Here is a 113,882-nt window from a genome sequence, read left to right on the forward strand (position 1 = left end):
TTCACCCCGGTGCCGGTCATGAAGCTGGTCGAGGTGGCCTCCACGGTGCTGACCTCCCCGGAGACGACCGAGGCCGTCACCGTCCTCGCCCGCGAGCTGGGCAAGGAGCCGGTCGCGGTCGGCGACCGCCCCGGCCTCGTCGCCGACGGCCTGCTGTTCGGCTACCTCAACCAGGCCGCGGCGATGTACGAGGCCAAGTACGCCACCCGCGAGGACATCGACGCCGCGATGCGGCTGGGCTGCGGCCTGCCGATGGGCCCGCTGGCGGTGCTGGACCTGATCGGCATCGACACCGCGCAGACCGTCCTGGAGGCGATGTACGCCGAGTCCAAGGACCGGCTGCACGCCCCCGCGCCCGTCCTCAAGCAGCTGGCCGCCGCCGGGCTGACCGGCCGCAAGGCCGGCCGCGGCTTCTACACCTACGCCGAGCCCGGCTCGTCCGAGGTGGTCGCCGACGACCTCACCCCGGCCGCGGCCGGCGGCGGGGAGGGCGGCCGCGAGGTGCGCACCGTCGGCGTGGCCGGCTCGGGCACCATGGCCACCGGCATAGCCGAGGTCTTCGCCAAGGCCGGCTACGACGTGGTCCTGGTGGCGCGCAGCCAGGAGAAGGCGGACAAGGCCCTGGCCTCGCTGGGCAAGTCCCTGGACCGCTCGGTGAAGAAGGGCCGGATGTCCCAGGAGGACCGGGACGCCGTGCTCGCCCGGGTCGCCCCCAGCGGCACCCTGGACTCCTTCGCCGGCGTCGACCTGGCGGTCGAGGCGATCGCCGAGAACCTCGAGGTCAAGAAGGAGCTGTTCGCCACCTTCGACAAGGTCTGCAGGCCCGGCGCGGTGCTGGCCACCACCACCTCCTCGCTGCCGGTGGTCGCCCTGGCGAGCGTCACCTCGCGCCCGCAGGACGTGATCGGCATGCACTTCTTCAACCCGGCCCCGGCCATGAAGCTGGTCGAGGTCGTGCGCACCGTGCTCACCGCCGACGACGTGCACGCCACCGTCACCGACGTGTGCCGGAAGATCCGCAAGCACCCGGTGGACTGCGGCGACCGGGCGGGCTTCATCGTCAACGCCCTGCTGTTCCCGTACCTGAACAACGCGGTCAGGATGGTGCAGGAGCACTACGCCACGGTCGACGACGTCGACACCGCGATCAAGCTGGGCGCCGGCTACCCGATGGGCCCGTTCGAGCTGCTGGACGTGGTCGGCCTGGACGTCTCCCTGGCCATCGAGCAGGTCCTGCACGGCGAGTTCCGCGAGCCGGGCCTGGCGCCCGCGCCGCTGCTGGAGCACCTGGTGGCCGCCGGCTGCCTGGGCCGCAAGACCGGCCGCGGTTTCCGCGAGTATGCCCGGCGCTGAGGCCGAGGGGACCGGCTGGGGCGGGCTCCTGGAGCCCAGGAGCCCGTCCCGGCCGCCCGCCCCGCCCCGGACGCGTCCCCGCACCTCGGGCACCGCGTGTAACGTGCCTCGCATGTCCCAGCCGCTGAAGCCCACCCGCACCGCCGCCCCCGAAGGCCACGACACCACCGGGAGCAGGCGCGCCTCCGCGCAGCGCCACCGGGTGCGCCGGGACCTGGCCGCGGCCGCGATGGAGCTCTTCGGCACCCAGGGGTACGAGGAGACGACGGTCGACGAGATCGCCGCCAAGGCCGGGGTCGCCCGCCGCACCTTCTTCCGGCACTTCCGGTCCAAGGAGGAGGCGATCTTCCCGGACCACGACGACACCCTGGTGAGGGTCTCCCAGGTCCTGGAGTCCGCGGACCCGGAGGAGCACCCCCTGGACACCGTGTGCCGCGGCATCAAGGAGGTGCTGCGGATGTACGCCGAGTCCCCGGCCGTCTCCGTCGAGCGGTACCGGCTGACCCGCAAGGTCCCCACCCTGCGGGAGCGGGAGATCGCCTCGGTGGCCCGCTACGAGCGGCTGTTCACCAGTTACCTTCTGGGCCACTTCGACGAGGCGGCCCACCGCGACGCCGACGACGACGACCCGCTGCTGGCCTACGTCGCCGCGTCCGCGGTGGTCGCGGCCCACAACCACGTCCTGCGCCGCTGGCTGCGCGCCGGCGGCACCGGCGACGTGGAGGCGCAGCTGGACCACGCCTTCGGCGTCATCCGGGCCGCCTTCGGCACCGGCATAGGGATCCGCCGCCAGGCCCCCTCCGGGACGGACGCCGCCGGCGGAACCCCGGCCGCCACGGCCGCACGGCGCGGCGAGGTCCTCGTCACCGTCGCCCGCACCGACGCCCCCCTGGACGAGGTCATGCGCACCATCGAGGAAGCCCTGAAGTCCCGCGCCTGAACCCGCTGCGGCTCTGATCCCTCCCCCGGCGTCCCGCCGTGCCCCGAGCGGCACGGCGGGACGCCGGGGCCGTTCACGGGGGTCCTCCGGCCGTCCGGGCGGGGCCGGAGCACGGGTGCGCGGTGTCACACCCGGTCAACCGCACGGAAAGCCTGCGTTACGTCCGGGTTTCGGGGGTACGTCCTGCTTGGTGGGCGGGGCTGTCCGAAAGTGTTGGCACGCAGTGTCTTTACGAGTGGCACGGCGTGCCATAACGTGAGTGCTGTCCGGGCGGGCGGCGCGCAGACACCCTCGTCGTGCGTCGCCTGTCCCCTCAACCTGCCCGGTTGTGCGCCCGGACGCCTGCGTCACAGGCACCCTGCCCGCGCCACCGCGCGGCCCTGCTCCACCCGCCGTACCGTCGGCAACAAGACCGTCCGAGACCCCAGCGTTCCCTCAAGCGTCCCTTGACGGACGCTTCGCCGGAGGCCCCAGTGAAGGAAATCCTCGACGCGATCCTCGCGCCGGACACCACCGCCGCCGACTTCGCGGCCCTGAAGCTCCCCGAGTCCTACCGGGCGGTCACCGTCCACAAGGACGAGCAGGAGATGTTCGCCGGTGTCGACAGCCGCGACAAGGACCCGCGCAAGTCCCTGCACCTCGACGATGTGCCCGTGCCCGAGCTCGGCCCGGGCGAGGCCCTGGTCGCCGTGATGGCGAGCTCGGTCAACTACAACTCGGTGTGGACCTCGATCTTCGAGCCCGTCTCCACCTTCGGCTTCCTCGAGCGCTACGGGAAGCTGTCCCCGCTCACCAAGCGGCACGACCTGCCGTACCACATCATCGGCTCCGACCTGGCCGGCGTGGTCCTGCGCACCGGCCCCGGCGTCAACGCCTGGAAGCCGGGCGACGAGGTCGTCGCGCACTGCCTGTCGGTGGAGCTGGAGTCGGCCGACGGCCACAACGACACCATGCTCGACCCCGAGCAGCGCATCTGGGGCTTCGAGACCAACTTCGGCGGCCTCGCCGAGATCGCGCTGGTCAAGTCCAACCAGCTCATGCCCAAGCCGCGCCACCTGTCGTGGGAGGAGGCCGCGGCCCCGGGCCTGGTGAACTCCACCGCCTACCGCCAGCTGGTCTCCCGCAACGGCGCCGGCATGAAGCAGGGCGACAACGTGCTGATCTGGGGCGCCTCCGGCGGCCTGGGCTCGTACGCCACCCAGTTCGCGCTGGCCGGCGGCGCCAACCCGATCTGCGTGGTCTCCTCCGACGCCAAGGCCGACATCTGCCGCGCCATGGGCGCCGAGGCGATCATCGACCGCAACGCCGAGGGCTACAAGTTCTGGAAGGACGAGAACACCCAGGACCCGCGCGAGTGGAAGCGCTTCGGCAAGCGCATCCGCGAGCTCACCGGCGGCGAGGACGTCGACATCGTCTTCGAGCACCCCGGCCGCGAGACCTTCGGCGCCTCGGTGTACGTCACCCGCAAGGGCGGCACCATCGTCACCTGCGCCTCCACCTCGGGCTACATGCACCAGTACGACAACCGCTACCTGTGGATGTCGCTGAAGCGGATCGTCGGCTCGCACTTCGCGAACTACCGCGAGGCGTGGGAGGCCAACCGCCTGATCGCCAAGGGCAAGATCCACCCCACCCTCTCCAAGACCTACACCCTCGAGGAGACCGGGCAGGCCGCGTACGACGTGCACCGCAACCTCCACCAGGGCAAGGTCGGCGTCCTCGCCCTGGCCCCGCGCGAGGGCATGGGCGTGCGCGACCAGGAGATGCGCGAGAAGCACCTCCCGGCGATCAACCGCTTCCGCAACGTCTGAACCGCCCGAGACTGCCGAGGTCACACTGATGAGTGAGCGTCAGAAGGATCGTCCGTGGCTGATGCGGACGTACGCGGGGCACTCCTCCGCGGATGAGTCCAACGCCCTGTACCGGCGGAACCTCGCCAAGGGCCAGACGGGGCTGTCGGTCGCGTTCGACCTCCCGACGCAGACCGGTTACGACCCCGACCACGTTCTCGCCCGCGGCGAGGTCGGGCGGGTCGGGGTCCCGGTCTCCCACCTCGGCGACATGCGCCGGCTGTTCGAGGGCATCCCCCTCGATCAGATGAACACCTCGATGACCATCAACGCCACCGCCATGTGGCTGCTGGCGCTGTACCAGGTGGTCGCCGAGGAGCAGGGGGCGGACGTCCGCCTGCTGCAGGGGACGACGCAGAACGACATCGTCAAGGAGTACCTCTCGCGCGGGACGCACGTATTCCCGCCCGGGCCCTCCCTGCGCCTGACGACCGACATGATCACCTACACGGTCGCCAACATCCCCAAGTGGAACCCGATCAACATCTGCAGCTACCACCTGCAGGAGGCCGGGGCCACCCCGGTCCAGGAGATCGCCTACGCGATGTCCACCGCGATCGCGGTGCTGGACGCGGTGCGCGACTCCGGCCAGGTGCCGGCCGAGAAGTTCGGCGACGTGGTCGCCCGCATCTCCTTCTTCGTCAACGCCGGCGTGCGCTTCGTCGAGGAGATGTGCAAGATGCGGGCCTTCACCCGCATCTGGGACACCGTCACCCGCGAGCGGTACGGCGTCGAGAACGCCAAGCAGCGCCGCTTCCGCTACGGCGTGCAGGTCAACTCGCTCGGCCTGACCGAGGCGCAGCCGGAGAACAACGTCCAGCGCATCGTCCTGGAGATGCTGGCCGTCACCCTCTCCAAGGACGCGCGCGCCCGCGCCGTCCAGCTGCCCGCCTGGAACGAGGCGCTGGGCCTGCCCCGGCCCTGGGACCAGCAGTGGTCGCTGCGCATCCAGCAGGTCCTGGCGCTCGAGAGCGACCTGCTGGAGTACGAGGACATCTTCGCCGGCTCGCACGTGATCGAGGCCAAGGTCGACGAGATCGTCCGCGAGGCCACCGCGGAGATGGAGCGGGTGCAGGAGATGGGCGGGGCCGTCCCCGCCGTGGAGTCCGGCTACCTGAAGTCCCAGCTGGTCTCCAGCCACGCCGAGCGGCGCGCCCGCATCGAGTCGGGCGAGGAGAAGGTCGTCGGCGTCAACTGCTACGAGGGCACCGAGCCGAACCCGCTCACCGCCGACCTCGACACCGCCATCATGACCGTCGACCCGGCCAACGAGGCCCGCGTCGTCGCCGCGCTGGGCGCCTGGCGCGAGCAGCGCGACGACGAGCGGGCGGCGAAGGCCCTGGAGCGGCTGCGGGCCACCGCCGCCGGCGACGAGAACCTGATGGAGGCCACGCTGGAGTGCGCCCGCGCGGGCGTGACCACCGGCGAGTGGGCCGGCGCGCTGCGCGAGGTGTTCGGCGAGTTCCGCGCCCCCACCGGGGTCAGCAGCGCGCCGGTCGCGGTGACCGCCGAGGCCGGTTCGCAGATGGCCGAGGTCCGCGAGAAGGTGCGGGTCACCGGCGAGCAGCTCGGGCAGCGCCTGCGCCTGCTGGTCGGCAAGCCCGGACTGGACGGCCACTCCAACGGCGCCGAGCAGATCGCGGTGCGTGCCCGCGACGCCGGCTTCGAGGTGGTCTACCAGGGCATCCGCCTCACCCCGGAGCAGATCGTGGACGCCGCGGTCGCCGAGGACGTGCACTGCGTGGGCCTGTCGATCCTGTCCGGTTCGCACTGCGAGCTCGTCCCCGACGTGCTGGAGCGGCTGCGCCGGGCGGGGGCGGACGACGTCCCGGTGATCGTCGGGGGCATCATTCCCTCCGCGGACGCCGCCGCGCTGAAGGAGGCCGGGGTCGCCGCGGTCTTCACCCCGAAGGACTTCGGCATCACCGAGATCATCGGGAAGATCGTCGACGAGATCCGCCGGGTCAACAAGCTGGACGCCCCGGAGCCGACGGCATGACCCGCACCAGCACCATCGACCCGCCCGTGGAGGCTTGAGAATGCAGTTCGGTCGCACCTATGAGGAGTTCGAGGTCGGGGCGGTCTACAAGCACTGGCCCGGAAAGACGGTCACCGAGTACGACGACCACCTCTTCTGCCTCCTCACCATGAACCACCACCCGCTCCACATGGACACCAACTACGCCGAGAAGACGACGGACTTCGGCAGGAACGTGGTGGTGGGCAACTACATCTACTCGCTCCTGCTGGGCATGTCCGTCCCCGACATCTCCGGCAAGGCGATCGCCAACCTGGAGATCGAGTCGCTCAAGCACGTGGCACCGACCTTCCACGGCGACACGATCTACGGCGAGACGACCGTCCTCGACAAGTGGCCGTCGAAGTCCAAGGACGACCGCGGCATCGTGTACGTCGAGACCAAGGGCTACAAGCAGGACGGCACCCTGGTGTGCGTGTTCCGGCGCAAGGTCATGGTCCCCACGGCCACCTACATCACCGCGCGCGGCGGCGAGCAGCCGGGCCGCCCCGAGCTGCAGCAGAAGGAGAAGTGAGTCACATGGGCCGCCTTGCGCAGACCGAGGGCCTGACCGAGATCCAGCGCGAGATCGTCTCCACCGTCCGCAACTTCGTGGACAAGGAGATCATCCCGGTCGCCACCGAGCTGGAGCACCGCGACGAGTACCCGACCGAGATCGTCGAGGGCCTCAAGGAGCTCGGCGTCTTCGGGCTGATGATCCCCGAGGAGTACGGCGGGCTCGGCGAGTCGCTGCTCACCTACGCCCTGTGCGTGGAGGAGATCGCCCGCGGCTGGATGAGCGTCTCCGGCATCATCAACACCCACTTCATCGTCGCGTACATGCTCAAGCAGCACGGCACCCAGGAGCAGAAGGACCACTTCCTGCCCCGGATGGCCACCGGCGAGGTGCGCGGCGCGTTCTCCATGTCGGAGCCGGGCCTGGGCTCGGACGTCTCGGCGATCAGCACCAAGGGCGTCCGCGACGGCGACGAGTTCGTCCTGACCGGCCAGAAGATGTGGCTGACCAACGGCGGTTCCTCCACCCTGGTCGCGGTGCTGTGCCGCACCGACGAGGGCCACCCCGAGGGCACCGCGCCGCACAAGTCGATGACCACCTTCCTGATCGAGAAGGAGCCCGGCTTCGGCGAGGTCCGCCCCGGCCTGACGATCCCGGGCAAGATCGAGAAGATGGGCTACAAGGGTGTCGACACCACCGAGCTCATCCTCGACGGCGTACGGGTGCCGGCGAACCGCGTCCTGGGCGGGACCACCGGCCGCGGCTTCTACCAGATGATGGACGGCGTCGAGGTCGGCCGCGTCAACGTGGCCGCCCGCGGCTGCGGCGTGGCGCAGCGCGCCTTCGAGCTGGGCGTGGACTACGCGCAGCAGCGCCACACCTTCGGCAAGCCGATCGCCCAGCACCAGGCGATCCAGTTCAAGCTCGCCGAGATGGCCACCAAGGTCGAGGCCGCGCACGCGATGATGGTCAACGCCGCGCGCAAGAAGGACAGCGGGCAGCGCAACGACCTCGAGGCCGGCATGGCGAAGTACCTGGCCTCGGAGTACTGCAAGGAGGTCGTGGAGGACTCGTTCCGCATCCACGGCGGCTACGGCTTCTCCAAGGAGTACGAGATCGAGCGCCTGTACCGCGAGGCCCCGATGCTGCTGATCGGTGAAGGTACCGCCGAGATCCAGAAAATGATCATCGGTCGGCGACTCCTCGAGGAGTACCGCATCCAGGGCTGAATGTCCTGATATGTTCATATATTCCCCCTAGGGGAACCCGATGCCCTGGCGGTTTCGGACAACGTACTGGCCACCGAGCTTGGCGAGTTGTTGTCCGGAGCCGCTAGCATCGTTTGAAAGCCGCCGCCACCACCACCCCGCGGCATCTCCTCCGCTACGAAGGTCATCAATGCCCCACAGCAATTCTTCTGCAAGGCGCGGCAGGGTCTCCCTCGCGCGTGGAGCGTCGCCGTGGCTCCTTCCGACCGTGGCGACCGCCGCGGTCAGCCTGGCCAAGGCCCGCCGCTCGGGGCGCTGGGCAGCAGCAGCCGTTCCCGCCACAGCGCTGGCGGCGGGCATGCTGTGGTTCTTCCGCGACCCCGAGCGCGAGATCGCCACCGGCCGCGTCATCTCCCCCGCCGACGGCGTGGTGCAGAGCATCATGCCGTGGAAGGACGGGCGCACCCGCGTGGCCATCTTCATGAGCCCGCTCAACGTGCACGTCAACCGGGCTCCGCTGGCGGGCACCGTGACCTCCGTCGAGCACATCCCCGGCGGATACGTCCCGGCGTTCAACAAGGAGAGCGAGTTCAACGAGCGGGTCGTCTGGCACTTCGACACCGAGATCGGCGACGTGGAGATGGTGCAGATCGCCGGCGCGGTGGCCCGGCGCATCGTCCCCTACGTCCCGCAGGGCACCAAGGTCGAGCAGGGCGAGCGGATCGGCCTGATCCGCTTCGGGTCGCGCGTCGACGTCTACCTCCCGGAGGGCGTCGAGGCGGCGGTCGAGGTCGGCCAGCCCACGCGAGCAGGGGAGACCCGCCTTGACCGTGATTGATTCCGACACACAGGGGCCCTGGGCGGCCGAGGACGACGACATGCCGCTGTCCACGCGGCTGTCGATAGCCGACGCGCTGACCCTGGGCAACGCCGCCTGCGGCTTCCTGGCCGTGTACTTCACCACCACCGGCGTCCTGGTCCCCCACCTGATGGGCCAGACGGACGGCGGGATGACCCGCAGCAGCGCCGCCACGGCGGTGACGCTGCTGCTGCTCGCCTCCGTCTTCGACCTCTTCGACGGGCTGGTCGCGCGCAAGCTGCGCAGCTCGGCGATGGGCGCGGAGCTGGACAACCTCTCCGACCTGATCAGCTTCGGGCTGGCGCCGGCGTACTTCGTCGTCGTCTGGGGCCTGGTCTCGGACGGCGTGCACCAGCGGCTCTCGGCGGTGGCCGCCATCGTGGTCCTGCTGGCGGTCGTGCTCCGACTGGCGAGATTCTCCTGCACCACGGTCCGCGACGGCGTCTTCCAGGGCATGCCGAGCCCCTTCGGCGCGCTCACGGTGATCTCCGTGGTGCTGCTGCAGCTGCCCTTCGTGCCCACCCTGCTGGCGATCGTCGGCGTGGCGTGGCTGATGGTCAGCCGGGTCGAGTACCCCAAGCCGCGCGGCAGGCTCGCGGTGGCGGTGCTGGCCTGGGTCGCGATCAGCATCGGCTGCCTGACCGCCTGGACCGTCGGCGCCCCCGGCGGCGAGCAGCTCCTGAAGACCGGGGCCGCCCTCCAGGTGATCCTGGCCGCGGTCATCCCGCTGTTCGCCACGGCCCGGCGGGCCAACGCCTTCCGCGTCAACCGGCGCGACCGGGCGGCCCAGCTGCCCTAGGGCACACCCTCCCGGAACGGGAGCGGACGGGGCGGGGCCCGGCGATCGGATCGATCGCCGGGCCCCGCCCCGTTCCCGCGCCCGTCCCGTTTCCGTCCCGCCCCGTTCCCGCGCCCGTCCCGCACCGTGCGCCGCGTCCGCGGGCACGGGCCGGTGCGGGACGGCGGCTCACACCAGCCAGTCGCGGGCGACGCGCTCCGCCGTCCGCTCCAGCAGCGGGCCGGCCTGCGCCATGCACACCGCCGGGTCCGGCTCGAGGTCGGTCAGCGCGTAGGCCCGCAGGACGCCCGCCCCGGCCAGCGCCCGCGGGTCCAGCAGCAGCCGGCCGCAGACCGCGACCACGTCCAGCCCTCGCCCGCGCGCGGCCCGCGCGACCCCCGCGGGCGCCTTCCCGTGCAGGGTCTGCTCGTCGAGCGAACCCTCCCCGGTGATCACGAAGTCCGCCCGGTCCAGGGCCTCGGCGAAGCGCAGCGTCTCCATCAGCACCTCGATGCCCGGCCGGAACACCGCCCCCAGGCCCACCAGGGCCGCGTAGCCGACCCCGCCGGCCGCGCCCGCCCCCGGGGCCCGCGCCGCAGCGGCGGCCCGCTCCCCCAGCGCCTCCGCGAGGACCCGCACCCAGCGGCCCAGGGCCGCCTCCAGCGCCTCCACCTCCCCGGGCGAGGCGCCCTTCTGCGGCCCGTAGACGGCGGCCGCGCCGGCGGGCCCCAGCAGCGGGTTGTCGACGTCTCCCGCCAGCACCACCTCCGCGTCCGCCAGCCGCCCGTCCAGCGCGGACAGGTCCGCCGAGGCCAGCCCGGCGAGCGGGCCGCCGCCGGGCCCCACCGGGGCCCCGTCCGCGTCCAGCAGCCGGGCCCCGAGGGCGGTGAGCATCCCGGCCCCGCCGTCGGTGGTGGCGCTGCCGCCGACGCCAAGGACGATCCTGCGCGCGCCCGCGTCGAGTGCCGCCCGCAGCAGTTCGCCGGTGCCCCGCGTGGTGGCCTCCAGGGGGGCGAACACCCCTTCCGCCAGGTGCCGCAGCCCGGACGCCTGGGCCATCTCCAGCACCGCGTCGGTGCCGCGCAGCGCGTACGCCGCGCGCACCGGTGTGCCCAGCGGGCCGGTGACCTCGGCCTCGCGCCGCTCGAAACCCGCGGCCACGGCCGCGTCCACCGTGCCCTCCCCGCCGTCGGCCACCGGCAGCGCCTCGGTGCGCAGCCCCGGCACGACCCGGCGGAGTCCCCGGGCGACGTGGTCCGCGACCTGCGCGGCGGAGAGCGACCCCTTGAACTTGTCCGCAGCGATCAGAACGTGTCGTCCGCCGGCCACTTCCCACTCCCGTCCACGGTCGTCCCCGGTCGTCGTGACGTTCCGGACCCTACCGCCGCCGGACCCCCGCATCCGGCCGTCACTCTCCGCGCACGGGCCGTCGCGGACGTTTCCGCAGCTCCGGGCCGGATAGTGAATGAGGGTTCCGGTGGAAAACCACCGCCCGCTTCCTCTCCGTGAGCCGGAAAGGGGTCACAGATGAGCACTCCCGGTACAGCACCCGGCGGGGATCCGCGCGCCGCCGGGGAGCCGGTCGCCGAGCCGCTGCCCGGCGCCGGCCCGCAGCCCAGGACCCTGCCGCCCGACCGGGTGGTGTTCGGCGTCGGCACCCTGCTGACCGCCGCCCTCGTCGCCTGGGGCGTGTTCGCCCCGGAACACCTCGACTCCGTGGCCGGCGCCGCCCTCGACTGGACCCTGCACAGCTTCGCCTGGCTGTTCGTCTCCGCCGCCGACCTCTTCCTCGTCCTCGCCCTGGTGCTGGCCGCGACCCGGTTCGGCCGCATCCGCCTGGGCCGGGACGACGAGGTCCCCGAGTTCAACGCCGTGTCGTGGACCGCGATGATGTTCAGCGCCGGCATGGGAATCGGGCTGATGTTCTACGGCGTCGCCGAGCCGCTGACCCACTTCTCCGACCCGCCGCCCGCCTCCGGCCAGGAGCCGCTGAGCGAGGGCGCCGCCCGCAGCGCCATGGAGTACACCCTCTTCCACTGGACGCTGCACCCGTGGGCGATCTACGCCGTCGCCGGCCTGGCCCTGGCCTACGCGACCTTCCGCAAGGGGCGCGGCAACAACATGAGCTCGGCGTTCGTGGGACTGCTGGGCAAAAAGCGCACCGAGGGGGCCCCGGGCCGGGCGATCGACCTGCTGGCGATCTTCGCCACCGTCTTCGGGTCGGCGACCAGCCTGGGCCTGGGGGCGCTGCAGATGGCCGCCGGCCTGGAGCTGGTCGCCGGCGTAGCGGCCGGCAAGTGGCTGGAACTGATCATCATCGCCGCCCTCACCCTGGCCTTCGTGGTCTCCGCCGTCAGCGGCGTCCACCGCGGCGTGAAGTGGCTGTCGACGACCAACATGGCGCTGGCGGTCTTCCTGATCGCCTTCGTCTTCGTCGTCGGCCCCACGGTCTACGTCCTGGACGTGCTGCCGGCGAGCGTCGGCGGCTACCTGAACAACCTGATCCCGATGGCGAGCGCCACCGGCGCCTTCTCCGACCCCGGGTGGCTGGGCGGCTGGACCGTCTTCTACTGGGCGTGGTGGCTGTCCTGGGCCCCCTTCGTGGGCACCTTCATCGCCCGCATCTCGCGCGGCCGCACCGTCCGCGAGTTCGTCGTCGGGGTGCTGCTGGTGCCCAGCGGCGCCAGCGCGGTGTGGTTCGCCGTCCTGGGCGGCAGCGCGATCCGGCTGCAGGACCGCGGGGACGCGGACCTGGTGGGCGCGCTGGGCAAGGGGCAGGAGGCCGCGCTGTTCGGCCTGCTGGAGGCCCTCCCCTGGTACACCCTGACCGGCCTGGTCTGCATCGTGCTGGTCGCCCTGTACTTCGTCAGCGGCGCCGACGCCGCCTCGCTCGTCCTGGGCTCGCTGTCCAGCCGCGGCGCCCTCCAGCCGCGGCGCGGACTGGTCGTCACCTGGGGCGTGCTGATCGGGGCGGTCGCCGCCGTGCTGCTGCTGGCCGGCGGCCTGGAGGCGCTGCAGACGGCGACGATCCTGGTCGCGCTGCCGTTCGTGCTGGTCATGCTGGGGCTGTGCGCGTCGCTGGTGAAGGAGCTCCGGGAGGACCCGGCGCTGGGGGCGGAGCGCCGCCGCGCCCTGCGCGGCATCCGGGACGCGGTCCGCGCCGAGGTCGGCGAGGCCATGGCCGAGCACGCCGCGGTCCACCCCCACCACCGCCGGCTGCGCCGCGCCGCCCGCAGCGCGAGGGGCGCGGGCGGCCCCGGGGACGAGAGCGACCCCGGGGACGGGAGCGACTCCGGGGAGCAGAGCGGCCCCGGGGGCGGAAAACCGTAACGCACCTCTCGCACCATCCGTGTGCCGTCGAACGGATAGGCGGGCGCCGAGTTGGGTAGAACGGCGGCGGGTGCCCGCGGAGGGCCCCGGAGAAGGCCCGCACCCGGGCCGGCTCCCTACGTGGATGAAGGACGCATCAGCATGGCCAGTGGCACCGTGAAGTGGTTCAACTCCGAGAAGGGCTACGGCTTCATCTCCCAGGACGGCGGGGGCCCGGACGTCTTCGCGCACTACTCCAACATCCAGGGGGGCGGCTACCGGGAGCTGACCGAGGGCGAAGCCGTCGAGTTCGAGGTCGGACAGGGCCAGAAGGGGCCGCAGGCCGAGAACATCGTTCGTCTGAACGCCCGCTGACACGGCGTCGGACGCACAGGAGGACCCGGCCGCGGGGGCCCGGGCGCACCGCACCGCGCGGAGCGCCCGGGCCCTTCGGCGTCCGGCGGAACGGACGGCTCGAGAACCGCGGCACGAGAACCGCGGCATGAAACCCGCGGCAGCGCGCATCCGAGGAAGCATGGAATGCGCCATCTACGAAGGACAGGACGGCACGGGCACGGGGCTGATGTCCCGTCCGGACGCGGCACAGGGGTGCGAGTCCGTGCTGAAACGGCTGCGCGGGCTGGGCGGCGACGCCTTCGGCTGGGTCCGCCTCGACAACCCTTCGGCCGGCGAGCTCGAGCAGTTGGGCGAGGGACTGGGCCTGCACCCGCTGGCCGTCGAGGACGCCCTCCAGCCGCAGCAGCGCCCCAAGCGCGAGCGCTACGCCGACGGCGTCCTCGCGGTCGCGCTGCGGACCCTGTGGTACGTCGGGGAGACCTCCGACGTGGAGGTGGGCCAGGTCATGGTCTTCCTCGGGCCGCGTTTCGTGGTCACCGTCCGGCACGGCCGGGCCGACCCCGCCGCCGAGGCCGCCCGCCGGCTCGGGGCCGACCCCGCGCCCCTGGCCTTCGGACCGGCCGGCGTGCTGCACGCCGTCCTCGACGTGGTCGTCGACTCCTACGGGACGGCCGCCCGGCAGGTGGGGGCGGACCTGACCGCCCTCGAACGCCGGGTCTTCTCCCCCGAGCGCGAGGACGTCATCGAGGAGGTGTACTCCCTCAAGCGGGAGGTGCTGGAGTTCCGCGACACCGTCCAGCCGCTGCTCCCGGTGGCCGAGGAGTTCGCGGGCCCGCGCACCGGCTGGCCCGAGGAGGCGCTGCCGTACTTCCGCGACGTGGCCGACCACCTCCAGCACACCTCCAACGAGGTCCGCGCCCTGGACGAGCTGCTCAACTCGGTGCTGGACGCCCACCTGGCCCGGGTGGGCGCCTGGCAGAACGACGACATGCGCACCATCTCCGCCTGGGCCGCCATCTTCGCCCTGCCCACCCTGGTCGCCGGGGTGTACGGGATGAACTTCGAGCACATGCCCGAGGCCGAATGGTCCTACGGCTACCCGGCCGCCCTCGGGCTGATGGCGGGCGCCTGCTTCCTGCTGTACCGGCTCTTCCGCCGCAACGGCTGGCTGTGAGCCGGACACGGGCGGAGCACAGCGGCGCGGGCGGAGCACAGCAGCGGGTACGGTGCGGGCATGCTCGACTACGCCGCCTACATCGCCGGGCTGCCGAAGGTCCTCGCCGCGGCCGAGGTGCTCTTCCGCGACGCGGACGGCCGCGTCCTCCTGGTGAGGACGACCTACCGGGAGGACGGCCGGTGGACCCTGCCCGGAGGCGGGGTGGAGTCCGACACCGGGGAGAGCCCGCGCCGGGCGGCCCGCCGCGAGGTGCGCGAGGAGCTGGGGATCGGCACCGGGCCGGGCGCCCTGCTCGCCGTGGACTGGGTGCACGGCGAGCAGCGGCCCCCGGTCGTGGTCCACCTCTACGACGGCGGTGTGCTCGACGGGGCCCGGCAGGCCGCGGTCGTCCTCCAGGAGGAGGAGCTGGCCGAGTGGCGCATGGTCGCGCCGGGCGGCCCCGAGGCCGAGGCCCTGGCCGCCCCGGGCGTCCTGCGCCGCGTGCGCGCCGCACTGGCCGCCCGCGCGGCCGGGGGCGGCCCCGTCGAACTCGAGGACGGCCTGCCCGCGGACGGTTGAGCGCCGCCGGGGGCCGGGGCATCCGAAGGCCGCCGAAGGCCGAGAGCCGACCCGGGTCGGGCCGGGCCGGGCCGGGTCGGGCCGGGCCGGGCCGGGTCGGGTCGGGTCAGGTCAGGTCAGGAGGCCGAGCAGCAGGTCGACCGTCTTGGCGTCGCCGGCCGCGGCGAACGGCAGGGTGTTGCCTCCGCCGAGGGCGAACGGCAGGCCGGCGGCCGTGGCGTGCGCGCCGCCCGCCTCGGTCACCAGCAGCAGCCCGGCCGCGTGGTCCCAGGGCTTCTCCCAGGTGAAGACCACCGCGTCCAGGTCGTTGTCGGCGATCCTGAGGTAGTCCAGGCCGGCGCAGGTGCACCGCTGGAGCTCGACCCCGTCGATCCCCAGGCGCCCGATCAGCGCCTGCTCGTCCAGGCTGAGGAACTCCGGCCGCGAGGTGCCCACGCGCAGCGGCCGGCCCGGCACGGGCGGCGCGACGCGCATCGGACGGCCGTCCAGGTGCGCGCCCCGTCCGGCGCGGGCGGTGGCCATGACGTCCAGGGCGGGGGCGAAGGTCCACGCGGCCAGGGTGCGCCCGCCGTGGACGAGGGCGACCAGGGTGGCGAAGTCCTGTTCGCCGCGCACGAAGTTGCTGGTGCCGTCGACCGGGTCGACGATCCACACCGGCCGGCTGCCCCGTACCTCCTCCAGCAGTTCGGGGCGGGCGTGGACGCCCTCCTCGCCGACCACCACCGAGCCGGGGACGAGGTGCACGAGTTCCTGGGAGAGGCGTTCCTCGGCCAGCCGGTCCGCGACGGTGACGAGGTCCCCCGGGCCCTTCTCGACGATGTCGCCCGAGGCCAGCTTGCGGAAGCGGGCCAGGACCTCCTCCCGGGCCACGGTCCGCACCGTCTCCGTCACTGTCGCGAAAAGGCTGTCTTCGATCACCCGGCCATTCCATCAAACCGGGCGGCCGGCCGCGCACCACCGGGGTCCGCCCCGGAGAAGCCTTTACCCGCCCGTGCAGGGCCGCGGCCGCCTCGGCCGCCTCCTGCCGGTCGAGCGAAAGAGTCCAGTTCTTCCGAACGGCATTGGAAACCGGGGGTGTTACGGACGCGCTACGAGAGGTCTGCGGGCCGGGCCCGGCGCCGGGGGGGTGCGGGGCGGGTTCCCCGCGTCCCGCACCCCCCGGCGCCGGGCCCTCCCGCCTCACGGCGAGGGGCTGACCACCATCGCGGACCCGCCGCCGCGCCGAACGGTCTCCGCCGCGGCGAGCCACCGGCCGTCGTCGAGCCGCTGCACGGCCGTGGCCGCGCCGATCTCCGGGTTCTGCTTGAAGACGTGCCCCAGTTCCTCGAGGCGGGTGCGCTCCGCACCGTCCCACAGGCCCGGTTCCAGGTCGGTGGCGGCCGTGTTGCGCTGGCTGGCGCGGGGCGCGGCGATCGCGTCGACGAGCGGCAGTCCCCGGTCGACGTGGCCGGTGAGCACCTGCAGGACGGTGGTGATGATGGTGGAGCCGCCCGGGGAGCCGAGGGCGAAGGCCGGCCTGCCCTTGTCCAGGACGATCGTCGGCGACATCGACGAGCGCGGCCGCTTGCCCGGGCCGGGCAGGTTGGGGTCGTGGACGGCCGGGTTCGCGGGGGCGAAGGAGAAGTCCGTCAGCTCGTTGTTGAGCAGGAAGCCCCGGCCGGGGACGGTGATGCCGCTGCCGCCGGTCTGCTCGATGGTGAGGGTGTAGGCCACGACGTTGCCCCACCGGTCGGCGGTGGTCAGGTGGGTGGTGCTCTCGCCCTCGTAGGTGGTGGGGGCGGCGGTGCCGCGGGTGTCGCAGCCCTTCCCGGGCCGGTTCGGGTCACCGGGTGCGACGGGGCTGGTGAGCACCGCGTCGTCGCGGATCAGGCAGGCGCGCGAGTCGGCGTACCGCTGCGACAGCAGGCCCTTGACGGGCACGTCCTCGGACGCCGGGTCGCCGACCCAGCGCCCGCGGTCGGCGAAGGCCACGCGGCTCGCCTCGATCAGGCGGTGCAGGTAGGCGGTGCGGTCGGCGGCGGACAGGTCGGTGCGCTCGAGCATGTTGAGCGCCTGGCCGACGGTGGTGCCGCCGGAGGAGGAGGGCGCCATGCCGTAGACGTCCAGCCCCCGGTAGCGGACCTTGGTGGGCTTCTGGTGGCGCACCTCGTAGACGCGCAGGTCCTCGGCGGTGAGGTCACCGGCCCTCACCTTCCTGTCCGCCCGCGGGTCGACGGGCGGCTTGCGGACGGTGTCGACCACGTCGCGGCCGATGCCGCCGCGGTAGAAGGCGGCGTCCACGCCGTCGGCGGCCAGCTCGCGGTAGGTCCGGGCCAGGTCGGGGTTGGTGAGGGTGCTGCCGACGACGGGCAGTTCGCCCCCGGGGAGGAAGAGCTCGGCGGAGGCGGGGAAGTCGGCGAAGCGCTCCCGGTTGTCGGCGGTCTGCTTGCGGAAGGTCTCGTCGACGGTGAAGCCGCGTTCGGCCAGTCGGGTGGCCGGGCGCAGCACCTCGGCCAGCGAGCGGGTGCCCCAGGTGTCGAGTGCCTCGTCCCAGGTGGCGGGGGTGCCCGGGGTGCCGACACTCAGGCCGCTGGTGACGGCCTCGGCGAAGGGGATCGGGGCGCCGTTCTCGGTGAACAGGCCCTTGTCCGCGGTGAGCGGGGCGGTCTCGCGGCCGTCGAGGGTCTGTACCCTGCCCGTCCTCGCGTCGTAGTGGACGAAGTAGCCGCCGCCCCCGATCCCCGCGGAGTAGGGCTCGGTGACGCCGAGGGCGGCGGCGGTGGCCACTGCGGCGTCGACCGCGTTGCCCCCCTTGCGCAGGACCTCGACGCCGGCGGCGGAGGCGTCCGGGTCGACCGACGAGACGGCTCCCCCGTACCCGGTGGCGACCGGCGTCTTCGCGGCGACCGGCGCTTTCGCGGCGGTCGGCGTCTTCGCGGCGGCGCGGTCCCCGGCCTGCGGCGGCGCGGCGGCGACGGCCGTCCCGACGACCGCCGCCACGGCCGCCAGGGCGAGGCCCCGTCGGGCGTGAATCCCCATCAGCACTCCCTTCGCGTAACGTTCCGGCAGACTAGCCCGGTATCGGCTCCCCGTCAGGACGGCCTCGTGCGGCGCACCCCGCCCCGGGGTGCGGCAGGAAACGCCTCGCAGGGACGCGCCCCGGGGCGCGTCGCACGGGCACCCGCCTCTCGAACACCCGACCGCCCGAACACCGGGCCGCTACCATGCCGCGGACGGGGAGGCGGGCCCGCGGCGGGCCGCGGCGAAGGGGGAGACCGGTGGCCGACGGCCTGACGGAGATCGTGCTGGGTGTCGCCGCGAGCGCGGTGAGCGCCCTGCTGGGCTGGCTGCTGCGCACCTTCACCTGGCGGCGCAGGCTGCGCCGCAAGCAGCGCTTCCTCGGGCTGCCGGACGGGGCCGAGTGCCTGCTGGTGGTCAACCGCGACGCGTCCGGCGACGGGCGGAGCGTCGCCCGGGGCGACACGTACGCGCTGATGGAGCTGGCCACGCTGGTGAACGAGTGCGGTGCCCGCGCCGAGGTGCTGGCCCACGACGCCGCGTGGCAGGGCTTCGGGGGACGCACCGAGTTCTGCATCGGCGGACCGGCGTCCAACCGCCGGTCCGCCGCCCACCTGTCCACCCTGCTGCCGGGGGTGGAGTTCGACGTCCGGCCGGAGCCGGGCCCGGACCGCGCGGCGCTGACCGTCGGCGGCCGGACCTACCGGATGGTCCACGGGTCGGTGGAGTACGTGCTGCTGGCCCGGCTGGCCGGCGGGGAGCGGGGCCGGCCGGTGTTCCTGGTGGCCGGCCAGCGGTCGGTGGACAACCAGGCGGCGGTGCGCCACCTGGTCCGCCACCACGTCCGGCTGTCGCGCACGTACGGGGTGAACGGCTCGTTCTGCCTGCTGCTGAAGGTGGTCAACTCCGCGGCGTACGGCCCGGACCTGGTGGAGGTCGTCGCGGACGTGACCGACGCGGCCCGGACGCCCCGCGCCGCCGCCGGCCCCGAGGGCGCCCCCGAGGCAGGGGGCGGTCTCGGTCCTGGGGGTGGTCCCGGGGACGCGGGCGAGGGCGCGCCCGGGAGCGGCGGCGGGAGCGGAGCCGGTGGGACGGAAGAGGCCCAGGGAGCGGACGATGTCCCCAACTCCCGTGCACAGTCAGCCGGTTGACCCCGAGTCCGACGAACGGCCAACTCTCGACATCGTTACCCGCACGTAACCAGCACGACCATTACCGCAGGTAAGCCTGCGTGGTTACTCTCCAGTCACCTTCTCCCCGCGGCGTGCTCCCCGGCACGTCCGCCCTGGCCTGTCTGGAGCCGCTCATGAGATCCGCCCGGTCCCGTCGGATTCGCAGCGCAGCCGCCGGCACTCTCACAGCCGCCCTCCTGGCCACCGCGGCCGTCGGGGCCGCGGCTCCCGCCGCGACCGCGGCCACCGCCTCCACGACCGCCTCCGCCTCCTCCGCCACCTTCGAGTTCGTCGACATCCCCGGCTCGGGCGGCATCACCCTCAAGGGGAACGTCTTCACCCCCGGCGACTACGACGGCACCCGGACCTACCCGATGGTCGTACTGCCCAGCAGCTGGTCGCTGAACGACCTGGAGTACATCGCCCAGGCCAAGAAGCTGGCCGACTCCGGCTACGTGGTGGTCAGCTACACCTCCCGCGGCTTCTGGCTCTCCGGCGGCGAGATCGAGGTCGCCGGCCCGGAGGACGTGGCCGACATCAGCAAGGTCATCGACTGGGCCCTGGCCAACACCCCGGCCGACGAGGACCGGATCGGCATGGCGGGCATCTCCTACGGCGCGGGCCTGAGCCTGATGGGCGCGGCCTTCGACGAGCGGGTCAAGGCCGTCGTCGCGCTGAGCGGCTGGGCCGACCTGGTGGAGTCGCTGTTCACCGGGCGCACTCAGAAGCTGCAGGCGTCCCTGATGCTCGGCGGCAGCGGCTACCTGACCGGCCGTCCCGGCGACGAGCTCAAGACGGTCCTCGGCGACTTCCTCGCGGGCCGGTACGACAAGGAGGCCGAGCTGCGCGCCTGGGGCAAGGAGCGCTCCCCCGCCACCCACGTCGACCGGATCAACGCCAACGGCACGGCCGTGATGATGGGCAACGCCTGGGGCGACAGCCTCTTCCCGCCCGACCAGCTCGGCGCCTTCTACGAGAAGCTCGAAGGCCCCAAGCGGCTGGAGTTCCGCCCCGGCGACCACGCCACCGCCGAGGCGACCGGCCTGTTCGGCCTGCCCAACGACGTGTGGCAGGACGGCGTGCGGTGGCTGGACCACCACCTCAAGGGGGCCGACAACGGCATCGACGCCGAGCGGCCCGTCCGGCTGAAGTCCCGCACCGGGGGCGGCTACGAGGGGTACGCGAGCTGGTCGGCGCTGGCGACCGAGCACAAGCGGCTCCCGCTGGGCGGGAAGGGCTGGCTGCTGGGCACCGGTGAGCTGGGCGCCGGCGCCGAGACCGACTGGTCGACCGGCATCGGCACCAACCTCGACTCCGGCGCCAACGGCGGCATCATCTTCCTGTCCAACCTGGCCGACCAGCTGGTCCAGCAGCCGCCGTCCGTCTCGGTGCCGCTGCTGCCGCGCACGGTCTCGGCCGTGTGGCAGTCGGAGAAGTACGGCACCGCGCAGCGCGTGCGCGGCTCCGCGAAGCTGCACACCACCGTGACCCCCTCCGACGACAGGGGCACGCTGATGGCCTACCTGTACGACGTGGACTCCTTCGGCACGGGCAAGCTGGTCACCCACTCGGCCTTCACCTTCACCGACCGGACCCCCGGCAGGCCCTTCACCCTCGACCTGGACCTGACCGCCACCTCCTACGACGTGCCCGCCGGACACCGGCTGGCCCTGGTGGTGGACACCGTCGACCCGCTCTACCTCGAGCACAACGCGCTCGGCACGACGCTGACCTTCTCCTCCACCGCCGCCGACCCCTCCTGGCTGTCGGTGCCGCTGGACAACCGCTGACGACCGCGGGGCGGAGCCGACGGGCCCGTCCCACACGCGTGTGCCCCGGACCGGTGGACCGGTCCGGGGCACACGCGCGCCAACCGTTCGAAGCGGGAGCAGAACGACAGCGGGCAAAAAGACCATAAGCCGCATCCAGGAGTTAATCCTGTCGTATCCCCTGGGGCTTCGCCCGAAAAGAGTCAAAAAAACCCTTTTCCAGCTCTCTTTTCATACAAGAAAACAATGTTGCTTTTGGGGTTCTTGGGATTGAATCGTGGATTCGCCATAACGCGATGCCCCCCAACGGCGTTGATCCGGCTGCGGGAATGCGTCCCGCTGTTTTCCGGAAGGATCAAAACCCATGAGACAGGTCGCACGGAAGCGGCTGCTGACCGTCGTCGCAGCGAGCGGTGTCATTGCTGCAGGAGCGGGTTACGCACACGCGGACTCGGGTGCCCAGGGCGTCGCCGCCGGGTCTCCCGGCGTCCTCTCGGGCAATACCGTGCAGGCTCCTGTGAACGTGCCGGTCAACGTCTGTGACACCACCGTCACCGGGGCCGGTGTCCTCAACCAGTCGATCGGGGACACCGCCTGCATCAACGCGGACGGCGCGGACAAGGACGACGCCAAGTCCTACGGCTCGAAGGTCGAGGGCCACAAGGGCGGGGACAGGAAGGAGGACTCCCGGGACTGGAAGGGCTCCTCCGACAAGGACCGCGGTGACCACCACGGCGAGAAGCGCGCCGGCGGCGTCTACGGCGACGACGACTCGGAGCACGCCGGCGGCGCGAACGCCGAGGCGGCTGCGGTCGGTTCCCCCGGCGTCCTCAGCGGCAACGTCGTCCAGGCCCCGGTCAACGCCCCGGTCAACGTCTGCGACACGAACGTGGACGTCGTCGCCCTGCTCAACCTCGACAAGGGCAACACCGCCTGCGTCAACGAGAACGGCGGGCACGGCCGGGACAAGGACCGGGACCACGGCCGCGACCACGGCCGCGACCACGACCACGGCCGTGACAAGGACAAGGACAAGGACCGGGACCACGGCCGGGACCACGACCGCGGCCACGACCGGGACCACGAGGGCCGGGACGAGGGCTACGAGGGCGACCACGAGGGCGAGCACGGCAAGCGTCCCGCCGGCGAGCGCGGAGTCCTGGCCGAGACCGGTTCCTCCTCCCCCGCGAACATGCTGGCCCCGGCCGCGGCCGGCCTGATCCTGGGCGGTGCCGTGCTCTACCGCCGCTCCCGGGCCTCCCGCGTCTGACCGTCGCCGGCCCACCCGGACCCACGGGTCCCCCGCGTGCGCGGGGCCTCCCCCAGGAGGCCCCGCGCACAGCTGTCTCCCGCCGTCCGGCCTCCCGCCACTCCCCCGCCCGGCACGGAGCCCCGGCACGGAGCCCGGAACGCCACCCGGTGCGGCGCAGCACCCGGAACGGCGCAGCATCCGGTGCGGCGCAGCACCCGGTGCGGGAACGGCGCCGCAGCAGCGGTCAGTCCTCCGCCTCCGCCACCGTCTCCGCGTACGCCTGGGCCAGTTCCGGCGCCCCCTCGTCCGCCCAGCTGTGCCCCACCGCCACCACGTCCAGCTCCCGGCCGTCCGGGAGCCGGACCACGGGGCGGCCGCCGGGCCACACCTGCCACGAGGCACCCGCGACATGACGGACGATCACCGTGCCCAGGTACAGCCCCGCGTCGTTGCCGAGCCAGGAACGCCTCTCCTCGTCGTCCCGCCAGCGGGGGACGAGCTGGTCCAGCGCGGCCAGCGACTCCACGCCGTCGTCCAGTTCGACGTCCGCCTCCCTCGCCTGCGCCCTCAGCAGCTCGCACTCGGAGAGCAGCTCGGCGATCACCACGGCGGCCTCCGACGCCCCCTCGGGGCCGCCGTCCCGCCCGCCGTCCGCCCCGTCCCGGGGGGAGCCGCCGCCGGGCACTGCCATCACCGCGACACCGCGCACGGGGCCGTGCCGCCTGCGCCACCTGTCCAGGAAGGGGATGCCCATGCCCCTCAGCGTCGCACCCGGGAGGGTGCGGCGGCCACCAGGCGTGCGGGCGTGGCGCCCGGGACGTGGCCCGATCTTCACCTTTACGGCCCCCCTGCGCCTCCCTACCGTCAACGCGCACCTGTCGCATCATTTCCCCACCGACCGACCAAGGGGCCCGTATTGTCCTCCAGCAGACCAGACCCGACGGCGAAGGGGACGAAGGGGCGGAAGGCACTCACCACCGTCCTCGCCGCCGCCCTCCTCACCGCCGCACCGGTGTCCGCCACCGCGACCGCGTCGCCGGGCACGGCCCGGGACGCGTCGCCGGGATCCGGGGTGGCGCCCACGTCCGCCGATCCATCGCCGCTCCCCCTCCACCGGCTCTTCGACAACACCGGGACCGCCCCCGACGGCCCTGTCGCTCCCGGTCAAGGGGGACTGGACGGTGCCGGCAACGCCCTCTCCCGGGACGACCTCGCCGCCGCCGGCTGGGCCCCGGGCTCCCGGCTCACCCTGGACGGCACCCCGCTGACGTGGCCGGACTCCCGCCCCGGGCAGCCCGACAACGTGGTGGCCGACGGCCAGGCGGTCCGCCCCGACGGACACGGCGACGGGCGCGGCGACGGGCGCGGCGACGGGCGCGGTGAGGCGCTGTCGTTCCTGGTCACCGCGACCGGCGGCACGGCGGGCGGCACCGGCGCCGTCCGCTACCGCGACGGCTCGCGCAGCACGTTCGCCCTCACCTCGCCGGACTGGCGCAGCGGGCCCCTGGGCAGCAAGATCATCGCCCTTCCCCACGTCAACGGGCCCGACGGCCGGCGCGAGGAGGCCGCACGCCTGTACACCGTCACCGTGCCCCTGGACCCCGGCCGGCCGGTGGACTCCGTCGTCCTGCCGCAGGACCGGGACGGCGCCGGCAAGGGGGCGGACCTGCACGTGTTCGCGCTGTCGGTGCGCGAACCGGCGAAGGGCTGGACCGGGACCTGGGCGGCGAGCACCGGCGGCTACACGGCCGTGGGCCCCTGGCGGGACCAGACGCTGCGGCTGGCGGTACGGGCCACCGGCGGCGGCCCGCGCGCCCGCATCCGGCTCGGCAACGCCTTCGCCGCCAGGGCCGTGGAGATCGGCGGCGCCACGGTCGCCCTGCGCGGCGACGGTGCGGCGGCCGAGGGCAAGCCGGTGCCGCTGACCTTCGGGGGCGGGGAGCGCGGGGTGCGCGTCCCGGCGGGCGGCCAGGCCGTCAGCGACCCCGCGCCGTTCGCCGTCCCCGCCGGAGCACAGCTGCTGGTCAGCATCCACCTCCCCGGGCCGGTCGAAGCCGCCCCCGTGCACGCCCACGCCCTGCGGACGTCGTGGATCAGCCCGCCCGGCAGCGGCGACCGCACCGCCGACACCGGCGCGAAGGCGTTCACCGGCACCCTGAAGACCTGGCCCTTCCTGACCGGAGTGGACGTCAGCAGCCCCTCCCCCAGGTCCGCACGGGGTTCCGGGACCGGCGCCGTGGTCACCCTGGGCGACTCGATCACCGACGGCGTCGGCTCCACCGCCGACGCCGACAACCGGTGGCCGGACGTGCTGTCCCGCAGGCTGCTCGGGGCGGACCGGCCCCCCGTCCAAAGCGTGCTGAACCACGGGATCTCGGCCAACCGGATCGTCACCGACCGGTACCTGGGCGACGGCGTCAGCAGGATCACCGGCGGGGTCAGCGCGCAGAACCGCCTGGAGCGCGACGTGCTGTCGCAGCCCGGGGTGCGGACGGTGGTCGTCTTCGAGGGGATCAACGACCTGCGGGCCGGCACCTCCCCGGAGGAGGTCGCCGCCGGCCTGCGCGCCGTCGCCGAGCGGGCCCGGGCCCGCGGCCTGCGGGTGGTCGTGGCCACCGTCGCCCCGTGCGGCGGCTACCCCGACTGCTCGGCGCAGGTGGAGGCGCGACGGCAGACCCTCAACGCGTTCATCCGCTCCGACCGCGGACTGTTCGACGGCGTGGCCGACTTCGACGCGGTGCTGCGCGACCCCGCCGCCCCGCACCGTCTGCTGCCCGCCTACGACAGCGGCGACCACCTCCACCCCGGCGACGCCGGCCTCACCGCCCTGGGCGAGTCCTTCGACCTCCGCCTGCTTTGAGGACCGCCCCCGCCGCCCCGCCCCGTGGGGCGGAGCGGCGGGGGCGGGGCCGGTCAGGCGCGTGCGTCGTCCGCACGCCCCCAGAGCACGACGCCGTCGCGCTCCTCCACCAGCACCTGGTCGTGCTCGCCCACCCGGGAGAGCAGTTCGCTGTCGGCCACGTCGTCCTCGGGCGGCCCCAGGTGGTCGACGAGCCGCTCCACCAGGGCGCGCAGCGCCTTCATCCGGGCGCGGGCGCCGGTCGCGGACCCGGGCTTCCCGGTCCCTCCCGCCGCCTGCGCCCCGGTGGCCGCCGCGACCGCGGCGTCCAGCGCGTCGCCGATGCCGCTGCACCGGCGGACCTGGGGAAGCCCGAGCACCCTGCACAGCGTCTCCCCGGCGGCGACCGCCGCGGCCTGCCGTTCCGAGAGCGCCGCGACCGCCCCGTCGCGCTCGACCTCCGCCGCCGTCCTGACGTCCTTGGCCCGAGCCCACTCGGCCTCGGCCGCGGCCAGCTGCACCGCGGTCTCCGCGATCCGCAGCCACACCTCCGCCTCCCGCTGCCGCGCAACGGCCTCCGGGCCCCGGGCCTCCGGGCCCCGGGCCTCCGGGCCCCGGTCCTCCGGGCCCCGGGCGACACCGCCGGGGGCCCCGTCGTCCCCGGGGCTGTCGGGACCTTCCGCTCCGTCACGGGACGTCCCGCCCGGCTCCCGGGGGCCGTCCTCGGACGGTGCCCCGTCCTCCCCCGCGCGCTCGCGCTCGCCGGCGAGTTCGGCGAGCCGGGCGCCGTGCCGGTCCGCGGCCTCCTCCCGGCGGCGGCGCGCCGCGGCGAACGCCTCCCGTTCGCGGTCGTGACGGTCCAGTCCCGCCCGCAGCGCGGCCGCCGACCGGCGCAGCGCCGGCAGCTCGTACCGCAGCCGCTCCAGCGCCGCCCGGACCCCGTGCAGCGCCACGGCGTCCGTCGGCAGGGCGGCCGCGCGGGCGGCGGCCTCCGCCGCGTCGCGCAGGCCGGCGGCGCGCGCCCGGGCTTCCTCCGCCACCCGCGCGGCCTGCGCCGCCCGGTCCGCCGACGCCCGCACGAGCGCCTCGGCCGCCTCGGCGGCCGCGTGCGCGGCGGCCACCGGCCGGCCGGAGGGCAGGGCGGGCAGCATCTCGTCCAGTTCGCGCGCCACCCCGTCGCACTCGGCGAGTTCGCACTCCGCGCGGCGCACCGCCTCGTCCGCGTCCTGCAGTCGGCGTCGACGGCGGCCAGCCGCAGGCGCAGCGTCTCGGCCCGGGCGTCCGCCCCTATGTACTCCGCGCGCTCCTTGTCGTGGGCGCCGCCCAGCGTGCCCAGGCGCCAGCGCCCGTCGTCGGTGATCCAGACCGGCAGGTCGCCGGCCGGGCCGAAGGCCGTCGCCTCCAGGACTGCCGCGACGCGTTCCGCCCCGACGCCGCTGCCGGGGCACTCGACGGGGCGCAGCACCTCGGCCAGGGTGCGGGGGCCGTCCGCGCCCCCCTCGTCGCCGTCCCGGTCCGCCCGGGCGCGCCGGCCGTCCACGCGGACGAGGACGTCGCGGGTGTCGGGGTCCAGGAGCAGCCCGTCCGCCGTCACCCAGGCGTCCAGGAGCCCGGCCGCCTCCAGGGCCGCCTCGAGCCCGGCGCGCTCCGCGGGCCCGAACCCGTCCTCGTCCGTGCGGGTGAACTCCACGAGCCGGTAGAACGGCGCGCCGGTGCCCGGCTCGCGCTCCGCGTCGCGGAAGGGGGGCGGGGCCGGCTCGGCCCCGTCCCGCGACGCAAGCTCCCCGCGCCGTGCGGCGACCCCGGCCCGGTGCTCCTCGGCGACCGCACGGCGGCCCGCCGCAGCCTCGCGCAGGCGCGCGTTGTACCCGGCCAGCAGCACGACGGCGCGGTGTGCCGCCCGGGCGACCCGGTCGGGGACCCCGGGATCCAGGACGCCCCCGCCCTCCCCGGGCCGGGAGGGGAGGCGGCGGGGATGGAGCCGGGGACGGGGTCACCGGCCGCCGCCACCAGGGCCACGACGTCGTCGAGGGCGGCGAACGCCTCCCGGGCGGCGGCCTGCGCGGCCTCATGCGGGGCCTCCCGGGCGGCGGCCTGCGCGGCCTCCTGCGCGGCGGTTTCCCGGACGGTGGAGGGCGCCGCGTCCGGTCCGGGCTCCGGCGCGGGGCCCGGACCCTCCCCCGGGCCGCTCCCGCCGTCCGTTCCCGGGGTGCTCCCCGCGGCGCCCCCGGCACCGGCGCCCCCCGCGGGAACCGGCTCCGGCACGCCCCCGGCCGGCGCGGCCTCCGCGCCCCCGGCCGGCACGGCCTCCGGCGAGCAGGACTTCACCGCCGTCCGCATGCGGTCGGCCCACTCCCGGACCTGCTCCGCGTACTCCGCGCAGACCCGGACCGCACGGTCGGTACGCCCTGCGGCCTCCTCCGCGGCCGCGGCCGCCAGCGCGTCCAGGCGCTCGGTGCCCTGCCCGGCGGACAGCGCCTCCTGCTCTGCCGCCCCGGCGGCCTCCAGCGCGGCCGCCAGCTCCCCGGCCGCGCGCAGACGCTCCGCGACCCCGCTCTCCACCTGCTCGAGGAGCCGCCCCCACCCCTCCAGCGCCTCCCCCAGCAGGCCGGTGTCGACCGCCCGGGGCCCGGGGAGGTCCAGGCGGTAGGCGGAGCCGTCGGGCGTGGGCACCTCCAGGCGGTGCGGCGCGCAGAAGAGGCCGTCGGACGGGTCGGAGGGGTCGGACGGCAGGGCCGGCACCGACTGCGGCGACAGCGCGGACAGCAGTGACGGGTCCAGGCCGGCTTCCGCCGCGGCCCCGGCCGCGGCCCGTGCGTCCCGGCGCAGGTCCTCCAGCCGCGCGGCGACGGCCGCCGCTCCCCCGTCCAGGCGGCCGGCCGCGACGCCCTCGGCCTCCCCGGCCAGCAGGGCCGCGTACATCGAGCTCTGGGCGGCGGCGTCCAGCGCCTCGAGCAGGCGCCGTCCCAGCCGCTGCTCCTCCTCCGTGGGGCCGGCGTCCTCCGCCTCCCCCCGCAGGGCGCGCAGCTCCTCCTCCGCCCGCTCCCGCGCGGCGCGCAGCGACTCGGCGCGGGCGACGTGCTCCCGCTCGTCGGCGCGCAGCCGCTCCGCGGCCAGGGCCGCGGCCCCGGCGGCACGGCGGTGGCGGGCGAGGAGGTCGAGCTGCTCGCGCACCGCCTGCCCCTTGCTCCGCAGCACTCCGTGCAGGTAGCCGCGGTAGACGGGGAGGACGTCGGCAGGAGGGCTGCCGTCGGCCGGGCCCTGCCCCGCCTCCGGGGCGTTCGCGGCCTCCGGGGCGTTCGCGGCCTCCGGGGCTTCGGCGGGTTCCGGGCCCCCCGGCGCGCCGGAGGCCTCGGGGAGGCCGGACGCCTCGGGGGCGCGCGGGCCCGGAACGGCGACGCCGCCCGGCGGGGCCGGGGTCGCGGTGCGGGAGTCCCTGGAACGGGAGGACGGCTGGGATGTCACGGGGGGAACTCCTCCTACGGCCGGCCCGGGAGCGTGGGCGGGCCGTCGGGGTGGGGGGCGGTGCCGACGGGCGGCGCGGGCGGTACGGGTACTGCGGACGGTACGGGTGCTGCGGACGGTACGGCGGCCGGGGGCGGGGCGGTGACCGGGGGCAGGACGGTGGCCGGGGGTCCGGCGGGCCGGGGCGCCTCGGTCGGCGGGGGCGCCTTGCGGGCGTGCCGGCCGCGCGGGCGGTCGGTGTGGAGGGTGAGCTCGGGGGCGTAGCGGGCGGCTGCCGCGAGCAGCACCCATCCCGCACGGCGGTGCCGCGCGCGCCGGCCAGGCCGCCGTCGCCGGTGTCGGCGGCGGAGGCCCGGTGCGGGCCGGCGGGAGCCATCAGGCCCATGCGGTGCAGCAGGCCGAGGACGTCGCGCCGGAAGAGGGTGCGGTCGGCGAGGTAGTCGCGCCGCCAGCCGGCCCGGTCCCCGTACTCGTCGGCGATGTCTCCGAGCAGGCCGTCGACGAAGGCGTCCGGCACCGGCACGCCGACGGTCGGCCCCAGTTCCTCGGGGTGGGGCGGAGTGCGTCGACGAGCCGCTCGACGAGCAGCAGTGCCGCCTGGGCGAGGGTGTCGGTGCCGGGGAACTCCAGGTCGCTGAGTTCACCCGTCGGGTCGACGAGCGCCACGCCCTCGGCGCGGACCTCGGTCTCCAGCCCGAACAGCTCGCGGTAGGCGTGCGCCTCCTCGTGCTGCCGGGCCCCCAGCAGGGCCCGCTCGCCGGGGCCGAGTTCGTCCAGGTGGACGGCCGGGCCCTCGACGAGCCTGCGGCGCACGGCGACGGCCGGGGCGGGCGCGGCGCTAGCCCGCCGCACCAGGTCGTCCGGGTCCTCGGCCGAGTCGAGGGGGCCGGTGACCAGCGCCCGGGCCAGGTCGTGGTCGACGCGCAGCAGCGGGTCCGGGGCGGGGACGGGGCCGTCGTCGGCCGGGACGAGGACCTGCCAGTCCAGCAGGCGGCGCAGCGCGGCGCCCAGCGCCCGCCGTTCCGCCTGCTCCTCCGCCCGTTCGCCGGCGGACAGCCCGGCCTCGTCGGCAGCCGCGTGGACCTCCCCGGTGAGCCGGGAGAGCAGGACCTCCTCCGGGCAGCCCTCCAGGACCGCGAGGGCGAGCGCCAGGAAGGCGTAGGCGCGCGGGGTGAACAACGTCCCGGAAGGGCGCTCCAGCCCCCGCCCGGTCCCCGGGCCGAGCCCGGACTTGGCCAGCCGCGCGTGGGAGGGCCCGACGGTCAGGCGGTAGCCCAGGAACCGCTCGAACGTGTCCGCCAGCGGACCGGCGTGCTTGCGGACGAGGGCGAACCCGTCCGCGTGCGGGCCGTCGGCGGTCAGCAGCGGACGGGCGAGCAGCAGCCGCGCGGCCGCTCGCCGCTCCGCCGCGGCGGCGGCCTCCGCGGCGGCGTCCGCGGCGGCGTCCGCGGAGGCCGGCGCGTCCGCCGCGCCGTACTCGTGGTGCTCGGTCATCGGACGCCCTCGGGCAGCAGGTGGTGTGCTGCGGCATCGTACGCGCCCAGGACCAGGACCAGGTCGTCCAGGTGCAGGTCGCCCCGGGTGCTCCGGAGGACGGTACGGGTCCCCAGCCGGCACTCGACGTGCAGCCGGAGGCCCAGGGCCGCGTCGGCGGCGACCGCACCGGCCGTGCCGGGGCCTGCGTTGGCCAGGGCCGCCGAGAGCAGCTGGAGCAGCAGCTCGACGGCCTGCGGCGAGAGCATCGCCGCTTCCAACCTGCCCGCAGCCGAACGCAGTTCGTCGGCCGCCGCACGGCGCACGTCCGCGGCGGGGTGTGCGGGAGGCACGTGGACGGGCCCCGCCGGGGCGGGCACGAAGGGAAGGGGACCTGACGGGGCGGTGCCTGCCGGGACTGGACCTGCCGGAACGGGGCGGGCCGGGGCGGGGACGAACGGTTCGGCCCGGTGTCCCGCCCCCCGGTGTCCCGCGCCGCGGAACCCCGCGTCGCGGGCTCCTGCCGCCAGGGCCTTCGCGGCCCGGGACGCCGCGGCGTCCGCCGCCCCGGCCTCCGCCGTCGCCGTCGTCACCGCCGTCGCCGTCACCGGTTCTGCGAGGGCCTGCCCGGGAGTCGCCCGGCTCCCGCACTCCCGCAGCGCGGCGGGGACCCGGACGGTCGGCCCCGCCCACCAGCTGGTCCCGGCCGGTACGGCGGTGCCGGAGGTGAGGGCGATCCCCAGGTGCCGGGCACGGTGGAGGCCGAACGCCGCGTCGAAGAGGTCGTGCGCGTCCACCGCGTCCGCCGCGTCGAACCACCGGGCGAGGCGGAGCAGGCCGCCGCGGCGCGACGCCGCCTCCGGGGAGGGCGCGCCGGACGGGGACGCCTCGGAGGCGCCCGTCCCGCAGGGGGGTCCCTCCTGGGAGGACGCCCCGGACAGGGCCTCACCGGGCGAGGTCTCGAAGGGCAGGGGCTCGCCGGACGGACCCTCGCCGGGCAGGGCCTCGTCGGACGGCGCCTTCCCGGACGGGGCCGGCTCCGGGGAGGGCTCCTCGGCGGTGGCCGGGCCGGAGCCGGGGCCGGGGCCGGGGCCGAGTCCTGGGTCGGTCGCGGTCCGCAGGGTCTTCGCGGCGGCGGCCACCGCCTGCCGTATGCGTTCCGCCTCGCCCCCCGGGGCGCACCATTCCCCCAGCTCCGCCGGGAGGGTGCCGGTGACGGGCGCGCCGGTGCCGTCGGGCGCGCCGAGGAGGGCGGCCATCGCGGGTACGTGGAGCTCCAGCGCCCCGGCGACCTCCTCCGCGCGGTCCGCCGCCTCCTCGAGCCCGGCGGCTCCTGCGTCCACTCCTGCGTCCGCCCTCTCTTCTGTCCTTCCCGCCCCGCTGTGCGGGGCGGCCGTCAGTTCGCCCAGGCGGGCGCAGAATTCTCTCAGGGCGGCGGTGAACTCCCTGAAGCCCAGGGAGACCAGGGCGGCCGCGGCCCGCCCCGCCCGGCCGGGGGCGGAGCCGTCGCCCCCCGTCCCGGAAGCGGAGGCCGAACCGTCCGGGCCGTCCGGATCGGCCGGGTCTGCGAGGTCGGCGAGGCTCTGGGCGACCAGGGCGAGGAGCGAGGTGTCCACGGCGGGCAGGGCCGGCGGGGGGGGGCGTCGAGCACCGCCTCCGCCTCCCGCTGGACGCGCTCGCCGAGGGCGGTGAGCCGGTAGCGGGGGACGTCCGGCGAGGACGTGTCCTGCGGGACGCGCAGCAGGTTGCCCCAGAGGGCCAGTTGCTGCGCACGGGCCTCGACGGCCGCCGGTCCCGGGCGGCCGCCGAGGCGTTCGGAGACCTCGGACGCCGACAGGCCGGCGAGCGGCGCGGCGGCACGGAACACCCGCAGGACCGCGAGGTGGTCGGTGCGCTCGGGCTCGGGCGCGCCGAGGTACGCGTAGGGGGCCGGCCGCCCGTCGGCGGCTGCGGCCCTCGGTTCCGCTTCGCTGCTGTCACCGGTCCGCCGGTCGGCGGACCGCCCCGTGCCCTGGTCCATCCGCCCCAGCCTAAACGCCCCGGTAGGCACCCCGGGACCAGCCCCCCGAGGATTTCCGCGGGCGCGCGCCGCCGGCCCGGCGACCGGCGTGACCTCCCGTCACAAGCACGGACGGATGGGGTGAACGCCTCTTCCTCCCGCCCCGCCGACGGCCGGTTCCGGACGTTCCCGTCACGGTCCCTCACCGGCCCTGCACCGCTTCCGCACGGCTGCCGCAACCGCCCTGACGGCGGCTCCGGCGGGAACCGGCCGTCAACCCGTCCTGGCCGGGGGCGATCCCGGAGCGGCCGGGGCCGGGGCCGGGGGGCGCAGGCCGTCGGCGAGGACGGCGAAGAGGCGGTCCTGCGCCCCGGGTGCGCGGTCCGCGGCCCAGCCGACCCCGGAGACCAGCGCGAACAGTTCGTCCGCCGTGATGTCGGCGCGCACCGTGCCCGCCCGCCGGGCACGTTCGAGCAGCCGGGCGCCCTGTTCCTGCATCGCGGTGCAGGCGGCGTTCAGCCCGGACCGGGGGTCCTTCGTCCCGGCGACCAGCTCCGCGGACAGGCCCCGGTAGGTCGTGGAGTGCGCCAGCAGGGCGCGCAGCCAGTCCAGGAGCGCGGCGCGGGTGTCGGGCTCGCCCGCGGCCGATTCCGCGGCCCGCCGCGACAGCTCCTCCAGGCTGTCGTGGAGCACGGCCTCGATCAGCGCCTGTCGTGTCGGGAAGTGCCGGTACAGCGTCGCGTTGCCCACTCCGGCGGCGCGGGCGATGTCGTCCAGCGGCGCGTCGACCCCGTGCTCGGCGAACGCCGCCCGCGCGGCGGCCAGCAGCGCGTCGTGGTTGCGCCGGGCGTCCGCGCGCAGCGGACGCCGCCGCGCGGCGGACGCGGACCCGGGTACGGGGGCGGGGGCGGATTCGGGGGCGGGCAGGGCTCAGACCTCGATGTCGACGACGACCGGGGCGTGGTCGGAGGCGCCCTTGCCCTTGCGCTCCTCGCGGTCGACGTAGGCGTCGGAGACGGCGTCGGCGAACGGCCCGTTGCCGTAGACGAGGTCGATGCGCATGCCCTTGTTCTTGGGGAATGCCAGCTGGCGGTAGTCCCAGTAGGTGTAGGGGCGGTCGTACTTCAGCGGGCGCGGCACGACGTCGGTGAGGCCGGTTTCGCGCAGCGCGGCCAGCGCGGCCCGCTCGGCGGGCGTGACGTGCGTGGAGCCGGCGAACACCGCCGGGTCCCACACGTCCTCGTCGGTGGGCGCCACGTTGTAGTCGCCCAGGACGGCGAACGGGCGGGCCCCGGCGGCGTCCTCGGCGACGGCCTCGCGCAGCGCCTCGAACCAGCGCAGCTTGTACTCGTAGTGCGCGTGGCCGACCTCGCGGCCGTTGGGCACGTAGACCGACCACACGCGCACCGGGCCGCAGGTCGCCGAGACGGCGCGCGGCTCGGGCTCGTCGTCGGGGAAGCCGGGGCCGCCGGGCAGGCCCGTCACGACGTCCTCCAGGCCGATCCGGGAGATCACCGCGACGCCGTTCCACCGCCCGGTGCCGTTGACCGCGGCCTCGTAGCCGAGCGCGCGCAGCTCCTCGTACGGGAAGGCCGCCTCCGCCACCTTCAGCTCCTGCACGCACAGCACGTCGGTGCCGGTCCTCTCCAGCCATGCCACCAGCCGGGGCAGCCGTGCGGTGACGGAGTTGACGTTCCAGGTGGCGATGCGCAGAGCCATGGGGACCTCGGGGACGGCGGACGGTGCGGACGCCCCGAATCTACCCGCCGCCACCGACACCGCCGTCCGCGACGGCACCGCCCGCGACACCGCCGTCCGTGACGGTGCCGCCCGCGCGGCCGGCGGGGGCCCGGCGCGGCCCGGGGGCTCAGTCGGGCAGGTCGGTGGACTCGCCGGGGACGAGGCGGCGGTGGACGGCGCCGCCGAGGCCGGGGCCGGCCTCGCCGAGCATCCGGTCGTAGATCGCGAAGCCGTTGTCGGAGAGCAGCCCGTCGTGCAGGGAGAAGGTGCGGTCGGGGCGGACCTCGCGCACGTAGTCGACGACCTCGCTCAGCTTGGACCAGGGCGCGTGGACCGGCAGCATCAGGTTCTCCACGGGGCGGCCGGGGACGGTGAGGGCGTCGCCGGGGTGGAAGACCTGCCCGTCGTCGACGACGTAGCCGACGTTGGTGACCCGCGGGAGGTCGGGGTGGATGACGGCGTGCAGTTCGCCGTGCACCTCGACCTCGAAGTCGGCCGCGGTGAAGGCGTCGCCGTGGCCGACGGTGTGCACGCGGCCGGGGAAGGCGGGGGCCAGCTGCTCGGCGACGCTGCGCAGGGTCCAGATCTCCGCGCCCGGGTTGGCCTCCATCGCCGTGCGCAGCCGCCCCTCGTCGAAGTGGTCCGGGTGCTCGTGGGTGACCAGGATCGCGTCGGCCCCCACGGCGGCGTCGGGCTCGCTGAAGCCGCCGGGGTCGACGACCAGGGTCGCCTCGTCCTTGACCAGGACCACGCAGGCGTGGCCCTTCTTGATGAGCTTCGTCGTGGTGAGGTTCATGGGCGTGCGCCTCTCTCCCGTCGGGGCGTCCTGGCGTTGTCCATCATTCCCGGCGGGGGCGGGTTCCTCATTCCCGGCGGGGGCCGAGCTCCTCGCGGATGGTCCGCCCGGCCACGGCGAACGCGGCGCCGGCCGCGGGCACCCCGCAGTAGACGGCCGCGTGCAGCAGCACCTCCTTGATCTCGTCGGGGGTGAGCCCGTTGCGCAGGGCGGCCCTGGTGTGGTGGGCGATGTCGTCGTAGTGGCCGCGGGCGGTGAGCGCGGTGAGGGTGGCGACGCTGCGCATGCGGCGGTCCAGGCCCGGCCTGGTCCACACCTCGCCCCAGGCCGCGCGGGTGACGTAGTCCTGGAAGTCCCCGGTGAAGTCGTCGGCGGCGGCCAGGGCCCGGTCCACGTGCGCGTCGCCGAGGACCTCCCTGCGCACCCTGGTGCCCTCGGCGAGGCGGTCGTCGGGCGCCGGGACGGGCGCGGGGACGAGAGCGGTGGCCTCGACGTCGGGGACCTCGCCGGTGCCGGTGCCGGCCGCGGCGGGGGCGGCGTGCGGCTGCGGCGGGACGGGCGGCGGGGTGGGGAAGGTGACGGCGGCCGCGGCCCGCGGCTCGCTCCAGGTCGCCGAGAAGTGGGTGACGAGCAGGTCGGTGACGGCGGCCGGCTGCTCGATGTTGGCCAGGTGGGCGGCGCCGGGGACGACCGCGAGCCGCGAGTCGGGGATGCCGGCGACCAGCGCGCGGGCGTCGGCCGGCGGGGCGGCCGTGTCCTCGGCGCCGCCGACGACGAGGGTGGGCACGCCGATGCGGCCGAGGTCGGCGCGGACGTCGTGGCCGGCCAGCGCCTCGCAGGCGGCGATGTAGCACTGGGCGTCGGTGACCCGCACCATCTGCACGGCCCACTCGACGATGGCCGGCTGGGTGGCGCGGAAGTGCGGCGTGAACCATGTCTCGGGGGACGTGGCGGCGGTCTGCTCCAGGCCGGTGGAGCGGACGACGACGGCGCGGTGCCGCCACTCGTCGGGGGTGCCGAAGCGCGGGGAGGAGCAGACCAGCGCCAGGGAGCCGAGGCGGTGGGGGGCCTTGAGCGCCAGGGCGGTGCCGACGGCGCCGCCGAGGGAGACCCCGGCGTAGGCGAACCGCTCGATGCCGAGGGAGTCGAGGAGGGCCAGGACCCGGTCGGCGAGGTCGTCGATGCTGCCGAACGCCTCGGTGGGCGTCCCCGCGTGGCCGGGCAGGTCGTAGCGGACCACGCGCCACTGGCGGGACAGCTCGGGTATCTGACGGTCCCACATGTGCCAGGTGGTGCCGAGTGCGGGCCCCAGGATCAGGACAGGTGCGTCTTCCGGTCCGTCAAAGCGGTATTGCAGGGTGTTCGGTGGTGTCTCGCTCACCCGTCAGACCCTCTCATCTTTCGCGGACGCCCCTGTGACGAGGGGACGCTGGACACCGTCCCGGCAGGGTCGGAGACCTCGCGGGCGGCATGTCGTCTCAGGCATCGGATGTTCTCACGTCGGGTCCTGGCCTCCTGGGTGCGGCGTTCGTGGTACGCCCGGGTGCGCGGATCGTGGCACAGCCGGGTGAACACGATACGGTGCGCGGCGCCGTCGGCCGGCCGGTCGCCGCCCGGTCGAGCCGGCGCGGGCTCCGGACCGGCCGGGGCGGGGCCGGCCCGGCCGGCGCTCCGCCGTGCCGGACGCGAGGCGTCATGCGCTCTCCGGGGGCTCCTGCGGGCGAGCGGAGACCAGGGACTCGAGCGCGTCGGCCTCCGGTCCGGCGTACCGGACGAAGCCGGTGTCGTCGCCGGCGGACGCGTGGGCCGCATCGGCCACGGTCGCCCCCTCGTACCCGGCCCCGGACGCCCGGCGGGGCCTCCGTCCCGTGGCCGTCGGCCCGCCTCACCGCTCTTCGGGCCTCGGTTTCACCAAGTTCACGCCGGCCCTTGACACCGACGACAGGCGCTGGTCATCGTAATGGCGATTCTAGAACGTTTCTTCTAGGTTTCATCGGCGGAACGCGACCCGGTGCGCGGTCCGCCTCATCCCTGCGGGCCACTGCGATGGCACGGGTCCGCTCTGTCCCGAGACAGGGAGACCTCCATGAGGATCACCGACCACATCCCTCAAGAGAAGATGAGCGGTCTGCAGATCCGCGCCATCGTCATCGCGATCACCCTGGTCGTGCTCGACGGCTACGACGTCTCGCTCACGTCGTTCTCCGCCCCGTACATCGAAGAGGGCTTCGGGGTCTCCAAGGCCGAGCTCGGACTCGTGATGTCCGGTGCTCTGATCGGAATGCTCGTGGGTTCGATCATCGTCGCGCCGCTCGCCGACCGCATCGGCAGGCGCAGGATGGGGGTCGTCTCCACCACGACGATCGCGGTGGGCATGTTCATCGGCCCGTTCGCGACGCAGGAGACCGGGACCTGGCCCCTCGTCGTGAGCCGCATCGTCACCGGCGTCGGCGTCGGTTCCCTGGTGGCCGTGGTCGGCGTCATCCTCGCCGAGTACACGGGCAAGCGCGTGTACGCCCTGGTGATGGCCGTCTACGCCGCCGCGATCAACATCGGCGGGCTGCTCGGCTCCATGATCGTGGGCCCGATGCTCGGCGAGCGCGGCTGGCAGTTCGGCTGGTGGATCGGCTTCGTCCTGAGCGCGATCGCCGCGGTCGCCACGTGGGCCCTGCTCCCCGAATCGCTCGCCTGGCTCTCCGAGGGCCGTCGCGCGGACTCCCTGCAGCGGCTCAACGTGCTCCTGGCGAAGATGCGCCGCCCCGCGCTCGAAGCGCTCCCGGAGTCCGACTCCAAGGGCGTCAAGGCGAAGGGCTCGCTGCGCACCGTGTTCACCGGCCGGACGGGCCTCTACACGCTGCTGATGATCGTCGGGTACGTCGCGTACATGCTCAGCTTCTACTTCATGACGAACTGGGCGCCGAGCTCCGTCGCGTCCGCCAACCACAACCCGGTGCTCGCCCCGCAACTCGTCTCCGCCTTCAGCATCGGCGGCATCCTCGGCAACGTGCTCTTCGGCTTCCTCGGCAACAAACTCAACGTCCGCCTCCTCGCCCCGGTCTTCCTGATCCTGGCCACCGCTGCCCTGGCCCTGTTCGGCATCGCCGGCCCGGGGATGCCGACCGCCTGGTGGACGCTGTTCGTCGCCTCGTTCTTCGTCTGCTCGGGCACCGCCGCCTTCTACGCGATCGTCCCGGGGCTGTACCCGACGCTGGCCCGCTCGACCGGGTTCGGTGTGGTCATCGGCGTCGGCCGGTTCGGCGGGATCGCGGCGCCGATCGTCGGCGGCGCGGCCTTCGACGCGGGCATGGGAATGGGGACGGCCTTCACCCTCTTCGCGCTGCCCATGCTCGTCGCCGGCCTCTGCGTCCTCACCCTGCACCTGGTCCAGCGCCGCTCCGACGCACCGAGCCCTCGGCCCGTGCTCGCCGGCACGTCCGCACAGGCACCGTCCACCACTTCCGACACCCACACCCTGTGAGAAAGGGGAACCGCGCCATGCCGCTGGCCGTCGCAGCGCTCTCCCACGCGCCGTCCTTCGGCAACGTCGACCCGGGCGGGGAGACGTTCGCCGAGATCAATGCCGCCATCGACGAGGTCAGGGGGTTCGTCGCCGAGTACGACCCCGACCTGGTCGTGGTGTTCGGACCCGACCACTTCAACGGCCAGCTCTACTCGCTGATCACCCCGTGGGTGATCGGTGCGGTCGCCGAAGGCATCGGTGACTACGGCACCACCGCGGGACCGCTCCCCGTCGACGGCGACGCCGCCCGGGCCTTCCACGCGGCAGTCCTGGACGAGGGCATCGACATCGGCCGCAGCGAGCGGATGAAGGTCGACCACGGCGTGGTCCAGCCGCTCGACTTCGTGTTCGGGAAGGGATTCACGCAGCCGATCGTGCCGGTGTTCGTGAACGCGATCGGCCTGCCGCTGCCCCCCATGCGGCGGGTGCGCCTGATGGGCGAGGCGTTCGGCCGGGCCGCCCGGGCGATGGACGAGAAGGTGCTGTTCCTCGCCTCGGGCGGCATCTCCCACAGCCCTCCGATCCCGCGCTGGGACGGCGCCCCCGGCACCGTGCGCGAGCGCCTGGTCGCGTACGCGCCCTCGCCCGAGGAGCGGCAGGAGCGCGAGCAGGCGATCGTCAGGGGCATCCGGGCGATAGCCGACGGCAGGGCGCCGAGCGACCCGCTGAACGAGGAGTGGGACACGCTCGTGCTCGACGTGTTCCGCTCCGGCGACCTCGGCCCGGTCGACGGCTGGGAGAACGGCTGGTTCACGGCGGAGGGCGGCTCGGCCGCGCACGAGATGCGCAGCTGGATCGCCGCCTACGCGGCGCTGTCGACCGCCGGCCCGTACCGCTTCGCCGTCGACCGCTACTGGGCGGTCGAGAAGTGGGGCGCCGGCTTCGCGGTCCAGGCGGCGGTGACCGCATGAGCCCGGCGGAGAGGACGCACCTCGCGACCCTGTGGGAAGAGATCGCGGACCTGGAGCACACGCTGCGGTACGTGGACGCGGGCGGCTACCGCACCCGGGTGCTCGACTGCGCCGGGGCGGGCCCCGACGCACAGACGGTCGTGCTCGCCAGCGGCACCAGCGGCCACATCGAGGCGTGGACCCAGAACATCCGCGCGTTCGTGGAAGCCGGTTTCCGGGTGGTCGGCTACGACTACCCGGGCCACGGGTACACCACGTTGTCCGACCACCCCCTGGAGATCCGCGACTACGAGGAGCACCTGCTCGCCCTGCTCGACGCACTGGCGCTGGAGCGCGTGCACCTCGCCGGCGAGTCGCTCGGCGGCTGGCTCGCGCTGAAGTTCGCGCCGAAGCACCCCGACCGCCTGCACACGGTGATCCTGTCCGCACCGGGCGGGCGGGTGGTCGGGGAGCCGCAGCTGGACAGGACGCAGTCGGTGAGCGCACAGGCGGTGAGCGAGCCGACCTTCGACAACGTGAAGAAGCGCCTGCAGGTCGTGATCCACGATCCGCGGAACATCACCGACGAGCTCGTGCGCGTCCGCCGGGCGATCTACGCCCGCGACGGGTTCAGCATGGCGCACGTGTCCGCCCTGCGGGAGCCGGAGCGGCGCTGGCGCAACCGGGTGACGGACGAGGACTTCGCGGCGGTCCCGGTCCCGGCCCTGATGGTGTGGACCGACAACGAGCCGACCGGCGACGAGGCCGAGGGCGAGCGCCTGTGCGGACTGATCCCGGACGGCGAGTACCTGCTGGTCCGCGGTGCCGCGCACTGGCCGCAGTGGGAGGGGGCCGCGGAGTTCAACGCCGCGGCTGTCGCCTTCCTGGAGAAGCATGCCTGACGAAAGGACCGGAATGAGCGTCCCCCGAGAGACCGTCAACCGGATCGCGCGCGAGCTGTTCGAGGCCAAGCGCGGCGTGTACACCGTGCCGTACGTGAGCCCCCGGCTCCCCGAGCGCGACCTCGACGCGGCCTACGCGATCTCCGCCGAGTTCGCCGCCCTCCGCGAGCGCGAGCTGGGCGTGAAACGGGTGGGCCGCAAGGTCGGCCTGACCAACCCCCTCGTGCAGCAGCGCGTGGGCATCGACGAGCCCGACTACGGCATCGTCCACGACGACATGGTGCACGCCTCGGGAACGCACCTTCCGCTGTCCGCGTACAACCGCCTGCTCATCGAGGCCGAGGTCGCGTTCGTGCTGAAGAGCGACATCCTGGAGGCCTCACGCGAAAGCGTCGAGGCCGCGATCGACTACGTGACCCCCGCGTTCGAGGTCGTCGACTTCCGCTACGACGGCTCGGTCGGGCAGATCGTCGACACCGTCGCGGACAACGCCGGCTGCAGCGGCGTCGTCCTCGGCGAGGAGCGGCACCCGTACGGCGAGGTCGACCTGACCGGGGTGGAGATGGTCATCACGGGCGGCGGCACCGAGATCACCCGGGGCGTCGGCAGCAACGTCCTGGGGGACCCGGTCAACGCGGTGGTCTGGCTGGCCGGGACCGCGATCCGTACGGGCGAGCCGCTGCGCGCCGGCGAGGTGCTGCTGTCCGGGTCCATCGGCTACATCGAGCCGTGGCCCGCCGACGTCGAGTGCGTCGCCACCATCACCGGGCTGGGTCGCGTGGTCGCGACCGCGGATTCGAAAGGCTGAACATGAGTGACTACCGCCCCGTCGACGCGGCCACCCGCGTCGAGATCGAGCAGCTCATCGCGGAGATGCTCTACCGCCTCGACCACAACCGGGCGGACACCACCTGGGAGCTGTACACCGAGGACGGCGTCTCGGTCGGCCCGATGGGCGACATGGACCGCGAGGCCATGAAGGCCTGGGGGGCCAGGCGCGCCCTGCAGACGGACGTCGTCGGCCGCCACTTCATCGGCGGGATCCGCCTGGTGCAGGACGGGGAGGAGGTCGAGGGAACGGTGCAGTACCTGACCTTCCGCGACACGAACGAGCCGCAGACGCTGCCCGCCTCGGTCGGCGAGTTCCGCGAGCGCTACCGCAGGGTCGACGGCCGGTGGCTGTTCTCCCGCCGCGAGATCGTGCCGGTCTTCGGCGGAGGGGCGGCCGCGGCGCACGCCGCGCGCCTGGCCGGGCGAGAGGGGCCGGCACAGTGAAGCAGGCAGCTCTCGGCGGCAGGAACCCCGTCCTGTACCACCAGACGGTCCCCTCCTTCTCGATGCCGGAGTGGGCGGCGGCCGCCGGCTACGACGGCGTGATCCTCGACCTCCAGCACGGCGAACTGGGGCTCGAGGCGGCATGCGGGATCCTGCGCTCGATCCCGCGGGAGAACGCGTACGCGTACACGCGCGTGGGCTCGCTGGACCCCGCCCCGATCCTGCGGCTCCTCGACAGCGGGGCCCGCGGCGTCGTCGCGCCCACCGTCGAGTCCCGGTCCGAGGCCGAGGCCCTGGTCGCCGCCACCAAGTACCCGCCGGTCGGAAACCGCAGCCTGGGGCCGTCCAGGCCCGCGCTGTACCCGGGCGACTCGTACACCGGGGCGGGCAACCGCGCGGTGTCCGCCGTCGCCCAGATCGAGACGAGGGCCGGAGTCGACCGCGCCGAGGAGATCGTCTCGACCCCGGGCCTGGACTCGGTCTACATCGGGCCGGCCGACCTGGCCGTCTCCTACGGACTGCCCGGACGCGGCGACTGGGAGGACGGCCCCGTCCGCGAGGCGATCGCGTACCTGCGGGAGGTGACGACCGCGCACGGCGTCACCCTCGGCATCTACTCCGGCCGGCCGGAGTACGCGGCCGGCCTGTTCGCCGACGGCCTCGTCGACTACACGGGCCTCGGCATCGATCTCGTCCTGCTGAACCGCGCGTTCGGCGACACCATCGCCGGGCTGGACCCGGCACGATCCACACGGAGCACCTCATGAACCAGGCCTGCGACGTTCTCGTCGTCGGTGCGGGCCCCGTCGGCCTGACCCTGGCCAACCTGCTCGGGCAGCAGGGCGTCGACGTCCTCGTCGTCGAGCGGGAGCACGAACTCATCGACTACCCGCGGGCCGTGGGTATCGACGACGAAGCACTGCGCGCGATGCAGACCGCCGGCCTCGTCGACGAGGTGCTCCCCCACACCATTCCCGACCAGAAGATCTACATGATCAACGGGGACCGGGCGATCCTCTCCGAAGTGAACCCGACGACGCGCGAGTTCGGCTGGCCGCGCCGCAACGGCTTCGTGCAGCCGCTGGTCGACCGGGTGCTGCTCGCCGGCCTCGACCGCTTCCCCGGCGCCGCCGTGCGCTTCGGCGCCGAGGTCGTGGACCTGTCCGAGGACGCGGACGGCGTGGTCGCCACCCTCGCGAACGGCGACACGGTGCGCGCGCTGTACGCCGTCGCCGCCGAGGGCGGGGCCTCGCCCACCCGCAAGCGCCTGGGCATCTCGTTCGAGGGCGAGACCCGGCCGACCGACGGCATCGTGATCGACGTCGCCAACGACCCGATCGGTACGCCCCATGCCGTCTTCGGCGGGGATCCGGCCCGCAGCTACGCCTCCATCGCCCTGCCCCACGGCATCCGGCGCTGGGAGTTCACGCTCTTCGAGGACGAGTCCGAGGCCGACGTCGACGACGACGGGTTCGTCTTCGGCCTGCTGGCACCGCACGTGCCGGACCCGTCCGCGCTGGACATCATCCGCCGCCGCGTCTACCGGCACCACGCCCGTGTCGCCGGGCGGTTCCGCCACGGGCGGATCTTCCTCGCCGGCGACGCCGCCCACGTCATGCCGGTCGTCGGCGGCCAGGGCTGGAACTCGGGGATCCGCGACGCCTTCAACCTCGGCTGGAAGCTGGCCGCCGTCGTCAAGGGCCTCTCGACCGACGGCCTGCTGGACACGTACGAGACCGAGCGGCTGGGCCACGTCACGCAGATGGTGGCCGTCTCCCTCCAGATGGCGAAGGAGATGACCGACCACGATCCGCAGAAGGCCGCCGAGCGCGACCGGATCGCCGCCGGCCGCACCCCCGAGGAGCGGGAGGCCCAGAAGCGGCAGGCGTTCAAGCCCCAGCCGAAGTTCGACCGGGGCGTGGTGGTGCACACCCCGCTGCCGGCGTCCAAGTCGCTGCCCGACCGCGACGTGCCCCGGCTGGCCGGGACGATCTTCCCCCAGCCGACGGCCACCGATGCCGACGGCGTCGAGATGCTGCTCGACGACGCGACCGGGCAGGGCTGGCGGATCCTCGCCTGGAACAACGACCCGACGGCGTTCCTGTCGGCCCCGAGGCGCACCGCGCTGGACCGGCTCGGCGCCCGCCTCGTGCAGGTGGTGCCGAAGGCGCAGCTGCCGTGGGCGCGCAGGCATGCCGCGGCCGGCGTCACCGTCGTCGGCGACCTCGGCGGCGAGTCGGGCCTGCAGGCCTGGTTCGACGCACGGCCGGTCGGCGCGGTCGTCGTCCGCCCCGACCATGTGATCGCCGCCGAATGCCTGGCCCAGGAGCTCGACGACGTCCTTGCCCGGGTCCTCGAGGCTGCCTGCGCCGCCTGACGGAGTGCGGGGGTCCGACCCCGGCGGGACGGTGCGCGTCGAGTCCGGCGCCGGACGGTCGCGAGGGTCGCGACCGCCCGGTCCGCCTCGCGACGGCTCCCGCGCACCGTCCCGCCGCGGCCGCCGCGGCCGACGCGGCCGACGCGGTCGCCGCGGTCGCCGCGGCCGCGGGCGGGCACTTGACGCATGCCTGCCGGATCGGCTGCCCTGGACCCCGGCTTCAGTAGTAGCCGGGTTCTAGAATGAGAACGCCGGCGAGGCGGGGCACGGACGACAGGCGTGGCGACAGGGTGGCGGCATGAAGCAGGGCACGCAGCAGGGCACGCAGCGGGGCGGCGGCACGAAGGGCACGCGGCAGGCGCGTTCGGACCGGAGCCGGGAGCAGATCCTGCAGGCGGCACTGGACCTGGCGGTGGAGCACGGCTACCAGGGCACGACCATGGCGGCCGTCAGCACGGAGTCCGGCCTGCCCATCGGCTCGGTCTACTGGCACTTCAAGAACAAGGAGCAGCTCTTCGTCGCCCTGCTCGAGCACTGCTACGAAGTGTGGACGAGGATCCACGCCGGCCCCGAGGGGCTGCGCGGCAAACTGTCACGCGGCATCGCCGGCCTGGCCGGTGCCGATCCGGAGCAGCACACGAAGGAGGAAGCCCTCCTCAAGGCCGCCATGGTCTGGGCGTTGAGCAAGCGGCTCGGCGGCCTGGGCGAGGACAGCGAGGTCCGTGCGGCGTACCTGCGGATCCGGGAGGAGATGTTCAAGGTGACCGTCCAGCGGGTCACCGAGTCCGTCCCCGCCGAGGTCGCCGAGCGATTCCCCGACGTGCCCGCCAAGCTCGCGGTGCTGAGCCTGGCGTTCACCGACGGCTTCTACGTCCATGCGAACTCCGAGGTGCACCTGGACCTGGACTTCGAGGAGTACGCCGACCTGGCCACGCAGGCGCTGGAGGGCGTGGTGGACAACTTCGCCCGCCGGGCGGCCCAGGAGCGGCCGGACTCCTGAGCCGCCCGGCGGACGGGGGTCAGACGCCGCGGGTCAGTCCGCCGTCGACGCGCAGGTTCTGCCCGGTGGTGTACGTGGCGTCGCAGGCCACGAAGGCCACCGTTCGGGCGACCTCCTGGCAGGAGGCGGCCCTGCCCAGCGGAATCGCGGAGGTCCACTCGGCCGGAACGGACTCCGGGTCGGCGACGGTGTACCCCGGGAGCACGTTGTTGACCCGGATGCCGTCCGCGGCGACTTCGTCCGCCCACAGCTTCGTCCAGGTCGTCATCGCGGCCCGGGCCACCATCGAGGTGGGGAAGCGGGGCGAGGGCTCGGTGGGGCTGGCCGAGGAGATGTTGACGACGCTGCCGCCGCCCTGCGCGCGCATCGGCGCCAGGGCGGCGCGGCAGGCCCGCACCACGTTGTAGAAGTACAGGTCGAAGCCGGCGGCCAGGTCCTGGTCGGTCAGCTCCTCCAGCTTCCCCTTGGGGCCGTGGCCCGCGCTGTTGACCAGCACGTCCAGCCGGCCCCAGGCGGAGACCACCTGCCCGACGGCCGCCTCGACGACCCCGGGCTCCGTGTAGTCGCCGCGAATGGCGAGGCCGCCGATCTCCTCGGCCAGCCCGGCCACCCCCTCTCCGCGCGCCAGCACCGCCACCCGGTGGCCGCGCGCGGCCAGTTCGCGTGCCGAGGCGGCGCCGATGCCGCTGCTGCCGGCGATCACGAGGGCGGTGGGGGGTGCTTCGGTCATGCTGCACTGCTCCTGGTCACGGGGCCGGATCCGGTCGTGCTGCCCGTGCGGCCCGCTTCTGCACGGCTGCGGCGGCCGCCGGTGTCCCGTCGGGGCGCGGTCTCGGCGGTCACAGGGCGGTTTCCCGACTGGAGCAGCCCTTCTAGAATTTTTGTTCCAGTCGAACGTAACCGGCCTCGTGCCGGACGTCAACGGCCGGCGGCCGACCCGTGGAGCGGGGCACGAACCGCCGGATCCGGCGCGGGCGGCCCGAGCCGGTGCTCGCCGGAGTCCGCGGCCTCCCCCGCCCCACGTGCTCGTGGACGGCCGCGGGCCCCGGTTCTCCCGGGAAGCCGGATCCGAGGACGGCCTGCTCCGTTCCGCTCCCGGCGGGACGGGGCCGGAGGACGGTCCCGGAACCGTCCTCCGCGGGGCTCACGTTGCGGCCGCCCGCCCGGAGCGCGTCGCGGTCACATGTCGACCGTGGAGACCACGTACACCGTGGGGCGGCGCTCGTTCCTGAGGTCGACGACGACGTCGTGGTCGGGGCGGTCGCCGTCCTGCTCGACCTCGGTGCCGTAGACGCCGGGGGCATCCTCCAGGGTCCAGCCGGCGGTGCGCCGCTGCCCGGCGTCGACGGCCCCGGCGCCGGGGCGCAGGGAGGACCGGCTGGTCCCGATCCGGCCGAGGAAGCTGTCCAGCCCGCCGGGGCCGGTGGTGAACCGCACGTACAGGGAGCTGGTCTCCCAGGAGTTGGTCTCCAGGAAGGCGGCGCCGGTCGAGCCCGCGGGCAGGGGCACCTCGTAGATCCGGCGCTGGAGCTTGGTGGGCCAGCCGGTGGTCATCCCGGTGGCCGCCGCGGCCTGCTGCTTGTCCCTGCCGCTCTCGCGGCTCTGCACCGCGGAGATCACGAAGTAGGTGGCGGGGCCGAGGACCAGCACCGCGACGACCAGCCAGGTCACCCAGCGGCGGCGCCCGCCGCCGCCGGGAGCGCCGCTGCCGGGAGTTCCTCCGCCGGGAGCACCGCCGCCGGGTGCGCCGCCGTCCGGGGCCGGGACGTGCCCGCTCATCGACCCGCCGCCCGCTCGAACCGCTCGACCCGGCGCCGCTTGGCCCGGACGAAGCGCCGGGCGATCAGCCGGGAGAGGTCGGCGGCGCCGACCAGGCCGGCGTCGTTCCCGAGTTCCGCCTTCACGATGCGTGCCTCCGGTCGGTAGCCGCGGCCGGTCAGGTGCCGCCGGAAGGCGTCCCGGGCCGGCCCGATGAGCAGGTCGTCGGCGGCGCTGACGCCGCCGCCGATCACGAAGCAGGCCGGGTCCAGGGCTGCGGCCAGGTTGGCGATGCCGACCCCGAGCCACTGGCCGATGTCCTGCAGGAGTTCGACGCACATCGCGTCGCCCTCCCTGGCCAGTTCGGTGATGAGCGGGCCGGTGATCTCGCTGATGCGGCCGCCGACCCGTTCGACGATGGTGTGCGCGACCGGGGAGTCCGCGGCGGCCAGTTCGCGGGCCTCGCGGACCAGGGCGTTGCCGGAGCTGTACTGCTCCCAGCAGCCGCGGTTGCCGCAGGGGCAGCGGTGCCCGCCGGGGACGACCTGCATGTGGCCGAACTCGCCGGCGACTCCGTACCGGCCCCGCTTGACCTGCCCGTCCTCGAGGATGGCGCCGCCGATGCCGGTGCCCAGGGTGATCATGACGAGGTGGTCCTCGCCGCGGCCGGCGCCGAAGCGCCACTCGGCCCAGGCTGCGGTGTTGGCGTCGTTGTCGACCATGACGGGCACGGCGAGGCGGGTGGAGAGCGCGTCGCGCAGCGGCTCGTCGCGCCAGGACAGGTGGGGGGCGAACAGTACGCGGGAGCGGTCGGCGTCGACCCAGCCGGCCGCGCCGATGCCGACGGCGTGCACGTCGTGCCGGTCGGCGAGGTCCAGGACCAGTTCGACGATGGTGTCCTCGACGACCCGGGGGCTCTTGGACTTGTCCGGGGTCTCGGTGCGCAGCCGCTCCAGGATGACGCCGTCGGCGTCGACGACGCCGGCCGCGACCTTGGTGCCGCCGATGTCGATCCCGACGGTGGGCACCCGCGGGGCGGCCAGCACCGACCGGCGTTCGCGGCGCCCCGCGGTGCGCAGCACCGTGGCGCGGGCGGCGGAGCCGCGGAAGGGCCGTTCGCGGTGGACGCTCACGCGGCGGCCCCTGCGGCCGCCGCCCGGGCGGCACCGGCCCCGCGGGGCGCGCGCGGGCGGCGGGGGCTGCTTTCGGTGCGGGCTCGTGCTGGCAACGGTGGTCTCGTCCCTGGTGGTTCCCGAAGGCCCGGGGCCTTCCTGCCTTCCCCTGCCGGGGCCGGCGGGGCGCGCACCCCGCCGGCCCCGATTCTGCCCTACCGGTGCGGAAATCCGCACGGAACGGGCCACGACGGCGCTCAGCGGCCGCCTTCCCCGGGGTTCCGCCCCCCGCCCGGACCCCCGCCCCGAGCCTGCTCCCCGTCCGGTTCGGGGGCCCCGTCCGGCGCCGGGTCGCGGCGCCGGAGGGAGGCGCGCTCCAGTTCGTGGCCGATCTGCTCCAGTTCGCTGCCCCCGGCCATCTGCCGGGTCAGCTCCTCCAGGGAGATCTCCTCCCTGGCGTGGCTGCCGGCCATGGTGCCGCGCTTGAGGAGCACGAACCGGTCCCCGACGAGGTGGGCGTGGTGCGGGTTGTGGGTGATCAGGACCACGCCGAGGCCGGCGTCGCGCGCGGCGGCCACGTACTTGAGCACGACCCCGGCCTGCTTGACGCCCAGGGCGGCGGTGGGCTCGTCGAGGACCAGGACCTTCGCGCCGAAGTGCACGGCGCGGGCGATGGCCGTGCACTGCCGCTGGCCGCCGGAGAGGGTGCCGATGGGCCGGTCGACGTCGTGCAGGTCGATGCCCATGCGCAGCAGGGCGTCACGGGTGGTCGCCCGCATGGCGCGCACGTCGAGGCGGCGCAGCGGGCCCCTTCCGCGGGTGAGTTCGGAGCCGAGGAAGAAGTTGCGCCACACCGGCATCAGCGGGACGACCGCCAGGTCCTGGTGGACGGTGGCGATGCCGCGGTCCAGCGCCTCGCGCGGGGAGCCGAGGACGACCTCCTCCCCGCCGATCCGGTAGGTGCCCGCGTCGTGCCGGTGCAGCCCGGAGACGATCTTGATGAGGGTGGACTTCCCGGCGCCGTTGTCGCCGAGCACGCAGGTGATCTCCCCGGCCCGAACCGTCAGCGAGACCCCTTCGAGGGCGCGGACCGCGCCGTAGTCCTTGCCGATCCCGGTGAGTTCCAGCAGGGGCGCCTCCCCGCCCCCGGCCGCCGCGGCCCCGTCCCCGGCCGTCCGCCTTCCGTCCGTCATGCGGTGGCCTCCGCCTTCTTGCGGACCCAGGCGTTGAGCAGGGTCGCCAGCAGCAGCATCGCGCCGAGGAAGAACTTGAACCAGTCCTGGTCCCACTGGGCGTAGACGATGCCCTTGCTGGTCATGCCGAAGATCAGCGCCCCGACGGCGGAGCCGATCGCGGAGCCGTAGCCGCCGGTCATCAGGCAGCCCCCGATGACGGCGGCGATGATGTAGAGGAACTCGTTGCCGACGCCCTCCCCGGACTGGACGACGTCGAAGGACATCAGCAGGTGCTGCCCGGAGACCCAGGCGCAGAAGGCCACCGCCGTGTAGAGGGCGACCTTGGTGCGGGCGACGGGCACGCCGACCGCGCGGGCCGCCTCCTGGTCCCCGCCGACCGCGAAGATCCAGTTGCCGGCCCTGGTGCGCAGCAGCACCCAGGTGGCGAGGGCGACCAGGGCGAGCCACCACACCACCGTGACCCGGACGCCGATCCCGCCGCCCAGGTCCAGGCGGGAGGCGAACAGGACGCGGGCGGAGGCGAAGCCCTCCATGTCGCCGATGCCCTTGGTGCTGACGGTGCCGCTGATCAGCTTGGTCAGGCCGAGGTTGAGGCCGGTGAGCATCAGGAAGGTGCCCAGGGTGACGATGAAGCTGGGCAGTTTCGTGCGCACCAGCATCACGCCGTTGAAGACTCCGACGGCCAGGGTCACCGCCAGGGAGACCCCGATGCCGACCCAGACGTTCGCCGTCATCTGGTAGGAGAACATCGACGAGACCAGGGCCGAGGTGGTGACCAGCACGCCGGCCGACAGGTCGAACTCGCCGCCGATCATCAGCAGGGCGACCGGGACCGCCATGATCCCGATGGTCGAGGCCGCGTAGAGCACGGTCGACAGCGAGGACGCCCGGAGGAAGCTGTCGGCCACGACGGAGAAGAAGACGAGGACGGCTGCGGCCCCGACGACCGAGCCGAGCTCGGGCCGGCCGAGCAGCCTGCGCAGGGACGGGCGGGGCGGTGGGCTCCCGGCGGCCCGGGCCGCCGCGTCGGTGCCGCCCGGGGCGGTCGGTGCGGGTGCGGCCGGGCTCACCGGGTGCCCCGCGCGGTGTACTCGGCCAGTTCCTCGGCGTCCTTCGCGGTGACGATCTGCGGGCCGGTGAGCACCGGCCGCCCGCCGCCGAGGACGTTGGCGTTGTGGCGGTACAGCCACAGCAGGTCGACGGCCTCGTAGCCCTGCAGGTAGGGCTGCTGGTCGACGGCGAAGCCGATGTCGCCCGAGGACAGCGCGCGGGCGACCTGCGCGTTGAGGTCGAAGGTGTCTATCTCGGCCCTGCTGCCCGCGTCCGCCTTGGCCTTGACGGCGGTCGCGGCGAAGGGGGCGCCGAGGGTGAGCACGGCGTCGACGTCCCGGTCGGCCTGGAGGCGCGCCTCGATCGCGGCCTGCACGTCCGGCATGTTGGTGCCGTCGACGTAGAGGTTCTCCATCTTCCCCCCGAAGGTCTTCGCCGCGCCGTCGCACCGCTGCTCGTGGCCGACGTTGCCCTGCTCGTGCAGGACGCACACGGCCTTCTTCCTGCCGCGCTCGTTCAGCTCCTCGCCGACGGCCTCGCCCGCGGTGGTCTCCTCCTGCCCGATGTGGGCGAGCGCGCCGAACTCCTCGGACTGCGCGGACCCGGAGTTGACGGTGACGACGGGGATGCCGGCCTCGACGGCCTCGCGCACCGCGTCCTTCAGCGCCTCGGGCTTGGCGAGGGAGACGATCAGGCCGTCGACCTTCTGGTCGACGGCGGCCCGCACCAGCTGCGCCTGCTCGTTGCCCTCCTTGTTGTGGGAGTAGAGGAACTCGATGTTGTCCTTGGCCGCGGCCTGCTCGGCGCCCTCGCGGACGATGTCCCAGAAGGTGTCGCCCTGACCCGCGTGGGTCACCATCGCGACGGTCCAGCGGGGGGTGGTCACCGCCGCCGCTCCGGACGCCTTCGCCCGTTCCGCCCGTTCCTCCGCCCGCTTGCCGCCGGTGCTGCTGCACCCGGTGGCGGTGAGCGCGCCCAGCGCCACTGCCAGCAGTGCGCCGATCGCGCGCACACCTGTCCGAACCATCGCTGTGTCCTCGTGTCCTTTCCCGGCTCCTGCACCGCTGCGGCCGGGGCCGACCGCAGCCGTCCAGTATCCCCGACCGTCCCGGGGCCGGGCCGCCGTACGTCCGGAAAGGTTTGACACCTCCGGTCCGGAGGGGAATCTTGGGCCGTGGCCGGCCGCGCGGCGGACAGGAGCCGCCGACGCGCGGAACGACGGGCCGCCGGAGCACCGGACCGACCAAGGAGGCCCCGTGTCCCCCTCGACCGCCCGCGGCATCGGGTCCCGGACCGCCGCCGCACCCATCTCGTGGGGGGTGTGCGAGGTGCCCGGCTGGGGGCACCAGCTGTCCGCCCCGCGGGTGCTGTCCGAGATGGCCTCCCTGGGGCTGGCCGCCACCGAGTTCGGCCCCGAGGGCTTCCTCCCCGCCTGCCCCGACGAGCGGACCGCCGTGCTGGCCGGGCACGGCCTGACCCCGGTCGGCGGCTTCGTACCGGTGGTGCTGCACGACGCGGAGCGCGACCCGCTGGCCGGGATCGCCGGGGTTCTGGAGGAGTTCGCCCGCAGCGGGGCCGGGACGCTGGTCGTGGCCGCGGCCACCGGGCTGCACGGCTACGACGCGCGCCCCGTCCTGGGCGGCGACGGCTGGCGCACCCTGCTGGACAACCTGGAGCGGATCGCCGCCGCCGCGTCCCGCCACGGGATGACGGCGGTGCTGCACCCGCACGTGGGGACGATGGTGGAGAGCGCCCCGGAGGTGGACCGGGTGCTGGAGGGGTCCGGCATCGGGCTGTGCCTGGACACCGGGCACCTGCTGGCGGGCGGCGCCGACCCGGTGGCGCTGGCCCGCCGGGCCGGCCGCCGCGTCGCGCACGTCCACCTCAAGGACGTCGACGCGGCGGCCGCCGCGGCCGTCCGCTCCGGCCGCACCGGGTACGCCGAGGCGGTGGCCGCCGGGATGTACCGGCCGCTGGGCGACGGGGACGTCGACGTGCCCGCCATCGTCGAGGCGCTGGAGGGCGACGGCTACGACGGCTGGTACGTGCTGGAGCAGGACTGCGTGCTGGCCGGCGAACCCGCCCCCGGCGAGGGCCCCGTCCGCGACGTCCGGGCCTCGGTCTCCTACCTGCTGGAGCTGTAGCGCACCGGCAGGTGGTGGGGGCCGCGGATCAGCATGCCCGGCCGCCAGGTCGGTGCGGGCGCGTCGGGGTCCAGCTCCAGGTCGGGGAAGCGCTCCAGGAGGGAGGCCACCGCGATCCGCCCCTCCAGCCGGGCCAGCGGGGCGCCCAGGCAGTGGTGGATGCCGTGCCCGAAGGCCAGGTGGCCGGAGGCGTCGCGGCGGATGTCGAACTCGTCCGGCCGGGCGTACTTGGCCGGATCCCGGTCCGCGGAGGCCATGCCGATCAGGACCGGGGCGCCGGCCGGGAGCACGGTGCCGGCGATCTCCACCGGCTCGGCGGCGAAGCGGATCGTGGCGTTCTCCACCGGCCCGTCGTAGCGGAGCATCTCCTCGACCGCGTTGTCCAGCGGGGAGGGGTCGGCGCGCAGCGCGGCGAGCTGCTCGGGATGGGTCAGCAAGGCGTGCATCCCGCCTGCGATCAGGTTGACGGTGGTCTCGTGGCCGGCCACGAGCAGGAGGAAGGCCATCGCCCGCAGCTCGTCGGCGGTCAGCCGGTCGCCGTCCTCGTCGGTGGCCCGGATCAGGGCGCTCATCAGGTCCTCGCCCGGCCGGCTCCGCTTGTCCTCCAGCAGCTGCTGGAGGTAGGCGTTCATCGCGGTGGCGGCCTCGACGGTGCGCTGCGGGTCGCCGGTGGGGGCGACCAGTTCGTTGGACCACTCGCGGAACGCCTCGCGGTCCAGGAAGGGCACTCCGAGCAGTTCGCAGATGACGGTCATGGGCAGCGGGAAGGCGAGCGCGTCGACGAGGTCGGCCCGGCCCGCGGGCGCCATGGCGTCGAGCAGCCCGTCGGTGATCCGCTGGACCTGCGGCCGCATGGTCTCCACCCGCCGGGCGGTGAACTCCTTGGCCACGAGGCGGCGCAGCCGGGTGTGGTGGGGCGGGTCGACGGTGAGCATGTTGGGCCCCAGGTCCGACCGGTTGGTGCCCTCCGCGGAGGCCGCTGCGGCGAACGCCGCGGAGGCGGCGGACCAGTCCTTGACCAGCCGGGGGTCCAGGAACGCCGCCCGGGCCTCCTCGTGGCCGACGACCAGCCACACCCCGACGCCGCCCGGCTGCTCCAGGAGGTGCACCGGTCCGCTCTTCCGCATCCGGGCGTAGAAGGGGTAGGGGTCGGCGACGAACTCCTCGCCCCACTGGTCCATCGCGATCACCGACGTGGTGGACATGCTGCTCCCCCTCGGCCGTTCCTGTGCTCGTGCTCCGACGGCACCGACGGTATTCCCGACGGTGCGCCGGTGCGCGGGGAACGATCGTTTCGCGTCATTTCCCGGGCGGCCGGTGCAGGAGGACGCCGAGGAGTTCGGCGACCCGTTTGGCCGCGGTGTCCCGGTCGCAGCCGGTGAGGGCGGTGTCCAGGGCCAGGGCGGCGGCGCCGGCCGCGGCCCATTCCGGCGCGTTCTCGACGGTGACCCCGCCCGCGGCCACCAGGGGCGCCCGCGGCACCTCGGCCAGGACGTCCTTGATCCAGCCGGGCCCGAGGGACCCGGCGGGGAAGACCTTGAGCGCGTCGGCCCCCTCCTCCATGGCGCGCACCACCTCGGTGGGGGTGGACACCCCGGGCAGCACCGGGACCCCGTAGCGGTGGCCGGTGCGGATGACGTCCGGGGACAGGCCCGGGCAGGACAGGAAGCTCGCGCCGGCCTCGACCGCGGCGCGGGCGCCCTCCCCGTCCAGGACGGCGCCGGCGCCGACCAGCGCCTCGCCGCCGACCTCGCGGCTGAGCGTGCCGACCAGCTCCAGTCCGAACGGTGTGGTGAGCGAGATCTCCACGGTGGTCAGTCCGGCGGTCAGCAGCATGTCCGCCACCTCGGTGGCCCGGTCGTAGCTCTCGCCGCGGACGACGGCGATGACGCGCTGCGCAAGGGCGGCGCGGATGAGTTCCCAGCGGTACACGACGGTGCCCCCTCCTCGTCCACTCGGGAACCCGTCACGCTACCGCTCCGCCCTGCCGTCGGACACCGTCCCGGAAGCGGTTGCGCACGGGCCGCCGGAGGAGCGGCCGGGGCCGGCCGGCGGCACGGCCCGCGGCACGGTGCCCGGCGTTCGCCCCGTGCGTGACGTTCCGTCAGAGGCGCTGCTCGTCAAGGCCGTTCGCCGTCGGCCGGTGCGCCACGGACCGGACGGCCGGTACCCCATAGACTTCCGCGGGACGGAACCCGCGGGACGGGGTCCGCGTGCCGGCCGCCCCTGCGGCCGCGCCGGCCGGCCCGCCACGACCAGGAGGATGCGGACGTGCCGCCAGAACGCCCCGGGGGCGTGCAGTCCCTCGAACGCGCTTTCGACCTGCTGGAGCGGACGGCAGACGCCGGCGGCGAGGTGGGCCTGAGCGAGCTGGCCGCGAGCAGCGGTCTGCCCCTGCCCACCATCCACCGCCTGATGAGCACCCTGGTCGACCGCGGCTACGTCCGCCGGCAGCCCAACCGGCGCTACGCGCTCGGCCCCCGGCTGATCCGGCTGGGCGAGAGCGCGAGCCGGCTGCTGGGCGCCTGGGCCCGCCCGCACCTGGCCGAACTGGTCGAGGCCACCGGGGAGACCGCCAACATGGCCGTGCTCGACGGCGACGAGGCCGTCTACGTGGCCCAGGTCCCCTCGCGCCACTCGATGCGGATGTTCACCGAAGTGGGGCGGCGGGTGCTCCCGCACTCCACCGGGGTCGGCAAGGCCCTGCTGTCCACCGTGCCGGACGAGCAGGTGCGCGCCCTGCTCGCCCGCACCGGGATGCCGCCGGCCACCGACCGGACCATCACCGACCCGGACGCCTTCCTCTCCGAGCTCGCGCGGATCCGGCGGGACGGCTACGCGGTGGACGACAACGAGCAGGAGATCGGGGTGCGCTGCCTGGCGGTGACCGTGCCCGGCGCCCCCGCCGCCGCGGCGATCTCGGTGTCCGGGCCGGCCGGCCGGGTCACCGAGGCCGCGACCTCCAGGATCGTGCCCGTGCTGCAGGCGGTCGCCCGCGACCTGTCGTCGGCGCTGAGGGAGGCCGGCGGCGCGGTCAGCCCTTCCCGGTGATCCGGTCGATCGCCCGCCGGACGTCCCCGACCGGGCCGGACAGCGCGCTCACCGAGCCGAGCGCGCCGACGAGCAGCAGCAGGGCGCCGCGCAGCCGGGCGCCGTCCGGCTCCCCGGCCAGGAGGTGGGCGTCGACCGCGTCCAGCCCCTCCTCCGCCGCCCGCAGGTCCGCCGGGTCGCCCCGGTAGCCTGCCAGTTCGCGGCGCAGCGCCTGCGCGGCCGCCCGCAGTTCCGCCAGGCGCGGGTCGGCCGGCCGCGGGCCGGCCGACCGCAAGTCGTCCACCACGGGTGCACCCCTCCTCGTGCCCCGGCGCGCTCCCCCGCGCCGGACAGGCGTGATCATTGAACGCGAGAAGCCGCGCGGGCCGCCACCGGAACGGGAAAAGCCCCGGGCGCGGCACGCGGCACGCGGCGCACTGCGGGTCTCCCGCGAGCCTCGCCCGGGCCTCTCGCGGGCCTCCTGCGGGCCCGTCGGACGGGCGGCGCCGACCGGATCCGGACTTTTCCTCCTGTTTTCCGCCTCAGGGGGTAGGCGAGCGGCATGGCAGCACACGGCACCGGCGCCGGATCCCGTCCCGGCCCCGTCCCCCTCGGCCCGGGGGACGGCGGCCCGGCGGTCGCGGGCCTGCTCCTGGCGGCCGGGGGCGGCCGCAGGCTCGGGGGGCGGCCGAAGGCCCTGCTGGAGCACCGGGGGCGGCTGCTGGTCGAGCACGCCGCGGACGCACTGGTGGCCGGAGGGTGCCGCCCGGTGCACGTGGTCCTGGGCGCCGGACGCGAGGAGGTGCGGGCGCGCGCCCGCCTGGCGGGGTGCGTGCTGGTCGACAACCCGGAGTGGGCCGAGGGCGTGGGCTCCTCCCTCCGGGCGGGCCTGCGCTCGCTGGCCGGCAGCGGCGCGCAGGCGGTCGTGGTGGCCCTGGTGGACCAGCCGGGCGTCGGCCCCGAGGCGGTGCGCCGGGTGCGCGGCGCGCACCGCTCCCCGTACGGGCTGGCCGCCGCGTCCTACCGGGGACGGCGCGGGCACCCCGTGCTGCTGGGCGCCGGCCACTGGGCGCGGATCGCCTCGGCCGCCTCGGGGGACCGCGGGGCTCGCGACTTCCTCCGGGCCCGCCGGGAGGCGGTGGTGCCGGTCGACTGCGGCGACGCCGCCGACCCGTCGGACATCGACGTGCCCGCGGACCTGCGCCTCCTCCGGCCCCCTCCGCCGTCCAACGCGCCGCCTGCCGCAGGACTTTGAACTTCCGCCATACAGAAAATATCCTCCACGAACCAGAAGCGCAGACAGGAGTGAGCTCGATGTCCGCACCCGCACCGTCCTCTCCGGCCGCCGTCCACGGCGATCCCCTCCCCCGCTCCGAGGAGGTGCTCACCGATGCGGCCCTGGGCTTCGTCGCCGAGCTGCACCGGCGGTTCACCCCGCGGAGGGACGAACTCCTGGCCCTGCGCGCCGAGCGCCGCGCGCAAATCGCCCGCGCCGGGACCCTGGACTTCCTCCCCGAGACCGCCGGCATCCGCGACGGCGACTGGAAGGTGGCCCCGGCCCCGCCCGCGCTGGAGGACCGGCGCGTGGAGATCACCGGCCCGCCCGACCGGCGGATGACCGTCAACGCGCTCAACTCCGGGGCGAGGGTCTGGCTCGCGGACTTCGAGGACGCCACCTCCCCCACCTGGGAGAACGTCGTCCTGGGCCAGCTCAACCTGATCGACGCCTTCGAACGCCGCATCGACTTCACCACCCCGGAGGGGAAGTCCTACGCCCTGCGCCCGGACGAGGAGCTGGCCACCGTCGTCGTCCGCCCGCGCGGCTGGCACCTCGACGAGCGCCACGTCACCGTCGGCGACGAGGCGGTGCCCGGCGCCCTGGTCGACTTCGGCCTGTACTTCTTCCACAACGCCGAAAGACTGCTCGCACGCGGCAGGGGCCCCTACTTCTACCTGCCGAAGACCGAGAGCCGGCTCGAGGCCCGGCTGTGGAACGACGTCTTCGTCTTCGCCCAGGACCGCTTGGGCGTCCCGCAGGGCACGGTGCGCGCCACCGTGCTGATCGAGACCGTCACCGCCGCCTTCGAGATGGACGAGATCCTCTACGAGCTGCGCGACCACGCCTCCGGCCTCAACGCCGGCCGCTGGGACTACCTGTTCAGCATCGTGAAGAACTTCCGCGACGCCGGGGAGCGGTTCGTCCTGCCCGACCGCAACGCGGTGACGATGACCGCGCCGTTCATGCGCGCCTACACCGACCTGCTGGTGCGCACCTGCCACCGGCGCGGCGCCCACGCCATCGGCGGCATGGCCGCCTTCGTCCCCTCCCGGCACGACCCCGGGGTCAACGAACGGGCGCTCAAGAAGGTCCGGGCGGACAAGGACCGCGAGGCGGCCGACGGCTTCGACGGCTCCTGGGTGGCCCACCCCGACCTGGTGCCGGTCTGCCGGGCCTCCTTCGACGCGGTGCTCGGCGACCGCCCGCACCAGAAGGACCGGCTGCGCGAGGACGTGCACGTCACCGCCGGACAGCTGCTGGACATCGGCTCCACCGGGGCCCGGCCCACCGCCGAGGGGCTGCGCAACGCCGTGCAGGTCGGCACCCGGTACATCGAGGCGTGGCTGCGCGGGACGGGCGCGGTGGCCGTCTTCAACCTGATGGAGGACGCCGCCACCGCGGAGATCTCCCGCTCCCAGATCTGGCAGTGGGCGCGCAACGCGGTGGTGCTCGACACGGGCGAGAAGGTCACCCCCGAGCTGGTGCGGCACGTCGCGGACGAGGAGCTGGCCGCCGTCAGCACCGAAATCGGGGAGGACGCCTTCGCGGCGGGCCGCTGGGCCCAGGCCCACGACCTGTTCCTGCAGGTCGCCCTGGACGAGGAGTTCATCGACTTCCTCACCCTGCCCGCCTACCAGCTGCTCGCCTGAGCCGCGGGGCCCCCGGGCTCAGGCCGCCGCCGGGCGCAGCGCGAGGACGGCGACGTCGTCGCAGGCCATGACGCCCGGGGCGGAGAGCGTCCGCGCCAGGGCCCCCACCAGCTCCTCCGGAGGGCGCCCGGCGTGCGCGCGGGCCGCGGCCACGACGGGGCCCTCTCCCAGCCGGCCGCCCTCGCACTGGGCGTCGAGCAGGCCGTCGGTGTAGCACAGCAGCAGGTCGCCCTCCTCCAGCACGCTGCCCGCGGTGCCGAACTCGGCCCCCGGCAGGATCCCGGCCAGCGGGCCCGTCGGGTACAGCCGCTCCAGCCGGCCGTCGGACCGCACCACGAGGGCCGGCAGGTGCCCGGCGTTGGCCAGGCGGACGGTGAGCCGGCAGCCGGGGCCCTCGCCGATCTCGGCCACTCCGTGCAGTGCGCTGCAGAAGACCGGGTCCATGGAGGGCGAGGCCCCCGCGAGCGCCGTGTTGAGCCGGCCGAGCACCTCGCCAGGCGGCAGGCCCCGGCCCGCCTCGCGGCGCACGAGGGCCGACGCCTCCTCCGCGGCGGCCGCCGCCTGGAGGCCCTTGCCCACCGAGTCGCCCAGGGTGAACCTCACCCGCCGGCCGTCGGCGCCGCCCCCGCAGGGCCACAGGTCGAGGAAGTCGCCTCCCCGGCGCGCGGCGCCGACGGGGCGGTAGAGCCGCGCCGATTCGACGCCGGCGACGGCCGGCGGACAGGAAGTGGGGTGGATGGGGCTTCTCCTTCGCGCGGAACGAGACGGCTCGGCACGGCCGGAGAACGCGAAGGAGCGTTCCGGTATGGCGGGCGGAGTCCGGGCCCACCGGAGACGACCACTCAACAGAGCCTCCCGCGGCGGAGGACGACCGGCCGTCGTCCGAGCGGGGCACGGGGGCTCGCACCGAGTTTCGTCACGCACTGTATGTGTTCGGACACGGCTCGCGCAAGAAGTGATCCCCTTTCGGTACGGGCGCACGCGCCCCGGCGCACACCCCCTGGAACGCGCCCCGCCCCGGCCGTCCGGCCTGGCGGCCCCGGCGGACGGGCGGCCGGGGCGACCCGGAGGGGGCTACGGCCAGATGTGCTCCCTGGTCCAGCCGTCGGCACCGTGCCGGTAGCGGACCCTGGTGTGGAGGCGGTCCGGGGAGGCCTCCCACAGCTCCACCTCCGTCGGCCTGACGCCGTACAGGGTCCAGGCGGGAGGGCAGGGGACCTCGCCGGGGTGGGCCGCGGAGACGCGCCGGTACTCCTCCACGACCTCGGCCCGGCCCGCCGCCGGCCCCGTGCGGTGCAGGTGGGCACAGAGCCGCGAACCGCGGCCCCGCTCGGCGAAGTCCCGCTCGGACAGGGCGCGCCCCGCGTCCGCCGCCCGGCCCGTGATGCGCACCTGCCGGGCCACTGCCGGCCAGTGGAACTGCAGGGCGACCCGCGGGTTCCGGGCGATCTCCAGCCCCTTGCGGCTGTCGGACCGCGTCGCGAAGAACACCTGCCCGTCGTCGATGTCCTTGCAGATCAGCACGCGGCTGGACGGGGTGCCGTCGTCCGCGACGGTGCACAGGGTCATCGCGTGGGGCTCCGGCTGGCCGGCGGCGGCAGCGGCGAGGAGCCACTCCCCGACGGCCCGCAGCGGGTTCTCCGGGAGGTCCTCGGCACGGAACCCGGGAGGATCGAGGCCCTCGAACACCGGGAAGTCCCTCAAACGGCTTCGCATCGTCTCGCTCACCGGCGGCACACTACCCACCGGAAGACCGCCCGGGGCGGGGAACGACCGCAACCCCGCTCGGCCGCTCGGCCGCTCGGCCCACGGTCCCGCCGTGCGGGGATGATTTTCCGGCCTCCCGCGCACCGGGGAGGGAGGTCCGGGGGACGGTGTCCGGTGGTTCGGTGCCCCACCGTTCGCGGACTCCGCGGGAGGGGCGGGCGGCGGCACCCTCCGCCCCCTTCCCCTCCCCGTACCCGGAGAACCCGTATGAGACTTCCAGCCCTGCGACGACTGCCCGGCGCGGTGCTCGCGCTGGCCGTGCTCGCCCCCCTCGCGGCAGGGGCCGCCTTCACCGCCGCCGACGCACCGGCCGCCGCCGCACCGGCCGTCCAGCCGGATCCCGCCCCGGTCCCCATGACCACCGCCGGCACCGGCGACTTCCGGCTGCGCTGGCGGAACGACGACCGCCGCGAGGCCGCCGCCCTGAGGCGAGCCGTCAACGGGAGCGACGACCGGGTCCGCCTGGGGACCCTGCTGGACACCCAGCAGGGCCGCAGGCAGGCCAGGCACAAGTGCACCCAGGCCACGCGGTCGGGCAGCGTCCTCCACGGCTTCAACCGCACCTCCACCGACTGGTGGTGCCTGCCCCGGTCGAACGCCGCCTCCACGGACTGGACCCCGCAGGGCATCAGCAGCACCGAGGACTCCCAGCAGCAGGGCACCGTGGACGGACGCAAGGCGTTCGTCTTCTCCTGGCACTCGGGCGGTGTCGGCCAGTCGGGGCTGGGCACCCGCCTGAGCTTCCTCGACCCCAGGAACGGCCGGTACATGCACGTGCTGCTCGTCGAGCCCCGCCCCGACGGCAACGGCCGCATGTCCTACACCAACCTGACCACGCACGCGGGCGGCGTCGCCTGGTACCTCAACTACCTCTTCGTCGCCGACACCCGCGGCGGACTGCACGTCTTCGACATGCACTACCTGCTCGACCTGGCGAACAGCCCCGCCGGGAGCACCCAGCCGACGGACCGGGTCGGCCGGTACGGGAACACGTACTACGCGCGCGGCTACTCCTTCGCCCTGCCCAGGATCGGCACCTGGGCCAACCAGGGCGACGCGCTCTACGACTTCGCCTCCGTGGACCGCTCCTCCCCCGACCCCGAGATCCTGACCGGGGAGTGGTGCAACCTCTCCAGGCCGAACGCCTCCTGCCGCGTCGGCCGGGTCGCGCGCTGGAGGGCGAGCGACCTGACGGACTTCGTCGGCACCGACCCCTTCTCCGGCACGGCCCGGGCACGCAGCGCCTACCACCTGCCCACCCCGTACACCCAGGGAGCCGTCTCCTGGAACGGCTGCTACAACACCGACAAGGGCGGTGCGGGGAGCAGGCCGCTCCTGATCACCACCAGGCCGGGCCGGACCGCCCTGCGGACCCAGCGCGGCGCACTCGGGCTCCAGGACCTCACCCTGTACCGGTCGACCAACAGGCTGTGGACCGTCACCGAGCACCCCGACACCGACAACCGGGTGCGGCGGGTGCTGTACGGGGTGCCCAGGCCCTCCTGCCCGTAGACGGCCCGCTCCCCCGCCCCCGTGCGGCCCCACGGCGCCCCCGCTCAAGCGCGCGGGGGCGCCGTCGCGCGTCCGCCCCGGAGACGGAGACCGGAGGTTCGCTCCCGGGCACCCTTTCTTAGCGATTTCGGGTGATCAGTGGTGATCAGGCATCAGATGCCCTTCCTGTCCTGCCGATACGGGGATGGCGGCCGGCTCGTGGCCGCCCACGTCCCCTCACAAGGAGATGGGAATGCACCTGCGCAGAAGACTCGCAGTGCTCGTCGCGGGAGCACTGTTCGCCCTGGGCGGCAGCGGAACGGGCGCCGTCGCCCACGCCCCCTCGGCGCACACCGCCCCCGCCGACGGCACGGTCGCCTCCGACTGCCCCAAGGAGGACCGGGCCGCCCCCGCGACCATGCCCCTGGACCGTCCCCCGGGCGACCGGGACGACTTCTACCGGGGCATCTGGCAGCTCGGCCCCGACGAGCTGCCCCGCCGGGGGCCGATCGGCGAGATGCTGCGCGGCTACGACCGCACGGGCGGCATGAGCATCTCCGCCTTCATGCGGTGCTACTGGAACTCCGACGCGAAGAACTGGTGGTACCCGAAGGCGGAAGGGTTCCTGCTGGACGACGACGACCGCCCGATCAAGGGCAAGGTGACCCTGAGGCGCGGGCAGTACGTCGACCTCTTCGGCACCGGTGAGGGAAGGTTCCTGGCCCCCGCCGGAACGCCGTACAGGCTCCGGGCCATCCCGCCCGGCAACCTCAACACCTACGACAAGGACTACCCCTACAGCTACCGCCTCTACAGGGTGGGCAAGTCGTTCCCCGTGGACGCCGGCCCCGTCGCCGCCTGGTTCGGGCAGCCCGGCGGCGGCCTGCAGTACGTGGTGAACGCCCAGTACTTCCCGCCCACCCCCGACCGCATCAACATCCCGTGGCTGCTGAAGCGCGGCTACCTGGAGCGCGTGAACTGACCCGGCGGACCGCAGGCGGCGGGCCCCGGCCCGCCGACCGGAAGGAAGGGACGATGAACCGGAACGAGTTGGCGCGGGCGCTGCGGCAGGCCGGCGTCGCGGACGTGCTGTACGAGATCCCCGGTGTCCACGAGCCCCGGACGCGGTCGGACGTCCACTACTTCCTGCGCCGGGAGCCCGGCTCCTGGGTGGTGGGGGTCAGCGAGCGCGCGGAGGAGGACTTCGCGCGCCGCTTCCCCACCGAGGACGAGGCCTGCCGGTACCTGTTCGGCCTCCTCGACCCCAGCACCCGTCCGCCCCGTCCGCCCGACGCGGCCGAGCGCGTCGCGGAGGTGCTGGGGCACAGCCAGGAGATCCAGAGGGAGGCGTGGGAGCAGTTCGGGCGCGCCCGCCGGGAACGGGAGCGCCCACCGGGCGAGGGGTGACGGGCGGCGGCCGGTGCCGCCGCCCCCTCCCCTCGCACGCCGGCCCGGGCGGGTCCCACCCGCCCGGGCCTTTCCGCGCCCGGAGCCCGGAGAGACCCTCCGGCCCCCGGGGCCGCCGCGGTGTCAGGCCGGTGCGCGCCAGATCCGGTCCAGCACGGCCTCCGGCAGGCCGCTGCGCGCCACCGCCTCCGCCCGCACGGACTCCGCGGTCGCGCCCTCGGCGGCCACGCAGCGGTCGGGCCGCACCAGCAGCACCCGCCCCGTCCCGGCCGGCAGCCGCAGGCGCTCGGCGAGCGCGTCGTCGGGCAGGAGGACCACCCGCACGCCCGCCCACCGCGGCGCGGCCGGGTCGGGCGGCGCCTCGCCCGGGCGCCCCCGCACGACCCAGGTGAAGCCCAGGGGGTCGAGGAGCCGGTGGAGTCTTCCGCCGCCGCGCAGCAGCGGGTCGGGCATGCGGCGGCCCGCCGCGCCGGAGGACCCGGCCAGTACGGCCGGCGGGTTGTCGGGGTAGGCGGTCTCGAGCATCCCGACGTCGCGCCCGAGCCTCGCCCGCACGGCGGGCAGCGCCAGGAGCACCGGCGCGACGGCGCCGAGCAGCCCGCGGACGGCGGCGCCCCGCGCGGTGAGCACCGCGGTGGCGCGGGTGGTGCCCCGCACCATCGCGCGGGCCACCGCCCGCCGCTCCGTCCCGTAGCCGTCGAGGAGCAGGTCGGCGGCCCGCGCGCTGCCCGCCCGCCGGGCGGCCGCGATCCTCCAGAGCAGGTCGTGCGCGTCCTGCACGCCGGTGTTGAGCCCCTGCCCGCCCACCGGGCTGTGGACGTGGGCGGCGTCGCCGGCGAGGAGGACCGGGCCTGCGCGGTAGCGGTCCGCGAGGCCGTGGGCCAGGTCGAACTGCGACGTCCAGACCACGTCGTGGCTGCCGAAATCGATACCCGCCCTCCGCCGGACCAGTTCGTCGAGGAAGGGCTCGTCGACGGTGACCGGGCGGTCCGGGGAGGCCCCGGGGAGGTGCGCGATGATCCGCCACCGGCCCGGTTCCGGCACGGGCACGATCAGCAGCAGCCCTTCCGGTCCGAGGAAGACGTGGCCCTCGTCCTCCGGGAGCGGGGCGGTGGTGCCCACGTCGGCCAGGACGAACGTCGCCCCGGACGCGGAGCGGTCCAGCCGCAGTCCGGCCGACTCCCGGACGCGGCTGCGGCCGCCGTCGCAGCCGACCAGCCGGCGCGGGACCACCGTCTCGGCGGCGCCGTCCGCATGCACCAGGACCGCCTCGACCGGGTGGTCCGGGCCGGCCGGGTCCGCGGGGTCGGCCCGGGCGCGGAGCGCGTCGAAGGAGACCTGCCACTCCACCGCGCCGCCCAGCTCGCCGAGGCGCTCCTCGAGGACCCGTTCCGTGGCGTACTGGGGGACAGACAGCCAGAAGGGGTGGTCGGTGTCGCCCCACGGCAGGTCGAGCAGGTCGATGCGGGCGGGGCGGCGGGCGGGACGGCGGCACCGCCCACCACCCCGCCCGCCGCCCGCGTTGAGCGCCGCGATGCGGGTGCCCTCGGCGAGGAGGCGGTCGGCCACGCCCGTCGTGTCGAGGACCTCGAGCGTGCGGGCGTGGAGGACGAGCGCCCTGGAGAAGGCGGAGCGGCCGGGCCTGCGGTCGACGATCCGCACGGTCAGGCCGTGGCGCAGCGCCTCGCAGGCGGCGGTCAGGCCCGTCGGCCCGGCGCCGACGACCAGCACGTCGACGTCGCCGCGGTCCGCCGCGGCCTCCGCCGCCGGCGGCGGGGGCCGCGCGGCGGTCCGGCGGGGGGTTCCGTGTTCCGGTTCGGGTGCCATCGGCCGTCTCCCCGGTCTCGGGATCGCCCGGCCCCTCCGGGGGCGGGCCCCGCCGGGTCGGCCGGGCCGCGGTGCGCCGGCGGCGGGCGGCGCGGGGTGCGCCGCCGGGCCGGCCCGGGGCCGCGGCGGCCGGGCGGGTCTCCCGGCTGCTGCCCGGAACGGGCCGCCGGAATCCCCGGCCAGGCGGGGATTCCCCGCCCGGCCGGGCCCGTCACCCCGTCACAGGCCCAGGGCCTCGGCGGCGGTGCGGCGCAGTTCGACCTTGCGGACCTTGCCGCTGACGGTCAGCGGGAAGCCCTCGACGACGTGGACGTACGCGGGGACCTTGTAGTGGGCCAGCCGGCCGCGGCAGAACTCGGCGACCTCCTCGGCGGTCAGTCCGGCGTCCGGGTCGCGCAGCACGACGCAGGCGCAGACCGCTTCGCCGTAGCGCGGGTCGGGGACCCCGACGACCTGGACGTCGGTGATCGCGGGGTGCCGGTACAGGAACTCCTCGACCTCCCTGGGGTACACGTTCTCCCCGCCGCGGATGATCATGTCCTTGCTGCGGCCGACGATGTTCACGTAGCCGTCGGGGTTCATCACGGCCAGGTCGCCGGTGTGCATCCAGCCGTCGGCGTCGACCGCCTCCGCGGTCCGCTCCGGGTCCTCCCAGTAGCCGAGCATGACCGAGTAGCCGCGGGTGCACAGCTCACCGGTGGTCCCGCGCGGCACGACCTCCCCGGTGGCCGGGTCCACCACCTGCACCTGGAGGTGCGGCAGGACGCGGCCGACGGTGGCGGTGCGGTGCTCGAGGTCGTCGTCGCGGCGGGTCTGGGTGGACACCGGCGAGGTCTCGGTCATGCCGTAGCAGATGGACACCTCGACCATGTGCATCTCGGAGACGACCCGCTTCATCACCTCGACCGGGCAGGGCGAGCCGGCCATGATGCCGGTGCGCAGCGAGCCCAGGTCGTGGGAGGCGAAGTCGGGCAGGTCGAGTTCGGCGATGAACATCGTCGGCACCCCGTACAGGGAGGTGCAGCGCTCGGCGGCGACGGCGCGCAGGGTGGCGGCCGGGTCGAAGGCGGGCGCGGGGATCACGATGCAGGCGCCGTGGCTGGTGGCCGCCAGGTTCCCCATGACCATGCCGAAGCAGTGGTAGAAGGGCACCGGCAGGCAGACGCGGTCCTGCTCGGTGTAGGCGACGAGCTCGCCCACCCAGTAGCCGTTGTTGAGGATGTTGCGGTGGGAGAGCGTCGCGCCCTTGGGGAAGCCGGTGGTTCCCGAGGTGTACTGGATGTTGATCGGGTCGTCGCACCCCAGGGCCGCCTGGTGGGCGGCCGGCTCGCCCGGGTCGACGGACGCGCCGTCGTCGACCAGGGCCTGCCAGGTCGGGTCGCCGATGTACACGGTCTCGCGCAGCTGCGGGCAGGAGGGGCGCACCTGCTCCACCATGGCCCGGTAGTCGCTGGTGCGGTACTCGGTGGAGGCGACCAGGAAGGAGATCCCGGACTGGTTGAGCACGTACTCCAGCTCGTGCACCCGGTAGGCGGGGTTGATGTTGACCATGATCGCGCCGATGCGGGCGGTGGCGTACTGCACCAGCACCCATTCGGCGCAGTTGACGGCCCATATGCCGACCCGGTCGCCGCGCCGCACGCCGCGGGCGATCAGGCCGCGGGCCACGTCGTCGACCGCCCGGCCGAACTCGGCGTAGGTCCAGCGGCGCCCGGAGGGGACGTCGACGAGGGCGTCGCGGCCGGGGTGCGCGGCCACCGTGCGGTCCAGGTTGGCGCCGATGGTCTCGTCCAGCAGGGGCAGGTCGGTGGGGCCGGCGGCGAAGGAGAGGGTCTCGTTCACGGGAGCGGTCTCCTTGGGTGGGCGTGCCCCGCCGGGACGCGGTGGCGTCCGTCGGGGCGGGCGCGGGGAGGGGCGGAACGGGGGGATTCAGTAGTCGGAAGCCTTGACGACGACGTCGGCGCGGCCGACGTGGGTGGTGCCCGGGCGGGGCCGCGGTCCGGGCGTGCGGACCGCGGCCCCGCCCGGGTCACAGCGCGTCCTCGCGGTACTCGGCGTCGTTCGGCGCGCCGCCGGACTGCTCCGCGCGGGCCCGCAGCTCGATCCGGCGGATCTTCCCGGAGACGGTCTTGGGCAGGTCGGAGAACTCCAGGCGGCGGATCCGCTTGTAGGGGGCGAGCACCTTCCGGGAGTGGGCGAAGATCGCCCGGGCCGTCTCCGCGTCCGGCTCCCAGCCGGCGGCAAGGACGACGTACGCCTTGGGCACGGCCAGGCGCAGCGGGTCGGGCGAGGGCACCACGGCGGCCTCGGCCACGGCCTCGTGCTCCAGCAGGGCGCTCTCCAGTTCGAACGGGGAGATCTTGTAGTCGGAGGCCTTGAAGACGTCGTCGGCTCGGCCGACGTAGGTGATGTAACCGTCGGCGTCGCGGGAGCCGATGTCGCCGGTGCGGTAGCGGCCGCCGGCCATGACCTCGGCGTTGCGCTCGTCGTCGCCCAGGTAGCCGGTCATCAGGCCGACGGGGCGCTCGGCGGTCAGGTCGACGCAGATCTCCCCCTCGTCGCCGACGGCGCCGGTGACCGGGTCGACCAGGACGACGGAGTAGCCGGGGCAGGGGCGGCCCATGGAGCCGGCCTTGATCGGCTGACCGGGGGTGTTGGCGATCTGCACGGTGGTCTCGGTCTGGCCGAACCCGTCGCGCACGGTCACCCCCCAGGTGCGGCGGACGTGCTCGATGACCTCCGGGTTGAGCGGCTCCCCGGCGGCGACGACGCTCTTCGGCGGGGTGGCCAGCTTGGACAGGTCTGCCTGGATGAGCATCCGCCACACGGTCGGCGGGGCGCAGAAGCTGGTGACGCCGCAGCGGCCCATCTCGGTGAGCAGCCGGTCGGCGTCGAACCGGGTGTAGTTGTGGATGAAGACGGTGGCCCCGGCGTTCCAGGGGGCGAAGACGTTGCTCCAGGCGTGCTTGGCCCAGCCCGGGGAGGAGATGTTCAGGTGCACGTCGCCGGGGCGCAGCCCGATCCAGTACATCGTCGACAGGTGGCCGACCGGGTAGGAGACGTGGGTGTGCTCCACCAGCTTGGGCCGGGCGGTGGTCCCGGAGGTGAAGTAGAGCAGCAGGGTGTCGTCGGCGGCGGTGGGCCCGGTGGGGGTGAACTCCTCGGGGGCCCCGGCCGAGTCCCCGTAGGACAGCCAGCCCTCCGGCGCCCCCGCGCCGACGGCGATGCGGGTGTAGTCGCCGGGCACCTCGTCGAACTTGGCGGCGTCCTCGGCGCGGGCGACCACGTGCCGGGCCTGCCCGCGCTCGACGCGGTCGCGCAGGTCGACCGGGCCGAGGAGGGTGGTGGCGGGGATGAGGACGGCGCGCAGCTTCATGGCCGCCAGCATCGTCTCCCACAGCTCGGTCTGGTTGCCGAGCATCAGCACGATCCGGTCTCCGGCCCGCACGCCCTGCGCGGCGAGCCAGTTGGCGACCTGGCCGGAGCGGCGGGACATCTCCCGGAAGGAGACGCGTTCCTCGCTGCCGTCCTCCTCGACGATCCACAGGGCGGTGGCGTCGTTGCCGTCGGCCATCGGGTCGAACCAGTCCAGGGCCCAGTTGAACTCCTGCGGGCGCGGCCAGCGGAATTCACGGTGGGCGGTGTCGTAGTCCTCCCGGTGGGCCAGCAGGAAGTCGCGTGCCGCGCGGAACTGCTCCGCGCCGCTGGCTGCCGTCATGTTTCCTCCACGTTGCTGCCGGGCTACCGTGCATGCTGAGCGCTGTGATCCAGGTCTCACTACCCCCGGACGGGGGTGAAGGGTGCGAGAACGTGAGCGAAACGGGTGACATACGGGCCGCGCTGCTGGCGCTGCGGCGCACCAGCGGCCTACCGGTCGCCTTCGGCGGCGCGGTCGCCGGGTCGGGTGCCGGGACGGGCGCCGGGGCGGGGCGGCTGCGGATCGGCGAGCTGTCCGGGGCCGCGACCGGCGCGCTGCGCGGTCTCGCGGTCACCGCGGGCAACGGCCTCGGCGGCAAGGCGGTGGCGCTGTCCCGCCCGTTCGCGGTCAGCGACTACCCGGCCTCGGCGGCCATCAGCCACGAGTACGACGCGGCGGTCGGCGCGGAGGGCCTGCGGGCGGTCCTGGCGGTGCCGGTCGTGGTGGGGCGCACGGTACGGGCCGTGCTGTACGGGGCGCTGCGCGAGCCGCTGGCCCTCGGCGACCGGACCCTGGACGCGGCGGTGGCGGTGGCCCGCGACCTGGAGCAGACCCTCGCGGTGCGCGACGCCGAGCGGCGGCTGCTGGCCCGGCGGCCGTCCGCCCCGGGCCCCGGGACCGGCCCCGGGACCGACGGCGGCGCGGACGGCGGGCCGGGCACGGGCCGGGCGGCCGCCGCCGCGTGGGAGGAGGTCCGCGGGGCCCACGGCGAGCTGCGGGCCCTGGCCCGCGCGGCCGACGACCCCCTGCTGCGGGCCCGGCTGGAGGCGGTGTGCGCGCGGCTGGCGTCCGCCGCCGGCGGGAGCACCGGCGGGGACGCGCGCGCGGCCGGCGGCACCGGCACGGCACAGGCCCCGGCGGCACCGGCCGCCCCTCTCTCCCCGCGCGAACTGGACGTGCTGGTCTGCGTCGCCTCGGGGGCGACCAACGGCGCCGCCGCGGCGGCCCTGGGGCTGCGCCCGGAGACCGTCAAGAGCTACCTGCGCTCGGCCATGCGCAAGCTGGGCGCCCACACCCGCCTGGAGGCCGTCGTCGCGGCCCGCCGCGCCGGCCTGCTGCCCTGAGGGGCGTCCGACAGGAGGGGGCAGACAGGAGGAAGGCCGGCAGGAGGGGCCCCGGCCGTCCGGCCGGGGCGTCGGCCCCGGTCGTGACGGAGGGGCCGGCCAAGGAGCCCCGGGCGGTCGCCGCGCCGGGGCCCCGACGGGCCCTCAGGGCCGTGCGATGCGGACGGCGATCTCGGCGATCCGCCGGGCGGCGGTCTCGGGAGGCGCGGTCGGCTGGAAGACGTGGCTGACCGTCATGCGGACGAGCGTCTCGACGACCAGGTCCCGCGACTCGGCGTCGACGGTCGGCCACGCGTCCTCCGCGTATGCGGTCAGCATCGCCGAGGCGGTCTCCAGGAGGGGCTCGGTGCGGGTGGTCAGGAGTTCGAGGAGGTCGTCGTCGCCCCCTCGTGAACCGGTGAGTACGGCCTTGAGGAGCGGGTTGTCGGCGGCGGCCCGCAGCGTGTACTCGACGCCGGCGGTGACGGCGTCCCCCAGGTCGTCGGGGTGGTCGAGGAGCTGTTCCTGTATGCCGAGCAGGAACCGCTCGATCTCGCGCCGTACGAGTGCCTCGCCGATCGCCGCCTTGGTGCCGTACTCGGTGTAGAGGGTCTGCCGGCTCACCCCGGCCGTGGCGGCGATGCGGGTCATGCGCAGCCGGTCCCAGCCGCCTGCGGCGACCTGCTCGTAGGCGGCGTCCAGGAGCCGCTCCTTGAGCAGTGAGCGGACCGACTCTCGATAGCGCGTCATCGCGACCATCCTAGCGAATTTCGCCCATCCCCTTGACGGTTACCGAGGGTACTGTCTAATTTCTGGACAGTTTTTCGAGAACTGTAAAGTTGGAGGTGGTGGCATGGCGGAGATCGCGCAGCCCGGCGGATCGCCCGCTCGGGCGTCGAGCGCGTCGCAGGCCCAAAGGGCGCCGAGCGCGTCGCGGTCGGAGCAGGCGTCACAGGGGCGGCAGGCGACCTGGCGGGACGGCAAGAGGTACCTGTGGCTGCTCGGACTGGTCGTCCCGGCGTACCCGTTCACCGCGTGGGGCCTGGTCGAACTCACCGGCTCGGGGTTCTTCTGGTGGTCGGCGCTCCTGATCGTCTTCGGGCTGGTCCCGCTGCTGGACCTCCTGGTCGGCAAGGACTCGAACAACCCGCCCGACAGCGTGCTCGCCTGGCTGGAGGGCGACCGCTACTACCGCTGGTGCACCTACCTCTACCTGCCGCTGCAGTACGCCGGGCTGGTCCTGGCCTGTTGGCTGTGGACGACCGGCGGCCTCTCGGCCGCGGACAGGGCGGGGCTCACGGTCACCGTCGGCGTCGTCGCGGGGCTCGGCATCAACACGGCGCACGAACTCGGCCACAAGAAGGAGTCGCTGGAGCGGTGGCTCGCCCGCATCGCGCTCGCCCAGACCTTCTACGGCCACTTCTACATCGAGCACAACCGCGGCCACCACGTCCGCGTCGCCACGCCCGAGGACCCCGCCAGCTCGCGCCTGGGCCAGACGTTCTGGGCGTTCCTGCCCCGCTCCGTGTTCGGCTCCCTGCGCTCGGGATGGCACCTGGAGAAGGCCAGGCTGGCCCGCCGGGGCAAGGGCCCGTGGACGCCGCAGAACGACGTGCTCAACGCGTGGGCGATGTCGGCGGCGCTGTTCGGGGCCCTGGCCGTCGCCTTCGGGCCCGGCGTCCTGCCGTATCTGGCCGTGCAGGCGGTCATCGGGTTCTGCCTGCTGGAGGTCGTCAACTACCTGGAGCACTACGGGCTGCTCCGGCAGAAGGGCGCCACGGGCCGCTACGAGCGCTGCACCCCCCGGCACAGCTGGAACAGCGACGACATCGCCTCCAACGTGTTCCTGTACCACCTGCAGCGGCACAGCGACCACCACGCCAACCCCACCCGCCGCTACCAGGCGCTGCGCCACTTCGAGGAGTCCCCGCAGCTGCCGTCGGGCTACGCAGGCATGATCCTGCTCGCCCTCGTGCCGCCCCTGTGGCGCCGCGTCATGGACCCCCTGGTACTGGCGCACTACGGCGGCGACGTCGCCCGCGCCAACATCCAGCCGCGCCGGCGCGCCCGGGTCCTGGCCCGCTACGGGGGTGGGGCGGCGTGAGCCGGTACCGCTGCCCCGTCTGCGACTACGTGTACGACGAGGCCTCCGGCGAGCCCCGCGAGGGCTTCCCCGCAGGCACCCCCTGGGACGCCGTCCCCGACGACTGGTGCTGCCCCGACTGCGGGGTCCGCGAGAAGATCGACTTCGAGGAGACGTCATGAACCCCGTGAAGGTCTGGGAGTGCCTGGTGTGCGGCTTCGTCTACGACGAGGCCGAGGGATGGCCGGAGGAGGGCATCGCCCCCGGCACCCGCTGGGAGGACGTCCCCGACGACTGGTGCTGCCCCGACTGCGGAGCGGCCAAGGCCGACTTCGAGATGGTCGAGACGAGCCGTGCCTGAGCCCGCGCCCCGCACCGTCGCCGTCGTCGGCACCGGAGTGGCCGGCACGACCGCCGCGCTGACGCTCCGCAAGGAGGGGTTCGAGGGGCGGATCGTCCTGATCGGCGACGAGCCCCACGAGCCGTACCGCAGGCCGCCGCTGTCCAAGGACCTGCTCCGGGGCGACGTGCCCCCGGAGCGGGCCCGCCTCAAGCCGTCGTCCGCCTGGGCCGAGCAGGGCGTCGAACTGCTCACCGGCACCGCCGTCACCGGCCTGGACGCCTCCGCCCTGCACTTCGCGGACGGCTCCCGGCTCCCCTGTGACCGGCTCCTCCTGGCCACGGGCGCCCGCCCCCGAACCCTCCCCCGGGCGGCGGGGCTCGACCGCGTGCACACCCTGCGCACCCTCGACGACCTCCCCGCCCTGCGCGGGGACCTGGCCTCCGGCGGCCCCCTGCTCGTCGTCGGCGCGGGACTGGTCGGTCTGGAGGTGGCGGCCACCGCGCGGCAGGCGGGCTGCGAGGTCACGGTCCTGGAGGCGGCGGACCGCCCCCTCGGCCGGGTGCTGCCCCCCGTTCTCGGGCGGGCCGTCGCCGACCTGCACCGCGCCAACGGCGTACGGGTGCACACGGGGGTGGGACTGCGGAGCCTGGCCCGGCACGGCGACACCCTCGTCGCCACCGGCCACGACGGCACCGAGTGGACGGCCGCGGCGGTGCTGGTCGCCGTCGGCACGGTGCCGGAGACCGCCCTCGCCGAGCGGGCCGGACTGGCCGTGGCCGACGGCATCGTCGTCGACCGGTACGGCGCCACCGGCGTGCCGCACGTGTACGCGGCGGGCGACGTCGCCCGCCGCCCCGACCCCGTCCTGGGCGGGCTGCACCGCGTCGAGCAGTGGAACCACGCCCAGGAGCACGGCGCGGCCGTCGCCGCGAACATGCTCGGCGGGCGCAGGCCCTTCGACGCGGTCCCGTGGGGCTGGACCGACCAGTACGGCGTCGTCCTGCAGTTCTGCGGGCACCCCGCCGTCGGCGACGACATCGCCGTGGACGGCGACCCCGGCGGCTTCGACTTCACCGCGGTCGTCCGCCGCGACGGCCGACCCGTCGGCGGCGTCGCCGCCGGGCGCCCCGCCGGGTTCCGCGCCCTCCGCGGGCTCGTCGCCGAACACTCCGTCGCCGGCCACGGCCTGCCGGCGGCCGCCCCCGCCTGAAGCCGGCCGCGCCCGGGGCCCGCGTCCGGTCCGGCGGGCCCCGGGCACGGCGCCTGCGGTCCCCGCCCCGGCGCCGGGACACGTGATGATGCCGCTGCTCACAGCACCGGCCCCCGCACCTCAGCGACCGGGCTCCAACGCGGGCGTTCCCGGTCGCACCGCCGACCGGTCCGGCATCGACGCGGACGAGCCCGCCGGCCGTTTACTCGATCGACCCGCACGCGGGGCCCAGTTAGGTTGGCGCGATGACCGAACTGCGCACCGAACGTCTCGTGCTCCGCGGATGGCGGGAGTCGGACATCGCCCCGTGGGCGGCCATGAACGCCGATCCCGAAGTCCGCGAACACTTCCCGGACCTGCTCACCCGGGAGCAGAGCGAGGCGTCAGTCGCCCGTTTCCGCACCGAGCTCGAACGGCGGGGCTGGGGGTGGTGGGCGGTGGAGGTGCGGGCCACCGGCGGGTTCATCGGGTTCGCCGGGCTCGACCCGGTGGACGACGGCCTGCCGTTCACCGGCGTGGAGGCCGGCTGGCGCCTGGCCCGCCCGGCCTGGGGTCACGGCTACGCCACCGAGGCCGCCCGGGCCGTGGTGGACTTCGGGTTCGAAAGCCTCGGCCTGGCGGAGGTCCTCGCGGTGACGACGGCCACCAACCTCCGCTCGCAGGCGGTGATGCGCCGCATCGGCATGACCCGCGACCCGGCCGACGACTTCGACGACCCGGACGTCCCCGAAGGACCCCTGCGCCGGAACGTGCTGTACCGGCTCCGCGCCGAGGACCACCGGCCCGTCGGGCGGTAGGGAACCCCGGGTCCCGGCGGGTGCGTGCGGGCGGGGCGGGGCGTACGGGCCGGTCGCGACGGGCCGGGACAGGGCGGGCCGGGCCGGGGCGGGCAAGGTTCTCGGCGCAGGGCGCACGACCCCGGAGGAACGGGACCCGGGCAGCGCCCGGCCCCGGGAGGACCGCGCACCTCGGGCGGGCGGGGTCATCCGACGACGGCGAGGTGGGCGGCCATCTCCCGCATGTCGCGGGTCAGCGTGCGCTTCCGTCTGCGGAGGATGTCGGACATCACGTGGCGCGCCATGGTCTGGTGCTTCAGCCATTCCGGGGAGGTCCGGCGCAGGGCGGTCAGCTCGTCCATCGCCTCCTGGTGGGAGCCGAGCGCGGCGTGCGCCTTGGCCACGTCGAGACGGTGACGGTTCCAACCGGCCGGACTGGGGCGGCCGTAGTGGCTCACCGACCCGGGGCTGAGGAGGCCGTCGTCGGAACGGCGCAGTACTCCGCGGGCGTCGCCGAGGACGGAGAGGTCCTCCACCGCCTTCATCTCCGCCGTCACGGGTCCGAAGGTGCTCCGGCGGTACTTGTTGTCCGTGTACTCGGTCCCCAGCGCCCCGGCTGCCGTACTCGCCATGCGCCTGGCCTCCCGGGCCACGTCGGGGCGGTTGTTCCGCACGGCTGCGGCGGCCATGCGCAGGGAAAGGTCCCCCCAGGCGGCAAGTTGGTCGGGCGATGCGGCCGAGAACTTCGGTTCGACCGCCAGGGCCGTCGTGGCTGCCAACTGCTCGCTCTCGTCGAATCGGTCCTGCCTCAGAAGGAGCCAGCACATGGTGCTCACCCCCATGGCGGCCACGAACATCCTGTCCGCCTCCCTGGCTGTCCGGATCCCCTCGGCCAGCGCGTGGTAGGCGAGGTCGTACTGGCGCACCTGCGTGAGGTAGCTGCCGGCCAGCAGCAGTGACCGGGAGCGGATTTCCACCACCCGTTCCTGCTCCCCGTCCTTCAAGAGCTCAGCTACCGCCGCGGTGACGTTCAGCAGACTCGGCAGTTTCTTGGCCAAACCGCCGTAACGGCCTGCCCGGTGGAGCGAGTAGCCGATGTCGACCTCCCGGGAGACCGCCGACAGGTCCGGGGGTTCGACCACCTCCGACACCCTCCTCCCCGACAGGCCTACGGGCGGCATCAACTCCCGCCGCAGTTCCACCAGGTAGCGCTGGTTGGCCTCGTCGCCGACGACCGGTTCCAGGGCCTCGGTGGTGAACAGGGCGGAGGTGGGCACGCCCAGCCCGCGGGCCAGGGCGTGCAGGGTGTCCACCCGCACCTCGCCGCCCTGCTCGACCTTGCACACCACGCTCGGCGACAGCCCGGACGCCGCCGCCAGCCCTTCCTGGGTCAGCCCCGCACGCCGCCTGTAATTCCTGACAGCGGCGGCCAGTTCGCGCGACATGATCACACCCGCCCTCGTTCGTCCGTGTCCGCAGGATCCCGGGTTCCCGGGCCCGCATCAACACGAACCGGTCATCACGCGCCGATCTGCCACGCTCCGTGGGACCGCGTGCCCCGACCGATATCGGACGCGGACGGGGCGTGGCCGGATGCGGCGGCGCTCGGCGGGCCCGGGGCGGACCAAAGAGCGGGCCGTGCCGTGGACCCGTGCGGCCACTGTCGCGTCACGGCCGTCAGGGACCGGCCGAGCCGGGAACGCCTCTGCAGGAGGGCGGCTGACGCAGCCGGTGTCGCACCGGCCCGGACATCAGTGCCTCAGCAGTCCGCCCACCCACCAGTCGTGCGGCTTGCCGTCGTTGGCAATACCGCGATTGCGCAGAGTCCCTTCGACAGTGAAGCCGAGTTTCTCGGCGACGGCACGCGACCCGGTGTTCCCGACCATGGCCCACCACTCGATGCGGTGCACGTCGAGCGTGGCCCAGCCCCAGTCGCACAGCGCCCGCGCCGCTTCCAGCGAAAAGCCTTGGCCGCGCTGCTCCTTGACCGCCCAGTAGCCGAGCTCCCAGACACCGCGGCTGACGAGGGTCAGGCAGTACGAGCCGACCAGGGCGCCGGTGTCCTTGCGGAAGGCGCCGAGCGTGTAGTCCTTGTCCTCGGCCCACTGGGAGGGCAGCTTCTCGTCGATGAGCTTCTCCGCGTCCGCACGCCGGTACGGAACCGGCACCGGCGTGTAGAACTGGATGTCTTCGTCCTGGCAGGCTTCGTACACCGCGTCCACGTCGGCAGAGGTGAAGGCCCGCAGCAGCAGACGGTCGGTCTCAATCGTCACCGGATCCACTGCGGCAGTATGAACACCGTCCGCAAGCGACGACCAGCAAATACCGCCCGGGAACCGTCGGCACCACAGGCCCCGGCGGCCCAAAGGGGGCTCAGTCGAGACAGAACTCGTTGCCCTCGATGTCCTGCATCGCGATGCACGAGTCATGGCCGTCGTACAGGAGTTGCACGCGTACCGCGCCGAGCGGGACCAGTCGTGCGCATTCGGCCTCGAGCGCGGCCAGGCGCTCTTCCCCCACGAGTCCGGTACCGACTCTCACGTCGAGGTGCACCCGGTTCTTGACGACCTTGCCCTCGGGGACGCGCTGGAAATACAGTCGCGGGCCCACACCCGAGGGGTCGCTGCAGGCGAACCACGAGTCCCGGTCCTCGGAGGCCTGGGATCGGTTGAAATCGTCCCAAGTGGCGAACCCCGCCGGTGGCGGCGGTACGACGTACCCCAGCACTTCGCACCAAAAGCGAGCGAGACGCTCGGGTTCCGCACAGTCGAAGGTGACCTGTACCTGCTTGACCGATGGCATCGATGCACCGTAGCAAGGTCCTCTGCCGCTCACCTCTCCCTTTATCCGCAAGCCCGTCGCCGGTAGGACGGCCCCTGCCGACGGCTCGGGCGTTCAGTTCGTGGCCGGAGCTCCTCCCACAGAGGCTGTCGCGCCGTACGACCGCTTCGCCGGTGGGGTGCGGGACCGGTCCGGGGCCTACACGGACGGGGGCGCAGGCGCAGGGGCGGGCACGGGCGGGAGGACGGACTCGGGCGCGGGTGGCGGGGGATCGTGGTGGAGGGGGCCGGTGGTGCGGCTCAGGGGCAGGCCGGTGCCGCCGCGCCGCCGGGCGACGATCTCCGCGGCGACGGACAGCGCGGTCTCCTCGGGCGTGAGGGCCCCCAGGTCCAGGCCGATCGGCGAGTGCAGCCGGGCCAGTTCGGTGCCGGTCAGGCCGGCCGCCCGCAGCCGCTCCAGCCGCTGGTCGTGGGTGCGGCGCGAGCCCATGGCGCCGACGTAGGCCAGGGGCATCCGCAGGGCCCGCTCCAGCAGGGGCACATCGAACTTCGGGTCGTGGGTGAGGACGACGACCGCCGTCCGGGAGTCGGTCCGGGTGCGTTCCAGGTAGCGGTGCGGCCACTGGGCCACCACCTCGTCGGCCTCGGGGAAGCGGGCGGCGGTGGCGAAGACCGGGCGGGCGTCGCAGACGGTGACCCGGTGGCCGAGGAACCTGCCCGCGCGCACCATCGCGGCGGCGAAGTCGACCGCGCCGAAGACCAGCATCCGCGGCGGCGGCACGCTGCACTCCACCAGCAGGGTCAGCGGCTCGCCGCACCGGCCGCCGTCCGCGCCGACGGTGACGGTCCCGGTGCGGCCGGCGTCGAGCAGCGCGCGGGCCGCGGCCGCCGCCGCGCCGTCCAGGCGCTCCCCGCCCAGCGTCCCGGTGACGGGGCCGCCGGGGCGCACCAGCAGCGCGGCGCCCGGCGGCGCGCCGGGGCCGTCGACCACCCTGGCGAGCGCCGCGGTCTCCCCCGCCGCCGCGGCGGCCAGGGCACCGGCCGGCACGGCGGCGCCCGGGTCGCCGGGCAGGACCGGCTGGACGAGGACGTCGATCTCGCCGCCGCAGGTCAGCCCGGCGGCGAAGGCGTCCTCCCCGGAGTGGCCGAAGCGCTCGCGCACCGTCCGCCCGTCCGCCAGGGAGCGGCGGCACAGTTCGTACACGGCGCCCTCCACGCACCCGCCGGAGACACTGCCGACCGCCTCGCCGTCCCGGTCCACCGCCAGTGCCGCGCCCTGGCGTCTCGGCGCACTGCCGGAGACGGCGGTCACGGTGGCGACGGCGAAGGCGCGTCCCTGCGCGCACCAGTCGGCGAGTGCGGCGGCGATGTCCAGCACGGCGATCAGCTCCTCGGCCCCGCGTCCGGCGGACGCCTTGCCGGAATCGTCCCCGGTAACCCCGGGCGCACTCCTGCCCGGGGGTTCTGCCCGGCCGGCGGACGGACAGGGTGCGGGCAGAGTGCGGGCGGGGCGGCAAAGGAGCGCGGAGGCGCCCGTGTGCGGAACGCCCCCTAGCCGTGCCCCCCGCTCGCATGCTGAACTTCGGCCAGTCCACGGCCGGCTTTCCGGAACGCCGGCGCGCAACGGGGAGGGAACGGTGGCGGACACAGCCGTGTCTGGTTCGGGAACGTCCGAGGAGGAATCACCGCTCGACACCGCCGTGTGGCGCCTTCGGTCAAGGGGCTGCTGGCAGGAGGCCGCAGTCCTGCTGACCCCGTACTGCGCGGACGACCCGTCCGCCGCCGTCCGCCGCGCGGCCCTGCTGGCCGAACGCTGCATGTACACCGCCTCCGGCTGGGAGGAGGCCGAGGAGGCCCTGCGCTCGGCCGAGGCACTGGCCCGCACGGACGAGCAGCGCGGGGCCGCCGCCTGCGAGCGCGGCCACCTCGCCTACGCGGCCACCGTGATGGGGGTGCGGGACCGCTCGGACGAGGCCCGTTCCGCCCTGGGCCGCAGCGCCGCACTGCTCTCCCCCTCCGCCGCGGGCCGCCCGCTGCTCGACTTCCGGCGCGGCCTGGTCGCCGAGCACCTCTCCGGCAACGCGCCCGCCGCGCGGGCCGCCTACCACCGCGCCCACGCGGGCGCCGCCGACCGCGGCGACCTGCTGCTGTGCTCGTCCACCTGGCGGCACCTGGCGGGCCTGGCGCTGCGCGACGGCGACCTGGCCGAGGCCGGGCGCGGATTCGCCGAATCGCTGCGGCTGCGCGAGGAACTGGGCTACCTGGTCGGCATGGCGCCGGCCCTGGCCTCCCTCGCCGAGGTCCGGCCCGAGCCGGAGGCGGGCCGCCTGCGGACCGAGGCGGCCCGCCTGGTGCGCCTGCTGGACGGGATCCCCACCTGGCTGGCCGAGCAGTTGAACGTCCGTACCGACGCGGACGCGCCGCCGTCCGTCGGCCTCCCGCCCGACGCCGGCCTCCCGTCCGCCGGGGCCCCCGCCCCCTGACCTCCCCCGCCGGCCTCCCCCGCACCGGCCTGCCGAGGCTCCCGGGCCCCCTCTCGCGCGAGTTCCATTTCGCCCCTGTACGGGACGCATTGACCGGTGTAGACCGGAAAGTGACCAGTCCACCGGGGACCGGGCCGGCGGCCCGGCCCACCGCGAACGTTCGCTTGGAGGCTGTCATGTCCGCAACGCCAACTCCTCCTCCGGGGGCACACGGATCCGCGCGGGAACCGGACACGGCGGGGACCTCACCGGTCGCCACGGCGAACGGGCAGGGCACGGCGCAGACCGGCCCCCCGGGAGCTCCGGAGGAAGCGGGCCGGCGCAGGTCCTTCACACTCAACCTGCCGCTGGTCACGATGCAGTTCCACTCCCCGCAGCTGTCGAAGGCGCAGCTGCAGCAGAGGGCGCAGGCGCAGATGCTGAAGGCGCAGGCCGCGGCGGCCCACGCACCGCACGTGCCCGGAATGCACCTGCCCAAGCCGCACGTGCCGCGGGCGGAGCACGTGGCCTACTACGGCGGGCTGGGCGCACTGGCACTGCTCGAGGTGATCGAGTGGCCGGTGGCCGCAGCCATCGGGGTCGGCACCGCGGTGGCGGAGCGGGTCGGCCGGACGTCCGGGGCGCAGGAACGGCCGGCGGCTCAGGAGCAGGCGCAGCAGCCCGCACCGCCGCCCTCCTCCCCCGCGGCCGCCGCCAGCGGATGACAACGCCCCTGCCACGGCGATACTGGTGAACGAGGGGCCGTCCCCGAGCAGGGGCGGCCGCTCCGTCCCATCAGTACCGACCGACGGTGGGAGCCGCATGCTGTGGTCCTCCCTTGCCAGGACGGTGTCCCGGGCGGCCGCCGCCGCGGCCGCCTCCGCGCCGGCCCTGCTGCACGGCCTCGGCGGGGCCGTGGAGACCCACTGGCTGCGGAGGGACCCCGACGGGGTCCGCGTAGGGCTGCGCCGGCTGGGCGGCCCAGGCACGAGCAACTCCTCCCGCGCCCTGGAGGCCCGGCTGGGCACTGTCCCCGGAGTGGCCCGTGCCGAGGTCAACGGGACGCTGGGCTGCGTGCGCGTCTTCTGCGACCCCGACCGGACCGACACCGAACGGCTCGTCTCCCTCGTCGCCGAGGCCGACGCGGGGGCCGAGAAGGCCTGGACCGCGCGGCGGGACGGCACAGAGGGCAAAGGCGCGGAGGGCGAAGGCGCGGAGGGCGAAGGCCAGGGAGGCGCGGAAGGCGAAGGCGCGGGGGGCCCGGGAGGCGGCCCGGAGCGGCCTGCCCGTGCCGGTTCCACCGGCGCCCCGGAGGAGCAGCTCGGCGCGGCGCTGCGCGTCGTCGCGAGCGCGGCCGCGACCGTCACCGCGGTGACCGGCCGGGCCGCCCGCCTGCCCCGGCTGCACCCGCTGGTGCCGGCGCTGGTCCAGCTCGTGGAGACCGTCCCGACGCTGGGGGGCGCCGCCCGCCGGGTCGGGGCCGTGACCGGGAGCGCCGCCTGGTCGGCCGCGTCCCTGGCGGTCACCACGCTGACGTTCCAGCCCTTCAGCACCGCCGTCGCCACCGTCCTGGCCTGCAACCGGTACTCGGAGGTCCGGGCCCGCGCCCGGGCCTGGAGGGAGTGGGACGAACGGCTGGGCCGCCGCCCGGGCGCGTACCGGCACGACGCCGCGCCCGCCTGCGAGCGGCCCGTCCCGCTGCCGCTCGGGCCCGGTGAGCGGTACGGCCGCACGGCGGTGCCGGCGGCGCTGGCCGCCTACGGGAGCGGCGGTTTCCTCGCCCGCAGCCACAACCGGGCGGTGGGCCTGCTGATCGCCGGTACGCCGAGGGCCTTCCTGCTGGGGCGCGAGGCCTTCGCGGCCGCCGTGGGCCGGGCCGCCTGCGGGCGCGGGGCCCTCGTGCTGCGGCCGGACGCGCTGCGCCGCCTGGACCGGCTCGACACGGTGGTCCTGGACGCGCGCGTGCTCGTCACCGGCTCGTGGACGCCGACGGCGGTGCTGCCCCTCGCCCCGCGCGGCCGGAGCTCCGCCGGCGCACCCGCCGACCGGCCGGACGGCGCGCCGGCCGACGACCCGCAGGACGGCACGCGCCCGAACGGCGCATCCCCGCACGGCGCATCCCCGGACGGTGCGCCCTGCACCGACGAGATCCACGCACGGGTCCACGAACTGGCCGACGGGTTCGTCCCCGGGAGGCCTCGGACCCGCGGGGCCTGGCGGCTCTCCCCCCTCCCGTGCCCCGGCGGCCCGGTCCCCGAGGAAGCGGTCCCGGAGGAGACGGTGCCCGGCGAGACGGTGCCCGAGGAACCAGTCCCCGCGGAGGCGGTCCCCGGCGAGGCGGCGGCGTGGGCCGGGGAGCGCCGCGGGCAGGGCGCGGAGGCCGTGCTGGTGTCCCGGGCGGGACGCCCCGTCGCCGTGGCGGTGCTGGTGCCCGAGCTCCGCCCGGCGGCCGGCCATCTGGTGCGGGCGGCGCGCGAGTGCGGCCGGGTGCTGCTGGCCGGGGGGCCTTTGGGGCTGGTCGCCCGGCTGGGGGCGGACGGGGCCGTTCCCGTGGGCCGGGCCCGCGTCTCCGCCGCGGTGCGCGCCCTCCAGGCGGACGGGCACGGGGTCGTCCTGGTCACCGCCCGGGCCCGGCGCGCCCTCGTGCGGGCCGACCTGGGCATCGGGGTGGTGGCCCGCGCCGGCCGGGTGCCGTGGGACGCGGACGTCGCCGGCCCGCCGGACGTCGCCCACCTGCTGCTGAGCTCGTCGGCCGGGGCCCGGGCGCTGAGCCTGCGGTGCGCCCGCTTCGGCGCCTTCGGCGCCGCCCTGGGCGCTCTCGCGGCGCTCACCGCCGGCAGGCCCCGCACGGCGCTCGCGCGGACCCGCCTGGTGGCCGACTGCACGACGCTCGCCGCGATCACGGCGGCGGAGCGGGCCGGGCGCGCGCTCGCCGCCCGCCCCATGCCGCCGCCGTCGGAGCGGGCCCCCTGGCACGCCATGACGGTCCGCCACGTGATGGCCCGTCTGGAGACCTCCCCGGCCGGGCTGGACGGGGCCGAGGCCGCGCGGCGGCGCCGGTTCGCCGGGCGGGAGCGGCGGGCCGGTGCCGCCTCCCTGCTCGGCAGGGTCGGGGAGGAACTGGCCAACCCCCTGACGCCGGTCCTGGCGGTCGGGGGCGGAGTGTCGGCGTGGTTCGGCTCCCTGGTGGACGCGGTGCTCATCGTCGGGGTGCTCGGCGGCGACGCGCTCCTGGGCGGGACCCAGCGGTTCAGGGCGGACCGCGCGGCGGAACGGCTCACGGAGACGGCCGCGCCCCGCGTCCGCCTGCGCCGGGCGGACGGGGACGCGGAGACGGAGACGACCGCCGACCGCCTGGTCCCGGGGGACGTCGTCGAACTGCGGGCGGGCGACGCGGTCCCCGCCGACTGCCGCGTGCTCCGGGCGGTGGGCGTGGAGGTCGACGAGGCCGGCCTCACCGGCGAGTCGCAGCCCGTGGCGAAGGCGCCCGCGCCGACGTCCGCGGCGGCCCTGGCCGACCGCTGCTCCATGCTGTACGAGGGCACGACGATGGCGGCCGGGACCGCCCTCGCGGTGGTCGTCGCCACCGGGCCGGACACCGAGGCCGGCGCCGCCGGGCGGGCCGCGCCGGGCGAGGGCCCGCCCGTCACCGGGGTGGAGCGCCGCCTGCGTTCCCTGGGCCGCTGGTTCCTGCCCCTGTCCGTCGCCTCGGGTGCCGTCCTGCTGCTGTCCGGCCTCGCCCGCAGGCAGCCCCTGGGGGCCGCCGTGGGCGCCGCCGTGAGCCTGTGCGTGGCGGCGGTGCCCGAGGGGCTGCCCTTCGTGGCCACGGCGGCGGAGCTGGCCGCGGCCCGGCGGCTGTCCGCCCGCAGCACCCTGGTGCGCCGCCCGTCCACCATCGAGGCGCTCGGCCGCGTGGACGTGCTGTGCATCGACAAGACCGGCACGCTCACCGAGGGCAGGATCAGCCTCCAGCAGGTGTCCGACGGGCGCGAGCGGCGCCCGCTCGACGGGCTCACCCCCGCCCTGCGCCGGGTCGTCGGGGCCGCGGCCCGCGCCTGCCCGGCGGGGCCGTCCCGGTCGCTGGCCCATCCCACGGACCGCGCGGTCGTCGCCGGGGCCGAGCGGCTGGGCGCGGCCCCGGACGACCGGGCGCCGCGCGGGGGCGCGGACGGCTGGGAGCGGCTCGGCGAGCTGCCGTTCGAGCCGGGCCGCGGCTACCACGCGGTGCTCGGCCGGGACGGCTCGGGCGTGCGGACGGTCGCCAAGGGCGCCCCGGAGGTGCTCCTCGCACACTGCGACCGGATCCTGCGGGACGGCACCGTCCTGCCGTTCGACGCCGGGCTGCGGGAGGAGGTGCGCCGGGAGACCGACCGCCTCGCCCGCAGCGGCCTGCGGGTGCTCGCCGTCGCGGAAAGCACGGGCGGGGAAGGCGCGGGCGGGGAGCCGGTGGTCTCGGGGCTGTGCCTGCTGGGGCTGCTGGGCCTGGCTGACCCGGTGCGGGCGACCGCGGCCGAGAGCATCGGCCGGCTGGCCGCGGCGGGCGTGCGCAGCGTCATGCTCACCGGCGACCACCCCAGCACCGCGGAGGCCGTCGCCCGCGAGCTGGGGCTGCTCGACGGGCGGCGGACGGCGACCGGCCCGGAACTGGACGCACTGGACGACGAGGCCCTCACCGGGGTGCTGCCGCACGTGGCGGTCTTCGCCCGGGTGACCCCCGCCCACAAGGTCCGCATCGCCACCGCCCTGCGCGCGGCGGGCCGGGTCGTCGCGATGACGGGCGACGGCGCCAACGACGCGCCCGCCATCCGCTCCGCCGACGTCGGCATCGCCGTCGGCGCGCGGGCGACGCCCGCCGCCCGCGCCGCCGCCGACGTCGTGGTCACCGACGACCGCATCGAGACCGTCGTCGACGCCGTGGTCGAGGGGCGCTCGATGTGGGCGTCCGTCCGCAAGGCCCTGGGCATCCTCCTGGGCGGCAACCTGGGGGAGATCGCCTTCACCCTGGCGTCGGGCCTGTTCACCGGGGGCAGCGCGCTGAACGCGCGGCAGCTGCTCCTGGTGAACCTGCTCACCGACATGCTGCCCGCCATGGCCGTCGCCGCCCGCCCGCCGTCGGGCGACACCGGGAAGCTCCTCCGGGAGGGGCCCGAGGTGTCCCTGGGGAGGCCGCTGACCCGACACATCCGCAGGCGGGCCCTCCTCACCGCGGGCGCGGCGTCCACCGCGTGGCTGCTGGCCCGGCCGACCGGCACCCGGGCCCGTGCGGGCACCGTGGCGCTCGTCGCCCTCGTGGGCTCGCAGCTCCTGCAGACGCTCGTCGACTCGGGACGGGACCCGGTGGCGACCGCCGCGGCCCTGGGGTCGCTGGCCGTGCTCGCCCTGGTCGTCGGCCTCCCCGGCGTCAGCCACTTCTTCGGCTGCCGTCCGCTCGGCCCGGCGGGGTGGACGATCGGCCTCGCCGCGGCGGGCGGCTCCGCCGTCCTCGCCGCGGTCGGCCGCAGCGGTTCCGACGATTTCCCCTCGGTTCACCCCTGATTCACATGTCCTACCCCTTCTGCTTCATCCGCCGCAGGAGGCTTTCACCGGAACGGGACGGAAAGTCCGCATCGGGACTTTCCTCCCGTACACCCGAACAGCCCAGAACACCGCACAGTGAGGTCCCCCGTGTCCGAGTTCCTGACGGCCGTGCTGGCCAAGGTCGCCCTCCTCGCCGCCGAGGCGCTGCTCCTCCACCTCGCCCGGACCCTCCTCCCCTCCCTCGTCCGCCCGGCCGGCGCGGCGACCGCCTGACGGGCCCCTCCCCGGCCCGGCCTCCCGCGCCCGGCCTCCTGCACCGGGCCTCCCGCACCAGGCCTCCTGCATCACCCCCCGGGGGCTCGAGATCGGATAAGGTAAGGCTTACCTGTTTTCGAGTGCTTCGGGATCCGACCATGGCCGTGCCCGCCCCGCCGTCCTCGCCCGTCGGGGACTCCTACGCCCGGCTCACCGCCGCCCTCCCCACCCTGCGCGTGGAGCACGGCGCCCCGCGCCACGGCGACGGCTGGGTGAGCAGTGCCCGGCTGGCCGGGGACGGGACGGCCCTGCGCGCGACGATCGCGGTCGACGAGGCGCAGGCCCTGCGCGACTACGGGCAAACGCCCCGCCCGGAGGTGGCCGCCAGTTTCTGCCTGCACCGCTACGCCTGGCACGCCTGCCTGCTGGTCACGGCCCCCTGGTTCCTGCAGCGCCGCGTGCCCCGGCTGCCGGTGGAGCACGTCTCGTGGCACCGCGGCGAGGGCCGGATGACCGCGCTGGTCGAGGAGTTCGCCTGCCTGCCCGGCGACCCGGCGGCCGCGCTGCCCGGGGCCCGCGTCGTCGGGGACGAGGAGGCGCTGCGCACGGCCGTGCGCGCGTCCCTCGCCGAGCACCTGGAGCCGCTGCTGGCCGCCTTCGGGCCGCACCTGCGGCGCCGCTCCCGCGCCCTGTGGGGCATGGCGACGGACGAGGTCGCCGAGGGCCTGTGGTACTTCGGCCACCTGCTGGGCGAGGAGGACAGGGCGGTGGCCGAGCTCGGCGCGCTGCTGCCCGGCTCGACACCGCCGTTCGCGGGCGGGGCCGGCTTCCGCTCGCTGCCCGGCCCGGACGGCTCCGGCCCGCGCACCCGCACCCGGATCGGCTGCTGCCTCTTCTACACGCTGCGCCCCGCCGACGCCTGCGTGACCTGCCCCCGGCTCTGCGACGCCGAGCGGACCGCGCGACTCTCGGCTGCCTGACGTACCGTCAGGAACACTCGCTCCGGCCGCCGTCACGGCCGCCCACCGCGGCTCACCGGCCGCCGTCACCGTCGCCGCCTCCGCCGCAGTCACCGTCGCCGTCCTGCGGCTCACGCGCCGTCACACCGCCGCTTCCGCAGGCGTGTCCGGATCCGGACAGGAGGTCGGCTGTTTTTACCCCACCCGGGAATCGGTCAAACGTCCGTGCGCACGCTAGAGTGCGGTACCCCCCGTGCGAACTGGCGCGGGAGGCGGCCCAATTGCCGCTACTGTTACCCAAAAACCGCATGTGGCCGGCCAGTGGTCCGCCAGGATGGCGCTCTCGGGCCGTACCGCGTCGGTGCCGAGGGGTGGAGCAGCCGTCCGCCGGTCCGGTCCGTGACGGAGATCGAGGCAGGGAATCCAGATGACAATCACCGACTTGCCGCTGGAGTGGGTGCTGGCAGCGGCCGTCTCGCTGGCGGCCGTTGCGGGCGCGGCAGTGGTCGTGGTGCGCAGCCGGCGCAAGGCCGACGACACGGACCCGGCGTCCGCCGACTCGTGGGAGCGCAGCGAGGAACGGCGGCGGCGCAAGGAAATGATCTACAGCGGCGCGTCCTACGCGCTGCTGTTCTGCTGTGCGGCCGTCGCCGCGGCCCTGTCCTTCCACGGACTGGTCGGCTTCGGCCGGGAGAACCTCAACCTCTCCGGGGGCTGGGAGTACCTGGTGCCGTTCGGCCTGGACGGGGCGGCCATGTTCTGCTCGGTGCTGGCCGTGCGCGAGGCCAGCCACGGCGACGCCGCGCTGGGCTCCCGGATGCTGGTGTGGCTCTTCGCCGGCTCCGCCGCCTGGTTCAACTGGGTGCACGCGCCGCGCGGCTTCGGCCACGACGGGGCGCCCGAGTTCTTCGCCGGAATGTCGCTGTCCGCCGCGGTCCTCTTCGACCGGGCCCTGAAGCAGACCCGCCGCGCGGCGCTGCGCGAGCAGGGCCTGGTGCCCCGCCCGCTGCCCCAGATCCGGGTGGTCCGCTGGATCAGGGCGCCTCGCGAGACCTACCGCGCCTGGTCCCTGATGCTCCTGGAGAACGTCCGCTCGCTCGACGAGGCGGTCGAGGAGGTCCGGGAGGAGCGCCGCAGCAAGCAGGAGAAGGCGCGGCGCCGCCGCGACACCGAGCGGCTGGAGCGCGCCAGGATCAAGGCCCTCAACCGCCAGCACCGCCTGTGGAGCCGCTCGCGCGGCGGGCGTCAGGTCGAGCTGCCCGCGGCCACGGGCTCCGGGTCGAGGAACGCGTCCGTCGCCAAGGCCTCCGCGGAGCCTGCCCCAGGCGGCCAGGAGAGGGCTCCCGAACTGTCGTCGGCCGCCCGTCCGGCCCTGCGTTCCGCCCCGGCCGAGGAGCCCCGGGAGACCCCGGCCGCTCCCCGCACCATCGACCTGACCGCCGAGGACGACACGATGGCGCTGCCCCGCCTGGACTCGCTCGAGCGCAAGCTCAAGGACCTGGAGCGGCAGTTCGGCTGACGCCCCGCCGTCCCCGCGCCGCCCTGCGGCGCCCGTCCCCTGCCGCACGAACGGGTCCGCCCGGCCGGTCCTCCCGGCCGGGCGGACCCGTTCGTGCGGCCGCGCACGCTCAGGCGGCCTGCGCGCACAGTTCGAACCAGACGACCTTGCCCCTCGCCACCGGCCTCGCCCCCCACTCGTCGGCGAGGGCCGACACCAGCAGCAGGCCCCGGCCCGAGGTCGCGTCCTCCCCCGCGTCCCTGGGCGCGGGCAGCCGGGGGCCCCCGTCGTGGACCTCCACCCTCAGACGCGCCTCCGGCCCGGGGGACAGGGTCGCGGTGACCGTCGCGTCGCCCCCGGAGTGCACGAGCGCGTTGGTGACCAGTTCGCTCGCCAGCAGCTCCGCCGTGTCGACGAGGTCGTGCGCGTCCCAGTGACTCAGCGCCTCGCGCAACGACCTTCGCACGTCCGCGATCGCCGTCAGGTCGTCCCCGTTCAGCCGGCGCCGTAACCGTCGCATCGCCACGGCCTGCCGGACTCCTCTCCAGTGGTCCTTCTCGCGTACCTCCGACCGACTTCTCATCTTCTCCACTCCGGACCGGAAGGCGTCCCCGTGCGGCAGGTCCGGGCACGGTGGCGGACAGCCGCCTCGAAAGTTGCAGGTCGAACATTGACACGGAATGCATGCCCTGCCGCGCAACCGCCCACTCGTATCCTGCGTCACACTGGGGAATTCCCTAGCGGAAACCGCGGGCGCGGGCGGACCGCATTGCGGAAGCGGCCGGCATTTTCCGTTCGAAAAGCACCGCTGGAATATGCCGTTCCGAACGTCGCCGCAGGTCAGCGCGGATTTCCTCCGAATAAACATCCAGTGCGCCGTCGACGGCGACGGATGTCGTCGCTCCTGCGGCCGCCGGGCGCGTCGGCGCACACACCGCGGAGCCCCCGGAACGTCACCGCGCTCCGGCGCCGGCGGCTCCGCGGCCCGCCCGCCCCGGGTGTCACCGGGTGCCTCCGGCCGCCGTCCCCCGCGGACACCGCCCCTCCCGCCTCCCGCCCGGCGTGCCCGTCGGCGGCACAAGGCCGGGCGCCCCGGTCGGCCCACCGGGAATGCAGCACATGAATGCCGTCCCTAGCTTGGTGATCAGTCCGGACACAACAGCCAGGGAGAAACCGTGCCTCAAACCGTCTCACGCCGGGTTCTGGTGGCAGCAATGACTGTTCTGCTCTCCGGTGCCCCCGCGCTGAGCCAAGCGAAAAGCCCGGAGCGCCTCGCCCGCGACCTGTGCTCGGCAACACGGGCGACGCAGGGCGCGCAGGCCACGACGAGGGGGAAGGTCCCGCTCGACGTCGGCCCGGTCGCACTGTGCGGCAGCAACAACGACAGCGGAGGCAGGAACGGGCTCTGGGACAGGGTCAAGCAGTGCAGGGCGAACCACAATACGTGCCTGAAGTACACCAGCAATTACATCCTGCTGAGGGGCAGCGCACCGGCGACCAACAACTATCTGCTGATCCCCAACCTGCGCATCAAGGGCATCGAATGCCCCTACCTCTGGTCCAACGCGAATCCGCCGAAACACTATTGGCGACAGGCGTGGGACGAGGCCCACCACAACCCCGCTCACGTGAGGACCGTGAACGGGCAGGGAGTCGGGCTCGGGGTCAACGCCCTGTACAGCACCGACCACCACCGGGTCCGGACCCAGGACCAGTTGCACATCCACATGGCGAACATCCGGGCCGGCGTGCGGGGAACGCTCGACAACGCCGACGCGAGGATCACCGACCAGCCGAACGAGTGGGCGACGTCGATCGTGCCGGTGGGCGGACGCAACTACCGCGTGCTCAAGCTGCGCCACGCCGGCGACCTGGACCGGAACCTCTTCAAGCTCCTGCACGACCACGTGGTGGCGCGCGAGGCGGGCGGGGACATGGCGAGGCAGATGATGGTCGTGACGAGGCGGCCGAAGGGCGGCTACTACGTCCTCAACAGCGAGGCCACGCTGCCGCAGGGCCGCGGAACGAGCTCGGCCGACCGACTGCTCGACTACTACTGAGCCCGCACGGGCCTCCGCCGGGCCCGCACGGCCCGGTCGCCGGTGAGGGGCGCTCCCCCCCCCTCGCGGGGCGGGCGCGGCGGCCGGTGCCGCCCGCGCCCGGGCTACCGCTCCCACACCACGGCGGCCGTGCGGTCCCCGCAGCCGCCCTCAGGGTGCAGCTGCACGTCCTCCAGGAACGCGGTCGGCCCCGGCGCCCGCGGGCCCTCCCAGCGCCGCGCCAGGTGCCCGGCGAACGACGGGTCCGCGCGCAGCGGCTCGGCCAGCCCCCGGCCGCACAGCAGCAGCACGTCCCCCGGCGTGCCGACCGGGGCGAGGAAGCGGAAACCGGACCCCGGCGGGCACTCGGCGCCCCCGGGGGCCGCGGCCCGGGGCCCCGGGCCCGGAGGCGCCCCGCGCGGCGGGTCCAGGTCCTGCCAACCGCCCTCCCTCAACCGGAACAGCCCGCCCTCCCCCGCTCCGAAGAAGACACGGGTGCGGCAGCCCGGGTCGACGGGGATCAGCAGGCAGCGCACGGCGGTCGCGTACTCCTCGGGCAGCAGGCACAGGTCGTCGCCGCGGGCGCGCAGCCGGTTGAGGCAGCGGTCCGTCAGCCGGTACAGCCCCGACCTCAGGGACGCCCTGCGGCCGGCCCGCAGGTCCTCGCCGAGCTGCTCGTGGCTGCGGCCGACGGCCTCGGTGATCCAGCGCACGGCGTCGTGCGCCGCCCGGTGCGCCTCCTGCCCCGTGCGGTCCCCGCCGGCCAGGGCGAGCAGCAGCAGCGCGTCGTCGCCCTCCCCGAAGCGGGCGGTCAGCAGCGCGTCCCCCCTCGGGCGGCCGCCGCGCCGGGCAGCGTCACCGCGCACCGAGGCCGCCCGTACGGTCAGCACCCCGTACGCGGCGCCGTCGGCGACGGTGTCGGGGACGAGGTCGGCGATCCGGTCCGGATCCGCGGCCGGCCACGCGGCCGGGCAGGGGCCGGGGACCGGCGGGCCGCCTCCTGCGGCGCCCGGCGACGGGTCCACCGGCTCCCCGCCCCACTGGCCGACGGGGCCGGCAGGGCCGGCGGAACCGGCGGGGCCGGCGGAACCGGCGGGGCCGGCGGAGGTGTGCGGCGGCCGGGTCGGTGGCTCCGCCCTGTCGGCCGGAGCGCGCGGCGACGGCACGAACGGCGCGGGCCGCTCCGCCCCTCCCGCCGGCCGGCGCCGGGCGGGCCCGGACTCCCCGCCGGAGGTGGACTCCCCGTCGGGCCCGGACTCCCCGCCGGGGGCGGCCCCCTCCTCGGGGGCGGGCGGCCGGAGGGGCGGGGGGAGCCGGGAAGGCGAAGGCCCGGCCGGGGAGCGGCCGGGGGCCGGGGTCCACCACGGCGGGGGCCCCGGCCCGTCCGGCCCGTCCGCCCCGTCCTCCGTCCGCGTGCCCTCGTCCTCCGCGGCCGCGGCGCCCAGCACCTCCGTGACCGAGCCGAAGCGGTCGTCGACCGTGTCCCCCCTGCGGGGCGGCGGACCGGTGTCGGGTGCGTCGTCGGAGTAGAGCTCGGCCCACCACCGGTTCTCGTCCCCGTGGTTCCTGTCCCCCTGTCGGCTCATGCCCGCATTGTCCCTCCGGCCGCCGCCGGGGGGAACGGCGCGCGTCGTCCCGTCCCGTCCGGGCCGGACGCGTCCGGGTCCGCCCGGCGGTCGCGCTACGGGCCGGGCCGCACGCCTGCTGCGGGAAGTGCTCCCTCCAGTGCCAGGAGGGCCCGCTTGGCCTCCAGGCCCCCCGCGTACCCGGTCAGAGTGCCGTCGGCCCCGATCACGCGGTGGCAGGGGCGCAGGACCAGCAGCGGGTTGGCCCCGACCGCGCCGCCGACGGCCCGTACCGCGCCGGGCGAGCCCGCGGCCTCGGACAACTGCCGGTAGGTGACCGTCCTGCCGTGGGGGACGGTGTCGAGCGCCTTCCAGACCCGCTCCCGGAAGGGGGTGCCGCGGGCGGCGAACTCCAGGTCGAACTCGCGCAGCTCGCCGGCGAAGTACGCCTCGATCTGCCGCGCGGCCTCCGCGAAGGCGCGGGGTTCGCGCCTCGCGCCGGGCGGCACGGGGGCCGGGCGGCGCTGCCCGGGCAGGGAGAGGGAGGTCAGCGCCGTGCCGCGTTCGCCCTCCCGGCCGGTCAGCACCAGTTCGCCGAGGGGGCTGTCCAGGGTCGTCCACAGCTCGGTCACGGGTCCTGTCCGTCCTGTCCTCACGTCGTGCCGGCCGCCCCTGCGGGGCCGGGTACGGGACCAGTGTGCCCGCCCGCGCCCGACGGGGACCGGCGGGAATCGGCCGCGGCACCGGGCCCCGCCGTTCGCACAAAGATTCCCGTCAACCGCGGGTTGACTTCCTTCTATAACGGGAACATCACAGTCATGGAAAAAGTGTGGGTGCGGCGGAACGCCGCACCCTTGGGCCAGGAGGGGGCCATGACCGGCACGATCCTCATCGGAATCGTCATCGTCGCGCTCGGCGTCGGCGCCGTGCTCTACACGTTCTGGCACGAAGGCAGCCCGATCCGCTCTCCGCGCAGGCGCCGTACGCACACCCACGTGGGCTGACCGCCGCCCCGAGGACGCTCCACCGGGCCCGGCTCGGGGCCCCGCCGCACCGGCGGGGCCCCGAGCCGTGTGCGCCGCGGCGGTCAGCGCTCCCGGCGGGGAGCGCCGCCGCGCTTGCGCTCCTGGATCTCCCGGCCCAGCGCGGTCCGCTGCTTCCACACGCGCCGCTGCTCGGCCCGCAGCCGGGCGTCGGTGCGCGCGGCGATCCGGGCGTTCTCCCTCAGCAGCTTGCGGTAGCTGTCCAGCCGCCGCTGCGGGAGCACGCCCTCCTCCACCGCGGCCAGGACGGCGCAGCCGGGCTCGGCGACGTGCCCGCAGTCGTGGAACCGGCAGTCCCCGGCCAGTTCCCCGATCTCGGAGAAGACCTGCTCGACGCCGGCCCCGGCCTCCCACAGCCCGACGCCGCGCAGCCCCGGGGTGTCGATCAGGGCCCCTCCGCCGGGCAGCAGGAGCAGCTCGCGGCGGGTGGTGGTGTGCCGGCCCTTGCCGTCGGCGTCCCTGATCGCCTGCACCTGCTGCACCTCCTCGCCGACCAGGGCGTTGACGAGCGTGGACTTGCCCGCGCCCGACCGTCCGATGAGCACGGCGGTGGAGCCGGCCAGTGCGGCGGTGAGCACGTCCAGGCCCTCGCCGGTCTCCGAGCTGACGGCGAACACCGGCACCCCGGGGGCCGCCTCCGCCGCGTCGGCGACCAGGTGGTGGGCGTCGGCGACCAGGTCGGACTTGGTGAGGACGAGCAGCGGCTGCGCACCGCTCTCCCAGGCCAGGGCGAGGAAGCGCTCCAGCCTGCCCGTGTCGGGGTCGTCGGACAGGGAGACGGCCACCGCGGCCAGGTCGGCGTTGGCCGCCATGACCTGGGCGTCGGACCGCTTGGAGGAGGCCGAGCGGACGAAGGCGGTGCGGCGCGGCAGCAGCGCCTCGACGGACGCCCCGGCCCCGCCGGCGGGCCGCGGGTCCAGCGCCGCCCAGTCCCCGGTGCAGACCCTGCGCAGCGGGTCGTGGGTGGAGACGGCGCCGAAGGAGGCCGTGACGGTCGCGGTGCCGCCGCCGTCGGCGGTTGCCACCTCGCACCGGCCGCGGTCGACGCGGACGACGCGGGCGGGCACCAGGCCCCGGGCGGAGTACGGGGCGAAGTCCGCGGCGAATCCCTCGTCCCAGCCGTACCGGGTCAGCGGGTTCTCCGGGGCGTGGGCGTCGGGGGTGCGGTGTTCGGTTGTCGGGAAGTGCAACGGGGTGACCCTTCGGGAGGGTGCGGCCCCGGCCCGGCGCGTCGCGCCGTGGTGGAGAAGGTGTCAGCCGGAGGCCGCGGGGGCGGGAACGACGGTCTTCGGAACGCGGGCGCTGCCCGCCGCAATGACGGTCATCACGGTCCTCACCTCCTGCTCGGCTGTGCCCGGCGCACGGCGGCACACCGCCGCCGTCCGGGCGGAGCCGACCCTAGTGCCCCCGCCCGCGGCGGTGCCATCCCTTTTTCCACGCCCCACCCGTCACCGTGCTCCCGGCCCCGCCCGGCCGCCGTCGCCGGAACCGGCTGCGCACGCCGGACGGGCGCAGCAGGGCCGACCACCGGTCGGGGAGCTCCGGCAGTTCCGGGAGCCCGGGGACGACGGGCGGGGCGGCGCCGGTCCCGTCGCCGCCCTCCTGACGGGCGCGCGCCGCGCGCCGCTCCGCGATCAGGCGGACCTCCTCGGCCGCGGCCTCCTCCCGCTCGCGCAGGATCTCCTCGCGGGCCGCGGCGGTGGCGAGCGACGGCCAGGTGCGGTCCACGGCGGCGTTGAGGGCCGCGCCGACCAGGACGGCGAAGGCCGACACGAAGATCCACAGCAGCACGGCGACGGGGGCGGCCAGCGACCCGTAGATGGTCGGCCCCTCGACCGTGTTGGTCAGGTAGAGGCGCAGCCCGAAGCTGCCCAGGACCCACATCACCAGCGCCACCAGGGCGCCGGGCAGGTCCTCGACCCACGGCGTCCGCACCGGCACCGACATGTGGTAGAGCGTGGTCAGGAAGACCACCGAGAGCACCAGCACCACCGGCCAGTACAGGACGCCCACCAGCCCCTCGCTGCGCGGCACCAGCTGGACCACCAGGTCCGGCCCGGCGAGCATCAGCGGCAGGACGACGGCGCCCACCAGCAGCGCCGCCAGGTACAGGGCGAAGGCCAGCAGCCGGGTGGCGACGATGCCCCGGCGGCCCTCCAGCCCGTACATGATGGTGATGGTGTCGACGAAGACGCTGAGCGTCCGGGAGCCGGACCACAGCGCGATCATGAAGCCGATGGAGATGACGTCCGGCCGCCCGCCGCCGAAGATGCTGTCCAGCAGGGGGCGCACCAGCTGGTCGACGCCGTCGGTGGTGAGGACGGTCGAGGACGCGGCCAGGATGTTGCGGCGGATGTCGTCGATGGTGTCGGTGCCGATGACCGTGTCGAGGTAGCCGAGGGCGCCGACGAGGCCGAGCAGCAGCGGCGGCACCGAGATCAGCGTGAAGAACGCCGCCTCGGCCGCCAGCCCGGTCACCCGGTACTCCATGCAGGCGTCCACGGTGTCCTTGACCAGCAGCCACAGCACACGGCGCCGCGAGAAACTGCGGTACAGCACCCGGACGCGCCGCAGCCTGCCGGTGACCTCTTCTTCTGCGCCTCGCACCTCCATACGGTATCCGCCATGGACTGCCTGACACACACCGTGACCAACCAGCCCCCGCCCCTGGCCGACTACGACGTCCACGCCGCGGACGCGGCGCTCCGGGAGGGCGTCGAACGCCACGCCTCCCCGGCGAACCTGGAGGAGATCCGCGCCGAACTGGGGGAGCTGGGCCGCGCGGCCGGCTCGCGGCAGGCGCAGGAGTGGGGCGAGCAGGCGAACGCCAACCCGCCGGTGCTGCGCACCCACGACCGCTACGGCCACCGGATCGACGAGGTGGACTTCCACCCCTCCTGGCACCGGCTGATGGAGCACGCCCGCGCGGCCGGGCTGACCGACGCCTGGGGCCGCGCGGACGGCCACCTGCGCCGGGCGGCGGGGTTCGTGGTGTGGTCGCAGGTGGAGGCCGGGCACGGCTGCCCGGTCTCGATGACGCACGCTGCGGTGCCCGCCCTGCGCGCCGACCCGTCCCTGGCCGCCGTGTGGGAGCCGCTGCTGACCTCCCGCGCCTACGACCCGGTCCTGGCACCCCCGGCCGGCAAGGCGGGCGTGGTGTTCGGGATGGGGATGACGGAGAAGCAGGGCGGCTCGGACGTGCGGGCGAACACCACCCGCGCCGAGCCGCTGGCCGGCGCGGGCGAGTACGCGCTCACCGGCCACAAGTGGTTCTGCTCCGCGCCGATGTCGGACGCCTTCCTGGTGCTGGCGCAGGCGCCGGGCGGCCCGACCTGCTTCCTGCTGCCGCGCGTGCTGCCCGACGGCACCCGCAACACCTTCCGCGTCCAGCGGCTGAAGGACAAGCTGGGCAACCGGTCCAACGCCTCCGCCGAGGTGGAGTTCGCCGGCACCTGGGCGCAGCGGGTCGGCGAGGAGGGCCGCGGGGTGGCCACCATCATCGGGATGGTCTCGGCGACCCGCCTGGACTGCGTGCTGGGGTCGGCGGCCCTGATGCGGCAGGCGGTCGCCCAGGCGGTGCACCACGCCGCGCACCGCAGCGCCTTCGGCGGCCCGCTGATCGGCAAGCCGCTGATGCTCAACGTCCTGGCCGACCTGGCGCTGGAGTCGGAGGCGGCGACCACGACCGCGCTGCGCCTGGCCGCCGCGTACGACTCCGACGACGAGGGCGAGCGCGCCTTCCGCCGCCTCGCGGTGGCGGTGTCGAAGTTCTGGGTCACCAAGCGCTGCCCGGCGCACGCGGCGGAGGCCCTGGAGTGCCTGGGCGGCAACGGCTACGTGGAGGAGTCCGGGATGCCCCGGCTGTTCCGGGAGTCCCCGCTGAACTCGGTGTGGGAGGGGTCGGGGAACGTCAACGCGCTGGACGTGCTGCGGGCCCTGCAGCGCGAACCGCGGGCCCTGGACGCCTTCCTCCGCGAGGTCGGCAGGGCCCGGGGCGCGGACCACCGCCTGGACGGGGCGGTGAAGGACCTGCTCACCGAGCTGGCGGACCTGGAGGGCATCGAGGTGCGGGCGCGGCGCGTGGTGGAGCGGATGGCGCTGGTGCTCCAGGGGTCGCTGCTGGTGCGGTTCGCGCCGGCCGCGGTGGCGGACGCCTTCTGCGCCTCGCGGCTGGGCGGCGACCGGGGCGTCTCGTTCGGCACGCTCCCGCGCGGCCTGGACCTGGCGTCGATCGTGGAGCGGGCCCGACCCGTCCCCCGCTGACCCCCGGCGACCCCCACCGACCCCCGCCGCGCCCCCTCGCGGGTCCCGGCGGGGGCGCGGGGAAGGTCGTTTTCCGGCCGAAACACCGGCCTCCCGCCGCGCCCGCCGTCCGGCGGACTCCTCCCGCCGGCGCACGGCCCGGCGGGCCGCCCGGCGGGAGGAGCCGGGAAGGGGCCGGACGGGGAGGGGCGCGGCGGGAGGGATCGTGGCGGGAGGGGGGTTCCCCGCACGGGGGAACCGGGAACCCCCCTCCCGCAGGGCGCGGTGCGCGGTGCGGTGCCGCCCGCGCCGCGTCGCGCCGTCGGTCCGGGTGGTGCCGCGCCGACTCGGCACCACCCCGGCCCGGACATCCGGGGCCGTGACCGTTCGTCACTGTGCTGCCGGACGCCCGCGGCCGGCAACCGTTGCACCCCGTTGCAGCGTCCGCCGGGGCCCGGCGCGCGCCGCTGCAAATACGCCAATACGCGTCCCGGGGGCCGAACACGCCGTCCGCGCGCTGATTATGGTGGGAGGCACCTCCACCTTCCGGTTCACCGACGAGCCCCGGAGTGCCCGTTGCAGGACGCACGCTCGACCGCCGGTGCGGCTCCGCCCGCCGCGCGGCCCCCGACCGGTCGTCGGCGCCCGGCCCGCTCCCCGGCCGAGGTGCGCGAGGCGGTGCTGGCCGGACAGGCGCCCCCGTACCCCGTACGCCCGGTGATCGACGAGTCGTGGCGGCGGGTCCTGCGGTGCGGCCTCGATCCGGAGCGCGGGGCGGTCGGGAACCCGCTCGCCCTGGACGAGCTGGAGCGCCGCCGCCGCCGCAGCGGGATCGGCGCCGTCCTGCCGACGCTGCGCGAGGGCCTGCTCGGCGCGGCCGACGCCGCCCGCGCCATCGTGGTCGTCAGCGACGCCGACGGGCGCATCCTGTGGCGGGAGGGCAACAGCGCGGTGTGCCGCCTGGCCGACGCCCTGGGGCTGACCGAGGGGGCCGACTGGACCGAGACCGCGGCCGGCACCAACGCCATAGGCACCGCGCTGGTCGTCCGGCGCCCCCTGCAGGTGCACTCCGCCGAGCACTACGTGCGCACCCACCACCCGTGGACCTGCGCGGCGGCCCCGGTCACCGACCCGCGCGACGGGCGGCTGCTGGGCACCGTCGACGTCAGCGGCCCCGCCAGCACCCTGCACCCGGCCACCCTGTCCCTGGTCACGGCCGTGGCCCGGCTCGCCGAGAGCGAGCTGGACGTGTGCCACCGGGCCGAGCTGGAGCAGCTGCGCGCGGTGGCCGCCCCGCTGCTGTCCCGGATGCCGGGGAAGGCCCTGGTCACCGACCCGCACGGCTGGACGGCGGCCGTGGTGGGCATGGTCCCGCCGCGGCGCCTGGTCCTGCCCAGGTCCTCCGACGGGTCCGGCCGGGTCTGGCTGCCCTCCCTGGGCACCTGCACGGTCGAGCCGGTGCCCGGCGGGCACCTGGTGCGGGTGCGCGGGGACGACGCCGACGGCCCCGCCGTACCGCAGCGGGTGGTGCTGGACGTGCGCCGCGCCCGGCACTGGTCGGTCACCGTCTCCGGGGACGCCGGCAGCTGGTCGCAGGACCTGAGCCCGCGCCACGCCGAGCTGCTGGTGGCCCTCGCGGTGCACCGCCCGGGCCGCACCGCCGCCCAGCTGTCGGAGGACCTGTTCGGCACGCCCCGCCGGGAGGTGACCGTGCGCGCGGAGATGTCCCGGCTGCGCCGCACCCTGGCGGCCGTCCTGGACCACCGCCCCTACCGCTTCGCCGACCACGTCCACGTCGACCTGCGCCGCCCGGACCCTCCGGGGCTCCTGCTGCCCGGCAGCACCGCACCGGTGGTGACCGCCCTGCGTTGAGCGGGGCGGCGTGTGGTGGGATTGCGGGCATGGACGACGCACGGCCCGCGGGCATTCCGGTCGAGACCTCCGAGGACGTTCCCGGCGGCACGGCCGGGAGCACGCCGGGGAGCACCCTCGTGACCACCTGGTCGCTGGAGCAGACCGGCCCGGACGAGCTGCGGCCCTCGGCGGTGCCCGGGCCCGGCGCCGGGGTGCGGGTGGAGCTCGCGCAGGTGCCGCTGCCGGAGTTCAGCCGCTTCCTGTACTGCGCGGTGGGCGGCGACTGGCAGTGGACCGACCGGCTGGGCTGGGACCGCCGGCGGTGGGAGGCGTACCTCGCGCGCGGGGTGGAGACGTGGGTGGCGTACCGGCACGGCACTCCGGCCGGCTACGTCGAGCTCGACCCGCAGGACGACGGCGTCGTGGAGATCGCCTACTTCGGGCTCCTGCCCGCGTTCATCGGGCAGGGCATCGGCGGGCACCTGCTCTCCGTCGGGCTGGCCCGGGCCTGGGACATGGCCGAACGTCAGCCCCGGCGGCCGGCGACCCGGCGGGTGTGGGTGCACACCTGCAGCCTGGACGGCCCGGCAGCCCTGACGAACTATCGCAAACGCGGCATGCGGGTCTTCGAAACCGTCACCGAGGAGAAGTGACCGAGGACACAATGTCTCATTGAGTGAGATTATTCGGTCCGCATCACGGACAGCGGTGGACGTTCGCGGAGACCGCGTGCCACGCTTCCGTCATGTCTCGCGCTGGAATCGCCTTGGTCTGTCGGCTGCACGTCGACTACGGCCGCATGTCCAGCGCCATCTGTCCGGCGATCTGACCGAGCAGCGCAGCACCCTCTCGCAAGCCCCCGCCACAGCGGACGCGCGGGTGCCGTCAGCCCTGCCCCGGACGCCCGGATCCCGTGCGCCGCAAGGCTGTTCGGCGTTTCCGCGCCACCCTTGGCGCGCACAGACACACATCCGCCCTTGGAACGAGGACGCATCGCCATGGCCGCGAACCCCGCAAGTCCCGAGGCTGCACCGACCCGCCGCAAGGCCGGCCGCCACCGCGGCGAGGGCCAGTGGGCCGCCGGCCACTTCACCCCCCTCAACGGCAACGAGCAGTTCAAGAAGGACGACGACGGTCTCAACGTGCGGACACGCATTGAGACGATCTACGCCCGCACCGGCTTCGACTCGATCGACCCCAACGACCTGCGCGGCCGGATGCGCTGGTGGGGCCTGTACACCCAGCGCCGCCCCGGCATCGACGGCGGCAGGACGGCCGTCCTGTCCCCGGAGGAGCTCGAGGACGAGTACTTCATGCTGCGGGTGCGCATCGACGGCGGGCGGCTGGACGTCGCCCAGCTCAGGGCGATCGCCGAGGTCTCCCAGACCTACGCCCGCGGCACCGCCGACATCACCGACCGGCAGAACGTCCAGCTGCACTGGGTCCGCATCGAGGACGTCCCCGCGATCTGGGAGAAGCTCGAGGCCGTGGGCCTGTCGACCACCGAGGCGTGCGGCGACGTGCCCCGCGTGATCATCGGCTCGCCGGTGGCCGGCGTCGCCGCCGACGAGATCGTCGACGGCACCCCCGCCGTCGAGGAGATCACCCGGCGGTTCATCGGCAGCAAGGAGTTCTCCAACCTGCCGCGCAAGTTCAAGACCGCGATCTCCGGCTCCCCGCTGCAGGACGTGGTCCACGAGATCAACGACGTCTCCTTCGTCGGCGTGGACCACCCCGAGCACGGGCCCGGCTTCGACCTGTGGGTCGGCGGCGGCCTGTCCACCAACCCGCGCCTGGCCGTGCGGCTGGGCGCCTGGGTGCCGCTGGAGGACGTCGCGGACGTGTGGGCCGGCGTCGTCGGCATCTTCCGCGACCACGGCTACCGCCGCCTGCGCAACCGCGCCCGCCTGAAGTTCCTCGTCGCCGACTGGGGGCCGGAGAGGTTCCGGCAGGTCCTGGAGGACGAGTACCTGCACCGGAAGCTGGCCGACGGTCCCGCCCCCGGGCAGCCGCGCGAGCTGTGGCGCGACCACATCGGCGTGCACCCGCAGAAGGACGGCCGCTTCTACGTCGGCTTCGCCCCGCGCGTCGGACGCGTCGACGGCTCCCTGCTGGAGAAGGTCGCCGACCTGGCCGCCGCCCACGGCTCCGACCGGCTGCGCACCACCACCGAGCAGAAGATGCTGATCCTGGACGTGGCGCCCGAGCAGGTCGAGTCCCTGGTAGCCGGCCTGGAGTCCCTGGACCTGCGGGTGAACGCCTCCCCCTTCCGGCGCGGCACCATGGCCTGCACCGGCATCGAGTTCTGCAAGCTCGCCATCGTCGAGACCAAGGGCCGCGGCGCGAGCCTGATCGACGAACTCGAGCGCCGCCTGCCGGACTTCGACCAGCCGGTCAGCATCAACCTCAACGGCTGCCCCAACGCCTGCGCCCGCATCCAGGTCGCCGACATCGGCCTGAAGGGCCAGTTGGTCACCGACGACGACGGCAACCAGGTCGAGGGCTACCAGGTCCACCTCGGCGGCGCCCTCGGCCTCGACCCCGGCTTCGGCCGCAAGGTCCGCGGCCTGAAGGTCACCGCCGACGAACTGCCCGACTACGTCGAGCGCGTGCTGCGCCGCTTCCAGGTGGAGCGCACCGACGGCGAGCGGTTCGCCCAGTGGGCGGCCCGCGCCGACGAAGGGGCCCTGAAGTGAGCGAGCGCGCGGCCCCCTTCCACTGCCCGTACTGCGGCGACGAGGACCTGCGCCCCTCCGAGGAGGGGCACGGGGCCTGGGAGTGCGCCGCCTGCAACCGGGCGTTCCGGCTGAAGTTCCTCGGCCTGCTCTCCTCGGGACTGCGGGCGGGCTCCCACGACGGAGGCGGCAAGTGACGGACGGCCGGCACGGCACCGACGGCAGCACCGAAACCGGCACCGGCGCCGACAGCAGCACCGGCACCGACCGCGGCACCGGAGGCACCCGCACCGCGGACGACCTCAGGCGGCTCGCCGAGCAGGCCGGGCGCGACCTGGAGGACGCGCCCGCGGAGGAGATCCTGCGCTGGGCGGCCGGCACCTTCGGCGACCGCTTCTGCGTCACCTCCTCCATGGAGGACGCGGTCGTGGCCCACCTGGCCTCCCGGGTGCGCCCCGGCGTGGACGTGGTCTTCCTCGACACCGGCTACCACTTCCCGGAGACCATCGGCACCCGCGACGCGGTCGCCGCCGTGATGGACGTCAACGTCATCACCCTCACCCCCCGGCAGAGCGTGGCCGAGCAGGACGCCGAGCACGGCCCGAGGCTGCACGAGCGCGACCCCGACCTGTGCTGCGCCCTGCGCAAGGTGGCGCCCCTGGAGACGGGGCTGGCCGGCTACGACGCCTGGGCCACCGGGCTGCGCCGCGACGAGTCCCCCACCCGCGCGGACACCCCGGTCGTCGGCTGGGACGCCCGCCGCGGCAAGGTCAAGGTCTCCCCGATCGCCCGCTGGACCCAGGAGGACGTGGAGGCCTACGTCGCCGAGCACGGCGTGCTGACCAACCCCCTGCTCACCGACGGCTACGCCTCCGTCGGGTGCGCGCCGTGCACCCGGCGGGTCGTCGAGGGCGAGGACGCCCGCGCCGGCCGCTGGGCCGGCCTCGGCAAGACCGAGTGCGGGCTGCACGGATGACCACGACGCACGACACGGCGGGCCGCACCGGCCACCACCGACCACAGGAGCGACGCATGAGCGGGACGACGGACCAGGGGGCCACCATCTGGCTCACCGGTCTGCCCAGCGCCGGCAAGACCACGATCGCCCGCGCGCTGGCGGACAGACTGCGCGGGGAGGGCCACCGGACGGAGGTGCTCGACGGCGACGAGATCCGCACCTTCCTCTCCGCCGGCCTCGGCTTCTCCCGCGAGGACCGGCACACCAACGTGCGGCGCATCGGGTTCGTCGCCGAACTCCTGGCCTCCAACGGGGTGAAGGTCCTCGTCCCGGTGATCGCCCCCTACGCGGACAGCCGCGAGGCGGTGCGCAAGCACCACGAGGCCGAGGGCACCCCGTACCTGGAGGTGCACGTGGCCACCCCGCTCGAGGTCTGCTCCGACCGGGACGTCAAGGGCCTGTACGCCAGGCAGGCCGCCGGCGAGATCTCCGGGCTGACCGGGGTCGACGACCCCTACGAGGTCCCCGAGGCGCCGGACGGCCGCATCGCCACGCAGGACCTGACCGTCGAGGAGTCCGCCGCGGCGCTGCACGCGCTGCTCGTCGAGAGGGGACTGGCATGACCACCGCAGCAGTCGGGCGGCGGGCCACGGCCGGCCCGCGCACACCGGACCACCTGGACGTGCTGGAGTCGGAGTCGGTGCACGTCTTCCGCGAGGTGGCGGGCGAGTTCGAGCGGCCGGTGATCCTGTTCTCCGGCGGCAAGGACTCCATCGTCATGCTGCACCTGGCGCTGAAGGCGTTCGCCCCGGCGGCGGTGCCCTTCGCCCTGATGCACGTGGACACCGGCCACAACTTCCCCGAGGTCCTGGAGTACCGCGACCGCACCGTCGCCGAGCACGGGCTGCGGCTGCACGTGGCGTCCGTGCAGGAGTACATCGACGCCGGGAAGCTGCGCGAGCGCCCCGACGGCACCCGCAACCCGCTGCAGACGGTCCCGCTGACCGACGCGATCCGCGAGCACCGCTTCGACGCCGTCTTCGGCGGCGGCCGCCGCGACGAGGAGAAGGCCCGCGCCAAGGAGCGCGTGTTCTCCCTGCGCGACGAGTTCTCCCAGTGGGACCCGCGCCGCCAGCGCCCCGAGCTGTGGAACCTGTACAACGGCCGCCACGCCCCCGGCGAGCACGTGCGCGTCTTCCCCCTGTCCAACTGGACCGAGCTGGACGTGTGGCAGTACATCGCCCGCGAGAAGATCGAACTTCCCTCCATCTACTACGCCCACGAGCGCGAGGTCTTCTCCCGCAACGGCATGTGGCTGACCCCCGGCGACTGGGGCGGCCCCACCGAGGACGAGGCGAGGACCCTGCAGACCCGCCTGGTGCGCTACCGCACCGTCGGCGACATGTCCTGCACCGGCGCGGTCGACTCCGACGCCGCCGACGTCGGGGCCGTCGTCGCCGAGGTCGCCGCCTCCCGGCTGACCGAGCGGGGCGCCACCCGCGCCGACGACAGGATGTCCGAGGCCGCCATGGAGGACCGCAAGCGCGAGGGGTACTTCTAACGATGAGCACCACCACCGTCACCGGCCCGTCCGCCGACGGGCACCCGGTCGGGGCCGCCTCCCTGCTGCGGTTCGCCACCGCCGGGTCCGTCGACGACGGCAAGTCCACCCTGGTCGGCCGGCTGCTGCACGACTCCAAGTCCGTGCTCGCCGACCAGCTCGAGGCCGTCGAGCACGCCTCCCGCAGCCGCGGCCGGGCCGCACCGGACCTGGCGCTGCTCACCGACGGCCTGCGCGCCGAGCGCGAGCAGGGCATCACCATCGACGTGGCCTACCGGTACTTCGCCACCCCCCGGCGCCGGTTCATCCTCGCCGACACCCCCGGCCACGTGCAGTACACCCGCAACATGGTCACCGGCGCCTCCACCGCCGAGCTGACCGTCGTCCTGGTCGACGCCCGCAACGGCGTCGTCGAGCAGACCCGCCGCCACGCGGCGGTCGCCGCCCTGCTGCGCGTGCCGCACGTCGTCCTGGCCGTCAACAAGATGGACCTGGTCGGGTACTCCGAGTCCGTCTTCGCCCCCATCGCCGACGGGTTCGCCGCGTACGCCGCGTCCCTGGGCGTGCCCGAGGTCACCGCGATCCCGATCTCCGCGCTGGCCGGGGACAACGTGGTTACCCCGTCGGCCGCCATGGACTGGTACACCGGCCCCACGCTGCTCGAGCACCTGGAGGGCGTCGAGGTCGCCGCCGCCGCCGCCGCCGGCGCCGGCGCCGGCCCGGCCCGCTTCCCCGTCCAGTACGTCATCCGCCCGCAGACCGCCGAGCACCCCGACTACCGCGGCTACGCCGGGCAGGTCGTCTCCGGCGAACTGCGCGTCGGCCAGGCCGTCACCGTCCTGCCCTCGGGCCGCACCTCCACGATCGAGGCCATCGACGCCCTGGGGGAGCCGGTGGACGCCGCCCGGGCCCCGCAGTCGGTCACCGTCCGGCTCGCCGACGACCTCGACGTCTCCCGCGGCGACCTGATCGCGCCCGCCGACGACGCCCCCGCGACCACGCAGGACGTGACCGCCACCGTCTGCCACCTCAGCGAGCGGCCCCTGGCCGTCGGCGCCCGCGTCCTGCTCAAGCACACCACCCGCACGGTCAAGGCGATCGTCAAGGACATCCCGCACCGCCTCGACATCGCCGGCGCGGACGCCGCCGACGGCCCCGTCCGGCGCCCCGCCCCGGACGGGCTGGCGGTCAACGACATCGGGCAGGTCGTCCTGCGGGTCTCCGAACCGCTGCCGCTGGACGCCTACGCCGACTCCCGCCGCACCGGCTCCTTCCTCCTGATCGACCCCGCCGACGGCACCACCCTGACCGCCGGCATGGCCGGCCGGGCCTTCGACGGGGCCGACGGCGAAGGGGCCGACGGGGCCGCGGAGCAGGACGCGGACGGGTGGGACTTCTGATGGCCGGCGAGGCGTACTCGGAGTTCGCCAAGGAGGGCGGCCGCGTCGGCAGCGGCGCCCTCGGCGCGGGCCGGGGCGGAGTGGGCCGGTGTACGCGCTGACGCGCCGCCGCTCCCCCCGCGCCCCGCGCGCCGCCGGAACCACCGGCACCGAAGGCCCGCCGACACCGGGCCGGCTCCCCTGACGGGAGCCGGCCCCCTCCGAGAGGACCGCCTCCCGTGCACACCGACCGCACCGCACCGCCCCGGTCACCGCGCCTGCGCCGCGCCCTGTCCGCCGCGCTGGTCCTCCCGCTCCTGCTGGGCGCGCTCGCCGCCTGCGGCTACGGCTCCAAGGCCCCGAAGGACGACGCCGCCCCCGCCGCGGCGGGCGGGAGGAAACTGTCGGCCGGCACGGTGCGCATCGGCCACTTCGCCAACGTCACCCACGCCACGCCCCTGGTCGGGCTCGCGGAGGGGCTGTTCGCGAAGGAACTGGGCGGCACCCGGATCAGCACCCAGGTCTTCAACGCCGGCCCGTCCGAGATCGAGGCGCTCAACGCGGGCTCCGTCGACATCGGCTGGATCGGCCCCTCCCCCGCCGTCAACGGGTACACCAGGGCCGGCGGCAAGAACCTGCGGATCGTCTCCGGCTCGGCCTCCGGCGGCGTGTCGCTGGTGGTGGCCCCGGAGAGGGTCAAGGGCCCGCACGACCTGCGCGGCAAGCGGATCGCCACCCCGCAGCTGGGCAACACCCAGGACGTCGCGCTCCTCAACCACCTCGCCGAGGAGGGCTACGAGGTCGACCCGGCCACCGGCAGGGGCGACGTGACCGTGCTGCGGGTGGACAACAAGGAGACCCCCACCCTCTTCGAGCGCGGCGACATCGACGGCGCCTGGGTGCCCGAGCCCACCGCCTCCAAGCTGGTCGCCTCCGGCGGCAAGGTCCTGCTGGACGAGAAGGAGCTGTGGGAGGACGGCGAGTTCGTCATCACGAACGTGGTCGTCTCCCGGAAGTTCCTCGCCGAGCACCCGGACGTCGTCGAGGCCGTGCTGCGCGGCTCGGTGCGCACCAACGCCTGGATCGCCGAGAACCCGGAGAAGGCGAAGGAGCACGTCAACGCCTCCCTGAAGCGGCTCACCGGCAAGGCGCTGCCCGCCGACGTCCTCGGCCCCGCCTTCGCGGCCGTCGAGACGACCGACGACCCGCTCGCCGCCACCCTCCGGCAGCAGGCCGACCACGCCGTGCGGGCCGGGCTGCTGGAGAAGGCCGACCTGACCGGCATCTACGACCTGAGGCTGCTGAACAAGGTCCTGCGGGCCGAGGGCAGGCCCGAGGTCGACAGCGCCGGGCTCGGCGCCGAGTAGCGAGAAGCCGGCGGCGCACCGCGGCCGCCGGCCCCAGACCCGATCCCCGACCGAGGAGGTGGCCGGATGGCGACCGCGCTGACCGACAACCCGACCGCGAACGACGCCGCGAACGACGCCGCGAACGACGCCGCGAACGGCGCGGACGCGGGCACCCCCGCCGTCCGGCTGAGCCACGTCTCCAAGTCCTTCGGGCGGCCCGGCCACGGGCAGACCGTGCTGGACGACATCAGCCTCGACGTCGCCCCCGGCGAGTTCGTCTGCCTGCTGGGCGCCTCCGGCTGCGGCAAGTCCACCCTGCTCAACCTCGTCGCCGGGCTGGACGCCCCCTCCTCCGGGGAGATCCGGGTGGCCGGCGACCGCCGCCCGGCGCTGATGTTCCAGGAGCACGCGCTCTTCCCCTGGCTCACCGCCGGGAAGAACGTCGAGCTGGCGCTGCGCCTGCGCGGCGTGCCGCGCGGCGAGCGGCGCGAGGAGGCCGAGCGCCTCCTCGAACTCGTCCGCCTGCGGGGGGCGTACGGCAAGCGGGTGCACGAGCTGTCCGGCGGCATGCGGCAGCGCGTGGCCATGGCCCGGGCGCTGGCGCAGAAGAGCAGCGTGCTGCTGATGGACGAGCCGTTCGCCGCGCTCGACGCCATCACCCGCGACGTCCTCCACGAGGAGCTGACCCGCATCTGGCAGGCCACCGGGGACGTGTCCGTGCTGTTCGTCACCCACAACGTGCGCGAGGCCGTGCGCCTGGCGCAGCGCGTGGTGCTGCTGTCCTCGCGCCCGGGGCGCATCGCCCGCCAGTGGCAGGTCGGCATTCCGCAGCCGAGGCGCATCGAGGATGCCGCCGTGGCCGACCTGTCCGTCGAGATCACCGAGCAGCTGCGGGGGGAGATCCGCCGACATGGCCAGCACTGAGACCACCACCGCGACAGGCCCCTCCGCCCCGGGCGGGGACGGGCCGGAGCGCCCCGTCCCCGGCGGGGGGGACCGGGCCGCCGACGGCCTGGCAGGCCTGGAGGCGGGCCTGGACGCACTGGAGACCCCGGCCGCGCAGCGCACCCCGGCCGGCCGGGTGCTGCGCACCAAGGTGCTGCCGCCGGTGGCCGCCGTGCTGCTGGTGCTCGCCGCCTGGCAGCTGGCCGCACAGGCCGACCTCAAGCCGGACTACATGCTGCCCGGGCCGCTCGACGTCTGGAACGCCCTGGCCGAGGAGTGGTACCGGGGCACCATCCTGGGCACCGTCTGGAACAGCGTCTCGCGCGGCGCGCTCGGCTTCGCCGCCTCTCTGGCCATCGGCACCCCGCTGGGCCTGCTGGTCGCCCGGGTGGGGTTCGTGCGGGCGGCGATCGGCCCGGTCCTGTCCGGCCTGCAGTCGCTGCCGTCGGTGGCCTGGGTGCCGGCCGCGATCATCTGGTTCGGCCTCACCGACGCCACGATCTACGCGGTCGTGCTGCTGGGCGCCGTGCCCTCGATCGCCAACGGCCTGGTGGGCGGCGTCGACCGGGTGCCCCCGCTGTACCTGAGGGCCGGCCGCACCCTGGGCGCGACCGGGCTGCGCGGCGTGCGGCACGTCCTGCTGCCGGCCGCCCTGCCGGGCTACCTGTCGGGGCTCAAGCAGGGCTGGGCGTTCTCCTGGCGCTCGCTGATGGCGGCCGAGCTGATCGCCGTCTCCCCCGACCTGGGCACCGGCCTGGGCCAGCTGCTGGAGAACGCCCGGGTCCTGCAGGACATGTCGCTGGTCCTGGGCGCGATCTCGCTCATCCTGGTCGTGGGCATCGGCATCGAACTGCTGGTCTTCGCCCCCCTGGAGCGCCGCGTGCTGCGCGGCCGCGGCCTGCTGGCGAGGGGCTGACCGCCGTGCACACCTCCCGCGTCCCCCTCGAAGCCGCCTCCCCCGGCCGCGTCCCCCCGGGCCCCGGGCCCGCGCTGCTCGTGGTCGCCCACGGCAGCCGGGACCCGCGGCACGCCGCGACGGTGGCCGCACTGGCCCGGCGGGTGCGCCGGTCCCGCCCGGGCCTGACGGTCGAGGTCGGGCACCTGGACTTCGACGCCCCGGACGTGCCCGGGGCGCTGGACCGGCTGGCCGCCCGCGGGCAGCGCGACGTCGTCGCGCTGCCGCTGCTGCTCACCCGGGCCTTCCACGCCAAGACCGACATCCCCGGGGTGCTGCGCGAGTACACCGCGCGGCACCCGTGGATGACGGTCCGCCGGGCCGGGGTGCTGGGCCCCGACCCGCTGCTGACCGCCGCGCTGGAGCGGCGGCTGGCCGAGGCCGGGGTGCGCCCCGGCGACGGCCCGACCGGGGTCGTCCTGGCCTCGGCGGGCTCCACCGATCCGGAGGCGGGCGCGGTGATCGCACAAGTCGCGCGGGAGTGGCGGCACACCGGTTGGTGCGCCGTGGTCCCCGCGTTCGCCTCCGCCCGCGGCCCGCGCACCGAGGACGCGGTGCGGGCCCTGCGCGCGGGCGGCGTGCGGCGGGTGGCCGTGGCGCCGTACGTGATCGCCCCCGGCTTCCTGCCCGACCGGATCCTGCGCGGGGCCCGCGAGGCCGGCGCGGACGCGGTCGCCGGCGTCCTGGGCGACGCCCCGGAACTCGCCGCCCTCCTGCTGCGCCGCTACGACGCCGCCCGCACGGCCACCCCCCTCCCCCACGCCGCCTGATCGCGGCACTGCCTGCGGGGCGGGCGGACCGGCGTGGCGAACCGCAGAGGAAAACCGGCAAGGCGGGCAGGTTTTCTGCGTTTCGGCACCCCGGTCCGCCCGGGACGGCGTCAGACGCCGATCGGACGGCCGTCGGCGCGCCAGACGTTCACCACGGCCGGGCGGGGCATGCGGCCGGGCCCGTCGGGCCAGGCCGAGGCCGGGTTGGCGGCGTCGGCGCCGTCGACCTCGCCGGGGTGCTGGACGGCGACCAGGACGCGGTCCTCCCGGATGACCGGGCCGCAGGTCTCGGCGCCGACCGGCACCGTGAGGAACTGCTTGACCTGGCCCCGGTTGCGGCCGGTGACCGCGACGCCGAACAGGCCGTCGTGGTTGCCCAGCGCGTTGCCGTCGGTGGAGATCCACAGGTTGCCGTGCGGGTCGAAGGCCACGTTGTCCGGGCAGGAGATCGGGCTGACCTTCTCCTTGTCGAACCCGCCGAAGTAGGTGGACGGGTCCTCCGGGTCGCCGCAGACCAGGAACAGCCGCCAGTCGAAGCGCCGCGCCCGCGGGTCGTCGTGCGCCTCCATCAGCTCCAGCACCTGGCCGTGCTTGTTGATGTTGCGCGGGTTGGCCTCGTCGGCGGCGGCGTAACCCGCCTTGCCGCGGTTGGAGTTGTTGGTCAGGGCGACGTAGACGCGGCCGGTGCGCGGGCTGGGCTCGACGTCCTCGGGGCGGTCCATCTTCGTGGCGCCGGCCTTGTCCGCGGCCAGGCGGGTGAAGACGTACACCTCCTCGGCGGTCATGCCCTTGACGAAGGAGTGGTCGCCGGAGGCCAGCGGGATCCACTCGCCGGTGCCGTCGAACTCGCCGTCCTCGGGCAGGGTGCCGGTGCCGTCGATCTGCCCGGCCGGGCTGTTGCCGGTGAACCGGGCGACGTACAGGGTGCCCTCGTCGAGCAGCCCCATGTTGTGCTCGTGGGCGGCCCGGCTGCGGCCGTGCATCATCGGCTTCGACGCCACGAACTTGTACAGGTACTCGAAGCGCTCGTCGTCGCCCATGTAGACGACGGGGCGGCCGTGGCGGTCCAGGCGCGGCTGGGCGGCCTCGTGCTTGAAGCGGCCGAGCGCGGTGCGCTTGCGGGGCGCGGCGTCGGGGTCCATCGGGTCGAGCTCGACGACCCAGCCGAAGCGGTTGGCCTCGTTGGGCTCCTTGACCAGGTCGAAGCGGTCGTCGAACCGCTCCCACTTGCGGTCGGAGGCGCCCTTGGTGAAGCCGTAGCGGGCCAGGCGGTCCCGCGTCGTGGCGTCGGCGACCGAGGCGGCGTTGGCGAAGTACTGGTTGACGTTCTCCTCGCCGGACAGCACGGTGCCCCACGGGGTGGTGCCGCCGGCGCAGTTGTTGAGGGTGCCCAGCACGGTGCGGCCGGACGGGTCGGCGGTGGTGCGCAGCAGCTCGCTGCCGGCGGCCGGGCCGGTCACCTCGAACGGGGTGGTGGCGGTGATCCGGCGGTTGAGCCGGTGCCGGACGACCGGGGTCAGGGCGCCGGAGCGGTCGTCCTCGGCGACCACGACGACGGACAGGCCGTGGGCCGCCCAGGCGATCTCGACCTGCTCGCGGGTGGGGGCGGCGGCGTCGTAGCCGCGGAACATCAGGACCTCGTCGGTGTACTCGTGGTTGGCCACGAGCACCTTGCGGCCCCGCTCGCCCCGCAGGTCGAACAGGTGGAGGAAGTCGTTGTTGTAGCCGAACTGGCCGGCCTGGGCGGCGGCGGTCTGCCTGTCCGGGTCGAAGGCGGGGGCGCCGCGCAGGATCGGGTCGCCCCAGCGGACGACGACGTTCTGCTCGTAGCCGGCCGGGACCGTCACCGCGTCGGCGGTGTTGGGGGCGACGGGTGCGAAGCGCAGGCCCCGGGCGCCGTCGGCGGCCGCGCCGGCGCCGGCGGCCCCGCCCGCGGCGGACGGCCCGGCCGGCGCGGCGGCGGCGTCCGTCGGGCCGCCCGTGACCGCCGCGGTGCCCGCGGCCGCCAGGGTGACGACGGCGCCGGCTCGGAGGACGGAGCGGCGCGACAGGGCGTCGGAGACGACGTCGCCGAAGTAGGCGTTGGCCGTGGTGTTGGGTGCCTCGTGGGCACAGGCGTCACCGCACTTGAAACGGCAGGTCAGTGCCGAACGCCCGCCGACGTGGGTGGTGAGCAGCGGGAGCGTCCTGCGGCCTTCGCCGGAACCTGGTCGCACGTTTTCCTCCTGGAACCGTGGTGGTGATCGGTTCGGACGGTAGTCGCGGACGGTCGGCGGCGAGCCTCTCCGGGGTGAACGGGGAGTGAATGCGGAGTCACTTCTGGGGCAATGCGGTGACCGGCCGGTGACCGTCGGTCGCGGAAGCGGACCGGGCGCCGCCGAACGGCACCCGGTCCGCGTGCCGCACCGGGCGGCCGGGGGGATCACGCCGCGGCGGGCAGCTCCGGGCGCTCCTCCTTCTCCTGCGCGTCGAAGGAGGCGAGGGTCCGGGCGAAGTCCCTGGTGGAGAGCAGCAGCTTGTAGATGATGGCGAGCTCGAAGACCAGCAGCAGGACGGCCGCGCCGACGGTGACGGGGACGAGCGCGCCGACCGCGGGGCCGACGATGAAGACGGCCATCTGGAACTCGATGCCGCTCACCAGGTGGGTGCGGATGCGGCGGCGCAGCAGGAAGGTGCGGAACCGGGCGTACCAGGGGAAGCGGCTGCGGAACTCCTGGTGCAGGTCGACGACGCCGGTCGGCACCGGGGCGACGGCCGCACCGGGCAGGCCGGCCTCCTCCGGCCCGCCGTCGGCCGCGGCACCGGCCACGGGCACGGCCACGACACCGGCGGCGTCGGCACCGGCGGCATCGGCGTCGGCCCGGGTGCCGACCTCGGTTTCGGCCTCGGGGTTGTCGCGGAGCAGGTCCTCCATGAAGGCGACCTCCCGCTCGGCCCCGGCCCGGCGCGCCTGCCGGGCGCGGGCCTTGATCTGCTTGCGCATGCCGTGCCGGATCTTGAAGATCTGCAGGGCGTCGACGTAGCGCAGCATGTCGAGGAAGACGACGGCGAGCGCCAGCCACACGTAGAGGACGTCCCCGGTCCGGACGTACTGGCCGCCCATCAGGGCGACGGCGCAGAACAGCACCCGCACGCGGTCGAACACGTAGTCCAGCCACGCGCCGAAGACGGACCCGGTGCCGGTCAGGCGGGCGAGCTTTCCGTCCATGCAGTCCAGCACGAAGCTGACGTGGTACAGCGCGGCCCCGGCCAGCAGCCACCGCCAGTCCCCCTGCGCGAAGCAGGCCGCCGCGCCCAGCCCCAGGACCAGCGCGGCCCAGGTGATGCCGTTGGGGGTGACCCAGCGGGCCCGCCGGGCCGTGAAGCGGACCAGTGGAGTGGCCACCGGGTCCACGAGGAGCACGGTCCACCACGCGTCCCTTTTCTTCTCGGTGACGCGGCGGACCTCGGCGAGCGGGGGTATGTCGTGCAGCATGGTCAACTTTCCTGCATGGAACGGCGTTTCACGCCACGCTAGGAATTCCGTTCACTGAAAAGCAAGATGCCGGCCATACAACCTTCTTCCCTCGTCAGAGGTCTTGTGATCAACAAGGGTCCACGGAATTCCCAGGCGTCCGTGCCGTTTCCGCGTCTTTTTCCGCACCGCGGCGGCCCCTTTTCCCTGCTGCCCTCCCCCGTCCCCCCGCAATTCCCCGCGCCCGGCTCTTTCCCTGTGCGGCCCGCCCGGGTGCGAGAATGACCGGGCAAGAACGGCGGCGGGGTCCACGGAGGTGGCGGGTGGCAGGAACGGAGCGGGGCACGGCGGTGCTGCCCTTCACCGAGGCGCAGGCCCGTTCGGTCCTAGCCGCGCTGCGCGGCGCGGACGCCGCGGCGGACTCGAGGCTCGTCGCGTTCAGCGAGAACGCGGTGTTCGCCCTGCCGGACGGGCAGGTGGCCAAGGTCGGGCGCAGCGCGGAGCTGCTGGACCGGGCCCGCCACGAGCTGCGGGTCTCGCAGTGGCTGGCCGGCCGGGACGTGCCCTCGGTGCGCCCGGCGGACCCGTCGGCCCACTTGGTGGACGGCCACCCCGTCACCTTCTGGAAGCGGCTGCCGGAAGCCGTGCGCCCCGCCCGCCCGGCCGACCTGGCCCCCCTGCTCGCCCTCGTGCACTCCCTGCCGTCGCCGCCGTTCGACCTGCCCCGCCGGGAACTGCTGGGCGGCGTGGAGCGCTGGCTGCGGCTGGCCGGGGACGCGATCGACCCCGAGGACGCCCGGTTCCTGCGCGAGCGCCGCGACGGCTTCGCCCCCGCCGCGGCCGCCCTGACCCCGCACCTGCCGCCCGGGCCGATCCACGGGGACGCGCTGCCGCGCAACGTCCTGGTGGGCCCGGACGGGCCCGTGCTGGTGGACCTGGAGACGTTCTCCCTGGACCTGCGCGAGCACGACCTGGTGGTCCTGGACCTCAGCCGGGACCGCTACGGCCTCCCCGCCGCCGAGTACGACGCGTTCACCGCCGCCTACGGCTGGGACGTGCGCGAGTGGGAGGGGTGCGCGGTGCTGCGCGGCGCCCGGGAGACGGCCAGCTGCGCCTGGGTCGCCCAGCACGCCCCGGCGAACCCCGGGGCCCGGGCGGAGTTCCGCCGCCGGGTGGCCTCCCTCCGCGACGGCGACCCCACCGTCCGCTGGTACCCGTTCTGAGCCCTCCCGGCCCGCCCCGCCCCCGCCCCCGCCCGGGCCGCCGCCCCCGCCCCCGCCCGGGCCGCCGCCCCCGCCCGGGCCGGTCGGGGCCGGCGCGGGCGTGCGGTCAGCGGCCCGCCGCCGTCTCGATCCAGGTCAGGATCGCCCGGACGGTGTCCGGCTCGAGGTCGGCGATGGCGCGGATCGCGCTCCCGTCGCCGGGCATCGGCGGGATGCCGGCGGCGATCAGGGCCGAGTGCAGCGCCAGCCGGTGCTGGTCCTGCGGGGCGAGCAGCGACCTGCGGCGCGCCGCCCCGTCCTTCGCGGCGGGCCGTGCGGCCGGGGCCGCGTCGCCGCCGGGCGCGGAGGCCGGCACGGGGGCGGGCGGAGAGGCGGGGCCGGCGGGGGCCGCGGAGCCGGCCGGAGCGGGCGGGGCGGGCGGGGCGAGGTAGTAGCCTCCCCCCGCAGTCTGCGGGACGGGGCCGGAGGGCGCCTGCTGCCCGGAGGGCGCTGTGCCGGCGGGCGCCTCCCCGGACGGCGCCGCCCCGGGGGGTACCGTGCCCGCGGGCAGGGTCTCGGGGCAGGTGCCCAGGAGGGCGTCGAGGTCCCCCAGAGGCACGAAAACGGTGTCGTTCCATGGATGGGCCATGGTCATGGCGGCCTCCCGGCAGCTGAGGAAACGACAGGACCCCTTGTCAACCCCGCAAGGGGCCGACTGGTTCTGCCGGTTCCCAGGATTCACGCGATGGGCGCAACGCGGCGCCGGGACATTCGCACCTGTGCTCGGAGAGCACCAGCCGGAACGATTCCCCACCGGCGGGCCCCGGGACGGGAGCCGCCCCGGGGGCGGGGGTGCGTCAGGACACGGGGCGCGAGTCGGCCCAGAACCCCTCGAACTCCTCGCGGTAGACGTCGAAGAGCCCGTGCTCGCCCCCGCTGTCGCCGTGCACCAGGTCCCGGGACCGCCCCCGGCCGCCGCGCAGCACCAGCACCGGCGCCTCCATGCCGCGGGCGCGGCGCAGGTAGGACTGGACGACCGCCAGTCCGTCGGAGCCGTCGCCGTCGACGAGGTAGGCGGTGAAGCGGGGGGTCTCGTCGAAGACCCGGATCTCGAACGCCCCGGTGTCGTGGACCCGGGAGCGGACCCGGCGCATGTGCATGATGTTCAT

General features: G+C 75.0%; 100 protein-coding genes and 1 pseudogene (2 of these 101 running past the window's edge). 59 read left to right on the forward strand and 42 right to left on the reverse strand.

The window, feature by feature from the left end:
- The 8 genes from GQS52_RS05180 to pssA all read left to right on the forward strand — a co-directional run.
- A protein-coding gene (locus GQS52_RS05180) for a 3-hydroxybutyryl-CoA dehydrogenase (protein ID WP_182311877.1) crosses the window boundary here: on the forward strand, window positions 1-1,353 show its 3' portion. 447 nt of this gene lie to the left of the window's left edge; 1,353 of the gene's 1,800 nt are visible here — the last part of the coding sequence; the start codon falls outside the window, past its left edge; it ends in the stop codon at window positions 1,351-1,353.
- A gap of 112 nt (window positions 1,354-1,465) precedes the next feature.
- Window positions 1,466-2,293 carry a TetR family transcriptional regulator gene (locus tag GQS52_RS05185; RefSeq protein WP_182311878.1) on the forward strand — a complete coding sequence of 276 codons (828 nt, stop codon included), beginning with the start codon at window positions 1,466-1,468 and terminating at the stop codon, window positions 2,291-2,293.
- A gap of 473 nt (window positions 2,294-2,766) precedes the next feature.
- Window positions 2,767-4,104: a crotonyl-CoA carboxylase/reductase gene (gene ccrA / locus GQS52_RS05190; protein WP_182311879.1), complete on the forward strand. Its 1,338-nt coding sequence runs from the start codon at window positions 2,767-2,769 to the stop codon at window positions 4,102-4,104.
- A 28-nt stretch (window positions 4,105-4,132) separates the two neighbouring features.
- Window positions 4,133-6,142 carry a protein meaA gene (locus tag GQS52_RS05195; protein ID WP_182311880.1) on the forward strand — a complete coding sequence of 670 codons (2,010 nt, stop codon included), beginning with the start codon at window positions 4,133-4,135 and terminating at the stop codon, window positions 6,140-6,142.
- A gap of 40 nt (window positions 6,143-6,182) precedes the next feature.
- The gene (locus tag GQS52_RS05200) at window positions 6,183-6,695 is read left to right on the forward strand and encodes a MaoC family dehydratase (RefSeq protein ID WP_182311881.1); all 513 of its coding nucleotides are present in this window, start codon (window positions 6,183-6,185) and stop codon (window positions 6,693-6,695) included.
- 5 nt (window positions 6,696-6,700) lie between these two features.
- Window positions 6,701-7,906 (forward strand): acyl-CoA dehydrogenase family protein, encoded by a 1,206-nt coding sequence (locus GQS52_RS05205; protein ID WP_182311882.1) that lies wholly within the window; start codon window positions 6,701-6,703, stop codon window positions 7,904-7,906.
- A gap of 169 nt (window positions 7,907-8,075) precedes the next feature.
- A complete protein-coding gene (locus GQS52_RS05210; RefSeq protein WP_182311883.1) occupies window positions 8,076-8,723 on the forward strand; it encodes a phosphatidylserine decarboxylase in 648 nt (215 codons plus the stop codon).
- Window positions 8,710-9,543, forward strand: coding sequence for a CDP-diacylglycerol--serine O-phosphatidyltransferase (gene pssA, locus GQS52_RS05215; RefSeq protein ID WP_259370597.1), 834 nt, complete (start codon window positions 8,710-8,712; stop codon window positions 9,541-9,543). Before GQS52_RS05210 ends, pssA begins: the two co-directional genes overlap by 14 nt.
- A 168-nt stretch (window positions 9,544-9,711) precedes the next feature.
- On the opposite strand, the gene GQS52_RS05220 is transcribed toward pssA, so the two are convergent.
- A complete protein-coding gene (locus GQS52_RS05220; protein ID WP_259370598.1) occupies window positions 9,712-10,851 on the reverse strand; it encodes a glycerate kinase in 1,140 nt (379 codons plus the stop codon).
- Between the two features lie 198 nt (window positions 10,852-11,049).
- Here GQS52_RS05220 and GQS52_RS05225 point away from each other — a divergent pair, with 198 nt between their 5' ends.
- From GQS52_RS05225 to GQS52_RS05240, 4 genes are all read left to right on the forward strand, one after another.
- The gene (locus tag GQS52_RS05225; RefSeq protein WP_182311885.1) at window positions 11,050-12,852 is read left to right on the forward strand and encodes a BCCT family transporter; all 1,803 of its coding nucleotides are present in this window, start codon (window positions 11,050-11,052) and stop codon (window positions 12,850-12,852) included.
- 141 nt (window positions 12,853-12,993) lie between these two features.
- Window positions 12,994-13,206, forward strand: coding sequence for a cold-shock protein (locus GQS52_RS05230; RefSeq protein ID WP_182311886.1), 213 nt, complete (start codon window positions 12,994-12,996; stop codon window positions 13,204-13,206).
- 160 nt (window positions 13,207-13,366) lie between these two features.
- Window positions 13,367-14,362 (forward strand): magnesium and cobalt transport protein CorA, encoded by a 996-nt coding sequence (locus GQS52_RS05235; RefSeq protein ID WP_182311887.1) that lies wholly within the window; start codon window positions 13,367-13,369, stop codon window positions 14,360-14,362.
- 60 nt (window positions 14,363-14,422) lie between these two features.
- A complete protein-coding gene (locus tag GQS52_RS05240) occupies window positions 14,423-14,923 on the forward strand; it encodes an NUDIX hydrolase (protein ID WP_182311888.1) in 501 nt (166 codons plus the stop codon).
- 111 nt (window positions 14,924-15,034) lie between these two features.
- Here the strand turns inward: GQS52_RS05240 and GQS52_RS05245 are convergent, their stop codons facing one another.
- Entirely contained in the window at window positions 15,035-15,841 is an 807-nt protein-coding gene (locus tag GQS52_RS05245) for an inositol monophosphatase (protein ID WP_182311889.1), read from the reverse strand.
- 261 nt (window positions 15,842-16,102) lie between these two features.
- Window positions 16,103-17,941 (reverse strand): gamma-glutamyltransferase, encoded by a 1,839-nt coding sequence (ggt, locus tag GQS52_RS05250; RefSeq protein ID WP_182311890.1) that lies wholly within the window; start codon window positions 17,939-17,941, stop codon window positions 16,103-16,105.
- 251 nt (window positions 17,942-18,192) lie between these two features.
- Between ggt and GQS52_RS05255 the strand changes: the two are divergent.
- The 3 genes and pseudogenes from GQS52_RS05255 to GQS52_RS28200 form a co-directional block, all read left to right on the forward strand.
- Window positions 18,193-18,891, forward strand: a pseudogene (locus tag GQS52_RS05255) (hypothetical protein); the annotation flags it as partial.
- Window positions 18,892-19,226: 335 nt separating this feature from the next.
- Entirely contained in the window at window positions 19,227-20,882 is a 1,656-nt protein-coding gene (locus GQS52_RS05260; RefSeq protein ID WP_182311891.1) for a CocE/NonD family hydrolase, read from the forward strand.
- Window positions 20,883-21,225: 343 nt separating this feature from the next.
- The gene (locus tag GQS52_RS28200) at window positions 21,226-22,131 is read left to right on the forward strand and encodes a chaplin (RefSeq protein WP_182311892.1); all 906 of its coding nucleotides are present in this window, start codon (window positions 21,226-21,228) and stop codon (window positions 22,129-22,131) included.
- Between the two features lie 226 nt (window positions 22,132-22,357).
- On the opposite strand, the gene GQS52_RS05270 is transcribed toward GQS52_RS28200, so the two are convergent.
- Entirely contained in the window at window positions 22,358-22,867 is a 510-nt protein-coding gene (locus GQS52_RS05270; RefSeq protein ID WP_182311893.1) for a DUF6278 family protein, read from the reverse strand.
- Between the two features lie 162 nt (window positions 22,868-23,029).
- Here GQS52_RS05270 and GQS52_RS05275 point away from each other — a divergent pair, with 162 nt between their 5' ends.
- Window positions 23,030-24,973 (forward strand): GDSL-type esterase/lipase family protein, encoded by a 1,944-nt coding sequence (locus GQS52_RS05275; RefSeq protein ID WP_259370599.1) that lies wholly within the window; start codon window positions 23,030-23,032, stop codon window positions 24,971-24,973.
- A gap of 53 nt (window positions 24,974-25,026) precedes the next feature.
- Here GQS52_RS05275 and GQS52_RS05280 read toward each other — a convergent pair whose 3' ends face one another.
- The 10 genes from GQS52_RS05280 to GQS52_RS27535 all read right to left on the reverse strand — a co-directional run bounded on the left by GQS52_RS05280 (window position 25,027) and on the right by GQS52_RS27535 (window position 36,244).
- Window positions 25,027-26,163: a hypothetical protein gene (locus GQS52_RS05280; protein ID WP_182311894.1), complete on the reverse strand. Its 1,137-nt coding sequence runs from the start codon at window positions 26,161-26,163 to the stop codon at window positions 25,027-25,029.
- A 379-nt stretch (window positions 26,164-26,542) separates the two neighbouring features.
- Window positions 26,543-28,417 (reverse strand): hypothetical protein, encoded by a 1,875-nt coding sequence (locus tag GQS52_RS05285; protein WP_182311895.1) that lies wholly within the window; start codon window positions 28,415-28,417, stop codon window positions 26,543-26,545.
- 14 nt (window positions 28,418-28,431) lie between these two features.
- Window positions 28,432-28,704, reverse strand: a complete 273-nt coding sequence (locus GQS52_RS27530; protein WP_259370600.1) for a hypothetical protein — start codon at window positions 28,702-28,704, stop codon at window positions 28,432-28,434.
- 88 nt (window positions 28,705-28,792) lie between these two features.
- Window positions 28,793-29,911 carry a TIGR02678 family protein gene (locus GQS52_RS05290; RefSeq protein ID WP_259370601.1) on the reverse strand — a complete coding sequence of 373 codons (1,119 nt, stop codon included), beginning with the start codon at window positions 29,909-29,911 and terminating at the stop codon, window positions 28,793-28,795.
- The gene (locus tag GQS52_RS05295; RefSeq protein WP_182311896.1) at window positions 29,908-31,506 is read right to left on the reverse strand and encodes a DUF2397 family protein; all 1,599 of its coding nucleotides are present in this window, start codon (window positions 31,504-31,506) and stop codon (window positions 29,908-29,910) included. The genes GQS52_RS05290 and GQS52_RS05295 overlap by 4 nt, the downstream gene beginning before the upstream one ends.
- 656 nt (window positions 31,507-32,162) lie before the next feature.
- Window positions 32,163-32,750: a TetR/AcrR family transcriptional regulator gene (locus GQS52_RS05300; protein WP_182316223.1), complete on the reverse strand. Its 588-nt coding sequence runs from the start codon at window positions 32,748-32,750 to the stop codon at window positions 32,163-32,165.
- A gap of 69 nt (window positions 32,751-32,819) precedes the next feature.
- The gene (locus GQS52_RS05305; RefSeq protein ID WP_182316224.1) at window positions 32,820-33,602 is read right to left on the reverse strand and encodes an exodeoxyribonuclease III; all 783 of its coding nucleotides are present in this window, start codon (window positions 33,600-33,602) and stop codon (window positions 32,820-32,822) included.
- Window positions 33,603-33,756: 154 nt separating this feature from the next.
- Entirely contained in the window at window positions 33,757-34,425 is a 669-nt protein-coding gene (locus GQS52_RS05310) for an MBL fold metallo-hydrolase (RefSeq protein ID WP_182311897.1), read from the reverse strand.
- A gap of 67 nt (window positions 34,426-34,492) precedes the next feature.
- Complete coding sequence (locus GQS52_RS05315) at window positions 34,493-35,806, reverse strand: alpha/beta fold hydrolase (protein ID WP_182311898.1); 1,314 nt, start codon at window positions 35,804-35,806, stop codon at window positions 34,493-34,495.
- Window positions 35,807-36,118: 312 nt separating this feature from the next.
- Window positions 36,119-36,244, reverse strand: coding sequence for a hypothetical protein (locus GQS52_RS27535; protein ID WP_259370602.1), 126 nt, complete (start codon window positions 36,242-36,244; stop codon window positions 36,119-36,121).
- A 267-nt stretch (window positions 36,245-36,511) separates the two neighbouring features.
- Here GQS52_RS27535 and GQS52_RS05320 point away from each other — a divergent pair, with 267 nt between their 5' ends.
- The 8 genes from GQS52_RS05320 (at window position 36,512) to GQS52_RS05355 (ending at window position 44,389) form a co-directional block, all read left to right on the forward strand.
- Complete coding sequence (locus GQS52_RS05320; RefSeq protein ID WP_182311899.1) at window positions 36,512-37,903, forward strand: MFS transporter; 1,392 nt, start codon at window positions 36,512-36,514, stop codon at window positions 37,901-37,903.
- Entirely contained in the window at window positions 37,900-38,856 is a 957-nt protein-coding gene (locus GQS52_RS05325; RefSeq protein ID WP_259370603.1) for a 3-carboxyethylcatechol 2,3-dioxygenase, read from the forward strand. Before GQS52_RS05320 ends, GQS52_RS05325 begins: the two co-directional genes overlap by 4 nt.
- Complete coding sequence (locus GQS52_RS05330) at window positions 38,853-39,737, forward strand: alpha/beta fold hydrolase (RefSeq protein ID WP_182311900.1); 885 nt, start codon at window positions 38,853-38,855, stop codon at window positions 39,735-39,737. Before GQS52_RS05325 ends, GQS52_RS05330 begins: the two co-directional genes overlap by 4 nt.
- A 13-nt stretch (window positions 39,738-39,750) precedes the next feature.
- A complete protein-coding gene (locus GQS52_RS05335; RefSeq protein ID WP_182311901.1) occupies window positions 39,751-40,545 on the forward strand; it encodes a fumarylacetoacetate hydrolase family protein in 795 nt (264 codons plus the stop codon).
- Between the two features lie 2 nt (window positions 40,546-40,547).
- Window positions 40,548-41,012 carry a nuclear transport factor 2 family protein gene (locus GQS52_RS05340; protein WP_182311902.1) on the forward strand — a complete coding sequence of 155 codons (465 nt, stop codon included), beginning with the start codon at window positions 40,548-40,550 and terminating at the stop codon, window positions 41,010-41,012.
- Entirely contained in the window at window positions 41,009-41,779 is a 771-nt protein-coding gene (locus GQS52_RS05345) for an aldolase/citrate lyase family protein (protein ID WP_182311903.1), read from the forward strand. Before GQS52_RS05340 ends, GQS52_RS05345 begins: the two co-directional genes overlap by 4 nt.
- Window positions 41,776-43,389 (forward strand): bifunctional 3-(3-hydroxy-phenyl)propionate/3-hydroxycinnamic acid hydroxylase, encoded by a 1,614-nt coding sequence (locus tag GQS52_RS05350; protein WP_182311904.1) that lies wholly within the window; start codon window positions 41,776-41,778, stop codon window positions 43,387-43,389. Before GQS52_RS05345 ends, GQS52_RS05350 begins: the two co-directional genes overlap by 4 nt.
- 298 nt (window positions 43,390-43,687) lie before the next feature.
- The gene (locus tag GQS52_RS05355; protein ID WP_182311905.1) at window positions 43,688-44,389 is read left to right on the forward strand and encodes a TetR/AcrR family transcriptional regulator; all 702 of its coding nucleotides are present in this window, start codon (window positions 43,688-43,690) and stop codon (window positions 44,387-44,389) included.
- A 19-nt stretch (window positions 44,390-44,408) separates the two neighbouring features.
- On the opposite strand, the gene GQS52_RS05360 is transcribed toward GQS52_RS05355, so the two are convergent.
- From GQS52_RS05360 to GQS52_RS05385, 6 genes are all read right to left on the reverse strand, one after another.
- Window positions 44,409-45,119, reverse strand: coding sequence for an SDR family oxidoreductase (locus GQS52_RS05360; protein ID WP_182311906.1), 711 nt, complete (start codon window positions 45,117-45,119; stop codon window positions 44,409-44,411).
- Between the two features lie 449 nt (window positions 45,120-45,568).
- Window positions 45,569-46,168: a hypothetical protein gene (locus GQS52_RS05365; protein ID WP_259370604.1), complete on the reverse strand. Its 600-nt coding sequence runs from the start codon at window positions 46,166-46,168 to the stop codon at window positions 45,569-45,571.
- Complete coding sequence (locus tag GQS52_RS05370) at window positions 46,165-47,280, reverse strand: ROK family glucokinase (protein ID WP_182311907.1); 1,116 nt, start codon at window positions 47,278-47,280, stop codon at window positions 46,165-46,167. The genes GQS52_RS05365 and GQS52_RS05370 overlap by 4 nt, the downstream gene beginning before the upstream one ends.
- Window positions 47,281-47,516: 236 nt before the next feature.
- On the reverse strand, window positions 47,517-48,452 hold the full coding sequence (locus GQS52_RS05375) for an ATP-binding cassette domain-containing protein (RefSeq protein WP_182311908.1): 936 nt from the start codon (window positions 48,450-48,452) through the stop codon (window positions 47,517-47,519).
- Window positions 48,449-49,438 (reverse strand): ABC transporter permease, encoded by a 990-nt coding sequence (locus tag GQS52_RS05380; protein ID WP_182316227.1) that lies wholly within the window; start codon window positions 49,436-49,438, stop codon window positions 48,449-48,451. The genes GQS52_RS05375 and GQS52_RS05380 overlap by 4 nt, the downstream gene beginning before the upstream one ends.
- Window positions 49,439-49,521: 83 nt before the next feature.
- The gene (locus GQS52_RS05385) at window positions 49,522-50,532 is read right to left on the reverse strand and encodes a sugar ABC transporter substrate-binding protein (protein ID WP_182311909.1); all 1,011 of its coding nucleotides are present in this window, start codon (window positions 50,530-50,532) and stop codon (window positions 49,522-49,524) included.
- 229 nt (window positions 50,533-50,761) lie between these two features.
- Between GQS52_RS05385 and GQS52_RS05390 the strand changes: the two genes are divergently transcribed.
- Window positions 50,762-51,649, forward strand: coding sequence for a TIM barrel protein (locus GQS52_RS05390; RefSeq protein ID WP_220472743.1), 888 nt, complete (start codon window positions 50,762-50,764; stop codon window positions 51,647-51,649).
- On the opposite strand, the gene GQS52_RS05395 is transcribed toward GQS52_RS05390, so the two are convergent.
- Both GQS52_RS05395 and GQS52_RS05400 read right to left on the reverse strand, forming a co-directional pair.
- Window positions 51,631-52,854 (reverse strand): cytochrome P450, encoded by a 1,224-nt coding sequence (locus GQS52_RS05395; protein WP_182311910.1) that lies wholly within the window; start codon window positions 52,852-52,854, stop codon window positions 51,631-51,633. The genes GQS52_RS05390 and GQS52_RS05395 overlap by 19 nt on opposite strands.
- Window positions 52,855-52,948: 94 nt before the next feature.
- Window positions 52,949-53,581, reverse strand: a complete 633-nt coding sequence (locus tag GQS52_RS05400; RefSeq protein ID WP_182311911.1) for a bifunctional 4-hydroxy-2-oxoglutarate aldolase/2-dehydro-3-deoxy-phosphogluconate aldolase — start codon at window positions 53,579-53,581, stop codon at window positions 52,949-52,951.
- Window positions 53,582-53,920: 339 nt separating this feature from the next.
- Between GQS52_RS05400 and GQS52_RS05405 the strand changes: the two genes are divergently transcribed.
- Window positions 53,921-54,700: an IclR family transcriptional regulator gene (locus GQS52_RS05405; protein WP_182311912.1), complete on the forward strand. Its 780-nt coding sequence runs from the start codon at window positions 53,921-53,923 to the stop codon at window positions 54,698-54,700.
- On the opposite strand, the gene GQS52_RS05410 is transcribed toward GQS52_RS05405, so the two are convergent.
- Window positions 54,684-54,986, reverse strand: coding sequence for a DUF5955 family protein (locus GQS52_RS05410; RefSeq protein ID WP_182311913.1), 303 nt, complete (start codon window positions 54,984-54,986; stop codon window positions 54,684-54,686). The genes GQS52_RS05405 and GQS52_RS05410 overlap by 17 nt on opposite strands.
- 255 nt (window positions 54,987-55,241) lie before the next feature.
- Here GQS52_RS05410 and GQS52_RS05415 point away from each other — a divergent pair, with 255 nt between their 5' ends.
- The gene (locus GQS52_RS05415) at window positions 55,242-55,934 is read left to right on the forward strand and encodes a nucleotidyltransferase family protein (RefSeq protein WP_182311914.1); all 693 of its coding nucleotides are present in this window, start codon (window positions 55,242-55,244) and stop codon (window positions 55,932-55,934) included.
- Window positions 55,935-55,993: 59 nt separating this feature from the next.
- A complete protein-coding gene (aceB, locus tag GQS52_RS05420; protein WP_182311915.1) occupies window positions 55,994-57,607 on the forward strand; it encodes a malate synthase A in 1,614 nt (537 codons plus the stop codon).
- An 18-nt stretch (window positions 57,608-57,625) separates the two neighbouring features.
- Here aceB and GQS52_RS05425 read toward each other — a convergent pair whose 3' ends face one another.
- Window positions 57,626-58,210 carry a PP2C family protein-serine/threonine phosphatase gene (locus GQS52_RS05425; protein ID WP_182311916.1) on the reverse strand — a complete coding sequence of 195 codons (585 nt, stop codon included), beginning with the start codon at window positions 58,208-58,210 and terminating at the stop codon, window positions 57,626-57,628.
- Between the two features lie 471 nt (window positions 58,211-58,681).
- The gene (locus tag GQS52_RS05430) at window positions 58,682-59,335 is read right to left on the reverse strand and encodes a pyridoxal 5'-phosphate synthase (protein WP_182311917.1); all 654 of its coding nucleotides are present in this window, start codon (window positions 59,333-59,335) and stop codon (window positions 58,682-58,684) included.
- Window positions 59,336-59,581: 246 nt separating this feature from the next.
- Here GQS52_RS05430 and GQS52_RS05435 point away from each other — a divergent pair, with 246 nt between their 5' ends.
- The 3 genes from GQS52_RS05435 to GQS52_RS05445 all read left to right on the forward strand — a co-directional run bounded on the left by GQS52_RS05435 (window position 59,582) and on the right by GQS52_RS05445 (window position 62,272).
- Entirely contained in the window at window positions 59,582-60,886 is a 1,305-nt protein-coding gene (locus GQS52_RS05435; RefSeq protein ID WP_182311918.1) for a hypothetical protein, read from the forward strand.
- A gap of 232 nt (window positions 60,887-61,118) precedes the next feature.
- Window positions 61,119-61,847: a TNT domain-containing protein gene (locus GQS52_RS05440; protein ID WP_259370605.1), complete on the forward strand. Its 729-nt coding sequence runs from the start codon at window positions 61,119-61,121 to the stop codon at window positions 61,845-61,847.
- 53 nt (window positions 61,848-61,900) lie between these two features.
- Window positions 61,901-62,272 (forward strand): hypothetical protein, encoded by a 372-nt coding sequence (locus tag GQS52_RS05445; protein ID WP_182311920.1) that lies wholly within the window; start codon window positions 61,901-61,903, stop codon window positions 62,270-62,272.
- Between the two features lie 123 nt (window positions 62,273-62,395).
- On the opposite strand, the gene GQS52_RS05450 is transcribed toward GQS52_RS05445, so the two are convergent.
- The 3 genes from GQS52_RS05450 to GQS52_RS05460 form a co-directional block, all read right to left on the reverse strand.
- Window positions 62,396-64,099 carry an FAD-dependent monooxygenase gene (locus GQS52_RS05450; RefSeq protein ID WP_182311921.1) on the reverse strand — a complete coding sequence of 568 codons (1,704 nt, stop codon included), beginning with the start codon at window positions 64,097-64,099 and terminating at the stop codon, window positions 62,396-62,398.
- Window positions 64,100-64,318: 219 nt separating this feature from the next.
- Window positions 64,319-65,941 (reverse strand): AMP-binding protein, encoded by a 1,623-nt coding sequence (locus GQS52_RS05455; protein WP_182311922.1) that lies wholly within the window; start codon window positions 65,939-65,941, stop codon window positions 64,319-64,321.
- Window positions 65,942-66,128: 187 nt separating this feature from the next.
- Window positions 66,129-67,817, reverse strand: a complete 1,689-nt coding sequence (locus GQS52_RS05460; RefSeq protein WP_182311923.1) for an AMP-binding protein — start codon at window positions 67,815-67,817, stop codon at window positions 66,129-66,131.
- 92 nt (window positions 67,818-67,909) lie between these two features.
- Here GQS52_RS05460 and GQS52_RS05465 point away from each other — a divergent pair, with 92 nt between their 5' ends.
- A complete protein-coding gene (locus GQS52_RS05465; RefSeq protein ID WP_259370606.1) occupies window positions 67,910-68,860 on the forward strand; it encodes a LuxR C-terminal-related transcriptional regulator in 951 nt (316 codons plus the stop codon).
- Between the two features lie 144 nt (window positions 68,861-69,004).
- Here the strand turns inward: GQS52_RS05465 and GQS52_RS05470 are convergent, their stop codons facing one another.
- Window positions 69,005-69,589 carry a TetR family transcriptional regulator gene (locus GQS52_RS05470; protein WP_182311925.1) on the reverse strand — a complete coding sequence of 195 codons (585 nt, stop codon included), beginning with the start codon at window positions 69,587-69,589 and terminating at the stop codon, window positions 69,005-69,007.
- Between the two features lie 103 nt (window positions 69,590-69,692).
- On the opposite strand from GQS52_RS05470, the gene GQS52_RS05475 reads away from it, so the two are divergent.
- The 5 genes from GQS52_RS05475 (at window position 69,693) to GQS52_RS05495 (ending at window position 73,272) form a co-directional block, all read left to right on the forward strand.
- Entirely contained in the window at window positions 69,693-70,943 is a 1,251-nt protein-coding gene (locus tag GQS52_RS05475; RefSeq protein WP_182311926.1) for an alkane 1-monooxygenase, read from the forward strand.
- The gene (locus GQS52_RS05480; protein ID WP_182311927.1) at window positions 70,940-71,104 is read left to right on the forward strand and encodes a rubredoxin; all 165 of its coding nucleotides are present in this window, start codon (window positions 70,940-70,942) and stop codon (window positions 71,102-71,104) included. Before GQS52_RS05475 ends, GQS52_RS05480 begins: the two co-directional genes overlap by 4 nt.
- A 5-nt stretch (window positions 71,105-71,109) precedes the next feature.
- A complete protein-coding gene (locus tag GQS52_RS05485) occupies window positions 71,110-71,283 on the forward strand; it encodes a rubredoxin (protein ID WP_346268270.1) in 174 nt (57 codons plus the stop codon).
- Window positions 71,276-72,475, forward strand: a complete 1,200-nt coding sequence (locus GQS52_RS05490) for an FAD-dependent oxidoreductase (RefSeq protein ID WP_182311929.1) — start codon at window positions 71,276-71,278, stop codon at window positions 72,473-72,475. The genes GQS52_RS05485 and GQS52_RS05490 overlap by 8 nt, the downstream gene beginning before the upstream one ends.
- Before the next feature lie 245 nt (window positions 72,476-72,720).
- Window positions 72,721-73,272, forward strand: a complete 552-nt coding sequence (locus tag GQS52_RS05495) for a GNAT family N-acetyltransferase (protein WP_182311930.1) — start codon at window positions 72,721-72,723, stop codon at window positions 73,270-73,272.
- 185 nt (window positions 73,273-73,457) lie between these two features.
- Here GQS52_RS05495 and GQS52_RS05500 read toward each other — a convergent pair whose 3' ends face one another.
- The 4 genes from GQS52_RS05500 to GQS52_RS05515 form a co-directional block, all read right to left on the reverse strand.
- Window positions 73,458-74,696 (reverse strand): helix-turn-helix transcriptional regulator, encoded by a 1,239-nt coding sequence (locus GQS52_RS05500; RefSeq protein WP_182316229.1) that lies wholly within the window; start codon window positions 74,694-74,696, stop codon window positions 73,458-73,460.
- Window positions 74,697-75,002: 306 nt separating this feature from the next.
- The gene (locus tag GQS52_RS05505; RefSeq protein ID WP_182311931.1) at window positions 75,003-75,533 is read right to left on the reverse strand and encodes a GNAT family N-acetyltransferase; all 531 of its coding nucleotides are present in this window, start codon (window positions 75,531-75,533) and stop codon (window positions 75,003-75,005) included.
- A 91-nt stretch (window positions 75,534-75,624) separates the two neighbouring features.
- Window positions 75,625-76,053, reverse strand: a complete 429-nt coding sequence (locus tag GQS52_RS05510; protein ID WP_182311932.1) for a VOC family protein — start codon at window positions 76,051-76,053, stop codon at window positions 75,625-75,627.
- A 177-nt stretch (window positions 76,054-76,230) separates the two neighbouring features.
- Complete coding sequence (locus GQS52_RS05515) at window positions 76,231-77,409, reverse strand: XdhC/CoxI family protein (protein WP_182311933.1); 1,179 nt, start codon at window positions 77,407-77,409, stop codon at window positions 76,231-76,233.
- 259 nt (window positions 77,410-77,668) lie between these two features.
- Between GQS52_RS05515 and GQS52_RS05520 the strand changes: the two genes are divergently transcribed.
- The 6 genes from GQS52_RS05520 (at window position 77,669) to GQS52_RS05540 (ending at window position 86,743) form a co-directional block, all read left to right on the forward strand.
- Window positions 77,669-78,514, forward strand: a complete 846-nt coding sequence (locus GQS52_RS05520; protein WP_182311934.1) for a hypothetical protein — start codon at window positions 77,669-77,671, stop codon at window positions 78,512-78,514.
- 356 nt (window positions 78,515-78,870) lie between these two features.
- Window positions 78,871-79,218, forward strand: coding sequence for a hypothetical protein (locus tag GQS52_RS05525; protein WP_182311935.1), 348 nt, complete (start codon window positions 78,871-78,873; stop codon window positions 79,216-79,218).
- Between the two features lie 97 nt (window positions 79,219-79,315).
- Window positions 79,316-84,028, forward strand: a complete 4,713-nt coding sequence (locus GQS52_RS05530) for an HAD-IC family P-type ATPase (protein WP_259370607.1) — start codon at window positions 79,316-79,318, stop codon at window positions 84,026-84,028.
- Window positions 84,029-84,157: 129 nt separating this feature from the next.
- A complete protein-coding gene (locus GQS52_RS27540) occupies window positions 84,158-84,283 on the forward strand; it encodes a hypothetical protein (RefSeq protein ID WP_259370608.1) in 126 nt (41 codons plus the stop codon).
- Between the two features lie 140 nt (window positions 84,284-84,423).
- Window positions 84,424-85,245, forward strand: a complete 822-nt coding sequence (locus GQS52_RS05535; protein ID WP_182311936.1) for a (2Fe-2S)-binding protein — start codon at window positions 84,424-84,426, stop codon at window positions 85,243-85,245.
- 406 nt (window positions 85,246-85,651) lie between these two features.
- Complete coding sequence (locus GQS52_RS05540) at window positions 85,652-86,743, forward strand: DUF2637 domain-containing protein (RefSeq protein ID WP_182311937.1); 1,092 nt, start codon at window positions 85,652-85,654, stop codon at window positions 86,741-86,743.
- Window positions 86,744-86,852: 109 nt separating this feature from the next.
- Here the strand turns inward: GQS52_RS05540 and GQS52_RS05545 are convergent, their stop codons facing one another.
- Window positions 86,853-87,242 (reverse strand): ATP-binding protein, encoded by a 390-nt coding sequence (locus GQS52_RS05545; RefSeq protein WP_182316231.1) that lies wholly within the window; start codon window positions 87,240-87,242, stop codon window positions 86,853-86,855.
- Window positions 87,243-87,936: 694 nt separating this feature from the next.
- Here GQS52_RS05545 and GQS52_RS05550 point away from each other — a divergent pair.
- Window positions 87,937-88,782, forward strand: a complete 846-nt coding sequence (locus GQS52_RS05550; RefSeq protein WP_182311938.1) for a CDP-diacylglycerol diphosphatase — start codon at window positions 87,937-87,939, stop codon at window positions 88,780-88,782.
- A 104-nt stretch (window positions 88,783-88,886) separates the two neighbouring features.
- Here the strand turns inward: GQS52_RS05550 and GQS52_RS05555 are convergent, their stop codons facing one another.
- Together GQS52_RS05555 and GQS52_RS05560 are read right to left on the reverse strand one after the other, a co-directional pair.
- Window positions 88,887-90,347 carry a protein phosphatase 2C domain-containing protein gene (locus tag GQS52_RS05555; protein ID WP_182311939.1) on the reverse strand — a complete coding sequence of 487 codons (1,461 nt, stop codon included), beginning with the start codon at window positions 90,345-90,347 and terminating at the stop codon, window positions 88,887-88,889.
- A 95-nt stretch (window positions 90,348-90,442) separates the two neighbouring features.
- The gene (locus GQS52_RS05560) at window positions 90,443-90,958 is read right to left on the reverse strand and encodes a methylated-DNA--[protein]-cysteine S-methyltransferase (RefSeq protein WP_182311940.1); all 516 of its coding nucleotides are present in this window, start codon (window positions 90,956-90,958) and stop codon (window positions 90,443-90,445) included.
- A gap of 240 nt (window positions 90,959-91,198) precedes the next feature.
- Between GQS52_RS05560 and GQS52_RS27545 the strand changes: the two genes are divergently transcribed.
- Complete coding sequence (locus GQS52_RS27545) at window positions 91,199-91,330, forward strand: hypothetical protein (RefSeq protein ID WP_259370609.1); 132 nt, start codon at window positions 91,199-91,201, stop codon at window positions 91,328-91,330.
- A gap of 83 nt (window positions 91,331-91,413) precedes the next feature.
- Here GQS52_RS27545 and rsgA read toward each other — a convergent pair whose 3' ends face one another.
- Together rsgA and GQS52_RS05570 are read right to left on the reverse strand one after the other, a co-directional pair.
- On the reverse strand, window positions 91,414-92,559 hold the full coding sequence (gene rsgA / locus GQS52_RS05565; protein ID WP_182311941.1) for a ribosome small subunit-dependent GTPase A: 1,146 nt from the start codon (window positions 92,557-92,559) through the stop codon (window positions 91,414-91,416).
- 208 nt (window positions 92,560-92,767) lie between these two features.
- The gene (locus GQS52_RS05570; protein ID WP_182311942.1) at window positions 92,768-93,982 is read right to left on the reverse strand and encodes a YihY/virulence factor BrkB family protein; all 1,215 of its coding nucleotides are present in this window, start codon (window positions 93,980-93,982) and stop codon (window positions 92,768-92,770) included.
- A gap of 12 nt (window positions 93,983-93,994) precedes the next feature.
- On the opposite strand from GQS52_RS05570, the gene GQS52_RS05575 reads away from it, so the two are divergent.
- The 13 genes from GQS52_RS05575 to GQS52_RS05640 all read left to right on the forward strand — a co-directional run bounded on the left by GQS52_RS05575 (window position 93,995) and on the right by GQS52_RS05640 (window position 108,057).
- Window positions 93,995-95,632 carry an acyl-CoA dehydrogenase family protein gene (locus tag GQS52_RS05575; protein WP_182311943.1) on the forward strand — a complete coding sequence of 546 codons (1,638 nt, stop codon included), beginning with the start codon at window positions 93,995-93,997 and terminating at the stop codon, window positions 95,630-95,632.
- Between the two features lie 645 nt (window positions 95,633-96,277).
- Window positions 96,278-97,483 (forward strand): helix-turn-helix domain-containing protein, encoded by a 1,206-nt coding sequence (locus GQS52_RS05580; RefSeq protein WP_259371045.1) that lies wholly within the window; start codon window positions 96,278-96,280, stop codon window positions 97,481-97,483.
- 119 nt (window positions 97,484-97,602) lie between these two features.
- Entirely contained in the window at window positions 97,603-98,118 is a 516-nt protein-coding gene (locus GQS52_RS05585) for a GNAT family N-acetyltransferase (protein WP_259371046.1), read from the forward strand.
- Window positions 98,119-98,463: 345 nt separating this feature from the next.
- Window positions 98,464-100,161, forward strand: coding sequence for a nitrite/sulfite reductase (locus tag GQS52_RS05590; protein ID WP_182316232.1), 1,698 nt, complete (start codon window positions 98,464-98,466; stop codon window positions 100,159-100,161).
- Window positions 100,158-100,337 carry a hypothetical protein gene (locus tag GQS52_RS05595; protein ID WP_182311946.1) on the forward strand — a complete coding sequence of 60 codons (180 nt, stop codon included), beginning with the start codon at window positions 100,158-100,160 and terminating at the stop codon, window positions 100,335-100,337. Before GQS52_RS05590 ends, GQS52_RS05595 begins: the two co-directional genes overlap by 4 nt.
- Entirely contained in the window at window positions 100,334-101,116 is a 783-nt protein-coding gene (locus tag GQS52_RS05600; RefSeq protein ID WP_182311947.1) for a phosphoadenylyl-sulfate reductase, read from the forward strand. The genes GQS52_RS05595 and GQS52_RS05600 overlap by 4 nt, the downstream gene beginning before the upstream one ends.
- A gap of 56 nt (window positions 101,117-101,172) precedes the next feature.
- On the forward strand, window positions 101,173-101,721 hold the full coding sequence (gene cysC / locus GQS52_RS05605; protein WP_182311948.1) for an adenylyl-sulfate kinase: 549 nt from the start codon (window positions 101,173-101,175) through the stop codon (window positions 101,719-101,721).
- Window positions 101,718-102,659, forward strand: a complete 942-nt coding sequence (cysD, locus tag GQS52_RS05610; protein WP_182311949.1) for a sulfate adenylyltransferase subunit CysD — start codon at window positions 101,718-101,720, stop codon at window positions 102,657-102,659. Before cysC ends, cysD begins: the two co-directional genes overlap by 4 nt.
- Before the next feature lie 2 nt (window positions 102,660-102,661).
- Window positions 102,662-104,059 carry a GTP-binding protein gene (locus GQS52_RS05615; RefSeq protein WP_182311950.1) on the forward strand — a complete coding sequence of 466 codons (1,398 nt, stop codon included), beginning with the start codon at window positions 102,662-102,664 and terminating at the stop codon, window positions 104,057-104,059.
- A 218-nt stretch (window positions 104,060-104,277) separates the two neighbouring features.
- Window positions 104,278-105,405, forward strand: a complete 1,128-nt coding sequence (locus GQS52_RS05625) for an aliphatic sulfonate ABC transporter substrate-binding protein (RefSeq protein ID WP_259370610.1) — start codon at window positions 104,278-104,280, stop codon at window positions 105,403-105,405.
- A gap of 66 nt (window positions 105,406-105,471) precedes the next feature.
- Window positions 105,472-106,311, forward strand: coding sequence for an ABC transporter ATP-binding protein (locus GQS52_RS05630; RefSeq protein ID WP_182311952.1), 840 nt, complete (start codon window positions 105,472-105,474; stop codon window positions 106,309-106,311).
- Entirely contained in the window at window positions 106,298-107,248 is a 951-nt protein-coding gene (locus GQS52_RS05635; protein WP_182311953.1) for an ABC transporter permease, read from the forward strand. The genes GQS52_RS05630 and GQS52_RS05635 overlap by 14 nt, the downstream gene beginning before the upstream one ends.
- 74 nt (window positions 107,249-107,322) lie before the next feature.
- Window positions 107,323-108,057, forward strand: a complete 735-nt coding sequence (locus tag GQS52_RS05640; protein WP_259371047.1) for a sirohydrochlorin chelatase — start codon at window positions 107,323-107,325, stop codon at window positions 108,055-108,057.
- Between the two features lie 110 nt (window positions 108,058-108,167).
- On the opposite strand, the gene GQS52_RS05645 is transcribed toward GQS52_RS05640, so the two are convergent.
- Window positions 108,168-110,273, reverse strand: a complete 2,106-nt coding sequence (locus GQS52_RS05645; RefSeq protein WP_182311955.1) for a PhoX family phosphatase — start codon at window positions 110,271-110,273, stop codon at window positions 108,168-108,170.
- Window positions 110,274-110,479: 206 nt separating this feature from the next.
- Window positions 110,480-111,532, reverse strand: a complete 1,053-nt coding sequence (locus GQS52_RS05650) for a CDP-alcohol phosphatidyltransferase family protein (protein ID WP_182311956.1) — start codon at window positions 111,530-111,532, stop codon at window positions 110,480-110,482.
- 302 nt (window positions 111,533-111,834) lie between these two features.
- Between GQS52_RS05650 and GQS52_RS05655 the strand changes: the two genes are divergently transcribed.
- Complete coding sequence (locus tag GQS52_RS05655; protein WP_259370611.1) at window positions 111,835-112,734, forward strand: aminoglycoside phosphotransferase family protein; 900 nt, start codon at window positions 111,835-111,837, stop codon at window positions 112,732-112,734.
- Between the two features lie 106 nt (window positions 112,735-112,840).
- Here GQS52_RS05655 and GQS52_RS05660 read toward each other — a convergent pair whose 3' ends face one another.
- On the reverse strand, window positions 112,841-113,368 hold the full coding sequence (locus GQS52_RS05660; RefSeq protein ID WP_182311958.1) for a hypothetical protein: 528 nt from the start codon (window positions 113,366-113,368) through the stop codon (window positions 112,841-112,843).
- A gap of 202 nt (window positions 113,369-113,570) precedes the next feature.
- On the reverse strand, window positions 113,571-113,882 hold the end of the coding sequence (locus tag GQS52_RS05665; RefSeq protein WP_259370612.1) for an SAV2148 family HEPN domain-containing protein. Its footprint extends 963 nt past the window's final position; only the last 312 of its 1,275 coding nucleotides appear in the window; its start codon lies beyond the right edge, outside the window; it ends in the stop codon at window positions 113,571-113,573.

Origin of the sequence: Streptomyces sp. SCUT-3, assembly GCF_014083985.1 — a bacterium.
GTDB classification, from domain to species: Bacteria; Actinomycetota; Actinomycetes; order Streptomycetales; family Streptomycetaceae; genus Streptomyces_H; species Streptomyces_H thermolineatus.

What these genes read in the sequence shown, in the direction of transcription:
- GQS52_RS05185 (WP_182311878.1), top strand. Translation starts at nt 1,466, where the DNA reads ATGTCCCAGCCGCTGAAGCCCACCCGCACCGCCGCCCCCGAAGGCCAC.
- GQS52_RS05195 (WP_182311880.1), top strand. Translation starts at nt 4,133, where the DNA reads ATGAGTGAGCGTCAGAAGGATCGTCCGTGGCTGATGCGGACGTACGCG.
- GQS52_RS05200 (WP_182311881.1), top strand. Translation starts at nt 6,183, where the DNA reads ATGCAGTTCGGTCGCACCTATGAGGAGTTCGAGGTCGGGGCGGTCTAC.
- GQS52_RS05205 (WP_182311882.1), top strand. Translation starts at nt 6,701, where the DNA reads ATGGGCCGCCTTGCGCAGACCGAGGGCCTGACCGAGATCCAGCGCGAG.
- GQS52_RS05210 (WP_182311883.1), top strand. Translation starts at nt 8,076, where the DNA reads ATGCCCCACAGCAATTCTTCTGCAAGGCGCGGCAGGGTCTCCCTCGCG.
- GQS52_RS05225 (WP_182311885.1), top strand. Translation starts at nt 11,050, where the DNA reads ATGAGCACTCCCGGTACAGCACCCGGCGGGGATCCGCGCGCCGCCGGG.
- GQS52_RS05230 (WP_182311886.1), top strand. Translation starts at nt 12,994, where the DNA reads ATGGCCAGTGGCACCGTGAAGTGGTTCAACTCCGAGAAGGGCTACGGC.
- GQS52_RS05235 (WP_182311887.1), top strand. Translation starts at nt 13,367, where the DNA reads ATGGAATGCGCCATCTACGAAGGACAGGACGGCACGGGCACGGGGCTG.
- GQS52_RS05240 (WP_182311888.1), top strand. Translation starts at nt 14,423, where the DNA reads ATGCTCGACTACGCCGCCTACATCGCCGGGCTGCCGAAGGTCCTCGCC.
- ggt (WP_182311890.1), bottom strand. Translation starts at nt 17,941, where the DNA reads ATGGGGATTCACGCCCGACGGGGCCTCGCCCTGGCGGCCGTGGCGGCG.
- GQS52_RS05260 (WP_182311891.1), top strand. Translation starts at nt 19,227, where the DNA reads ATGAGATCCGCCCGGTCCCGTCGGATTCGCAGCGCAGCCGCCGGCACT.
- GQS52_RS28200 (WP_182311892.1), top strand. Translation starts at nt 21,226, where the DNA reads ATGAGACAGGTCGCACGGAAGCGGCTGCTGACCGTCGTCGCAGCGAGC.
- GQS52_RS05270 (WP_182311893.1), bottom strand. Translation starts at nt 22,867, where the DNA reads ATGGGCATCCCCTTCCTGGACAGGTGGCGCAGGCGGCACGGCCCCGTG.
- GQS52_RS05290 (WP_259370601.1), bottom strand. Translation starts at nt 29,911, where the DNA reads ATGACCGAGCACCACGAGTACGGCGCGGCGGACGCGCCGGCCTCCGCG.
- GQS52_RS05310 (WP_182311897.1), bottom strand. Translation starts at nt 34,425, where the DNA reads ATGAACCTCACCACGACGAAGCTCATCAAGAAGGGCCACGCCTGCGTG.
- GQS52_RS05320 (WP_182311899.1), top strand. Translation starts at nt 36,512, where the DNA reads ATGAGGATCACCGACCACATCCCTCAAGAGAAGATGAGCGGTCTGCAG.
- GQS52_RS05330 (WP_182311900.1), top strand. Translation starts at nt 38,853, where the DNA reads ATGAGCCCGGCGGAGAGGACGCACCTCGCGACCCTGTGGGAAGAGATC.
- GQS52_RS05335 (WP_182311901.1), top strand. Translation starts at nt 39,751, where the DNA reads ATGAGCGTCCCCCGAGAGACCGTCAACCGGATCGCGCGCGAGCTGTTC.
- GQS52_RS05340 (WP_182311902.1), top strand. Translation starts at nt 40,548, where the DNA reads ATGAGTGACTACCGCCCCGTCGACGCGGCCACCCGCGTCGAGATCGAG.
- GQS52_RS05350 (WP_182311904.1), top strand. Translation starts at nt 41,776, where the DNA reads ATGAACCAGGCCTGCGACGTTCTCGTCGTCGGTGCGGGCCCCGTCGGC.
- GQS52_RS05355 (WP_182311905.1), top strand. Translation starts at nt 43,688, where the DNA reads ATGAAGCAGGGCACGCAGCAGGGCACGCAGCGGGGCGGCGGCACGAAG.
- GQS52_RS05360 (WP_182311906.1), bottom strand. Translation starts at nt 45,119, where the DNA reads ATGACCGAAGCACCCCCCACCGCCCTCGTGATCGCCGGCAGCAGCGGC.
- GQS52_RS05365 (WP_259370604.1), bottom strand. Translation starts at nt 46,168, where the DNA reads ATGAGCGGGCACGTCCCGGCCCCGGACGGCGGCGCACCCGGCGGCGGT.
- GQS52_RS05375 (WP_182311908.1), bottom strand. Translation starts at nt 48,452, where the DNA reads ATGACGGACGGAAGGCGGACGGCCGGGGACGGGGCCGCGGCGGCCGGG.
- GQS52_RS05385 (WP_182311909.1), bottom strand. Translation starts at nt 50,532, where the DNA reads ATGGTTCGGACAGGTGTGCGCGCGATCGGCGCACTGCTGGCAGTGGCG.
- GQS52_RS05395 (WP_182311910.1), bottom strand. Translation starts at nt 52,854, where the DNA reads ATGTCCACCACGTCGGTGATCGCGATGGACCAGTGGGGCGAGGAGTTC.
- GQS52_RS05415 (WP_182311914.1), top strand. Translation starts at nt 55,242, where the DNA reads ATGGCAGCACACGGCACCGGCGCCGGATCCCGTCCCGGCCCCGTCCCC.
- aceB (WP_182311915.1), top strand. Translation starts at nt 55,994, where the DNA reads ATGTCCGCACCCGCACCGTCCTCTCCGGCCGCCGTCCACGGCGATCCC.
- GQS52_RS05435 (WP_182311918.1), top strand. Translation starts at nt 59,582, where the DNA reads ATGAGACTTCCAGCCCTGCGACGACTGCCCGGCGCGGTGCTCGCGCTG.
- GQS52_RS05440 (WP_259370605.1), top strand. Translation starts at nt 61,119, where the DNA reads ATGCACCTGCGCAGAAGACTCGCAGTGCTCGTCGCGGGAGCACTGTTC.
- GQS52_RS05445 (WP_182311920.1), top strand. Translation starts at nt 61,901, where the DNA reads ATGAACCGGAACGAGTTGGCGCGGGCGCTGCGGCAGGCCGGCGTCGCG.
- GQS52_RS05450 (WP_182311921.1), bottom strand. Translation starts at nt 64,099, where the DNA reads ATGGCACCCGAACCGGAACACGGAACCCCCCGCCGGACCGCCGCGCGG.
- GQS52_RS05460 (WP_182311923.1), bottom strand. Translation starts at nt 67,817, where the DNA reads ATGACGGCAGCCAGCGGCGCGGAGCAGTTCCGCGCGGCACGCGACTTC.
- GQS52_RS05470 (WP_182311925.1), bottom strand. Translation starts at nt 69,589, where the DNA reads ATGACGCGCTATCGAGAGTCGGTCCGCTCACTGCTCAAGGAGCGGCTC.
- GQS52_RS05475 (WP_182311926.1), top strand. Translation starts at nt 69,693, where the DNA reads ATGGCGGAGATCGCGCAGCCCGGCGGATCGCCCGCTCGGGCGTCGAGC.
- GQS52_RS05495 (WP_182311930.1), top strand. Translation starts at nt 72,721, where the DNA reads ATGACCGAACTGCGCACCGAACGTCTCGTGCTCCGCGGATGGCGGGAG.
- GQS52_RS05500 (WP_182316229.1), bottom strand. Translation starts at nt 74,696, where the DNA reads ATGTCGCGCGAACTGGCCGCCGCTGTCAGGAATTACAGGCGGCGTGCG.
- GQS52_RS05510 (WP_182311932.1), bottom strand. Translation starts at nt 76,053, where the DNA reads ATGCCATCGGTCAAGCAGGTACAGGTCACCTTCGACTGTGCGGAACCC.
- GQS52_RS05525 (WP_182311935.1), top strand. Translation starts at nt 78,871, where the DNA reads ATGCAGTTCCACTCCCCGCAGCTGTCGAAGGCGCAGCTGCAGCAGAGG.
- GQS52_RS05530 (WP_259370607.1), top strand. Translation starts at nt 79,316, where the DNA reads ATGCTGTGGTCCTCCCTTGCCAGGACGGTGTCCCGGGCGGCCGCCGCC.
- GQS52_RS05535 (WP_182311936.1), top strand. Translation starts at nt 84,424, where the DNA reads ATGGCCGTGCCCGCCCCGCCGTCCTCGCCCGTCGGGGACTCCTACGCC.
- GQS52_RS05540 (WP_182311937.1), top strand. Translation starts at nt 85,652, where the DNA reads ATGACAATCACCGACTTGCCGCTGGAGTGGGTGCTGGCAGCGGCCGTC.
- GQS52_RS05545 (WP_182316231.1), bottom strand. Translation starts at nt 87,242, where the DNA reads ATGCGACGGTTACGGCGCCGGCTGAACGGGGACGACCTGACGGCGATC.
- GQS52_RS05550 (WP_182311938.1), top strand. Translation starts at nt 87,937, where the DNA reads ATGACTGTTCTGCTCTCCGGTGCCCCCGCGCTGAGCCAAGCGAAAAGC.
- GQS52_RS05555 (WP_182311939.1), bottom strand. Translation starts at nt 90,347, where the DNA reads ATGAGCCGACAGGGGGACAGGAACCACGGGGACGAGAACCGGTGGTGG.
- GQS52_RS27545 (WP_259370609.1), top strand. Translation starts at nt 91,199, where the DNA reads ATGACCGGCACGATCCTCATCGGAATCGTCATCGTCGCGCTCGGCGTC.
- GQS52_RS05570 (WP_182311942.1), bottom strand. Translation starts at nt 93,982, where the DNA reads ATGGAGGTGCGAGGCGCAGAAGAAGAGGTCACCGGCAGGCTGCGGCGC.
- GQS52_RS05575 (WP_182311943.1), top strand. Translation starts at nt 93,995, where the DNA reads ATGGACTGCCTGACACACACCGTGACCAACCAGCCCCCGCCCCTGGCC.
- GQS52_RS05590 (WP_182316232.1), top strand. Translation starts at nt 98,464, where the DNA reads ATGGCCGCGAACCCCGCAAGTCCCGAGGCTGCACCGACCCGCCGCAAG.
- cysC (WP_182311948.1), top strand. Translation starts at nt 101,173, where the DNA reads ATGAGCGGGACGACGGACCAGGGGGCCACCATCTGGCTCACCGGTCTG.
- cysD (WP_182311949.1), top strand. Translation starts at nt 101,718, where the DNA reads ATGACCACCGCAGCAGTCGGGCGGCGGGCCACGGCCGGCCCGCGCACA.
- GQS52_RS05615 (WP_182311950.1), top strand. Translation starts at nt 102,662, where the DNA reads ATGAGCACCACCACCGTCACCGGCCCGTCCGCCGACGGGCACCCGGTC.
- GQS52_RS05630 (WP_182311952.1), top strand. Translation starts at nt 105,472, where the DNA reads ATGGCGACCGCGCTGACCGACAACCCGACCGCGAACGACGCCGCGAAC.
- GQS52_RS05635 (WP_182311953.1), top strand. Translation starts at nt 106,298, where the DNA reads ATGGCCAGCACTGAGACCACCACCGCGACAGGCCCCTCCGCCCCGGGC.
- GQS52_RS05650 (WP_182311956.1), bottom strand. Translation starts at nt 111,532, where the DNA reads ATGCTGCACGACATACCCCCGCTCGCCGAGGTCCGCCGCGTCACCGAG.
- GQS52_RS05660 (WP_182311958.1), bottom strand. Translation starts at nt 113,368, where the DNA reads ATGACCATGGCCCATCCATGGAACGACACCGTTTTCGTGCCTCTGGGG.